The 115343-nt window shown below is 33.7% G+C and carries 103 protein-coding genes, 1 tRNA gene, 1 other RNA gene, 3 pseudogenes and 1 riboswitch (2 of these 109 running past the window's edge); of the genes and pseudogenes, 84 read left to right on the forward strand and 24 right to left on the reverse strand.

The window, feature by feature from the left end:
- Positions 1 to 160: the beginning of a biotin--[acetyl-CoA-carboxylase] ligase gene (locus tag B8869_RS10500; protein WP_084231567.1), read on the reverse strand. It extends 812 nt beyond the left edge of the window; 160 of the gene's 972 nt are visible here — the first part of the coding sequence; it begins with the start codon at positions 158 to 160; its stop codon lies beyond the left edge, outside the window.
- Between the two features lie 106 nt (positions 161 to 266).
- On the opposite strand from B8869_RS10500, the gene B8869_RS10505 reads away from it, so the two are divergent.
- The 22 genes from B8869_RS10505 to murJ all read left to right on the forward strand — a co-directional run bounded on the left by B8869_RS10505 (position 267) and on the right by murJ (position 20084).
- Positions 267 to 358, forward strand: a tRNA-Ser gene (locus B8869_RS10505).
- A gap of 1 nt (position 359) precedes the next feature.
- An RNA gene (gene ffs, locus B8869_RS10510) (signal recognition particle sRNA large type) lies at positions 360 to 626 on the forward strand.
- A 238-nt stretch (positions 627 to 864) separates the two neighbouring features.
- Entirely contained in the window at positions 865 to 1101 is a 237-nt protein-coding gene (locus tag B8869_RS10515) for a FeoA family protein (protein WP_234989846.1), read from the forward strand.
- Positions 1098 to 1322, forward strand: coding sequence for a FeoA family protein (locus B8869_RS10520; protein ID WP_084231569.1), 225 nt, complete (start codon positions 1098 to 1100; stop codon positions 1320 to 1322). Before B8869_RS10515 ends, B8869_RS10520 begins: the two co-directional genes overlap by 4 nt.
- Before the next feature lie 20 nt (positions 1323 to 1342).
- On the forward strand, positions 1343 to 3481 hold the full coding sequence (gene feoB, locus B8869_RS10525) for a ferrous iron transport protein B (protein ID WP_084231570.1): 2139 nt from the start codon (positions 1343 to 1345) through the stop codon (positions 3479 to 3481).
- 4 nt (positions 3482 to 3485) lie between these two features.
- On the forward strand, positions 3486 to 3644 hold the full coding sequence (locus B8869_RS10530) for a FeoB-associated Cys-rich membrane protein (RefSeq protein WP_084231571.1): 159 nt from the start codon (positions 3486 to 3488) through the stop codon (positions 3642 to 3644).
- Positions 3645 to 3833: 189 nt separating this feature from the next.
- Entirely contained in the window at positions 3834 to 5312 is a 1479-nt protein-coding gene (gene gltX / locus B8869_RS10535; RefSeq protein ID WP_084231572.1) for a glutamate--tRNA ligase, read from the forward strand.
- A 183-nt stretch (positions 5313 to 5495) separates the two neighbouring features.
- Positions 5496 to 6065, forward strand: coding sequence for an alkyl hydroperoxide reductase subunit C (ahpC, locus tag B8869_RS10540; RefSeq protein WP_084231573.1), 570 nt, complete (start codon positions 5496 to 5498; stop codon positions 6063 to 6065).
- Complete coding sequence (gene ahpF / locus B8869_RS10545; protein ID WP_084231574.1) at positions 6065 to 7588, forward strand: alkyl hydroperoxide reductase subunit F; 1524 nt, start codon at positions 6065 to 6067, stop codon at positions 7586 to 7588. The genes ahpC and ahpF overlap by 1 nt, the downstream gene beginning before the upstream one ends.
- A 173-nt stretch (positions 7589 to 7761) precedes the next feature.
- Positions 7762 to 8787 (forward strand): S41 family peptidase, encoded by a 1026-nt coding sequence (locus tag B8869_RS10550; protein WP_159445265.1) that lies wholly within the window; start codon positions 7762 to 7764, stop codon positions 8785 to 8787.
- A gap of 18 nt (positions 8788 to 8805) precedes the next feature.
- Complete coding sequence (locus B8869_RS10555; protein ID WP_084231576.1) at positions 8806 to 9177, forward strand: hypothetical protein; 372 nt, start codon at positions 8806 to 8808, stop codon at positions 9175 to 9177.
- Between the two features lie 228 nt (positions 9178 to 9405).
- Positions 9406 to 10431, forward strand: coding sequence for a sugar-binding transcriptional regulator (locus tag B8869_RS10560; protein ID WP_084231577.1), 1026 nt, complete (start codon positions 9406 to 9408; stop codon positions 10429 to 10431).
- Complete coding sequence (gene gap, locus B8869_RS10565) at positions 10421 to 11437, forward strand: type I glyceraldehyde-3-phosphate dehydrogenase (RefSeq protein WP_084231578.1); 1017 nt, start codon at positions 10421 to 10423, stop codon at positions 11435 to 11437. Before B8869_RS10560 ends, gap begins: the two co-directional genes overlap by 11 nt.
- Before the next feature lie 55 nt (positions 11438 to 11492).
- A complete protein-coding gene (locus tag B8869_RS10570) occupies positions 11493 to 12680 on the forward strand; it encodes a phosphoglycerate kinase (protein WP_084231579.1) in 1188 nt (395 codons plus the stop codon).
- Between the two features lies 1 nt (position 12681).
- Positions 12682 to 13428 (forward strand): triose-phosphate isomerase, encoded by a 747-nt coding sequence (gene tpiA, locus B8869_RS10575; protein ID WP_084231580.1) that lies wholly within the window; start codon positions 12682 to 12684, stop codon positions 13426 to 13428.
- A 1-nt stretch (position 13429) separates the two neighbouring features.
- The gene (gpmI, locus tag B8869_RS10580) at positions 13430 to 14935 is read left to right on the forward strand and encodes a 2,3-bisphosphoglycerate-independent phosphoglycerate mutase (RefSeq protein ID WP_084231581.1); all 1506 of its coding nucleotides are present in this window, start codon (positions 13430 to 13432) and stop codon (positions 14933 to 14935) included.
- Positions 14932 to 16215, forward strand: coding sequence for a phosphopyruvate hydratase (gene eno / locus B8869_RS10585; protein ID WP_084231582.1), 1284 nt, complete (start codon positions 14932 to 14934; stop codon positions 16213 to 16215). Before gpmI ends, eno begins: the two co-directional genes overlap by 4 nt.
- Positions 16212 to 16598 (forward strand): SixA phosphatase family protein, encoded by a 387-nt coding sequence (locus B8869_RS10590; RefSeq protein WP_084231583.1) that lies wholly within the window; start codon positions 16212 to 16214, stop codon positions 16596 to 16598. The genes eno and B8869_RS10590 overlap by 4 nt, the downstream gene beginning before the upstream one ends.
- 1 nt (position 16599) lies before the next feature.
- Positions 16600 to 17010 (forward strand): PaaI family thioesterase, encoded by a 411-nt coding sequence (locus B8869_RS10595; protein WP_084231584.1) that lies wholly within the window; start codon positions 16600 to 16602, stop codon positions 17008 to 17010.
- A gap of 130 nt (positions 17011 to 17140) precedes the next feature.
- A complete protein-coding gene (locus B8869_RS10600) occupies positions 17141 to 18277 on the forward strand; it encodes a sodium ion-translocating decarboxylase subunit beta (protein WP_084231585.1) in 1137 nt (378 codons plus the stop codon).
- A gap of 8 nt (positions 18278 to 18285) precedes the next feature.
- A complete protein-coding gene (locus tag B8869_RS12260) occupies positions 18286 to 18402 on the forward strand; it encodes an OadG-related small transporter subunit (RefSeq protein WP_084231586.1) in 117 nt (38 codons plus the stop codon).
- Between the two features lie 170 nt (positions 18403 to 18572).
- Positions 18573 to 20084, forward strand: coding sequence for a murein biosynthesis integral membrane protein MurJ (murJ, locus tag B8869_RS10610; protein WP_084231587.1), 1512 nt, complete (start codon positions 18573 to 18575; stop codon positions 20082 to 20084).
- Between the two features lie 75 nt (positions 20085 to 20159).
- Here murJ and B8869_RS10615 read toward each other — a convergent pair whose 3' ends face one another.
- Positions 20160 to 21143 carry a DUF2325 domain-containing protein gene (locus B8869_RS10615; RefSeq protein WP_084231588.1) on the reverse strand — a complete coding sequence of 328 codons (984 nt, stop codon included), beginning with the start codon at positions 21141 to 21143 and terminating at the stop codon, positions 20160 to 20162.
- A gap of 173 nt (positions 21144 to 21316) precedes the next feature.
- Between B8869_RS10615 and glsA the strand changes: the two genes are divergently transcribed.
- The 4 genes and pseudogenes from glsA to B8869_RS10635 all read left to right on the forward strand — a co-directional run.
- Positions 21317 to 22252: a glutaminase A gene (gene glsA, locus B8869_RS10620; protein WP_234989854.1), complete on the forward strand. Its 936-nt coding sequence runs from the start codon at positions 21317 to 21319 to the stop codon at positions 22250 to 22252.
- A gap of 142 nt (positions 22253 to 22394) precedes the next feature.
- A pseudogene (locus B8869_RS10625) lies at positions 22395 to 23382 on the forward strand (IS30 family transposase).
- A 91-nt stretch (positions 23383 to 23473) separates the two neighbouring features.
- On the forward strand, positions 23474 to 24817 hold the full coding sequence (locus tag B8869_RS10630) for an alanine/glycine:cation symporter family protein (RefSeq protein WP_084231589.1): 1344 nt from the start codon (positions 23474 to 23476) through the stop codon (positions 24815 to 24817).
- 388 nt (positions 24818 to 25205) lie between these two features.
- Positions 25206 to 26111 (forward strand): annotated as a pseudogene (locus B8869_RS10635) (helix-turn-helix domain-containing protein); the annotation flags it as partial.
- A 41-nt stretch (positions 26112 to 26152) separates the two neighbouring features.
- Here the strand turns inward: B8869_RS10635 and B8869_RS10640 are convergent.
- Positions 26153 to 26923, reverse strand: a complete 771-nt coding sequence (locus B8869_RS10640) for an IclR family transcriptional regulator (protein ID WP_084231591.1) — start codon at positions 26921 to 26923, stop codon at positions 26153 to 26155.
- A gap of 211 nt (positions 26924 to 27134) precedes the next feature.
- Between B8869_RS10640 and B8869_RS10645 the strand changes: the two genes are divergently transcribed.
- The 4 genes from B8869_RS10645 to B8869_RS10660 all read left to right on the forward strand — a co-directional run bounded on the left by B8869_RS10645 (position 27135) and on the right by B8869_RS10660 (position 30782).
- Positions 27135 to 28346, forward strand: a complete 1212-nt coding sequence (locus B8869_RS10645) for an Nramp family divalent metal transporter (protein ID WP_084231592.1) — start codon at positions 27135 to 27137, stop codon at positions 28344 to 28346.
- Between the two features lie 29 nt (positions 28347 to 28375).
- Complete coding sequence (locus tag B8869_RS10650; protein ID WP_084231593.1) at positions 28376 to 29359, forward strand: agmatinase family protein; 984 nt, start codon at positions 28376 to 28378, stop codon at positions 29357 to 29359.
- Positions 29360 to 29824: 465 nt separating this feature from the next.
- Positions 29825 to 30247 (forward strand): hypothetical protein, encoded by a 423-nt coding sequence (locus B8869_RS10655; RefSeq protein ID WP_084231594.1) that lies wholly within the window; start codon positions 29825 to 29827, stop codon positions 30245 to 30247.
- 208 nt (positions 30248 to 30455) lie between these two features.
- On the forward strand, positions 30456 to 30782 hold the full coding sequence (locus tag B8869_RS10660; protein WP_203003035.1) for a Fic family protein: 327 nt from the start codon (positions 30456 to 30458) through the stop codon (positions 30780 to 30782).
- Here B8869_RS10660 and B8869_RS10665 read toward each other — a convergent pair.
- Positions 30751 to 31737, reverse strand: coding sequence for an IS30 family transposase (locus tag B8869_RS10665; RefSeq protein ID WP_084229742.1), 987 nt, complete (start codon positions 31735 to 31737; stop codon positions 30751 to 30753). The genes B8869_RS10660 and B8869_RS10665 overlap by 32 nt on opposite strands.
- Positions 31738 to 31923: 186 nt before the next feature.
- Here B8869_RS10665 and B8869_RS11615 point away from each other — a divergent pair, with 186 nt between their 5' ends.
- The 10 genes from B8869_RS11615 (at position 31924) to tuf (ending at position 46882) form a co-directional block, all read left to right on the forward strand.
- Complete coding sequence (locus B8869_RS11615; RefSeq protein WP_159445266.1) at positions 31924 to 32088, forward strand: hypothetical protein; 165 nt, start codon at positions 31924 to 31926, stop codon at positions 32086 to 32088.
- 271 nt (positions 32089 to 32359) lie between these two features.
- Positions 32360 to 32890, forward strand: a complete 531-nt coding sequence (locus B8869_RS10670; protein ID WP_084231596.1) for an isoprenylcysteine carboxyl methyltransferase family protein — start codon at positions 32360 to 32362, stop codon at positions 32888 to 32890.
- Between the two features lie 238 nt (positions 32891 to 33128).
- A complete protein-coding gene (gene rpoB, locus B8869_RS10675; protein WP_084231597.1) occupies positions 33129 to 36884 on the forward strand; it encodes a DNA-directed RNA polymerase subunit beta in 3756 nt (1251 codons plus the stop codon).
- A gap of 35 nt (positions 36885 to 36919) precedes the next feature.
- Entirely contained in the window at positions 36920 to 40498 is a 3579-nt protein-coding gene (rpoC, locus tag B8869_RS10680; RefSeq protein WP_084231598.1) for a DNA-directed RNA polymerase subunit beta', read from the forward strand.
- A gap of 304 nt (positions 40499 to 40802) precedes the next feature.
- Positions 40803 to 41486: a hypothetical protein gene (locus B8869_RS10685; RefSeq protein WP_084231599.1), complete on the forward strand. Its 684-nt coding sequence runs from the start codon at positions 40803 to 40805 to the stop codon at positions 41484 to 41486.
- A 44-nt stretch (positions 41487 to 41530) separates the two neighbouring features.
- Complete coding sequence (locus tag B8869_RS10690; RefSeq protein WP_084231600.1) at positions 41531 to 42304, forward strand: DUF6612 family protein; 774 nt, start codon at positions 41531 to 41533, stop codon at positions 42302 to 42304.
- Between the two features lie 306 nt (positions 42305 to 42610).
- A complete protein-coding gene (gene rpsL, locus B8869_RS10695) occupies positions 42611 to 43024 on the forward strand; it encodes a 30S ribosomal protein S12 (RefSeq protein WP_084231601.1) in 414 nt (137 codons plus the stop codon).
- Between the two features lie 91 nt (positions 43025 to 43115).
- Positions 43116 to 43586, forward strand: a complete 471-nt coding sequence (gene rpsG / locus B8869_RS10700; RefSeq protein WP_084231602.1) for a 30S ribosomal protein S7 — start codon at positions 43116 to 43118, stop codon at positions 43584 to 43586.
- Between the two features lie 12 nt (positions 43587 to 43598).
- Positions 43599 to 45668 carry an elongation factor G gene (gene fusA / locus B8869_RS10705; protein ID WP_084231603.1) on the forward strand — a complete coding sequence of 690 codons (2070 nt, stop codon included), beginning with the start codon at positions 43599 to 43601 and terminating at the stop codon, positions 45666 to 45668.
- A 20-nt stretch (positions 45669 to 45688) separates the two neighbouring features.
- A complete protein-coding gene (tuf, locus tag B8869_RS10710) occupies positions 45689 to 46882 on the forward strand; it encodes an elongation factor Tu (protein ID WP_084231604.1) in 1194 nt (397 codons plus the stop codon).
- Between the two features lie 422 nt (positions 46883 to 47304).
- On the opposite strand, the gene B8869_RS10715 is transcribed toward tuf, so the two are convergent.
- From B8869_RS10715 to B8869_RS10725, 3 genes are read right to left on the reverse strand one after another with little or no spacing between them, the layout of a single operon-like run.
- The gene (locus B8869_RS10715) at positions 47305 to 47952 is read right to left on the reverse strand and encodes an ABC transporter permease (RefSeq protein ID WP_084231605.1); all 648 of its coding nucleotides are present in this window, start codon (positions 47950 to 47952) and stop codon (positions 47305 to 47307) included.
- Positions 47949 to 48869, reverse strand: coding sequence for an osmoprotectant ABC transporter substrate-binding protein (locus tag B8869_RS10720; RefSeq protein WP_084231606.1), 921 nt, complete (start codon positions 48867 to 48869; stop codon positions 47949 to 47951). Before B8869_RS10720 ends, B8869_RS10715 begins: the two co-directional genes overlap by 4 nt.
- On the reverse strand, positions 48866 to 49123 hold the full coding sequence (locus B8869_RS10725) for an ABC transporter permease subunit (RefSeq protein ID WP_327083044.1): 258 nt from the start codon (positions 49121 to 49123) through the stop codon (positions 48866 to 48868). The genes B8869_RS10720 and B8869_RS10725 overlap by 4 nt, the downstream gene beginning before the upstream one ends.
- Before the next feature lie 109 nt (positions 49124 to 49232).
- Here B8869_RS10725 and B8869_RS10730 point away from each other — a divergent pair, with 109 nt between their 5' ends.
- Positions 49233 to 50219 carry an IS30 family transposase gene (locus tag B8869_RS10730; RefSeq protein ID WP_084229742.1) on the forward strand — a complete coding sequence of 329 codons (987 nt, stop codon included), beginning with the start codon at positions 49233 to 49235 and terminating at the stop codon, positions 50217 to 50219.
- On the opposite strand, the gene B8869_RS10735 is transcribed toward B8869_RS10730, so the two are convergent.
- On the reverse strand, positions 50211 to 50621 hold the full coding sequence (locus tag B8869_RS10735) for an ABC transporter permease (RefSeq protein ID WP_234989848.1): 411 nt from the start codon (positions 50619 to 50621) through the stop codon (positions 50211 to 50213). The two genes, B8869_RS10730 and B8869_RS10735, sit on opposite strands and share 9 nt — an antisense overlap.
- Complete coding sequence (locus B8869_RS10740; RefSeq protein ID WP_084231607.1) at positions 50614 to 51816, reverse strand: ABC transporter ATP-binding protein; 1203 nt, start codon at positions 51814 to 51816, stop codon at positions 50614 to 50616. The genes B8869_RS10735 and B8869_RS10740 overlap by 8 nt, the downstream gene beginning before the upstream one ends.
- Before the next feature lie 229 nt (positions 51817 to 52045).
- Here B8869_RS10740 and B8869_RS10745 point away from each other — a divergent pair, with 229 nt between their 5' ends.
- The 5 genes and pseudogenes from B8869_RS10745 to B8869_RS10760 all read left to right on the forward strand — a co-directional run bounded on the left by B8869_RS10745 (position 52046) and on the right by B8869_RS10760 (position 57475).
- A complete protein-coding gene (locus B8869_RS10745) occupies positions 52046 to 52747 on the forward strand; it encodes an ABC transporter ATP-binding protein (RefSeq protein ID WP_084231608.1) in 702 nt (233 codons plus the stop codon).
- 4 nt (positions 52748 to 52751) lie between these two features.
- Positions 52752 to 55760, forward strand: coding sequence for an FtsX-like permease family protein (locus B8869_RS10750; protein WP_084231609.1), 3009 nt, complete (start codon positions 52752 to 52754; stop codon positions 55758 to 55760).
- A gap of 101 nt (positions 55761 to 55861) precedes the next feature.
- A pseudogene (locus tag B8869_RS12655) lies at positions 55862 to 56848 on the forward strand (IS30 family transposase).
- Positions 56849 to 56862: 14 nt separating this feature from the next.
- Positions 56863 to 57006, forward strand: coding sequence for a sigma-70 family RNA polymerase sigma factor (locus tag B8869_RS11620; protein WP_159445219.1), 144 nt, complete (start codon positions 56863 to 56865; stop codon positions 57004 to 57006).
- Entirely contained in the window at positions 56996 to 57475 is a 480-nt protein-coding gene (locus B8869_RS10760; protein ID WP_084229935.1) for a peptidoglycan recognition protein family protein, read from the forward strand. Before B8869_RS11620 ends, B8869_RS10760 begins: the two co-directional genes overlap by 11 nt.
- Positions 57476 to 57914: 439 nt before the next feature.
- Here B8869_RS10760 and B8869_RS10765 read toward each other — a convergent pair whose 3' ends face one another.
- From B8869_RS10765 to B8869_RS10775, 3 genes are read right to left on the reverse strand one after another with little or no spacing between them, the layout of a single operon-like run.
- Entirely contained in the window at positions 57915 to 58562 is a 648-nt protein-coding gene (locus B8869_RS10765) for an ABC transporter permease (protein WP_084231605.1), read from the reverse strand.
- Positions 58559 to 59479, reverse strand: coding sequence for an osmoprotectant ABC transporter substrate-binding protein (locus B8869_RS10770; RefSeq protein ID WP_084231606.1), 921 nt, complete (start codon positions 59477 to 59479; stop codon positions 58559 to 58561). Before B8869_RS10770 ends, B8869_RS10765 begins: the two co-directional genes overlap by 4 nt.
- Positions 59476 to 59733, reverse strand: coding sequence for an ABC transporter permease subunit (locus B8869_RS10775; protein WP_327083044.1), 258 nt, complete (start codon positions 59731 to 59733; stop codon positions 59476 to 59478). The genes B8869_RS10770 and B8869_RS10775 overlap by 4 nt, the downstream gene beginning before the upstream one ends.
- A 109-nt stretch (positions 59734 to 59842) precedes the next feature.
- On the opposite strand from B8869_RS10775, the gene B8869_RS10780 reads away from it, so the two are divergent.
- The 3 genes from B8869_RS10780 to murA are packed head-to-tail and all read left to right on the forward strand — an operon-like array spanning position 59843 to position 63253.
- Complete coding sequence (locus B8869_RS10780) at positions 59843 to 60829, forward strand: IS30 family transposase (protein WP_084229742.1); 987 nt, start codon at positions 59843 to 59845, stop codon at positions 60827 to 60829.
- A gap of 14 nt (positions 60830 to 60843) precedes the next feature.
- Positions 60844 to 61944, forward strand: coding sequence for an ABC transporter permease (locus tag B8869_RS10785; protein ID WP_084231610.1), 1101 nt, complete (start codon positions 60844 to 60846; stop codon positions 61942 to 61944).
- A 52-nt stretch (positions 61945 to 61996) separates the two neighbouring features.
- Positions 61997 to 63253: a UDP-N-acetylglucosamine 1-carboxyvinyltransferase gene (murA, locus tag B8869_RS10790; protein WP_084231611.1), complete on the forward strand. Its 1257-nt coding sequence runs from the start codon at positions 61997 to 61999 to the stop codon at positions 63251 to 63253.
- Between the two features lie 115 nt (positions 63254 to 63368).
- Here the strand turns inward: murA and rd are convergent, their stop codons facing one another.
- Complete coding sequence (gene rd, locus B8869_RS10795; RefSeq protein ID WP_040552270.1) at positions 63369 to 63533, reverse strand: rubredoxin; 165 nt, start codon at positions 63531 to 63533, stop codon at positions 63369 to 63371.
- Positions 63534 to 63753: 220 nt separating this feature from the next.
- Between rd and B8869_RS10800 the strand changes: the two genes are divergently transcribed.
- The 4 genes from B8869_RS10800 (at position 63754) to B8869_RS12265 (ending at position 67692) form a co-directional block, all read left to right on the forward strand.
- A complete protein-coding gene (locus B8869_RS10800; protein ID WP_084231612.1) occupies positions 63754 to 64146 on the forward strand; it encodes an ATP-binding protein in 393 nt (130 codons plus the stop codon).
- A 96-nt stretch (positions 64147 to 64242) separates the two neighbouring features.
- Positions 64243 to 66066, forward strand: coding sequence for a translational GTPase TypA (typA, locus tag B8869_RS10805; protein ID WP_084231613.1), 1824 nt, complete (start codon positions 64243 to 64245; stop codon positions 66064 to 66066).
- A 14-nt stretch (positions 66067 to 66080) separates the two neighbouring features.
- Entirely contained in the window at positions 66081 to 67553 is a 1473-nt protein-coding gene (gene cls / locus B8869_RS10810; protein ID WP_084231614.1) for a cardiolipin synthase, read from the forward strand.
- A gap of 7 nt (positions 67554 to 67560) precedes the next feature.
- Positions 67561 to 67692 carry a hypothetical protein gene (locus B8869_RS12265; protein WP_268802078.1) on the forward strand — a complete coding sequence of 44 codons (132 nt, stop codon included), beginning with the start codon at positions 67561 to 67563 and terminating at the stop codon, positions 67690 to 67692.
- A 42-nt stretch (positions 67693 to 67734) separates the two neighbouring features.
- On the opposite strand, the gene B8869_RS10815 is transcribed toward B8869_RS12265, so the two are convergent.
- On the reverse strand, positions 67735 to 68259 hold the full coding sequence (locus B8869_RS10815; protein ID WP_084231615.1) for a methylated-DNA--[protein]-cysteine S-methyltransferase: 525 nt from the start codon (positions 68257 to 68259) through the stop codon (positions 67735 to 67737).
- Between the two features lie 444 nt (positions 68260 to 68703).
- On the reverse strand, positions 68704 to 69873 hold the full coding sequence (locus tag B8869_RS10820) for an IS110 family RNA-guided transposase (protein ID WP_084229931.1): 1170 nt from the start codon (positions 69871 to 69873) through the stop codon (positions 68704 to 68706).
- Between the two features lie 313 nt (positions 69874 to 70186).
- Between B8869_RS10820 and B8869_RS10825 the strand changes: the two genes are divergently transcribed.
- Entirely contained in the window at positions 70187 to 70819 is a 633-nt protein-coding gene (locus B8869_RS10825) for a hypothetical protein (RefSeq protein ID WP_084231616.1), read from the forward strand.
- Positions 70820 to 70866: 47 nt separating this feature from the next.
- Here B8869_RS10825 and ymfI read toward each other — a convergent pair whose 3' ends face one another.
- Positions 70867 to 71574: an elongation factor P 5-aminopentanone reductase gene (gene ymfI / locus B8869_RS10830; protein ID WP_327083045.1), complete on the reverse strand. Its 708-nt coding sequence runs from the start codon at positions 71572 to 71574 to the stop codon at positions 70867 to 70869.
- Between the two features lie 5 nt (positions 71575 to 71579).
- Positions 71580 to 72473 (reverse strand): diacylglycerol/lipid kinase family protein, encoded by an 894-nt coding sequence (locus tag B8869_RS10835; RefSeq protein ID WP_084231618.1) that lies wholly within the window; start codon positions 72471 to 72473, stop codon positions 71580 to 71582.
- A 214-nt stretch (positions 72474 to 72687) separates the two neighbouring features.
- Between B8869_RS10835 and B8869_RS10840 the strand changes: the two genes are divergently transcribed.
- Both B8869_RS10840 and B8869_RS10845 read left to right on the forward strand, forming a co-directional pair.
- The gene (locus B8869_RS10840; protein WP_144017997.1) at positions 72688 to 73467 is read left to right on the forward strand and encodes a PHP domain-containing protein; all 780 of its coding nucleotides are present in this window, start codon (positions 72688 to 72690) and stop codon (positions 73465 to 73467) included.
- Between the two features lie 58 nt (positions 73468 to 73525).
- Positions 73526 to 74839, forward strand: a complete 1314-nt coding sequence (locus B8869_RS10845; RefSeq protein ID WP_084231620.1) for a D-alanyl-D-alanine carboxypeptidase family protein — start codon at positions 73526 to 73528, stop codon at positions 74837 to 74839.
- Positions 74840 to 74911: 72 nt separating this feature from the next.
- On the opposite strand, the gene B8869_RS10850 is transcribed toward B8869_RS10845, so the two are convergent.
- The gene (locus B8869_RS10850; RefSeq protein ID WP_084231621.1) at positions 74912 to 75535 is read right to left on the reverse strand and encodes a hypothetical protein; all 624 of its coding nucleotides are present in this window, start codon (positions 75533 to 75535) and stop codon (positions 74912 to 74914) included.
- A gap of 97 nt (positions 75536 to 75632) precedes the next feature.
- Between B8869_RS10850 and B8869_RS10855 the strand changes: the two genes are divergently transcribed.
- The 9 genes from B8869_RS10855 to B8869_RS10895 all read left to right on the forward strand — a co-directional run bounded on the left by B8869_RS10855 (position 75633) and on the right by B8869_RS10895 (position 90599).
- Entirely contained in the window at positions 75633 to 76190 is a 558-nt protein-coding gene (locus B8869_RS10855; RefSeq protein WP_084231622.1) for a hypothetical protein, read from the forward strand.
- Positions 76191 to 76376: 186 nt separating this feature from the next.
- A complete protein-coding gene (selD, locus tag B8869_RS10860) occupies positions 76377 to 77384 on the forward strand; it encodes a selenide, water dikinase SelD (protein ID WP_084231623.1) in 1008 nt (335 codons plus the stop codon).
- A 4-nt stretch (positions 77385 to 77388) separates the two neighbouring features.
- On the forward strand, positions 77389 to 77976 hold the full coding sequence (gene yedF, locus B8869_RS10865; RefSeq protein ID WP_084231624.1) for a sulfurtransferase-like selenium metabolism protein YedF: 588 nt from the start codon (positions 77389 to 77391) through the stop codon (positions 77974 to 77976).
- Positions 77970 to 78170 carry a DUF3343 domain-containing protein gene (locus tag B8869_RS10870; RefSeq protein WP_084231625.1) on the forward strand — a complete coding sequence of 67 codons (201 nt, stop codon included), beginning with the start codon at positions 77970 to 77972 and terminating at the stop codon, positions 78168 to 78170. The genes yedF and B8869_RS10870 overlap by 7 nt, the downstream gene beginning before the upstream one ends.
- Positions 78154 to 79296 carry an aminotransferase class V-fold PLP-dependent enzyme gene (locus B8869_RS10875; protein ID WP_234989850.1) on the forward strand — a complete coding sequence of 381 codons (1143 nt, stop codon included), beginning with the start codon at positions 78154 to 78156 and terminating at the stop codon, positions 79294 to 79296. The genes B8869_RS10870 and B8869_RS10875 overlap by 17 nt, the downstream gene beginning before the upstream one ends.
- Before the next feature lie 45 nt (positions 79297 to 79341).
- Positions 79342 to 80205, forward strand: coding sequence for a hypothetical protein (locus tag B8869_RS10880; protein WP_084231627.1), 864 nt, complete (start codon positions 79342 to 79344; stop codon positions 80203 to 80205).
- 550 nt (positions 80206 to 80755) lie between these two features.
- Positions 80756 to 83551 (forward strand): GA module-containing protein, encoded by a 2796-nt coding sequence (locus B8869_RS10885; RefSeq protein ID WP_084231628.1) that lies wholly within the window; start codon positions 80756 to 80758, stop codon positions 83549 to 83551.
- Between the two features lie 44 nt (positions 83552 to 83595).
- The gene (locus B8869_RS10890) at positions 83596 to 84582 is read left to right on the forward strand and encodes an IS30 family transposase (RefSeq protein ID WP_084229742.1); all 987 of its coding nucleotides are present in this window, start codon (positions 83596 to 83598) and stop codon (positions 84580 to 84582) included.
- Positions 84583 to 84596: 14 nt separating this feature from the next.
- Positions 84597 to 90599: an S-layer homology domain-containing protein gene (locus B8869_RS10895; RefSeq protein WP_084231629.1), complete on the forward strand. Its 6003-nt coding sequence runs from the start codon at positions 84597 to 84599 to the stop codon at positions 90597 to 90599.
- A gap of 353 nt (positions 90600 to 90952) precedes the next feature.
- Here B8869_RS10895 and B8869_RS10900 read toward each other — a convergent pair whose 3' ends face one another.
- From B8869_RS10900 to B8869_RS10915, 4 genes are all read right to left on the reverse strand, one after another.
- On the reverse strand, positions 90953 to 91096 hold the full coding sequence (locus B8869_RS10900; RefSeq protein WP_200806010.1) for a hypothetical protein: 144 nt from the start codon (positions 91094 to 91096) through the stop codon (positions 90953 to 90955).
- 258 nt (positions 91097 to 91354) lie between these two features.
- On the reverse strand, positions 91355 to 92170 hold the full coding sequence (locus B8869_RS10905) for a DUF4300 family protein (RefSeq protein WP_084231630.1): 816 nt from the start codon (positions 92168 to 92170) through the stop codon (positions 91355 to 91357).
- Positions 92171 to 92252: 82 nt separating this feature from the next.
- On the reverse strand, positions 92253 to 93473 hold the full coding sequence (locus tag B8869_RS10910) for an AI-2E family transporter (protein ID WP_084231631.1): 1221 nt from the start codon (positions 93471 to 93473) through the stop codon (positions 92253 to 92255).
- Between the two features lie 30 nt (positions 93474 to 93503).
- On the reverse strand, positions 93504 to 94022 hold the full coding sequence (locus tag B8869_RS10915) for a hypothetical protein (RefSeq protein ID WP_084231632.1): 519 nt from the start codon (positions 94020 to 94022) through the stop codon (positions 93504 to 93506).
- A gap of 179 nt (positions 94023 to 94201) precedes the next feature.
- On the opposite strand from B8869_RS10915, the gene B8869_RS10920 reads away from it, so the two are divergent.
- Genes B8869_RS10920 through B8869_RS10945 form a run of 6 tightly spaced genes read left to right on the forward strand, consistent with a single transcriptional unit; the run spans position 94202 to position 100939 of the window.
- Positions 94202 to 95314, forward strand: coding sequence for a cation diffusion facilitator family transporter (locus B8869_RS10920; RefSeq protein ID WP_084231633.1), 1113 nt, complete (start codon positions 94202 to 94204; stop codon positions 95312 to 95314).
- Entirely contained in the window at positions 95315 to 96676 is a 1362-nt protein-coding gene (gene trkA, locus B8869_RS10925; protein WP_084231634.1) for a Trk system potassium transporter TrkA, read from the forward strand.
- On the forward strand, positions 96673 to 98124 hold the full coding sequence (locus tag B8869_RS10930; protein ID WP_084231635.1) for a TrkH family potassium uptake protein: 1452 nt from the start codon (positions 96673 to 96675) through the stop codon (positions 98122 to 98124). The genes trkA and B8869_RS10930 overlap by 4 nt, the downstream gene beginning before the upstream one ends.
- A complete protein-coding gene (locus tag B8869_RS10935; protein ID WP_084231636.1) occupies positions 98124 to 99488 on the forward strand; it encodes a TrkA C-terminal domain-containing protein in 1365 nt (454 codons plus the stop codon). Before B8869_RS10930 ends, B8869_RS10935 begins: the two co-directional genes overlap by 1 nt.
- Positions 99489 to 99497: 9 nt before the next feature.
- Positions 99498 to 100166, forward strand: a complete 669-nt coding sequence (locus tag B8869_RS10940) for a uracil-DNA glycosylase (protein ID WP_084231637.1) — start codon at positions 99498 to 99500, stop codon at positions 100164 to 100166.
- A gap of 5 nt (positions 100167 to 100171) precedes the next feature.
- Positions 100172 to 100939 carry an alpha/beta hydrolase family protein gene (locus B8869_RS10945; protein ID WP_084231638.1) on the forward strand — a complete coding sequence of 256 codons (768 nt, stop codon included), beginning with the start codon at positions 100172 to 100174 and terminating at the stop codon, positions 100937 to 100939.
- An 18-nt stretch (positions 100940 to 100957) separates the two neighbouring features.
- Here the strand turns inward: B8869_RS10945 and B8869_RS10950 are convergent, their stop codons facing one another.
- Positions 100958 to 101488 (reverse strand): guanylate kinase, encoded by a 531-nt coding sequence (locus B8869_RS10950; protein WP_084231639.1) that lies wholly within the window; start codon positions 101486 to 101488, stop codon positions 100958 to 100960.
- Between the two features lie 121 nt (positions 101489 to 101609).
- The gene (locus B8869_RS10955) at positions 101610 to 102200 is read right to left on the reverse strand and encodes a leucine-rich repeat domain-containing protein (RefSeq protein WP_084231640.1); all 591 of its coding nucleotides are present in this window, start codon (positions 102198 to 102200) and stop codon (positions 101610 to 101612) included.
- Positions 102201 to 102354: 154 nt separating this feature from the next.
- Between B8869_RS10955 and B8869_RS10960 the strand changes: the two genes are divergently transcribed.
- The 13 genes from B8869_RS10960 to rplC form a co-directional block, all read left to right on the forward strand.
- Positions 102355 to 103401, forward strand: a complete 1047-nt coding sequence (locus tag B8869_RS10960) for an L-threonylcarbamoyladenylate synthase (RefSeq protein ID WP_084231641.1) — start codon at positions 102355 to 102357, stop codon at positions 103399 to 103401.
- A 9-nt stretch (positions 103402 to 103410) separates the two neighbouring features.
- Positions 103411 to 104040 carry a uracil phosphoribosyltransferase gene (gene upp / locus B8869_RS10965; protein WP_084231642.1) on the forward strand — a complete coding sequence of 210 codons (630 nt, stop codon included), beginning with the start codon at positions 103411 to 103413 and terminating at the stop codon, positions 104038 to 104040.
- A gap of 12 nt (positions 104041 to 104052) precedes the next feature.
- Positions 104053 to 105081 (forward strand): glycosyltransferase family 4 protein, encoded by a 1029-nt coding sequence (locus tag B8869_RS10970; protein ID WP_084231643.1) that lies wholly within the window; start codon positions 104053 to 104055, stop codon positions 105079 to 105081.
- A complete protein-coding gene (gene wecB, locus B8869_RS10975) occupies positions 105082 to 106191 on the forward strand; it encodes a non-hydrolyzing UDP-N-acetylglucosamine 2-epimerase (protein ID WP_084231644.1) in 1110 nt (369 codons plus the stop codon).
- 508 nt (positions 106192 to 106699) lie between these two features.
- Positions 106700 to 107884, forward strand: a complete 1185-nt coding sequence (locus tag B8869_RS10980; RefSeq protein ID WP_084231645.1) for an acetyl-CoA C-acetyltransferase — start codon at positions 106700 to 106702, stop codon at positions 107882 to 107884.
- A 10-nt stretch (positions 107885 to 107894) separates the two neighbouring features.
- Positions 107895 to 108674 carry an enoyl-CoA hydratase-related protein gene (locus B8869_RS10985; RefSeq protein ID WP_084231646.1) on the forward strand — a complete coding sequence of 260 codons (780 nt, stop codon included), beginning with the start codon at positions 107895 to 107897 and terminating at the stop codon, positions 108672 to 108674.
- Between the two features lie 10 nt (positions 108675 to 108684).
- Entirely contained in the window at positions 108685 to 109524 is an 840-nt protein-coding gene (locus B8869_RS10990; RefSeq protein WP_084231647.1) for a 3-hydroxybutyryl-CoA dehydrogenase, read from the forward strand.
- A 77-nt stretch (positions 109525 to 109601) separates the two neighbouring features.
- Positions 109602 to 109709: riboswitch (TPP riboswitch) on the forward strand.
- Between the two features lie 102 nt (positions 109710 to 109811).
- The gene (gene thiC / locus B8869_RS10995) at positions 109812 to 111125 is read left to right on the forward strand and encodes a phosphomethylpyrimidine synthase ThiC (protein WP_084231648.1); all 1314 of its coding nucleotides are present in this window, start codon (positions 109812 to 109814) and stop codon (positions 111123 to 111125) included.
- 235 nt (positions 111126 to 111360) lie between these two features.
- On the forward strand, positions 111361 to 112581 hold the full coding sequence (locus B8869_RS11000; RefSeq protein ID WP_084231649.1) for an ABC transporter substrate-binding protein: 1221 nt from the start codon (positions 111361 to 111363) through the stop codon (positions 112579 to 112581).
- Positions 112582 to 112585: 4 nt separating this feature from the next.
- A complete protein-coding gene (locus tag B8869_RS11005; protein ID WP_084231650.1) occupies positions 112586 to 113290 on the forward strand; it encodes a GTP-binding protein in 705 nt (234 codons plus the stop codon).
- Positions 113280 to 114266 carry an ATP-binding cassette domain-containing protein gene (locus B8869_RS11010; protein ID WP_084231651.1) on the forward strand — a complete coding sequence of 329 codons (987 nt, stop codon included), beginning with the start codon at positions 113280 to 113282 and terminating at the stop codon, positions 114264 to 114266. The genes B8869_RS11005 and B8869_RS11010 overlap by 11 nt, the downstream gene beginning before the upstream one ends.
- A gap of 431 nt (positions 114267 to 114697) precedes the next feature.
- Positions 114698 to 115009, forward strand: coding sequence for a 30S ribosomal protein S10 (rpsJ, locus tag B8869_RS11015; RefSeq protein WP_004820326.1), 312 nt, complete (start codon positions 114698 to 114700; stop codon positions 115007 to 115009).
- A 55-nt stretch (positions 115010 to 115064) separates the two neighbouring features.
- Positions 115065 to 115343: the start of a 50S ribosomal protein L3 gene (gene rplC / locus B8869_RS11020; protein ID WP_084231652.1), read on the forward strand. 354 nt of this gene lie beyond the right edge of the window; only the first 279 of its 633 coding nucleotides appear in the window; the start codon lies at positions 115065 to 115067; its stop codon lies beyond the right edge, outside the window.

The raw sequence follows: 115343 nt of genomic DNA on the forward strand, positions 1-115343 counted from the left end.
TTGTAACAGAGCTAATACTATGGCCATCGCTTTTTAAATTTTTAACAGCTTTCCAAACGGCTGTCCTTGAGATACCAAGTTCCGTCGCTATGTTTTCTCCGGATATGTGAGTATCTCTATTTTCTTCAAGAATTTTTAAAACTTTATCTTTAGTTGACATTTAATCACTTCCTAATAAAATTATAGTTTATTTTTGTAATTAGGTAAACAAACTTTTCAATTTGACAATAGTTTGCAAAAAATGTAAAATATAAGTCTAAGCATGTGGAGAGATGGTCGAGCTGGTTTAAGGCGCGTGCCTGGAAAGTGCGTATGCCCCATAAAGGCATCGGGGGTTCGAATCCCCCTCTCTCCGCCATCCATGATAGACGGGGAATTAGCGATGCCTTGTAACCTGCGATTCGCTATAGCAGGGTTGAATTCCCGTCTGAGGATTTTTGTTTGTATAGCCTGCCCCAAGCAAGTGGCGGTGACGACAGGGTCCCATACAATGTATACTTGTGAATCGTGTCAGGTCTTGACGGAAGCAGCACTAAGCAAGCTCATGCGTGTGTTATGGGGGTGCCTTATCTGAGTTAACTACTTGGGTACCGTATATGAACAATCATTCGAGGGCGGGTTCATGGTACATATTTTAAAGACATTGGAGAAATCTGATGTCTTTTTTTGTGCGTAAAAATAAATCTAAAAGTTAACCAACATATACAAAATATTTTATTTAAATAGCATTGATAAAAAATTCAATTAGTAATAATAATATTTTTCATTTTATTACTTTTTTATAAAATTTGTGATATAATAAATCATGAACTAATATAGATTATCATTTACTTCGATTTAATGATAATGAACAGGAGAAAAGTTATGGTAAATTTATTAATGGCTCCAATTGACAAGGAGTTAAAGATATTAAAAGTTAAGTCAAATAAACTGCCAACTGATTCTCAAGCTAAGCATTTAAACAATCTTGGATTTATCGAAGGTTCAACACTTAGAGTTGTGAGTGAGAATAGTGGAAATTTAATTGTAAATATTAAGGGTGCGAGAGTTGCCATTGGCAAAGATATTGCATCTGCATTTATGGTGGGAGAAATACAATGACATTAAGAGAAGCTGTAGTTGGAAATTATTACGTAGTGAAGAAGATTAATGGTGTAGGTCCATTGAAGAGAAGAATTATGGACATGGGGATAACTAAGGGAGCAGAGATTTACATAAGAAAAGTAGCGCCACTTGGAGATCCTGTGCAAATTAACATCAGGAATTATGAACTTAGCATTAGAAGAGAAGATGCTGAATTAATAGAAATAGAATCAATGTAGGATTAAAGCAGGAGGAGAAAATGGCTTATACAATAGCGTTAGCTGGGAATCCCAATAGTGGGAAGACCACTCTTTTCAACACACTAACAGGTTCACACCAATATGTTGGAAACTGGCCTGGGGTTACAGTTGAAAAGAAAACAGGTGAATACAAAAAAGATAGAGATGTGTTTTTTACAGACCTTCCGGGGATATATTCTCTATCACCTTATACTTTGGAAGAAGTGGTTTCAAGAGATTATCTTTTAAATGAGAGACCGGATGCAATAATAAATGTGGTTGATGCTTCAAATATAGAGAGAAATCTATATCTTACAACACAACTTTTAGAGCTTGGAATACCGACAGTAATAGCTCTTAACATGATAGATGTTGTTAGAAAGAACAAAGACAGCATAGACATTAAAAAACTTGAGAATGAATTGGGTTGTAAAGTAGTTGAAATATCTGCTTTAAGAAATGAAAATATAGACACTCTTGTGGCTGAAGCTGTAAAAATTTCAGAAAATAAATACAGCGTGAAGTTTTCAGATGGAGTTGAAAAACATCTTTCTGAAATAGAAGCCATGGTGCCTAAAATTTCAAATGATCCAGCTAAGAGATGGATTCTCGTAAAGTTATTTGAACTTGATAACAAGTTAATTGAAAGATTAAATTTATCTGAAGAACAAGTAAATAGATTAAAAGCAATAGCGAGTGAAGTTAAAACAGAATACGATGATGATACTGAAGGGGTTATCACAGATGAAAGATATTCTGCTATAACAAAATTGACTTCAAGTGCTGTTAAGAAGGGTACAGTTGGGCTTACTACTTCGGATAAAGTAGATAGAATTGTAACTAATAGATTTTTAGCGCTACCTATTTTTGCGGGACTTATGTATGTTATCTACTACATAGCGATAGAAATCGTTGGTGGGCCAGTTACAGACTGGGTAAATGACGCACTTTTTGGAGGTTATATTTCAAATGGAGCAACTGCGATACTCGAGTCTAAGGAAGTAGCACCATGGTTAGTTTCTCTATTAGTAGATGGAGTTATAGGCGGAGTTGGTGGAGTATTAGGTTTCTTACCTATTATTGCAACTATATTCTTCTTAATTTCTATTTTAGAAGATGTTGGATATATGGCGAGAATTGCCTTTATATTAGATAAAATCTTTAGAAGATTTGGACTTTCAGGAAAGAGTTTTATCCCAATCCTAATAGGAACAGGATGTTCAGTTCCAGGGATTATGGGTACAAGAACTATAGAAAATGACAACGACAGAAGAATGACTATAGCAACAGCTTCATTTATGCCATGTGGTGCTAAGACTGAAATTATTGCTATGTTCACAGCTGTCTTAGGTGGACATTTCTGGTATGGACCTCTTTGGTACTTTGGAGGAATTATAGCGGTTATAGTGACTGGTATAATTTTGAAAAAGACTAAGAGATTCCACGGCGATCCAGCTCCGTTTGTAATGGAGTTGCCACAATACCATTTCCCATCTTTAGTAAATTGTTTTAAAGCTACATGGAACAGATGTAAGGCGTTTATAATTAAAGCCGGAACTGTTATCTTACTATGTACAGTTGCTATTTGGTTCTTACAAAATATTTCAGTTCAAGGAGATTTCTTAGAGTGGGAATCTGAATCTGTAGATTCAATCTTGGCATTTGTAGGAAAGAAAATAGCTATAATATTCGCTCCGCTTGGATTTGGAGAGTGGAAAGCTGCAGTTGCAACAGTGCTTGGATTGGTTGCTAAGGAAGTTGTAGTTGGAACTTATGGTGTAGTTGCCGGAATAGGTGAAGTTGAGGCGGATGACCCAGGTCTTATACCTCTTATTCAACAAAATTTCACAACTGTTTCAATCCTTTCATTTATGTTCTTCAACCAATTGACAATTCCTTGTTTTGCAGCAATAGGAGCTATAAAGGAAGAAATGAATGATAGAAAGTGGTTCTGGTTTACAATAGGATATCAAATAGTGTTCTCTTACACAGTGGCACTTATGATATATCAGTTTGGAAGAGTTTTAGTAATGCATGAACCGTTTAATATGATGACGGCGATAGCAAGTATAATCTTGGTTGTGTATCTATATCTTCTATTTAGACCAAATAAGTATAAAGATATCAAAGGAGTACAAGCAAGATCTGTAAAGGAGTAAAAAGATGAATTTATCTACAATTATAGTTTTATTGTTGCTTTGTGTTGCGCTTGGTTTTGCTATAAAGAGAGTGTTTAGCAAAAAATCGGGTTGCGATTGCGGAAGTTGTAGCAGTAACTGTTGTGGAAATCCTCACGGAAATCATGAACATACTCACAAATAAGATTAAAGTGTGATATAATTTATTATGCTGAATAAATAGTTTAAAGGCCTCGAAAGAGGTCTTTTTAAATGGGCGATATTTACAAGGTTTTAGTTTTTTTATATAATCATTCATAAGATTAAGCGACAGGGGTCGTAAAAATATGTATGGTTTAGCTTTTATATAATCATTCACAGGGGGATTAGAATTATGGATAATGTCAGAGTTAGATTTGCACCAAGTCCAACAGGATATTTACACATCGGTGGACTTAGAACTGCACTATATAATTACTTATATGCAAAGAAAAATGGTGGACAATTTATTCTTAGAATAGAGGACACAGATAGAACAAGATTTGTAGACGGAGCCATTGAAAATTTAATAGATTCTTTAAAGTGGGCTGGAATTGACTATGATGAAGGAGTTAGGGTTAAAGATGGTAAGGTAGTTGAAGTTGGAGAAACAGGCCCATATATTCAATCTCAAAGATTAGATATTTACAAAAAATATGTTGATGAACTTATAGAAAACGGATATGCATACTATTGTTTCTGCTCTAAAGACAGACTTGATAAAGTAAGAGAAGAACAAAAGATAAAAGGTATGGTTCCTAAGTATGATGGTTTCTGTAGAGATATACCTCTTGACGAAGCTAAGAAGAGAATCGAAGCTGGAGAAGAGTATGTAGTTAGATTAAAACTACCAAGAAATAAAGATATTTCTTTTGACGATGCTGTAAGAGGAAAAGTTACTATAAATACAGATGAAATAGATGACCAAGTTTTGATGAAGTCAGATGGATTCCCAACATACCACATGGCTGTAGTTGTAGATGACCATTTAATGGGCATAACTCACGTGGTAAGAGGGGAAGAATGGTTGCCATCAACTCCAAAACACGTATTTTTATATGAAGCATTGGGATGGCAAGCACCTACTTTCGTACACCTTCCAACAGTGTTGAATAAAGACCGTAAAAAACTTTCAAAACGTCAAGGAGATGTTTCTGTAGAAGACTTTAAGAACAAGGGATACTTACCAGAAGGATTGGTAAATTACTTGGCACTTGTAGGTTGGAGCAGCGAAGACGGAGAAGAAATCTTCACTCTTGATGAAATGGTAGATAAATTTACTTTTGAAAGAGTTGGAAAGAGCGGCGGTATCTTTGATGTAGAAAAATTAAATTGGGTAAATGCTCACTATATCAAACAATATCCAACTGAAAAGATAGCAGAACTTTCTATGCCATTTATGGTAGCTGAAAATCTTATGACAGAAGAAGAAATGAAAGCTAAATGGGATTGGTATGTACTTTTAATTGAAACTGTAAAAGAAAGTTTGAGTAATCTTAGTGAAGTTCCTGAAAAAGTTAGATTCTTATTTGGAGATTTGAACATTACAGAAGAAGATGCAAAAGAAGAGCTTGCAGGAGAACAAGTTCCAGAACTTATAAAAGCATTTGAAGATGAATTAAGTGATGTTGAGTCTGTTGACCAAGAATTTGCAAACGGAGTTATGAAGAAAATCCAAAAAGCTACTGGAATAAAGGGAAAACAACTTTTCATGCCAGTTAGAGCAGCTATATCAGGCAATGTTCACGGTCCAGAACTTAAAAATATAATTTACTTGCTTGGAAAAGAACAACTTTTAAAGAGACTTGACGAAGCAAAAGCATTTAGAAAATAAATTTGAAAGGTATGTCTATAATAGGGCATACCTTTTTTATCTGAAAAACTTCACAAAAAAAGTATAAAAATTAATGATATTGTGTTTCATTAAAAATATATAGGGTATATTTAGTTTGTAAAAGAATTACAACAGAAATATTCTTAAAATTCAAAAATAAATAAAATTACTTAAGGAGGCACTATGTCATTAATAGGAAAACAAATACCAGAATTTAACGCAAATGCTTATAACCCAAAGAAAGAAGAGTTTGTAACAGTATCAAACGAAAATCTAAAGGGAAAATGGAATGTAATTATGTTCTACCCAGCGGACTTCACTTTCGTGTGTCCAACAGAACTTGAAGATTTACAAGAACAATATGCAACACTTCAAGGATTAGACACAGAAGTATATTCAGTTTCAACTGATACACACTTCGTTCACAAGGGATGGCATGACCATTCAGAAGCTATAAGTAAACTTGAATACACAATGATCGCTGACCCATCAAAAGAAATCGCAAGAAGCTTTGAAGTTCTTGATGAAGCAGCAGGTATGGCGCAACGTGGAACATTTATTATCGATCCAGACGGAGTTGTACAAGCTTGTGAAATCAATGCTGATGGTATTGGAAGAGATGCAAGTGCATTAATCGACAAGATTAGAGCAGCTCAATTCGTACGTAATAACCCTGGTCAAGTTTGTCCAGCTAAATGGAAAGAATCAGGAAAAACTTTAACACCAGGACTAGACTTAGTAGGTAAGATTTAATGAGTCTTGATGTTAATTTAAAAAATCAATTAGCACAATACTTACAACTTCTTGAAAAAGAAGTTGTAATTTCTTTATCGGTGTCTAATGATGAAAATTCAAAAGAGGTTAGAGATTTTGTAACTGAAATTTCAGAGATGTCTGAAAAAATTAGCCTTGAAGAAAAAGCTTTAAGACTAACTCCAAGTTTTTCGCTTAGCTCAGAAGTTGCCAGTGGAATAGAGTTTGCCGGAGTTCCTTTGGGACACGAATTTGAATCTTTTGTATTGGCTATCTTGCAAGTTGGTGGAAGAACTCCTAAGATTTCAGAAAACGAAATAAATAGAATCAAAGCTATAGATAAAGAACTTAATTTTGAAACTGTAGTTAGTTTGAGTTGTCACAACTGTCCTGACGTAGTTCAAGCTTTAAACATAATGTCGGTTTTAAATCCTAATGTTAAACACACTATGATAGAGGGTGGAATGCATAAAGACCTTGTTGAAAAAAGAGGTGTTATGGCAGTTCCAAGTGTATTCTTAAATGGCGAAGAATTTGCGAACGGAAGAATGACTTTAGAGCAAATTTTAGATAAGGCTATTGGAGAATCAACTCAATATAGATTTGAAGGCGTTGAGCCATTTGATGTATTAGTAGTGGGTGGTGGAGCAGCTGGTGGAGCTGCAGCAGTATATGCCGCTCGTAAAGGTATTAGAACCGGAATTGTGTGCGAAGAATTTGGTGGACAAGTTAAGGAAACTTTGGGAATTGAAAACATCATAGGTATCTCTTATACAGAAGGTCCTAAGTACATGGAACAAGTAAGAGCGCATGTTGCTGATTACAATGTAGATATAGTAGAGAACGCAAAAGTTGAAGATGTTGTGCCTGGAGATATGATCACGGTAGTTACAAACAAAGGCGAATTAAAAGCTAAGACTGTAATTATTGCCACTGGTGCAAAGTGGAGATTGATAGGCATTCCGGGAGAAACTGAACTTAGAAATAAGGGTGTGGCTTACTGTACGCATTGTGACGGGCCTCTATTCAAAGGTAAGAAGGTTGCTGTAATAGGTGGTGGAAACTCTGGTGTTGAAGCTGCTATTGACTTAGCGGGCATGGCAAAAGAAGTATTAATATTAGAATTTTTACCTGAATTAAGAGCGGATGAAGTTCTTCAAAAGAGACTAAGATCTCTTCCTAATGTTGAAATAGTTACAAATGCGCAGACAACTGCAATAGCTGGAACTGAAAAAGTTACTGGCATTGACTACACAGACAGAATTAGTGGAGAAAAAATATCTAAAGATATAGATGGCTGCTTTATTCAAGTTGGACTTGTACCAAGCACAGAATGGCTTGGGGAAAGAGTTGAGATGAATGAGCGCAAGGAAATAATAGTGAATAAAGAAGGCGCAACTAATGTTGAAGGTATATTTGCGGCTGGAGATTGTACAGATACAGCATTTAAGCAAATTATCATCGCAGAGGGAAGTGGAGCAACAGCAGCTTTAGGTGCATTTAATTATTTAATGAGAAAATAGATAGACAAGGCAGGTTTAATTCTGTCTTGTTTTTTAAATATCATGGGTTAAAGAAGTTAATCTATAGAATTCTTAATGAATTAGATAAGTTGATTTAATATGGTTGTGTGTTAGAATAAAAATATAATAAAATCGAAAAAATGTTTTATAAAATTAAATTAAAGGACATATTTATGAAAAATAAACTTGAAAGTATTTTAGCTGTAGCAGGATTTGTTCTGCTAGTGACATTAATATTCATGCCTTCAAAATTATTAGGAATATTTGGAAAGGTTGAGAATGTAATAAAACTATCAAGCGAGTATGATCTGTCTAAGGAAGATGCATTAGGAGGACTAAATCAGATAGATAAATTTGGTTTATATAGTATTGGTTCGAAATGGAAAGATGAAAAAGAAAAATTTAAGACTGAACTTGAAAACTCTAATGATGTAGAAAAGAGAATTGAAATAATAGGGAAGGCTAATAAATTAGCTGGTGGAAAACACTCATTTTTGATAGTTGGTAAAGGGACGAAAGAAAAATCTGATGGTGATATAGGATATAAATATGAAATAAGAAACGGAGTTTTAATTCTAAAAATTAATGAAACTAAATTTAGTTATGATGCTGAGGATAGTGCAAAAGAAATAAAAAATTACATAGAAGACATTCAAAATATAATTTACAATAATCAAAATCTCTCAGGATATATTATAGATTTGTCTGATAATTTTGGAGGGAATATGTATCCTATGTTACTTGGACTATCCCCATTAATTGCTGATGGAAATATTTTAGAATTTATAGATAAGTATGAAAATAGTGTCGGAATAGTTAAGTTAGAAGATGGAAAAATACTAAACTGTAGTGAAAATGGCGAGAACATAGTCAATATGAGTTCTGATTTATACAGAGGTAAAGTAAACAAGCCGGTAGCAGTATTAATAAGTGAAAAAACTTCCAGTTCGGCAGAGATGACATTACTTGCACTGAAAACAAATTCTAGAGTACAAGTTTTTGGAAAGCCATCAGCAGGATATAATACAGCAAATTATTCCTTTGATATAGGTAAGAATATAGGGGTTGTGTTATCATCAGCAAAAGTTAAATCAAAAGACGGAATAGTTTATGAAAATGAACCTATTAAACCGGATGTAGAGGTAAATATAAATCAAGGGTACGATACTCTAATTAAATGGATAAGAGAAGGTAAATAATATTTTTTAGGAGGAAATATGAAGATTAGGACTTATATAGCAAGTTCCATATACATAATATTGGCTATAATGTTACCGATATTATTAGAGCAGTCAAAAATTATTTATGATGCAAAAGTTACATATAATACTATGATACTCACAACTAGTAATTTATTGTCATTATTTATATTGGGAGTATCCATGGGTTGGGCTATAAAATGTTATTTGAAAGCGCCAGTTAAAATTATTTTAATTATTCTTTCTACTGTAACTATATTTAGTATTTTAGGAGCAATAACACAAAATTCTATTTTGATGACATATTTGATGAGATATTATCAAGTTATAAACAAACTTGTGATGTTAAATGCAGTTTTGTTGGTGTTAAGTTTTAAGAGAGCAAATTAATAGGAGTATAAGCAGTGTCAAAGGATAAAATTTGGAGAAGTCGATTTAAATGATATGAGATACAGGTGATTTGAAATTATTTTAAGTGCAGTAGGTATAAGGTGTTTAACGCACCTTTTTTTATTTAAGAAAAGTTAAATCTATATAATAATTTATTGACTGATTTAAGATATGTGATATACTCTAAGTGGGAACGGAAAATGACATGTGGGACAAAATGGTGTAAGCATGAACTTAGAATTTTTAATGGAATTTGTACCGGAGCTTCAAGATTTGTTTATAAAGAGATATGAAATACTCAAATTTATAAGCAAAAATGAAAGAGCGGGTAGAAGAACAATTGCACAAGGTATGAATATTTCTGAGAGGGTAGTCAGAGATGAAATTGAAAAGTTAAAAGCTCAAAATTTTATTTCAGTATCTTCTTCGGGGATGAGAATAGAAGAAAAGGGAAAGAGATTCTTAAATGAATTGAGTTCTTTTTATCGTGAGATAAACAGTCAGCGTTCTCTTGGAATTGAAATTGAAAAGTTACTTGGAGTTAAAAAAGTTTTTGTTGTTGAGAGTGGTATTGAGCATTCTGAAACGGTTAAAAATTTGGGTGCACAAGCGGCGTCAATCTTTGAAACTATAATTTCTGAGGGAGACCTCATAGGTGTAACGGGTGGAGAGACAATATATTGTGTTTCTGAATCTATTACATCTAAGGTGGATAGATTAGATGTCACTGTGATACCAGCAAGGGGCTCGGTTGGTAGCCAAGCTAGATTTCAAGCTAACACAATTGCATCCAGAATTGCAAATAAATTAAATGCGAAGTTACAACTTTTGCCTATACCGGAGACTGTTTCGAAGCAGGCTATGGAAATTTTCTTAAGTGATAGTGAAATGAGAGAAGCTTATGAGATGTTAAAGAGCTTAGATGTTTTGCTGTTTGGTATAGGTAGAGCTGATGTTATGTTGGCAAGAAGGGGTATAAATGAAGAGAAAAGTTCGGAAGTTTTAAACTGCGGAGCTGTTTCTGAGGCCTTTGGAAATTATTTTAATTTAAAAGGAGAGCGAGTTTATTCTCAAGAAAGTGTTGGCATAAGTTTGGATAAGTTTTTAAGCATACCTAAGATTATAGGTGTTGCAGGTGGAGTTGAAAAAGCTCAGGCTATTATAAGTATTTCAACTCTTAGACCTGATATGGTTTTAGTTATAGATGAAAGTGCAGCGCACGAGATTATTAAGGAGGTAAATTATGGCAGTTAATGTAGCTATTATGGGATTTGGAAGAATAGGTAGAGATGTTTTAAGGGGTTGGGCTCTTAGAGATGAAAAGAGTTTTAACATAACTCACATAGCAGATTTAAAGGCAAGCGAAAAGATAAAAGAACATGCTCACCTATTTAAATATGACTCAGTATATAGAAAATTCCCAGGTGAAGTGGAAGTTGTAGAAGATGGATTCTTAGTAAATGGACACAAGGTTACAGTTATCGATGGAAAAATGCCAAGTGAAATGAACTGGGGAGAATTAGGGGTTGATATCGTAATCGAATCAACAGGTGCTTTCACTGAATATGCAAAAGCTCACGGACATATCGAAGCTGGTGCTAAGAAAGTTATTATCTCTGCTCCTGCAAAGGGAGACGTTAAGACAATAGTAATGGGAGTTAACGACTCTGAATACGACAGTGCTGTTCATGATGTAATTTCAAATGCTTCTTGTACAACTAACTGTTTAGCTCCTGTAACAAAGGTTATTCTTGAAAACTTTGGTATCGAAAGAGGAATCATGACAACAGTTCATGCTTACACTAATGACCAAAAGATTCACGATGCTCTTCATAAAGATATGAGACGTGCAAGAGCCGGTGCTGAAAATATAATCCCTACAACAACTGGTGCAGCTCAAGCTGTTGCTAAGGTTATTCCAGAAGTAGAAGGAATTTTAACTGGTATGGCAATGAGAGTTCCTGTTCCAACAGGTTCTGTAGTTGATGTTACTTTTGAAATTTCTAAAGAAGCTACAGTTGAAGAAATCAACGCAGCTATCAAAAAAGCTTCTGAAAATGAATTAAAGGGAGTTTTAGCATACACTGAAGAAGACATAGTATCTTCTGATATAGTAGGAGATCCTCATTCTTCAATCTTTGATGCACAACTTACAATTGTAAAAGACAAACTTGTGAAATTAGTTTCTTGGTACGACAATGAATGGGGCTACTCACAAAGAGTTGTTGATTTAACAGATAAAGTTAGCAAAGGACTTTAAGTTAAGATAAATTTAGCGGAAGCTTTTTGCTTTCGCTTTTTCTTATGGAGGAAAAATGAAAAAGACTATAAAAGATTTGGATTTAAAAGGCAAGAGAGCGGTAATAAGAGTTGACTACAATGTGCCACTAAAAGATGGAAAAGTTACTAATGATGCAAGAGTAAGAGCAAGTCTTGAAACTATAAATGCTGTTTTAGATGCTGGAGCTTCAGTTGTGTTGCTATCTCACCTTGGCAGGCCTAAGGGTAAATATGTAGAAGAATTTTCATTGAAACCAGTTGTGGAAGTTTTAGAAAACCTAATTGGTAAAAAAGTTAAGTTTATTGCTGACGAAGCAGTTGTATCTGACAAAGTGTTAGAAGAAGTTAGAGCACTAAAAGCAGGAGAAATAGCACTACTTGAAAATACAAGATTTGTAGCGGGAGAAGAGAAGAACGAGGCTGAATTCGCAAAGAAATTGGCAAGTCTTGGAGATGTTTATATAAATGATGCATTTGGAACTGCTCACAGAGCTCATGCTTCAAATGTTGGAATAGCACAAAACTTACCTTCAGCTATGGGATACTTAGTTGAAAAAGAAGTAAAATATATAAAGAACGCAATAGAAAATCCTAAGAGACCTTTTGTGGCAATTTTAGGTGGAGCAAAAGTTTCTGATAAAATTGGGGTAATAGATAATTTACTAGGAATAGTAGATAAGATTATAATAGTAGGAGCGATGGCAAATACTTTTGTAAAATCTATGGGCAATGAAGTTGGCAAATCTTTAGTAGAAGATGATAAGCTTGAGCTTGCAAAAGAGCTTATTGAAAGAGCTAAGGAAAATAAGGTAGAAATGATACTTCCAGTTGACTTTGTAGTTGCAGAAGAACTTAAAGAAGGAGTTGCTACAGAAGTTGTAGCAGCTGATGGAATTCCAACCGACAAAGCTGCTTTTGATATAGGACCGGATTCAGTTAAGAAGATAGAAGAAGCATTAAAAGATGCTGCTACTGTTATCTGGAATGGACCTTGTGGAGTTTTTGAAATAGATGAATTTGCAAAGGGAACTTTCGCTGTTGCAGAAGCTTTGGCAAATCTTGAAGATGCGATAACAATTGTTGGCGGAGGAGATTCTGGAGCTGCTGTTGAAAAGAGTGGAGTTGAAGATAAAATATCCCACGTTTCAACAGGCGGTGGAGCAAGTCTTGAAATGTTAGAAGGAAAAGTATTACCTGGAATAGACATAATAGAGGAGGCATAAAATGAGAAAAAAACTTATAGCCGGAAACTGGAAAATGAATTTAAATGCAAGTCAAGCTGGAGTGATGCTGACTGAATTTATAGAAAAACCACTTGCAATAGATGTTGATGTATTGGTTATACCACCATTCACATCAATTCCAAAAGCTTATGAGGTTTTAAAAGATACACACATTATGCTTGGAGCTCAAAATATAAGTGAGCAAAGTGAAGGAGCTTACACTGGAGAAATTTCAGCGGAAATGTTGACTGACTTAAATGTAACTCACGTTTTAATAGGTCATTCTGAAAGAAGAACTTACCAAAAAGAAAGTGACGAACTATTAAACAAAAAAATAAGAAGAGCATTAGAAGCCAATATAGTGCCTGTACTTTGTGTTGGAGAATCAAAGGCAGAACGTGATGAAAATAGAGCTTTTGATGTAGTAAAAGGTCAAATTGTAAATGGACTTAAAGATATAGAAAATAGTGGCGAGATAATTATAGCTTATGAACCAACTTGGGCAATTGGAACAGGAGATGTTTGTAGCCCTGAAGATGCACAAGAAATGGCTAAATTTATAAGAACAACAGTTGAAGAACTATACGCAAAAGAAATTGCAGAAAAGACAAGAATACTATACGGTGGTTCAGTTAAGCCTAACAATGTAACTGAGCTTATGGGAAGAGAAGATATAGATGGAGCTCTTGTTGGCGGAGCATCATTAAAAGCTGACGACTTTGAAAAGTTGGTGAATTTTGGAGAATAATATGAAACCTACAATGCTTATAGTCTTGGATGGTTTTGGTATTGGGAAAGAATACGAAGGAAATGCGGCATATCTTGCCAATACTCCTACAATTGATGAATTGAAGAGAACAGTACCAAGCACTACACTACAAGCTTCGGGAGAGTATGTTGGACTTCCGGATGGACAAATGGGCAATTCGGAAGTAGGACATTTAAATATAGGAGCTGGACGTGTAATATTCCAAGACCTATCAAGAATTAATAAAGATATAGCAGATGGAGAATTCTTCCACAACGAAGTTTTGGTTAGAGAGATGAAGTCTGTAGAAAAAAATGGAAAAGCACTACATTTAATGGGTTTAGTTTCTCATGGCGGTGTGCATTCTCACATGGAACACTTAAAGGCGCTACTCAAATTAGCTAAGCTTGAAGGTGTTGAAAAAGTTTATGTCCATGCTATTTTAGACGGACGTGATGTGGCTCCGGACTCAGGAAAAGAAGATTTAAGAGAATTGCAAAGAGAATTGGATGTAATTGGAGTTGGAGAAATAGCTACAGTAAGTGGTAGATATTGGGCTATGGATAGAGATAGAAGATGGGATAGAAATATGAAATACTACAATCTTCTAACTATCGGAGAAGGAGAAGCCTATTCTTCAGTAGATGCACTTATAGATTCAAACTATCACAGAGAAATATATGATGAATTTGTAGAGCCTGGCAAGGTAAGTGATGTGACACTTCAAGATGGAGATTCTGTAATCTTCTTTAACTTCAGACCTGACAGAGCAAGACAAATTGTAAGACTTTTAAGTGATGATGATTTTAGCGATGCACTTCGTGCTAAATATGTCCATCTAAACGTAGTGAGCATGACTCAATACGACTCCACACTCACAAATGTGACTGTTGCTTATGACGAATTTATTCCAAGCAACACAATTGGAGAAGTGTTGGCGAAAAATGGCAAGAGTCAGCTTAGAATTGCAGAGACAGAAAAATATGCGCACGTTACATTTTTCTTAAATGGTGGTAGAGAAGTTCCATTTGAAAAAGAAGATAGAATTTTAGTTCAATCTCCAAAGGTTGCAACTTACGATTTAAAACCTGAAATGAGCGCGTATGAAGTAACTGAAAAATTAATCCCTGTAATGGGTGATTATGATTTTATAATGTTAAACTTCGCAAATACAGACATGGTTGGACACACTGGTTCAATACCGGCAACTGTTAAGGCAGTGGAAACTGTTGATGAATGTTTAGGAAGGATATTGGCAAACCTAAAGCTATTGGGTGGAGCGGCTCTTATCACTGCAGACCACGGCAATTGTGAAGTTATGATTGATGATAATGGAAAACCTGTTACATCACACACAACAAATGAAGTTCCGCTATATTTAGTCGGAGTTGAAAGAGAATTAAACAGTGGAGCTCTATGTGATTTAGCGCCAACTGTGTTGGAAATAATGAATATTGAACAGCCTATAGAAATGACAGGCAAGAGTTTATTGGAGGAAGAGAAATGAGTTTGATTTCAAATGTATATGCAAGAGAAGTTTTGGATTCAAGAGGAAATCCAACTGTAGAAGTAGAAGTTAGAACTACAAAAGGTGGATTCGGAAGAGCTATAGTTCCAAGTGGAGCTTCAACTGGAGCTTATGAAGCTGTTGAGTTAAGAGATGGTGGAGCAAGATACCTTGGAAAGGGAGTTCAAAAAGCAATAGATAACATTAACAATCAACTTGCACAAGATTTGACTTTCTTCGATTGCTTTGACCAACTTGCAATAGATTCACACATCATAAAACAAGATGGAACAGAAAACAAAGGAAAGCTTGGAGCAAATGCTATACTTGGAGTTTCTTTAGCTGTTGCAAGAGCTGCTGCTGACGAGCTAAACTTACCACTATACCAATACTTAGGTGGGGTTAATGCGAAAACATTGCCAGTACCTATGATGAATATACTAAACGGTGGGGAACATGCAGACAACAATGTAGACATTCAAGAATTTATGATTATGCCAGTTGGGGCAAAGAGTTTTAAAGAAGCACTTGAAATGGGAGCTACAGTTTACCACAACCTAAAGGGAGTTCTTCGTGAAAGAAATCTTTCAACAGGTGTAGGTGATGAAGGTGGATTTGCACCAAACCTTGAAAGCAATAGAGAAGCTCTTGATGTAATAGTTGAAGCTATAGAAAAATCAGGATATAAATCAGGAGAAGACATTGTACTTGCACTTGATGTAGCTGCATCAGAAATGTATGAAGATGGAAAATACAACTTAAAGGGCGAAGGCAAAGTGCTAACTTCTGAAGAAATGATAGATTTCTATGCTGAATTAGTAGAAAATTATCCAATTTACTCAATAGAAGACGGACTTGGAGAAGATGACTGGACTGGCTGGAAGATTATGACAGACAAGATAGGCGACAGAGTTCAATTAGTTGGAGACGATTTATTTGTAACAAATACAAAGAAATTACAAAAGGGTATTGAAGAGGGAATTGCAAATTCAATTCTAATCAAGTTCAACCAAATCGGAAGTTTAACAGAAACTTTAGATGCAATTGAACTTGCTAAAACTCACAACATGACTTGTCTAATTTCTCACAGAAGTGGTGAAACAGAAGACTCTACAATTGCAGACTTAGCCGTTGCAACTAATGCCGGATTCATAAAGACAGGAGCTCCTGCAAGAAGTGAAAGAGTTGCTAAGTACAACCAACTTTTAAGAATTGAAGATCAACTTGGACAAACTGCAAAATATGCTGGACTAAAAGGATTCTACAACTTAAAGAGATGATTTATTTAATAAGACATGGAATAGCTGAAGCATACAATACATCTGACTTTGCAAGAGAACTCACAACAGAGGGAAGAATAAAATTAAGAGCAACGTTTCTTGGATTTTTAGATGAATTCAAATCTGAAAATTATAAGATATATGCATCCCCAGCAGTGAGAACAATACAGACCGCAGAGATATTGGCTGATACTTTTAAAACTGATTTTGAAATAGTGGATGAGTTGGCTGACTCCAGATATGAAGATTTTGTGAGAAGTCTACCTAACGAGATGGATCATATAATAATAGGTCATGAACCATATATTTCAGATGTGATATACCAAATAACAGGTAGAAATGTAATTGTATCTAGAGGCTCTATTCACAGGTTGGAGGTATAGTATGGACTATAAAAGGATGATTGATGAGCGTAATGCGAGTGGATATATAAACCACTTGGACATCAATGTTGTTGAAATCAGAGAGGGATATGCTAAGACAGAAGTTTTAATTGGAGATGGGCATATAAATCCAATGGGAGCTGCACATGGTGGACTTATTTTTAGTTTAGCCGATGTAACAGCGGGTTCATGTGCAAATTCGTTTGGAAATAAAGCCAGCACTCTAAATTCAAGCATAAACTTCTTGGCACCCGCTATGAAGGGCAGCAAATTAACAGGAGAGTCAAAACTTTTAAAGAACGGGAAGACTGTAAAAGTTATTGATGTTGAAATTAAAGATGAGAGTGGCAAAATGGTTGCTAGAGGGAATTTTTCTTTCTTCGACTTAGGAGAGCCGCTTTTCGAAGATTAAACTTAAAACAATATGGATTTAAATCTGTACATGCTAAGGTGTGTACAGATTTTTAATGTTTAGAAAGTATTGATATTTATGTTGAAAAGTTTTTTATCTGTGATACCATATAGTTGATTAGGAGGGAAAGATGGAATTTTTAACAGAGGGTATAAAACTTATAACTTGGCAGGATTTAATAATGTATGGAGTTGGATTTCTGCTTATATATTTGGCGATTGAAAAAGAATTTGAACCGGCATTGCTACTCCCAATGGGATTTGGAGCTATCTTGGTGAATTTACCACTATCAGGAGCTATAAACCAAACCATGGCTGGTATAGGAGAAGTTACGGGTATAGTTGAGTGGCTATTTAATATTGGCATTGAAGCATCAGAAGCGCTTCCTTTGCTTTTGTTTATTGGTATAGGAGCTATGATAGATTTCGGACCGCTACTTTCAAATCCAAAGATGTTTTTATTTGGAGCAGCAGCTCAATTTGGAATTTTCTTTGCTCTATCGCTTGCAACTGTATTAGGATTTGAACTTAGAGATGCAGCATCCATAGGTATAATAGGGGCGGCTGATGGGCCGACTTCAATATTGGTATCTCAAGTTTTGGGTTCAAAGTATGTTGGTGCTATAGCCGTTGCGGCTTATTCATATATGGCTTTGGTTCCTATAGTGCAACCTATGGCTATAAAATTGGTTACTACTAAAAAAGAAAGACAGATAAAAATGCACTACAATCCAAAGGGAGTTTCAAGAAAGGCGAGAATTTTCTTCCCTATTTTGGTAACTATGGTAGCTGGGTTAGTGGCGCCTATGTCAGTTTCTCTTGTTGGATTTTTGATGTTCGGTAATTTGATTCGTGAGTCAGGTGTGCTTGGGAACCTAACCGAAACTGCAAGCAATGAACTTGCAAATTTAATAACTTTATTGCTTGGTATAACAATATCTTTTAGTATGAGAGCGGAAGCTTTTGTAAACATAGAAACACTTCTAATAATGGGAATAGGACTTGTGGCATTTGTATTCGACACAATCGGTGGAGTTGTATTTGCTAAAATATTAAATTTATTTACAAGGAAAAAGATAAATCCAATGATAGGTGCAGCGGGGATTTCTGCATTCCCAATGTCAGCTCGTGTTGTTCAAAAGATGGGACTTAAAGAAGATCCTTCAAATCACTTGTTGATGTTTGCCGTGGGTGCTAATGTGTCTGGGCAAATAGGTTCGGTTGTAGCTGGTGGAGTTATATTAAACTTAATACAACAGTTTTTATAGGAGGAAATATGAATCCAAATTTTTTAATATCACTTGAAATAATGGGCAAAGGGATGCTTTCTATCTTTATAGTATTGGGGATTTTATCTTTGATAGTAATGGCATTTGCCAAGATTTTTAAATAAACGTTGAAGTGTAGGTTCTGTATGTGAGTGCAGAACCTTTTTTAATGCAAACGAAAGATGGATTTAAAATTTAAGATATTGCACCAAAAGTTAATTAATTTCAAAGATATTTTTTTAATTAAATCTTTTTGTTACAATAGTAATATAGTAAAAATAAAAAGAGGTTAGAAATGAATACATCTTATATATTGATGATTGTGACAATCGTCTCAAAAATTTTTGGTTTAGTTAGAGAAAAAGCTCTGGCTTATTTTTTCGGAACGGGAATTGTAGTAGAAGCATTTTTAGTTGCTTTTCAAATTCCGATGACTTTTACAAATATATTGTCGGGGGCAACTGCTAATGGCTACATACCTATGTACAATGAGATAAAAGAGAACAAAGGAGAACAAGAGGCAAATAAATTCACATCCAATTTATCAAATATAATTTTTATAGGAACTCTATTGCTTTCTATAGTGGGAATTGTATTTGCAAGACAGCTGGTTGGAGTGATGGCGATAGGGTTTGAAGGCGAGACTTTGGAAATGGCTGTATTTATGACCAGAGTTGCACTATTAAGTCTTGGAGCGACTACGGTATTTTCTATCTTTAAAGCTTATCTTCAAATTAAAAAGCACTTTATAGTTTCCGTTGCACATGCCATTTTAATGAATGTAATTATAATTGCGAGCATGGCATTTGCTAAAAAACTTGGTTATCAATACTTAGCTTTTGGAATCTTGGCAGGATTTATATTTCAATATTTAATATTTTTACCTTATATAAAAAAGACAGGTTACAGACATAAAGGATTAATAGATTTAAAAGACGGCGACTTTAAAACTATGATGAAAATTATTGTGCCAGTTTTGATTTCAACATCTGTAATAGAGCTCAACTTTATAATTTCAAAATCGTTGGCGTCTGCTTTATTTACAGGGGCTATGGCATCTCTAAACTATGCCTACAAATTACAAGCATTTGTAACAGGTATTGTAATCACTTCAATTGTGACAGCAGTTTATCCGGACATGGCAAGACTTGGAGCAATTGGGGACTATGACGGTTTGAAAAAATCGGTTGGAGAAGCATTGGTATCTATGGCTCTTTTAGTTGTGCCGGCTTCGGCAGGTTTGTTTATATTTTCAGATCCAATTGTAAAACTACTATTTGTGGGTGGAGCTTTTGGAGTACAAGACGGTGTGGTAACTGCCACTGTTTTGAATTTCTATGCCATAGGGATAATTGGTATAGGGGTTAGAGAGATAGTATCTAGAGCATTTTACGCAATTATGGACACCAAGACACCTGTTGTAAATTCGGTTGTAATGGTTGGAGTGAATATAGCTTTGAGTATTGTGATGATGAAGGTGTATGGAATAAGAGGACTTGCACTTGCAACTTCTATTTCATTTATTGTTGGAGCCATACTCATGGTGCTAAGTCTAAAAGGTAAATTGGGTAGAGTGTTTAGTGCTATAAATATTTCGGATTTGGTGAAGATAACTATAGCGACTGTATGTATGGGAGTTTTAGCGAGCATTGCTTATAGTTTTTCAAGTAGATTTATTGGAAGTATATTATCTCTTTTGATTGCAATTGCAGTTGCAGGAGTAGTTTATTTAGTAGCTATTTTAGTGCTAAAAGTATCTGAAGTGCAAAATATTATAAACAAGATAAAAAATAAGAGAGCAAAGTAGCTATAATTATGGATTAAAATACCCCCTCATCCGTGTCAGGATTTGGGGGTTTATTATATTAAAAATTCTTTTTTGCTATTGTATTCCTAATTCTTCTAATATTAGCTGGATAAGAGCATTACTTTCAACGCTCTTTGAATATAAAATAGGAATCTCAAAATCTTTGCTCACATTTCTAATTTTGAACATAGCATCGTGTCCAACAGAGTCTATAAATATTATTAAGATATTTGTCTTTGATATTTCATGAGCAAGAGTTTCAACTGATTCATTACCTGATAAGTAGCAAAGAGTTCCGCCATTTGCTTCTATAGCATTTTTAAAATCTACTTTATCAGCTTCCAAACCTATTATTCCAATGTTAAGGCCGTTAAGTGCTGTTGTTTTTGGAATGGTTACATCGTGTAGTTGGTTTGCATCTGTAGGGTAAAGCCAAATTATTTTTCCGTTTAAGATTTCGTCATTCCAATAAGCATAGTCTACTACATCTCCTATTTGAAGGTGGAAATTACCAGTCTTATATTGGTCTAACAATATCTTTGTTGAAAGCTTATCATCTTCAGAAGTATTTATATAATATTCTTCTAAAAGTTCGTCGAATTCTACAGTGGCATATTTAATTACATTTTTATTACTTGGAGAATTTACTTTTTCTATCAGTTCATATTCATAGACAGGTTTTTGGTTGTAACCAGTTCTCAAGACAGAAGCTTTAACCCAATCTCCTTCTTCAATATCGAATTTTCTAACAAACTTTTCAGGTATAAATATTTTAAAACTTCCTATATTTGCACCGGACAAATTCATGTGAGCTTGTCCTAAGAAAATGTTGTTATTTGCATCATAAATTTCTTTTAGTTCATTATCTACTACTTCAACTCTCTCTTCAAAATAATTATAGTCTGTACTGATATCGTTGGGTAAATCGTTTAAAGATTCTAAAATACAAAGATAGTTTCTAAAATATCCATCGCTTTCCAATAGATTATCAAAGGTTAAATTTGAAACAAGGGATGACAAGTCAGATTTAATTTCTTCTAAAATTTTTTGCTTATTCATAAATACCTTCCTTAAAAATTAAAATAAATAGTTAGTTATATTTCTTGACTATATTATACTCCTTATCCATTATTTGACAAAAAGAATATTTTGTGAAATATGAAAAAAGGATAGCTTTTATAAGATTTTTTTATAGCAAGAAAATACAGCAGTATGATAGAATAAAACTGGGGGTGAAACGTTTGCGTAAATTTAATCAAGAAATTTTAGATTCAACTGTTGCACTTGGAAGAAAATACACAGACATGGGAGAAGTTGCAGATTACATACCAGAGTTAAAGAAACAAGATCCAAATAAAATAGCAATAGCTACTGTGGAAGATGGAGAGATGATCTATTCAGGAGATTGTGAAGAGAGATTTTCTATACAATCAGTTGTAAAAGTAATTTTATATGCAATAGCGCTTGAAAATTTTACAGTTGATGAATTAAAAAAATATGTAGGTTTAAAACCATCATCAAAGGCTTTTAACAGTGTAATAGAACTTGAATTGTCAAAGAAAAATGTTCCTGTGAATCCTTTTATAAATGCGGGAGCTATAGTTGTGGTTGCGCTACTTCACAGAGTTTATAAAGAAAGAACTCTCAAAGTGATTATGGAAAAGGCATCAAAATTCTTAGGAGAAGAAGTTGGATACAGTGAGGAGATTTTTGTTTCAGAGAAGGTTTCTTCTTTTGCAAACAGAACACTTACATATTTAATGTTATCAAGAAAAATTTTGCCGCCGAGTCTTGATGTTGAAGAAGTTTTAGATATTTATTTTAAGAGTTGTTCTTTGATGGTGAATGTAAAGAACTTGGCAAATATGAGTTATTGTATATCTAACAATGGTGTGGCATCAGATGGAGAAGAAGTTATATCACCTGAACATGCTAGAATTTTGAGAACACTTATGGCAACTTGTGGAACTTATGACTATTCCGGAGATTTTGCTGTTAGAGTTGGGATTCCGGCTAAGAGTGGTGTAGGTGGAGGTATTGTAACAGCTTCCATAGAAGGATACGGACTTGCAGTATACAGCCCGGCGCTTGATAGCCATGGAAATAGCTATTCAGGAGTTAGAATGCTTGAATATCTATCGGAAAAATTAAATTTAAATGTGTATTAAGGAGGAACAGATGGAAAGTGTATTAAAAATATTTTCTATAGATAATTTATCATAACAAGTGCAACATAAATAAACTCATAGCTAATCAGCTGTGTTAATATGTAAGTGACCAAACAAAACATATTAAAAGGAGTGATTAACTATGAGCTATAACCATCTTACCATAGAAGAAAGATCTTGTATTTACCAATTTTTAAATTTAGGAATGAGTATAAGGAAAATTGCACAAGCACTTAAAAGGTCACCTAGTACAATATCTAGAGAAATTAAAAGAAATTCATCTAAGATAAAAGTTAGTAGGGGAAGTTACACTAAGTACTTTCCGATAAAGGCAAATGATAAATATATTGATAGAAGAAAAGAACTGCCATAGAAAAAGTAAATTTTCTAAAGATGTTATTGATTATTTAACTGTAAAGATTAACGAACATTGGTCCCCTGAACAAATATCAAATAGAAACACAAATGAGATTCATGAATTACCATCTACATCAACGATATATAGAATGATACACGCCAAAAAGCTGCCAAAAACTAGTATGAAAAATTTGAGAAGAAAAGCTAAATTTAAAAGGCCAGCAGAAAAAAGAGGAAAATTCAATGATAAAGGTAGAACAATTAAGAAAAGACCTAAAGAGATATACAGAAGGCAAGAATTAGGCCACTGGGAAGCAGATACAGTGGAATCAGGCAGATTAGATCATAAAAGGAAAAGTAGATGTTGTTTCGTAACTTTAGCAGAAAGAAAATCTAGATATTATATAGCAATCCTAGTTGAAAATAGAAAGTCGGAAAGCGTAACACCAGCAATAATAAATGCATTAAAAGATTATCCAAAAGAATTAGTAAAAACAATAACCTTTGATAGAGGTAAAGAATTTTCAGAATTTGAGAAAATAGAAAAAGAATTAGGATGCAAAACTTATTTTTGTGATCCCTATTGTGCATGGCAAAAAGGTACAAATGAAAATAGTAACGGACTTTTGAGGGAGTTTTATCCTAAGGGTATGGATTTATCAGAAGTGAATATTGATGAATTAAATTATAACTTAAGTTTAATGAATAATAGACCTAGAAAATGTATAAAATATAAAACACCTAAAGAAGAACTTTTTGGTCTCTTACCATAGGTGTTGCATTTGATTTGACAATTCGTCTATAAAATTAAATGAAATTTTAGTTAGCATAAATGATGTATTGTACTATCCAATACTACTTGTGATGTTACTATGTTGTGGATTGTATTTTTCAGTTAAGACAGGACTTCTACAATTATCTATGTTTAAAGAATCTATAAACGTAGTGACAGAAAAACCAGGTGAAGGCGGAGTTTCTTCTTTCCAAGCACTTATGGTTTCTACAGCTTCAAGAGTAGGTACTGGAAACATAGTTGGAGTATCTAATGCAATCTGTCTTGGAGGATATGGAGCAGTGTTTTGGATGTGGATTATAGCTATAATTGGTGGAGCATCTGCATTTATAGAATCCACACTAGCTCAAATCTATAAGAGAAGAGGAGAAGATGGAACAAGCTATGGTGGACCATCTTACTATATAGAAACAGCACTTGGAAGTAGATTCGTTGGAGTTTTATTTGCAATATGTTTAATACTAACTTATGCAGTTGGATTTAATATGTTGGCATCTTTCAACTTACAAGATTCATTCAAAATATATGAATTCTATGTACCAGAAAAAACATCTTGGATGATAGGAGCTGTGCTTGCTATAATCACAGGCTACTGTATTTTAGGTGGAGGAAAGAGGATTATAAAATTCACTTCTATATTAGTCCCATTTATGGGAGTTATCTTTGTAATAGTTTCTATATTAATGATAGTTTTAAATATAAGCTACATTCCGACAGTTTTCTCAAAAATAATATCAGATGCATTTAATTTCAAAGCTATCTTCGGTGGTATAGCCGGTTCATCACTAGTTGCAGGTATTAAGAGAGGATTGTATTCAAACGAAGCTGGTATGGGTTCTGCTCCAAACGCAGCAGCAGCAGCAGATGTATCTCACCCAGTTAAACAAGGATTAGTACAAATGCTTTCTGTATTTTTAGATACACTATTAATCTGTTCAGCAACAGCTTTTATGGCTCTTTCATCAGGAATTGAACCAACAGCTGAACTTGCAGGCGCGACATTCGTTCAAACATCACTTTCAACAGTGTTTGGAAACTACGGAATAATATTTATAACAGTGGCTCTTACATTATTTGCATTTACAACTTTGATAGGAAATCTTTACTATGTAGACACATGTCTAACATATTTAAACAAAAAAGTTCCATCAAAGACATTCATGGTTATCTATAGAATAGTAGCAGCAGCTTTAATATTTATAGGAGCTGGAATGCAAATGGATTTAGTTTGGAACGTTGCAGACCTTTTAATGGGACTTATGTGTATAATTAACATACCTACAATCATTATTTTAGGCGGACAGGCAATAAAGGCCCTAAGAGACTATAGAGAACAAAAAGCACAAGGAAAAAATCCTGTATTTTTTGGAAAGAGCATAGGACTTGACGAGTCAAAACTACAATACTGGAAATAATATATAAATTAAGACGGGCCAATAGGCTCGTTTTTTATGTTAATGAAAAGTATTTTATAATATTAAACTTAATTGAGATGTAAATAGAAATTTGAAACATAAGACTATAGAGTGATATATTTGAAAATACAAGATATATATTTTATAATTTTGTAGAGTTTGTTTAAGTATATAGTTTTTAAAAATGGCTAAATTTAGGCGTTGCAACTGGCAGTTGACAAACTTCAAAGCCTACTTTATGGTAAGCAACTACTATTTTTGATAAGTTGGTAAAAATAAATAGAGAGGAATAGTAGAAATGATATTAGCTGATAAGATAATTGAAGAGAGAAAGAAAAATGGATGGAGCCAAGAAGAGTTGGCTGAAAAGTTATGAGTTTCTAGACAGTCAGTTTCTAAATGGGAAAGTGCACAATCTGTGCCGGACTTAAATAGGATATTAAATATGTCCAAAATTTTTGGGGTTAGTACAGACTATCTTTTAAAAGACGAGATAGATACTGTGCAAAAAAATTCTGAGAGCATTGCCGTTGAAGTAGATAGTAAAAATATAAGGACCGTGAGCATGGAAGAGGCTGTTGATTTTTTGAAGATAAGTGAGGAAAATTCGATGTGGTCAGCTTTGTCAATTTTCCTGTATACAGCGTCTCCTATAGTTTTGTTAATTTTGTCTGGCTTGGCTGAAAGCAAATTGTTTGGTGTATCGGAGGATATGATAATATCTGTGGGAGTTCCTGTTTTATTGTTTATGGTTGCTCTTGGAGTATATATATCTATAAGTTGTGGAAATAGAGCTAGGAAATATAAGTTTATATCTAGAAATGAAATAGAAACTGCGTATGGAGTGGATGGTTTGGTTCGTGAGAAGAAAAACAATCTCTCAAATAAGTATACGAACACAATAGCGATAGGTGTTGTAGCGTGTATTTTGGCTTGTGTTCCACTTTTAGTCAGCACAGTGCTCACTAATGAGGACTATATAATATTCAACATGGTAGCTCTGCTAATTTTTATTATAGCTGTATCGGTGAATAGAATGGTGCAAGTTGGTTTAGTGAAGGATAGTTATGACAAACTTTTACAAGAGGGGGATTTTACAGTAGCAAATAAAAAAATAGCCACAGTTATAAATAAAGTGAGCTCTGTATATTGGGCAATAGCACTTGCAATATATTTAGCATGGTCACTATACACAATGGATTGGGGATTCACATGGATAGTATGGCCGGTGGCTGGGGTTTCATATACGGTAGTAATTAATATAACTAAGATATTTATCAAAGCTGAAGATTAAAATATTTCAAATCAAAAAGGGAGTTCATGAGAACTCTCTTTTTAAATATTTGATATTAATTTAGCTATTTGAGAAGCTTGGTTTTTTAATTCGGGAACTACATCGTTTAATATACTTTCAATATAAGTTGAAAACGAGGTTATGCTAAGTGTAGCTATAATATTTCCGTTTGAATTAAAGATTGGTACTGAAAGACTACTCACACCTAGTTGATATTCTTGGTTTTCATAGCTATAGCCCTTTTCTAAGATATCATTTAATTTTGTCTCCAACATCTCAACAGAGGTTGAGGAATAGTCGGTGGTGTTGTCGGGCTTACTATCCAAAGCGTATTTAATATTTTGCAAATTGTAGTTATGAGCTAAAGCTAATTTGCCGGATGCACTAATAGACAATGGTAATAAAACTTGCTCGGCAACGTGTATCTGATAGTGTTCTTTATGAGCACTTGAGCTGTATATAGTATAGACTTGTAAATTTTCAACCATTTGAAAACAACAAGTTACAGATAAATCATCAGAAATCTTTTCGACAAATGGACTTACCAATTGCGTATATATTTCTTGTTTTTTATTTAGAAGTTTAGATTTAGCTGAAAAAAACAGTCCTAAACTATAGCGTTTTGTGGTCGTATCAAAATTGAGTAGACCATACATTAAAAGTGTGTTTGCAATCCCTCTTGCGGTACTCAATTTTAGATTTGTCATCTCACTAATTTCTTTTAAAGTGAGATAGTTTACGCTGTCTGTAAAACAGTTTATAACTTCTATAGCTCTTTCTATAGATTGAATAGGTTTGAATGTATCAAGCATAGTAATTTCCTTTCACTTAAATATCCATAAGTAGATTATAACGTTAGAAACAATTAAAGTAAAATACGACAATATAGACAAAAAAATGATAATACCGTATTGACAAAGGTTTTCCGGAGGATATATAATTGTTTTAGTAATTTATCGATGCGCAATGATATTTACAAAATTAGCTAAAAATTTATCGATGATAATTTTGTAGGAGGAAGTTATGAAAAAATATACTTTCAAAGAAAAACTAAAAGCCCTAGGGCCGGGGATGCTTATAGTGGGTTCTTTTATAGGACCCGGAACGATAACTAGTTCAACTAGAGCGGGAGCTACATATGGATATCAGCTATTATGGTGTATATTATTTTCTGTTTTGGCAGTAATAATTATGCAAGGTATGGCTGCGAGACTTGGGATAGTAACACAAACGGGACTATCTGAAAATTTAATAGAAGATTTAAAAGAAAGACCTATTTTAAAAGGTATAATGGTTATTTTGGTATCAGCAGCCATTATTTTAGGTGGGGTTGCTTACATGAGTGGAGATTTAACTGGTACAGCAATAGGACTTTCAGCACTTACAGGAATACCTTCAAGAGTTATAGCTCCTATTTGGGGGATATGCATTCTATTTATAAGCAATCATAACAATGCTATAAAATGGTTGGAAAAATTATTGACTGTATGTGTTTCTATAATGGCAGTTATATTTGTTATAACAATGTTTGTAGTAAGACCTGATTTTACAGAGCTATTAAAAGGATTGATACCAAGTGTTGAATCTAATTCTGTTATGACTTGTGTAGCGCTAATAGGAACAACTGTAGTTCCATACAATTTGTTCATCCATGCTACAAGTGCTAGACAAACTTGGAAAGATCCGGATCAAATACCATTAGCTCAATTTGACGTAACTTTCTCTATGATAGTGGGCGGAATAATTACAGGAGCTGTAATGATAACAGCCGGAACTGTAGTAAAGGGAATGGAAATTTCATCAGCAGTAGATATGGCTCAACAATTAGAGCCACTTTTAGGAAACTTATCAGTTCCATTTTTAGCTATAGGATTAGTTGCAGCTGGTATTTCAAGTGCGGTAATAACACCATTGGGAGTGTCTTATGTATTGGCAGGCCTATTTGGATGGGAACTTAATAAAAGAGATAAGAGATACTTTGCGACAAATGTATTGATTTTACTTTTTGGTATCGTCGGAGCAGCCACAGGATTTAATCCTATTACAATAATAATGGCGGCACAAGCTGTAAACGGAATCTTCTTACCAGTGAGTGTGTTCGTATTATTGTACTTAGCTAGCAAAGAAAAAGTTATGGGAGAATATAAAAACAATATACTTCAAAAAGTTTTGGGGATTGGAGTTTTTATAATATCTTTAACAATTGGTGTAAGCAGTATAATGTCATTATTTTAAATTAAGATTTTAAATTTAGGAGGAGAAAAATGAGAAATAGTAAACCTACAATATATGATCCAAAATTTTTACCAAACAATATCTACAGTGGAGTACCATCATGGTTAAATCTTCCAGTTATAGAAAAAGATGAAGACTTAAAGGGATTAGACATAGCTGTAGTGGGAGTGCCTTGGGAAGGTGGATGCACAATAGGTGGATATTCATCATGCACAGAAGGTCCTAAATCAATTAGAAGTGTATCAATAAGATATACAGGATTTTTGCCTGACTTCAACTTGGATTCATTTGAATATTTAAAAGGTGGAGACTTTGGAGATGTTCCAGTACAAAACGGAAATTATGATTTTACATTTGAAGAAATAAGAAAAAAAGTTGCCAAAGTTATAGATGCCGATGTTATTCCTGTAACATTTGGGGGAGATCACTCAATATCTTATCCAATAATTAGCGAGATGGCTAAAAAGCATCCTAAAAAAGTAGGTATACTACACTTCGATGCCCATTTAGACAACTATGAACAATTTGGAGATGACCCATATTCAAGATGCTCACCTTTCTATAGACTATACACTGATGAAAATATGGACCCTACAAAGATAGTTCACATAGGAATAAGAGGACCAAGAAATCATAAAAAAGAATATGAAAATGCAGAAAAATTTGGCGCAACAGTAATTAAGAGCCAAGATGTTAAAGAAAAAGGATGGAAAGAAGCTATAGATGAAGCGATAGCAATCGCATTTAAGGATACAGAAGTTGTATATGTAACAATATGTGCAGATGCATTGGACGCAGCATTTATGCCACAAGGGCCACAAGATATGTGTGGACTTACTTCTTATGAATTGGCTATGATGGTTCACGAAGCAGGATTAGCAGGGGCTAAAGGATTTGACTTTGTTGAAATCTATCCAGAAACTAATTCACTACAAACAGCTTCTCACGTTGGATGTTGGATGACATTATATTATTTAAACGGATTGGCAGAATACAAAAAGAATAGACTATAAATATAGGGGGCTTTTAAAGCCCCCGTTTTTATTTTTTAGATATATTTAATTGAATAATAAATACAAAATCAATTTTTTATAATACAAATGAAATAAGTAGAAAAAAACTGATTTGTTAAGAAAAAATGGAAAGATAAATCAAATAAATCGAAAAAAACTTATTTATTTATAATAAATGTGATAACAAATTAAATAAACTGGGGAAAAATTGATTTGTTAATAAAAAGTATAAATATAAATCAAATAAATCAAGAAAAATTGATTTGTTAATAAAAAATAGAAATATAAATTAAATAAATCGGAAAAAAATGATTTGTTTATAATAAATGGTATAATAAATTAAATATATCGATAAAATTTAATTTATAAAGCATTAAATAATGCGTTAGATTAAATATTTCCATAAAAATAAATTTTATTACTGTTTCAAGGCTTTTTTATAAATAGAAGTGGAGAGATGAAAATATGGACTATATATCAAAAGTATATTATAAGGATTTTAAAAATTATGAAAAAATCTATAAAAATAGGTATGAGTTTGAGACTACATTAAGGTTAGATTTGAAAATAAATCCTTACAAAACAAATGAAAGTTTAAGTTTATATTATGTTTTTAACAACGAAACTTCAAGATACTTAGATTTAGCAAGAGAAAATGATAATCGACTCAATGAGATTGAATTAAAGTTGCCTGAAGTTGCAAAAAAATTTTTGCTTAAAGATATTATTTCTAGTGAACTCCAAAGTTCAAATGAACTTGAAGGTGTGGAGAGTAGTAGAGAACAAATAGCTGAAACCACTAGAGAGATAATCGAGCATAAGAAATTAACAAATGACAGATTAGTTAGCATGATTAAATCATATATTTATCAGGTGAAGACATATTAAAACTTCCAGAAGATAGTAAAGATATTAGGAAAATATATGACAATATTACTAAAGGTGAATTAGAAAAAGATTGTATTCCTGACGGTAAAATTTTTAGGAAAAATGCTATTTATGTTCAGAAAAAAATACTGTTTCTGGAGAATGTATTCACGAAGGTGTTTTAGGGGAAGATAATATTTCTGATCATATAGAGATGATGTTAAATTTTTTGAATGATAATAAAATTTCGCTGTTATTAAGAACTGCAATAGGGCATTATTATTTTGGATATATACATCCGTTTTATGATGGAAATGGTAGAACAGGGCGTTTTATAAGCAGTATGTATATAAAGGAAGATTATGGTTATTTAACAGCCATGTCATTAGCTAGAGGAAGCTTTTTGAAGAAAAATGATTATTATAAAGCTTTTGATATCACCAATTCTGTAAAAAACAAAGGAGAACTCAATTGTTTTGTAGATACTTTTTTGAGTAGACGAATTGTCAAATCAAATGCAACACCTATGGTAAGAGACCAAAAAGTTCTTCTTTAGGTGTTTTATATTTTATACATTTTCTAGGTCTATTATTCATTAAACTTAAGTTATAATTTAATTCATCAATATTCACTTCTGATAAATCCATACCCTTAGGATAAAACTCCCTCAAAAGTCCGTTACTATTTTCATTTGTACCTTTTTGCCATGCACAATAGGGATCACAAAAATAAGTTTTGCATCCTAATTCTTTTTCTATTTTCTCAAATTCTGAAAATTCTTTACCTCTATCAAAGGTTATTGTTTTTACTAATTCTTTTGGATAATCTTTTAATGCATTTATTATTGCTGGTGTTACGCTTTCCGACTTTCTATTTTCAACTAGGATTGCTATATAATATCTAGATTTTCTTTCTGCTAAAGTTACGAAACAACATCTACTTTTCCTTTTATGATCTAATCTGCCTGATTCCACTGTATCTGCTTCCCAGTGGCCTAATTCTTGCCTTCTGTATATCTCTTTAGGTCTTTTCTTAATTGTTCTACCTTTATCATTGAATTTTCCTCTTTTTTCTGCTGGCCTTTTAAATTTAGCTTTTCTTCTCAAATTTTTCATACTAGTTTTTGGCAGCTTTTTGGCGTGTATCATTCTATATATCGTTGATGTAGATGGTAATTCATGAATCTCATTTGTGTTTCTATTTGATATTTGTTCAGGGGACCAATGTTCGTTAATCTTTACAGTTAAATAATCAATAACATCTTTAGAAAATTTACTTTTTCTATGGCAGTCTTTTCTTCTATCAATATATTTATCATTTGCCTTTATCGGAAAGTACTTAGTGTAACTTCCCCTACTAACTTTTATCTTAGATGAATTTCTTTTAATTTCTCTAGATATTGTACTAGGTGACCTTTTAAGTGCTTGTGCAATTTTCCTTATACTCATTCCTAAATTTAAAAATTGGTAAATACAAGATCTTTCTTCTATGGTAAGATGGTTATAGCTCATAGTTAATCACTCCTTTTAATATGTTTTGTTTGGTCACTTACATATTAACACAGCTGATTAGCTATGAGTTTATTTATGTTGCACTTGTTATGATAAATTATCAGTATTTTAATTGAAGGACAATTTGATATTATAGAAAATTTAATAGATAAAGTAGAAAAACTCGACAAAATTCACGCAAAAATAATGATTGATAATACTTTAGATACTGATGTGAAAAAAGATATAATGTTTATACTTTCACAAGATTATTATTTTAATTATAATAACGGAATAGAAAGAGAAGATATAGTTGGATATTTAGATGGACATTATGCAAAAACAATAAGAGATGAGATTAGTGTTTTATAACAAGAAGGATTGATAATAAAGGTTAAGGGCAGACCTATCGTTTATTGTGCAAATACTAATTACTTTGAATAAAATTTATTTTAGATAATACAGAATAGAGTATATTACCTTAAATATTATCTATGAATAAAGCTAAAAATTTTTTGAAACATGAATATGGACTTTTAGCTTTACAAAAATTTAAGATTTTTAATGTTTTGTTTGGTTGACAGTGTATAGTACCGTGCATTATAATTTATTTAAAATATTTTAAATAAATTAGGGAGGTATTATGCAAAGATATGCTATCTATGCAATTATAGTAATAGTTTTTGCTATAAGATTAGCGTTTTTAAAAGTATCTAAGAGGAATGAAAGAGCGATTTTAGCGAATGGCGGAATGGAATATGGAGTTGTGAATACTAAACGAATAACAATATTACACATACTATTTTATTTTGGAAGTTTGATTGAAGCTATAGTTAAGAGAGTAGAATTTGATAAAGTGAGTTTGGTAGGATTAATATTAGTAATATTTTCAATGGTAGTTTTGTATTCGGTTGTTAATATCCTAAAAGGGATATGGACTGTCAAACTTATGATAGCAAAAGGACACAAGTTTAATAGCCACTGGCTGTTTGACAAATTTAAACATCCCAACTACTTCTTAAATATTATTCCGGAGCTTATAGGAATTGCTTTGATTTGCCATAGCACTATTACTAGCATTATAATATTGCCGCTTTACATGGTGGTTTTGTATATAAGGATTAGAGAAGAAAATTATTTAATAGAAACAGTTATAAAACCAAATGGGATATAAATTAAAGCCTGCTAATAAATATATTATTGGCAGGCTTTTTGTTTGTAATAAAAAATGGATAGTATATGTTTAGAAGAATAATTAATATATGACATGAAAAAGTCTATAAAGATATTTTAAATACTTGCAAAACTAATCAAACAATGTTAAAATAATAAATTGCAAAATTATAAAAATGGATTAGTGTTCTCTAAATTAGACGACAGTAAAACTGTCGAATTTAAGGGGTGATTATTAATTGGCACATCCTGTGAAATATGGGAAGAGAGAGAGAATGAGTTTTTCTCGAATTCCGGAGGTGCAAAGTTTACCAAATCTTCTTGAAGTGCAGACAGCCTCATTTGATTGGTTAATCAGAGAGGGTTTGAAAGAAGTTTTTGATGAGGTATCTCCAATCGAGGATTACTCAGGTAACTTAATACTTGAATTTGTAGACTACTATGTGTCTTCAGAACGTAAGTATTCAATAGACGATGCAAAAGAACGTGACACAAATTATTCAGCACCTTTAAAGGTTAAGGTAAGACTTATAAATACTGAAACTGGAGAGGTTAAGGAACAAGAAGTGTTTATGGGAGACCTTCCACTTATGACACCAACTGGAACCTTTATAATAAATGGTTCAGAACGTGTTGTGGTATCTCAACTTGTGAGAAGCCCTGGCAGTTACTACAAAGTAGAAACTGACAAGACTGGTAAAAAATTGTATTCAGCCACAGTTATACCTAATCGTGGAGCTTGGTTAGAATATGAAACAGATGCTCAAGGTGTTATAAACGTAAGAATTGATAGAACTAGAAAGATTCCAGTTACTATTCTTATGAGAGCTATAGGCATCGAATCTAATATGGAAATTACTGACATATTAGGTGAAAGTGAAGCGTTGTTAAAGACTTTGGAGAAGGATTCTACTTCAAATAAAAACGAAGCTTTGCTTGAAATTTATAAAAAACTTAGACCAGGAGAACCTCCTACAGTAGAATCAGCTGAATCTCTATTTGAAAATATGTTTTTTGACAATAGAAGATATGATTTGGCTCATGTAGGTAGATATAAGTTCAATAAGAAACTTGGAATTTCAGCAAGAATTGAGGGACACTATGCAAGTAGTGATGTAATAAACCCTGAAACTGGCGAAATAATAGTAGAAGAAGGAACTAGGTTCACTGAAGAAACAGCTCAAGCTGTTGAAAATGCAGGTATTAATAAACTTATTATAACTGTTAAATCAATTCGTGAAGATGAACCGGATAGAGATGTAATTGTTATTGGAAATAATTTTGCGTATGCAGACGACTTTGAACTACCTTTTGACTTAAAGGAATTAGGGTTTAGAGAAAAAGTTTATTATCCACTTTTCAAACAAATCGTGGAAGAATTTGAAGACGATGAAGAAAAGTTAAAGCAAGAATTAAAGAAAAACTATCGACTACTTAGCCCTAAACACATAACAGTTGACGATATTATCGCATCTGTAAACTATGAGTTTGGACTTTCATTTAACGTTGGAGTAGTTGATGATATTGACCACTTAGGAAACAGAAGAATTAGATCTGTAGGAGAACTTCTACAAAACCAATTTAGAATTGGTGTATCAAGAATGGAAAGAGTCATACGTGAAAGAATGACAGTCCAAGATGTAGATGCTACAACTCCTCAATCACTAATAAATATAAGACCTGTAACAGCTGCTATTAAAGAGTTCTTCGGGTCATCACAACTTTCACAATTTATGGACCAAAATAACCCTCTATCAGAATTAACTCACAAGAGAAGGCTATCTGCACTAGGGCCTGGTGGGTTGAGTAGAGATAGAGCTGGTTTTGAAGTGCGTGACGTCCATAATTCCCATTACGGAAGAATGTGTCCTATTGAGACACCTGAAGGTCCAAACATCGGACTTATAACTTCGCTTACAACTTATGCGAGAATTAATGAATACGGATTTTTAGAGACTCCATATAGAAAAGTAAAATTCGGAGAAGGTATTGTTACTGATGAAATTGAGTACATTACTGCTGATGTTGAGTATGAACAAATAATAGCTCAGTCAAACGAATTATTAGATGAAAATGGAAAATTTATAAATGATAGAGTTGTTGCCAGAGGACATGAAGGGGTAGTAGATATCTTCGACTCAAAGGAAGTAACTTATATGGACGTATCTCCTCAACAAATAGTTGCGGTAGGTACTGCGATGATTCCTTTCCTTGAAAATGACGACGCAAACAGAGCTTTGATGGGTGCGAACATGCAACGTCAAGCTGTGCCTCTATTAAAAACTGAAGCCCCTGTTATCGGTACTGGTATTGAGTACAGAGCAGCTAAGGATTCAGGAGTAGTTATCGTATCTAAAGAAGATGGAGAAATAGTTAAAGTTGATGCTACTGAAATCACTGTTAGAAGAGATTCAGATGGCGTTAGAGATAAATACGAACTTCACAAATTCATTGGTGCGAACCAAGGAACTACAATCAACCAAAGACCTATAGTTAAGAAAGGCCAAAAAGTCAAGAAAGGCGAAATAATCGCTGACGGTCCTTCTACAGATATGGGTGAAATGGCATTAGGTAAAAACATACTTATAGCTTTCATGAACTGGGAAGGTTATAACTATGAAGATGCGATGCTTGTAAATAAAGACTTAGTAATAGATGATACATTGACTTCACTTCACATTGAAGAATATGAATCAGAGGCTAGAGATACAAAATTAGGACCAGAAGAGATAACTCGTGACATTCCAAATGTTGGAGACGACATGTTAAAAGACTTGGATGAAAGAGGAATCATCAGAATTGGGGCCGAAGTAAAACCTGGAAATATCCTTGTAGGTAAGGTAACTCCTAAGGGAGAAACTGAACTTTCAGCAGAAGAAAGACTTCTTCGTGCAATCTTTGGAGAAAAGGCAAGAGAAGTAAGAGATACTTCACTTAGACTTCCTCACGGAGAACAAGGTATAGTAGTGGATGTAAAGACATTTACAAGAGAAGCTGGAGATGAACTTCAACCTGGCGTAAACGAAATGGTAAGAGTCTTTATAGCAACTAAGAGAAAAATCCAAGTCGGAGATAAGATGTGTGGTCGTCACGGTAACAAGGGGGTCATCTCCAGAGTTATGCCTGCAGAAGACATGCCTTATATGCCAGATGGAACACCTATCCAAATAGTTCTAAACCCACTTGGGGTACCTTCTCGTATGAACCTTGGACAGGTACTTGAAGTTCACTTGGGACTTGCTGCAAGAAAACTTGGATGGCACGTTGCAACTCCTGTATTTGATGGTGCGAACGAAGAAGATATTCAAAACGCATTGAGTCAAGCTGGATATCCAATAGATGGTAAAATTCAACTTAGAGATGGTAGAACTGGAGAAGAGTTTGACCACCCTGTAACAGTTGGATATATGTATATGCTTAAACTTCACCACTTGGTAGATGAAAAGATCCACGCAAGAAGTACTGGGCCTTATTCATTGGTAACTCAACAACCTCTTGGAGGTAAGGCACAGTTCGGTGGACAAAGATTCGGAGAGATGGAAGTTTGGGCTCTTGAAGCTTATGGTGCAAGTTATACTCTTCAAGAAATGTTGACTGTAAAGAGTGACGACATAGTAGGCCGTGTTAAAACTTACGAAGCTATTGTAAAGGGTGAAAATATTCCTCAACCGGGAGTGCCTGAATCATTCAAGGTATTGATTAAGGAACTTCAATCATTAGCTCTTGAAATAAAAGTTTTAGATGAATACGGAAATGATGTTGATCTTGAAGTGGACGAAGACGATTTAGACAGAATAGACAACATTTCTAACAATGATGAAGAGATAAAAGAACTTATAGAAAATAACCAAGCTCCAACACAAGGCGCAATTAAGAGAATATCTACAGATGATATAGATGCTCTTGAAGAAGGTTATGAAGAGAACGAAGAAGATGAATTAGACGGTCACTATGAAGAAGATTTAAATTCATATGATGACTCCGATGATGAGTAACTTATTTATAAGCTACAGAAAGGAGAGAATGCTCCTTGAGCGAACACGAATTATTTCACTCAATTAAAATAGGGCTTGCTTCACCTGAAAAGATAAGAGAATGGTCTTTTGGGGAAGTTAAAAAGCCAGAAACTATAAATTATAGAACTCTAAAACCGGAAAAAGAAGGTCTATTCTGCGAAAAGATATTTGGACCTACTAAAGACTGGGAATGTAGTTGTGGTAAATATAAGAGAGTAAGATATAAGGGTGTAGTATGTGAAAAGTGCGGCGTTGAAGTAACTAAAGCTAAGGTTCGTCGTGAAAGAATGGGCCATATAGAACTTGCAGCTCCTGTATCTCACATCTGGTACTTTAAAGGAATTCCATCAAGAATGGGACTTGTGCTTGACATGAGTCCTAGAGCTCTTGAAAAAGTTCTTTACTTTGCATCTTATATCGTAACTTATGTTGAAAGAGATGCTGGCTTACCTCTATATCAAAAACAACTTCTAACAGAGACTGAATATAGAGAATACAAAAGAGAGTACGGCGATAAATTCATTGCTAAAATGGGCGCCGAAGCTATAAAAGATTTGCTTCAAGACATAGACTTAAAAAGAGAATCTGAAATTTTAAATGCTGAAGTAGAGGCTGCTACAGGACAAAAGAAAGTTAGAATTTCAAGAAGACTTGAAGCAATAGAAGCATTTTTACAATCAGGAAACAAACCTGAATGGATGATACTTGAAGCAGTGCCAGTAATTCCACCAGACATCAGACCTATGGTTCAATTAGACGGGGGAAGATTTGCTACAAGTGACTTAAATGATCTTTATAGAAGAATAATAAATAGAAATAACAGACTTAAGAAACTACTTGATATCAATGCCCCTGATATAATCGTCAGAAATGAAAAGAGAATGCTTCAAGAAGCAGTGGATGCATTGATAGACAACGGTAGAAGAGGTAGACCAGTAACAGGACCTGGAAATAGAGCACTTAAATCTCTTTCAGAAATGTTAAAAGGTAAACAAGGTCGTTTCAGACAAAACTTACTTGGAAAGCGTGTTGACTATTCAGGACGTTCAGTAATCGTAGTAGGACCAGACCTTAAATTCTACCAATGCGGTCTGCCAAAGAATATGGCACTTGAATTATTCAAACCTTTCGTAATGAGAGAACTTGTTGCGCAAGGATATGCACATAACATTAAGAGTGCTAAGAGAATGGTTGAAAGAACAAGAGAAGAAGTTTGGGATGTGCTTGAAGAAGTAATAAAAGACCACCCAGTGCTTCTAAACCGTGCACCGACACTTCACAGACTTGGTATTCAAGCTTTTGAACCAGTGTTAGTAGAAGGTAAGGCAATCAAACTTCACCCATTGTCATGTACAGCTTACAACGCAGACTTTGACGGCGACCAAATGGCTGTCCATTTGCCGCTTTCAACAGAAGCGCAAGCTGAAGCTAGACTTCTTATGTTATCAACAAACAATATCTTGGGACTTAAAGACGGTAAGCCAATAGCTACACCAACACAAGATATGATCTTAGGTTCATACTATCTAACTTTAGATATAGGTGAATCTAAGAAAGGTGACGGAATGGTATTTACAAGCGAAGATGAAATGATGCACGCTTACTATTCTGGATTCATACACTTACAAGCACATGTAGGTGTTAGAAGATATGCCGACGAAAATGATAAATTAGGTAAGATAGTTTACTCAACAGTAGGTAGATTTATAATGAATAGCTTTATACCTCAAGACTTGGGATTTGTTGACAGAAGTGTCGATAAATATTCACTTGAAGTAGATAAAGTTACAGATAAAAAACTACTTGGTAAGATTATTGAAAAAACTTACAAAAAACACGGCAATATAGTAACAGCTAAATTGCTAGACAATATAAAAGAAAACGGATACCATTACTCAACTATTGGAGCGATTTCAATATCAATGGGAGACGTTCAAGTACCTGAAACAAAACCTGAAATACTTGCTCAAGCTAAGGCTGAAGTAAATAAATACGAAAAAGCATTCCGTAGAGGTTTGATTTCAGACGAAGAAAGATACGAAAAAGTAATAGACATTTGGAACAAGGCAACTGACGACTTAACAGACGATGTTATGGAAGGCTTTGATAGACTTAACAACATCTACATCATGGCGGACTCAGGAGCCAGAGGTTCTAAGAACCAAATTAGACAGTTGGCCGGAATGAGAGGTCTGATGGCATCTCCATCTGGTAGAACTATCGAGGTTCCTATCACATCAAACTTCCGTGAAGGACTTTCTGTACTTGAATTCTACATGTCAGCCCATGGTTCTAGAAAGGGACTTGCCGATACAGCTCTTAGAACAGCCGATTCTGGATATTTGACAAGAAGACTTGTAGACGTAGCTCAACAAGTAATTATCAAAGAAGAAGACTGTGGAACTGATGAATATTTAGTTGCAAGAGACTTTAAAGACGGCAAAGAGCTTATTGAAGGATTAAAAGACAGAATCGAAGGAAGATATTCATTCGAAGATATCGTACATCCTGAAACAGGCGAAATCTTAGTACAAGCAAACCACGAAATCTCAGATGATGATGCAGAAAAGATTGTAGAAGCTGGAATAAAAGAAGTTAAAGTTAGAACAGTATTAGGCTGTAAAGCTAAGACTGGAGTTTGTGCACACTGCTACGGACGTAACTTGGCAACTGGAAACCACGTTGACATTGGAGAAGCTGTAGGGGTTATAGCTGCTCAATCAATTGGGGAACCAGGTACTCAGCTTACAATGAGAACTTTCCACACTGGTGGGGTTGCATCTGCTGCCGATATCACACAAGGTCTTCCTCGTGTTGAAGAACTTTTCGAGGCAAGAAAGCCTAAGGGATTAGCAGTCATTTCAGAAGTTGAAGGTACAGTAGAAATAAGAGAACAAAACAGAAAACGTGAAGTTGTTGTAACACCAAGAGATGGGGAATCTCATAGCTACAACATAGTTTACGGAGCAAGACTTAAAGTTAAAAATGGCGACTATGTAGAAAAAGGACAAGAGCTTACTCAAGGTTCGGTTTACCCTCAAGATTTATTGAGAGTAATGGGAGCTAAGGGTGTTGAAGAATACATCGTTAAAGAAGTTCAAAGAGTTTATAGACTTCAAGGTGTAGACATCAACGATAAGCATATTGAAATCATAGTACGTCAAATGTTGTCTAAGTATAAGATTGATGACCCAGGAGATACAGAATTCTTGCCAGGTTCATTAGTTGATGCAACAGAATACAAGTTGACAAACAAGCAAATGATAGAAGAAGGCAAAAATCCTGCTATCGGAGAAGTTAATCTACTTGGTATAACTAAAGCTTCACTTGCTACAGATTCATTCTTATCAGCAGCGTCATTCCAAGAAACGACAAGAGTTCTTACAGATGCAGCAATAAAAGGTAAGGAAGATAAATTACACGGGCTTAAAGAAAATATAATAATAGGTCAGTTAATTCCTGCAGGTACAGGGGCAAGACAAAATAAACTTGTACAATTAGATGTAGATGAAAAACTAAAAGAAAATTATTTACTTCTTGAAAATTCAGAATTCATTGATGAAAGTGAACTTGAAGAAGTTGAGGAAATTTAATAATAAATAAAAAACGAAGATAGTAAAAATATATGATCTCACGAGTTTAATTTTTAATGATAACTTGTGAGGTCACTATTAAAACTATCTTTTTTATATATGATATAATATAATATATAAAAATATTATGATCTAAGTTTTGTTTGTTAGTATTGCAAATGGAGATATAAGGCTCTAAGAAGAAGTTAAGACAATGCAAACTAGAAACTTTTAAATTTTAGTTTATATTTCAGACTTGTTTTTTTTTTTTTTTTGATACAATGAGGGCGTAAGTTTATAACTAATATATTTAAGGAGGTTTCTTATGAAAAAAATGTTAGTATTATGTTTAGTGGTAATGTTTGCATCAATTAATGCGAATGTCGTAAGAGCATCGGGTATGAGTTATGAAAATGGAGAAAAAGACGATTATACTGTAGTAGTGGGTTATGATGAAAAAGATAGAAATGAATTATTTAGTGGGTTAACAGAAAAAGAGAAAGAAGAATTCTTATCTAATAAGACTAAAGAAATTTTTCAGTGTATATCAGAAGGTGAAATAAATAAAGTTGAAAAATTAAAAAAAGAAAATCCAAAGTTAACTATTATTGTTAAAAGAAAAAATTTAGAAGATGACTTGCATTTTTTAGGTGATAACAAAAATCTTATGAATGTATTTGAATTAAAAGATAATGAAATAAAACCTTATTCATATGATACAGATACATACACTAGTAACAAGTATTTTAGAGTTAGCAATGATTCTGGGTTAGCTTATGCTGAATGTAGAGCACAAGTTAAGGTAGATAGAAACTTAGTAAATAAGCAAGTTACAATTGTAGGAATAAATGTTTCTGTAGATAGAAGTAGTGGTAAATTTGGATTTAATCCTATCTATAATGGAAACAATACAGCTAGAATAGCGTGGGCATATTTAGGTATTGATGGATATGGTAATGGGACAATAAATGTAGTAGCATATTTCGATAAGAATGTTGAACTTTATTGAAGGTAATTAATCGTTTGAATTTGGTATATAATTGGTAGGGTGTTATGAAAAAATATTTGATGGTTACGTTAATTGTTGTAATGTTTTTGATGGGTTGCTCACAAGGGACAAAAAGTAATTCGAGTGAAGATACTGAGGCTGTAAACAAAAAAGAAGTATTTTCAAAATTATTAAGAGAAAAAGATTTAATGAGTTATGTTGTTAAGACTAAAAGCGAAGCGATATTCAATGCTCAGTCTGATGAGAAAAAAGAAGTAACTAATTCAAATGGGACTGTTGAAATGACAAGGGAGCCTAAGATATATCACGCAAAATGGGAAGGCATAAGTGATAACACTAAAAATGAAAGCGAAGTTTATATCATAGACAAAGAGAATTTTTATAGAGAAAACAAAGGAGAATGGAATAAGAAAACAATTGATGATATGAACGGTAATAAAGAAGACATACCTACTTTTGTTGCTAAAACTACATTTGATTCAAATTCTATTTTAGAAAATCTTGAAAGTTATTATGAAATCGTAGAGTCACGAGATGTTTATATATTAAAGCTTGAGTCCAACTCAGATAATATAAGTGAGATTAAAAATATTCTTTTTGGAAAAGATGAAAGCAATTCATTTATAGGAGAGCTAACTTCAATAAAAGCCGAATTTTCTTTTGAGAAGGATACATATTATCCTATTTCATATGACTGGAAAGCTAGCTTTTTAGATAAGGGAAATGATGAAGTTACACAAATAAACCAAAGCGGAAAGTATGAAGATATAAATAAAGTTGAGGAAATAAAAATTCCTGAAGAGATTAAAAATCTATAGTTAAATAGCTATAAAACTTTTTAGAAAATTTTTGAGAATACAGCTTAATATTTTAGTATTGAACTCAACTTAAAATAGTTAGTTGAAATTTTTAGGGCCTAAGAATATCTTTTGTGATATATTTTAGGCTTTTTTGTTTATAAGTATTCTAAAGCTACAAAATTAGAGAAATATTGACTAAATAAAGTTGACTTAAAACAGGTTGAATGGTATACTTATTGAGTATTTTGATAGCTATTTAAGACTACCTTTAAAGGTAGTCTTAATGTGTGTGTTGGAATTTACTAATTTTATGGAGGTGAAAGAATGCCAACTATTAACCAATTAATCAGAAAAGGTAGAAAGAAAATTGAAACTAAATCAAAGTCACCAGCTCTTGATGTTAACTATGATTCACTAAGAAAAGTTGAAACAGAAGTAAACTCACCACAAAAGAGAGGGGTTTGTGTAGCAGTTAGAACAGTAACTCCTAAGAAGCCTAACTCAGCGCTTAGAAAAGTAGCCAGAGTTCGTCTTACTAATGGATATGAAGTAATGGCTTACATCCCAGGGATAGGACACAACCTACAAGAACACAGTGTTGTACTTATCAGAGGTGGAAGAGTTAAGGACCTTCCAGGGGTTAGATATCACATTGTTCGTGGAACACTTGATACAGCTGGAGTTGATAGCAGAAGACAATCTAGATCTAAATACGGTACTAAGAGACCTAAGAACTAAGATTAATTTGATTTAACATTCTTTATATAGATTTTTTGGCTTACGTTAATCGAGTACCAATGAATCGACTAAATAGTTAAGGAGGGAAGTTATGCCAAGAAAAGGACACATCCAAAAAAGGCAAGTAATGGCTGATCCTGTGTATGATGATGTAATCATCACAAAACTTATCAACAACGTAATGTTAGATGGTAAGAAGGGAACAGCACAAAGAATCGTATACAATGCTCTTGAAAGTATTCAAGGGGACACAGGTGAAGAAGCTCTAGAAGTATTCTACAAAGCTCTAAACAATGTAATGCCTGTATTAGAAGTAAAAGCTAGAAGAATTGGTGGGGCTACTTACCAAGTACCTATGGAAGTTAGACCGGAAAGACGCCAAACACTTGGACTTAGATGGTTAGTTAAGTATGCTAGAGCAAGAGGCGAAAAGACTATGGCTCAAAGATTAGCAAAAGAAATACTTGATGCATCTAACAACTTAGGCGCAAGTGTGAAGAGAAAAGAAGAAATGCATAGAACAGCAGAAGCTAATAAGGCATTTGCTCACTATAGATGGTAAGGGAGGAAACCCATGTCTCGTGATATACCTTTAAATAGAGTCAGAAATATTGGTATCATGGCTCATATCGATGCCGGAAAAACCACTACTACTGAACGTATACTTTATTATTCAGGTAAAATCCACAAAATAGGCGAAACACACGAAGGTGGAGCGCAAATGGACTGGATGGAACAAGAGCAAGAAAGAGGTATCACAATTACCTCAGCGGCAACAACAGCAAACTGGAAGAACCACAGACTTAACATCATAGACACTCCGGGACACGTTGACTTCACAGTAGAAGTTGAAAGATCTCTAAGAGTTCTTGATGGTGCAGTTGCATTGTTTGACGCAAAAAGTGGTGTAGAACCACAATCAGAAACTGTTTGGAGACAAGCAGATAGATATGGAGTACCAAGAATTGCTCATATCAATAAAATGGACGTTACAGGAGCTGATTTCTTTAGATCAGTTGCTACAATAGATAAAAAATTACAAGGTAACCCAGTGCCAATTCAAATCCCAATGGGAGCAGAAGACACTTTCATCGGTATGATTGACCTTGTAGAAATGAAAGCTGAAATCTACAAGAATGACGACGGTACAGAAATCGAAGTTACTGACATTCCTGAAGAATACAAAGCACAAGCAGAAGAATATAGAGAAAATATGATCGACAAGGTTGCAGAATTTGACGAAGAACTTATGATGGCATACCTTGAAGGAGAAGAAATCTCTAAAGAACAAATCAAAAAAGCTATAAGAAAAGGTACAGTAGATGTTAAGATAACACCATGTACTTGCGGTTCTTCTTATAAGAACAAAGGGGTACAATTACTTCTTGACGCTATCATAGACTACCTACCATCACCATTAGATATCCCAGCAATCAAGGGAATAGATGATGACGGAGAAGCTATAGAAAGACACGCATCAGACGAAGAACCTCTATCAGCATTAGCATTCAAGATCGTTTCTGACCCATTCGTAGGTAAGTTAGCTTACTTCAGAGTTTACTCAGGGGTATTGAAATCAGGATCTTATGTATACAACTCTACTAAAGGCAAGAGAGAAAGAATCGGACGTATTCTTTTAATGCATGCTAACAAGAGAGAAGAAATTGAAGAAGTATACGCAGGAGAAATCGCTGCAGCAGTAGGTCTAAAAGATACTACAACAGGTGATACACTTTGTGATGAAAAATCTAGAGTAATTCTTGAAAAAATGGAATTTCCAGAACCAGTAATCTCAGTTGCAATTGAACCAAAATCAAAAGCATCTCAAGAAAAAATGGGTATCGCACTTCAAAAACTTGCAGAAGAAGACCCTACATTCAGAACATACACTGACGAAGAAACAGGCCAATCTATCATCTCAGGAATGGGAGAGCTTCATCTTGACATTATCGTAGACAGACTTCTAAGAGAATTCAAAGTTGAAGCAAACATTGGTAACCCACAAGTATCTTATAGAGAATCTATTACTACAGCTTCTGAAGGCGAAGGAAAATATGTTCGTCAATCAGGTGGACGTGGACAATACGGTCACTGTAAGATCAGAGTTACACCTCTTGAACCAGGTTCAGGATTTGTATTCGAAAACAACATTGTCGGTGGGGCAATTCCTAAGGAATTTATCGGACCAACTCAACAAGGTATCGAAGAAGCAATGAAATCAGGTGTACTTGGTGGATACGAAGTATTAGACGTTAAAGTAGAACTATACGATGGTTCTTACCATGATGTCGACTCTTCAGAAATGGCATTTAAGATTGCTGGATCAATGGCATTAAGAGATGCACTTGCAAAAGCAAACCCAGTGCTTCTTGAACCAACAATGAAGGTAGAAATAACAACTCCAGAAGAATACATGGGAGATGTTATCGGAGATATAAACTCAAGACGTGGAAGAATGGAAGGTATGGAACTTGTAAATGGTGCACAAATCATCACAAGCTATGTACCACTAGCAGAAATGTTTGGATATGCAACATCACTTCGTTCAAACACACAAGGTAGAGCAAACCACTCTATGCAATTTGACCACTATGAACCAGTACCTAAGAACATTTCAGACGAAGTTCTTGGAGACAAGAAATAAAACCTTAAGGAGGAATTACAATGGCTAAAGCTAAATTTGAAAGAAACAAACCACACGTAAACATAGGAACAATAGGACACGTAGACCACGGAAAAACAACACTAACAGCAGCAATCACATTAGTACTAAACAAAAGATTCGGATCAGGAGAATTCGTAGACTACGCAAACATCGATAAAGCACCAGAAGAAAGAGAAAGAGGAATCACAATCTCAACATCTCACGTAGAATACGAAACATCAAACAGACACTACGCACACGTAGACTGCCCAGGACACGCTGACTATGTAAAGAACATGATCACAGGAGCAGCACAAATGGACGGAGCGATCCTAGTATGTTCAGCAGCAGACGGTCCAATGCCACAAACAAGAGAACACATCCTATTAGCAAGACAAGTAGGTGTACCAAAGATCGTAGTATTCCTAAACAAAGAAGACCAAGTAGATGACCCAGAACTAATCGAATTAGTAGAAATGGAAATCAGAGACCTACTAAGCGAATACGACTTTGACGGAGACGAAACACCAATCGTAGTAGGATCAGCACTAAAAGCATTAGAAGATCCAGATGGAGAATGGGGAGACAAAATCCTAAAACTAATGGAAGAAGTAGACTCATACATTCCAGAACCAGTAAGAGACATAGACCACCCATTCCTAATGCCAGTAGAAGACGTATTCTCAATCACAGGAAGAGGAACAGTAGCAACAGGAAGAGTAGAACAAGGAACAGTAAAAGTAGGCGACAACGTAGAACTAGTAGGACTAACAGAAGAAAGAAGAACCCTAGTAGTAACAGGAGTTGAAATGTTCAAGAAACAACTAGACCAAGCCCAAGCAGGAGATAACATCGGAGCCCTACTAAGAGGAATCCAAAGAGATGAAATCGAAAGAGGCCAAGTACTAGCAGCACCAGGAACAATACACCCACACACAAAATTCGAAGCCGAAGTATACGTACTATCAAAAGAAGAAGGCGGAAGACACACACCATTCTTTAACGGATACAGACCACAATTCTACTTCAGAACAACAGACGTAACAGGAGATATCCAACTAGCAGAAGGCGTAGAAATGGTAATGCCAGGAGACAACTCAACATTCACAGTAACACTAATCACACCAATCGCAATGGACGAAGGACTAAGATTCGCTATCAGAGAAGGTGGAAGAACAGTAGCATCAGGAGTTGTATCAAAACTTATCGACTAATTAAAAAAAACAAGTACCTCAGAGAAATCTGAGGTATTTTTTTATGCCAAAAAAACGTAGAGGCGAAAAACAAACCCGTAGGGGACGCACGAACGGATGTGAGGCTGTCCCGTGTATTACATAAACCCGTAGGGGACGCACGAACGGATGTGAGGCCGTCCCGCCGTAGCCCAAGCCAAACGAAATCCAAAATCGTTTACGAAACATTGGTTTTGAAAATCATCCACCAAAAATTATTTGGAAATCACAAACTGTATCATCCACGAACTGTAACGGGCGGACTTCGCTACGCTCATGCCGCCCCTACAAATTGTTGAGCGCATGTGTCACGGTACGGCCTCACGTTGTTAGTGCGAACCATACATTGTGGTATAAATATCGTTTCAAAATAAAAACACTGCTGTTAAGCAGTGTCTAAATTTTTATTTTATTGTGTAAGATTTTGGCTGTAATTTCTTTTCAATCCAACCCAAAATAACATCGGCAAGAATTGCCATAAGTGCTGTTGGAAGGGCTCCGGAGAGTATTATCGCCTGCCCATGAGCTACGTTTATACCTCTACTGATAATGTCGCCAAGGCCACCGGCTCCGATAAATGTGCCTATTGCGGTAACTCCTATTGCAACCACAAGAGCATTTCTAATTCCACCCATGATTACGGAGATGGAAAGAGGTATCTCAACTTTAAATATACTCTGCATTCTTGTCATGCCCATTCCCTTAGCCGCATCTATAATCTCAGGCTTAATAGAGTTAATGGCTGTGACTGTGTTTTTTAAAATTGGAAGGAGTGAGTATAGAAACACTGCAATTATAACAGTGTTGGAACCAATCCCTAAACCAAGCATTAAAATTGCAAGCATCGCCAGTGATGGTATGGTTTGTAGCACATTGGCAAAACCTATTACAGCATCGGACAATTTATATCTTTTTGAAATAAAAAATCCAAGCGGAATTGCAACTATTGCTGCAAATAGCACACCATAGATTGAAATCAAAAAGTGTCTTATAAATTGTTCCATTACATACATTCCATTAATTGAATAATAGGTGAATATTTCTTTTATCATAACTTCACCTCATCTTTAAAGTAATTATTTTCTTCTAAAAATTCTTTCGCCACTACTTGTGGTTCGATTAAGTCTTCGTCGCTTCTCTTGTTCATATATTGCATTTGTTCACTTGAAATTTTACCGGCCAAAACTTTTAGTATCACATCTATTTCGGGATGTTTTTCAACTATTTCAGCGCTTGCAACCGGAGAACAATCGTAAGGAGGGAAGAGTTGTCTATCGTCTTCAAGGATTTGTAGACCATAAGAATTTATTCTTCCATCTGTTGAGTATCCAAGCACTACGTCCATCTCATTATTATCTATCGCAGAGTAGACAAGTGCTATTTCCATTGGATAGATGTTTGGGAATTCATAGTTATATTTTTCTTTAAATCCTTCGTAGCCATCTCCCGGACGTTGTAGCCAAGATGAGTCCACTCCGACTTTTAAACTATCTTTAAACTGTTCAAGCTCTGAAACTTTTGTGATGTTGTGTTCGGCTGCAAATTCTTTTGTCACCATAAATGCATAAGTGTTTGAAAATCCATAGGAATCGTACCAAATTCTATTAAATCTCTTTAGGTATTCACCTTGTGATACTTTCAATGCCTCTTGTGGCTCCATAATGGGTTCTAAGCCGAGTTCTCCGGTGATAGAAGTCCCAGTGTACATTCCACCGCTTAAATTGACGTCGCCCTCTTTCATGGACGTATGAATCAATGTTGTTGAACCGAGATTATTTATTATGGTTACTTTTAGGTCCGTATATTCTTTGACCATTTCTGAAACGATATGGGAAAGAATTTGTCTTTCACTTGTGTTTCCGGATGCGATTACAATCTGAGTATCGGTGTTTGCACCGAGTCCCGGCATTGAACAAGCTGTGAGCAAGAGATACATCAGAACTAAAATTATATTTTTTTTGAGTTTCATTTTGCACCTCCTGATACTTTGTAAGGGGACAATTTTCTTTCTACTTTTCCAAGTATAAAATCGGCTAAAAGAGCCATTATACTAACGGGTATTGTTCCCCAAATAATCATTGGAGGGATATAATTGTTAAGTCCGTTAAAGATGAAATCTCCAAGCCCACCGGCACCTATATAGGAAGCAAGTGTAGTCCACGCAATTACATATACTGCACTAAGTTGTATTCCAGACATTATCACTGATAATGCGAGTGGTATTTTAACTGATAATTTATCATAACAAGTGCAACATAAATAAACTCATAGCTAATCAGCTGTGTTAATATGTAAGTGACCAAACAAAACATATTAAAAGGAGTGATTAACTATGAGCTATAACCATCTTACCATAGAAGAAAGATCTTGTATTTACCAATTTTTAAATTTAGGAATGAGTATAAGGAAAATTGCACAAGCACTTAAAAGGTCACCTAGTACAATATCTAGAGAAATTAAAAGAAATTCATCTAAGATAAAAGTTAGTAGGGGAAGTTACACTAAGTACTTTCCGATAAAGGCAAATGATAAATATATTGATAGAAGAAAAGACTGCCATAGAAAAAGTAAATTTTCTAAAGATGTTATTGATTATTTAACTGTAAAGATTAACGAACATTGGTCCCCTGAACAAATATCAAATAGAAACACAAATGAGATTCATGAATTACCATCTACATCAACGATATATAGAATGATACACGCCAAAAAGCTGCCAAAAACTAGTATGAAAAATTTGAGAAGAAAAGCTAAATTTAAAAGGCCAGCAGAAAAAAGAGGAAAATTCAATGATAAAGGTAGAACAATTAAGAAAAGACCTAAAGAGATATACAGAAGGCAAGAATTAGGCCACTGGGAAGCAGATACAGTGGAATCAGGCAGATTAGATCATAAAAGGAAAAGTAGATGTTGTTTCGTAACTTTAGCAGAAAGAAAATCTAGATATTATATAGCAATCCTAGTTGAAAATAGAAAGTCGGAAAGCGTAACACCAGCAATAATAAATGCATTAAAAGATTATCCAAAAGAATTAGTAAAAACAATAACCTTTGATAGAGGTAAAGAATTTTCAGAATTTGAGAAAATAGAAAAAGAATTAGGATGCAAAACTTATTTTTGTGATCCCTATTGTGCATGGCAAAAAGGTACAAATGAAAATAGTAACGGACTTTTGAGGGAGTTTTATCCTAAGGGTATGGATTTATCAGAAGTGAATATTGATGAATTAAATTATAACTTAAGTTTAATGAATAATAGACCTAGAAAATGTATAAAATATAAAACACCTAAAGAAGAACTTTTTGGTCTCTTACCATAGGTGTTGCATTTGATTTGACAATTCGTCAACTTTAAAAAGTATTTGCTTTTCTGTCATTCCCATCCCCTTAGCGGCATCTATTGAGTTTGGCTCTACTGATGTAATCCCAAGGTAGGTGTTTCTAAGTATTGGGAGTAGAGAGTAGATAAATAGAGCGATTATAGCGGGGAGTTTTCCAACTCCTATAATTGTGATTATAGAGAGTAGGGCAAATGAGGGAATAGTTTGCAAAACTGAAGCAACTGCCATAACAATTTTTGCCACTGTTCTATTTTTTGAAATTAAAATCCCAATTGGAACTGCAAATAGTATTCCAAGGCAGAGTGCAAGGGTGGCGATGTATAAATGTTCTAAAGATTTGGCAATGATTTCGTTTGAGTTTGAAACAAAATAATTAATCATTTAGATTCACCTGTGCTTCCTCTGTAAGTTTTTTTAGCTCTTCAGATGAAGAAGTGTCTATAATTTCTTCGATTGTCTCATCTTCACTCCACAAGTTTTCGTAGATGGTATCAACAATAGAAGCTCTTGTAACTATTCCCACAAGCCTTTTTTTAGAGTCTACTACTGGTAGATTTTTAACTTTTAGTTTGTATATCTGATGGATTGCTTCTATTACTTTTGTGGTGTTTAAAATCGGATGTGATCTTTCTAAAACGGTTTTAAGTGGAACATTTTTTCTACCTATTCTAACTAAGTCAAATATTCCGACGTGTCCTAAGAGAACTCCATTGTCATCTGTTATAAAAAGAGTGTCGACTCTACGGCTACGCATAAGTCTTATTGCATCGAGTGTTGTGGTGCGCAGATTAGCATGAACAGGGTTCTTTAGCATAATGGTTTCCACAGTGTTATATGAAGTTTTCGCTTCGTTTAATTTTTCTTCTCCTAGCAATTCTCTCACATAATTTGTGGCAGGATTCTTCAATATATTTTCCGGAGAACCTATTTGAATAACGTGCCCCTTGTCCATGATTACTATCTTATCGGAGAGCTGCAAAGCCTCGTCCATATCGTGAGTTACAAATATAACTGTCTTGCCCATCTCTTTTTGCAGAGCTTTGATAAGTTGTTGTAAAGAGTTTCTTGTAATTGGGTCAAGAGCTCCAAATGGTTCATCCATGAGGATAATGTCTTGGTCTGCAGCAAGTGCTCTTATAACTCCTATTCTCTGTTGTTGTCCTCCAGATAACTCGGATGGGTATCTATCTAAGTACTCTTTTGGTAAGTCCACACGTTCAATTAAATTTTCAGCTATAGGTCTTAATTTAGTTTCGTCCCACTTAAGTAGACGTGGAACCATAACTATATTGTCAAAAATTGTCATGTGTGGCATCAAGCCTATTTGTTGGATTACATATCCTATCTTTTTTCTTAGCTCAACAGGGTTTTCTTTTTTGATATCCTTGTTGTCAATTAATATTGAGCCGTGAGTTGGTTCTGTCATTCTGTTAATCATTCGCATACAGGTTGTCTTCCCTGAACCGGATGTACCTATGAAACACACAAATTCACCGTCTTCAATTTTGATGTTTACATCTTCACAGGCAACCTGATTGCCGGGATAAATCTTTGCTATGTCCTTAAATTCAATCATGTTTTCGCCTTTCTTTGTTAAAAAATTTTTTAAAATAAACTAATTATAATATGTTAGTACATAATCGTACAATATTTACCTACCCATATATAAATAAAAGCAAACATATTTAGACATTTGAGCTAATGGCAGATAAAAGATAAGAGGAGTAAAAGTTTTTAATTATGTTTATGCGAGGAAACGTTTAAATGTGAAATTGCAAGTGATATAATTGTGGGGAGGTGAGGAAATGTCATTTATAGAAGTCAAAGACCTTTGTAAGAAATATACAATGGGAGAAACTACCATTTTTGCCAACGATGGAATTAGCTTTGAAGTTGAGCGAAATGAATTTGTTTTGATAATAGGTTCGTCTGGAGCAGGAAAGTCAACTTTATTAAATATACTTGGTGGGATGGACACTCCAACTTCAGGAAGTGTGGTAGTGGATGGAAAAGATATTTCAAAGTTAAATGATAGAGAACTCACAACTTACAGAAGAAATGACATGGGATTTGTGTTTCAGTTCTACAATCTAATTCCGAATTTGACTGTAAAAGAGAATGTGGAGTTGGCAATGCAAATTGTAAAAAATGCAATTCCATCTGAAGAGGTTTTAACTTCTCTTGGATTGGAAAATAGAATGGATAATTTTCCATCTCAATTGTCTGGTGGAGAGCAACAGAGAGTTTCTATAGCAAGGGCATTGGCAAAGAGACCAAAGCTACTGCTTTGCGATGAACCGACAGGTGCGCTTGACTACAGAACGGGCAAGCAAGTTTTGAAGATACTTAAAGATACTGCAAAGACTACGGACACAACTGTTATAGTTATAACGCACAACAAAGCAGTTGCTCCAATAGCAGATAAGGTAATTGAGATTATGGATGCCAAAGTCAAGTCGATAGAGATAAATAAAGAGCCAATGGATATAGATGAAATAGAATGGTAGAGTTATGAAAAATATTGAAAGAGATACTCTGAGAGAGATAAAAAATTCATTATCGAGATACATTTCAATACTTATAATAGTGGGGTTGGGTGTGTTTGTGTTAGTAGGTTTGACATCTACTGGCCCGACTATGCGCAAAAATGCTGAAATTAAAATTAAACAAGAGAACACAGAGGATATACTTGTAAGTTCTGTAATAGGGTTTGAAGAAAGTGATTTAGATTCTATTGAAGCACAAGAAGGAGTTAAGGAACTTGAGTATGGATTTGAGGTGCAATTAAAAGAGGACACGACAGGTAAACTTGTGTCTCTTTTTAGTATGCCTTATAAAATAGGAAAGCCAACCGTATTGGAAGGAAGAGAGATACAAAATGACAAAGAAATTTTATTGGATGCAAAGTTAAGAGACAATTTTAAAATAGGAGATGTCTTAAATTTTAGAAAAGAGTCCGGATTTTTTGGTACAGAGGATGAAGACAAGTTAGCAAATTATACTTATGAAGTGGTTGGATTTGCAGAGAGCATGTCATTTGTATCAAATGGAACAAGGGGAATGTCTCTTGAAGGTTTGGGAGAGATACATGGATTTGGATATATCTCACCGCAAAATTTTAATTCTGAAGTAAAGTTTGCAAAGTTAATATACGACGAAACACAGAGTTTGGACACAAGTTCAAAAGAATATAGAGAAGCTTTGAAACCTCATATAAACAGTTTGAAAATAGATTTTAATTTGAGGCCACAGAAAAGATATCAAGACCTACAAGAAGATATAAAGGATAAGATAGCTACAGGAGAAAAAGATATCTTAGATGCTGAAGATAAAATCAAGTCCGGAGCTGAAGAGCTTGAAGATGGAAGGGAAAAGCTTTTAAAGGGCAAAAAAGAGTTAAGAGATGGAGAAGACAAATTAAATAGAGAATCTGAAACAGGGCTCACTAAATTAAAAGATGCAAAAGATAAATTAGCTAGTTCAAAAGTTGAAATAGATAAAAATGAAAAGACTCTAAAGGATGGTAAGGACAAGTTAGATTCTTCTGAAGCTGAACTAAGAGATGGAAAAGAGAAATTAGATGGTGGAAAGCGAGAGATAGATTCAGCGAACAAAAAGTTAAAAGATGGTGAGATAGAGTACTTTGAGGGTGAGAAGAAATACGAGAGAGGCTCTGGAGAGTTAGATGCATCGAGAAAGACTTTAGACCAAGCCAAAGTTCAATTAGAAGAGGGCAGAAGAAAACTCGATGAAGGTTTGAAAAAGATTGAAACTTCAAAGGCTAAATTGGAGTCGGGCGAAGAGAAGTATAGAACTGGATTAGAGGAATACCAAGCAGGAGAAGCTCAATATAAAGACGGTTTAGAACAGTTAGCTAAAGGACTTGGGACAGAAGCCAATATAGATGCAATAGATAGAAAACTTGTTGAAAATGAAAGCTATATGAAGCTTGTGGAGAAAGCTGTCGGAGAGTACAAAAAAGTTGAGAAAGAAATAGATGGCATTGGAGCTGCAATTTCTCAAAGTGAATCGCAGCTAAAAAATCTTGAAGATGAAATAGTAAGGTTAGAGAGTGAAAAAAATTCTCTTTCAAATGACGATCCAAGATATGCGCAGATAGAAGCTGAAATAAAAAGTAAACAAGCTGAGGCTTTAGCTTTGAAAGCAGAAATTCAAGTCTTAAAACAAAATCAACAGAATATACTTGACTTGAAAAAACAGTTTGAAGATGAAATTTCCAAACTTAGCAAGCAATACGGCGGAGTTGATATTGTAAAAGATTACGACAAGATATTAAATGAATTGAGCGTTGCGAGAGCTGGAGTTGATAAGCTAAAAGAAAGTAGAAGAGAACTGGACAAGGCAGCTGTACAAATCGAGGAATCAAAGAAGAAATTAGAACTTGGAAGAGCACAGCTTGAAGAGGGAATAAAAGCGGCAGAAGAAGGAGAGCGAGAATACAGAGAAAATCTTGAAAAGTTTAAAACTGGAGAAGCCAAGTATGAAGATGGCAAGAGAGAACTGACTGCGGCGAGACAGAAGTTAGACCAAGCAAGATTTGAGATAGAAGATGGCAGACAAAAACTAAACTCCGCTAAGAAACAATATGATGATAGTCTTGAAAAGTACAATGATGGAAAAATAAAATATGAGAAGGGAAAAAGTGAATACGAGACAGGTGTTGAACGGTTAAAAGACGGCAAAAAAGCATATGAAGATGGACTTGATAAGTACAGCGATGCACAGAGAGAATACAATGAAAAAGTTGGCGCCGGCAGAGCTGAACTTGAAAGCGCCAAACGAAAGCTTTATAAAAGCGAAGCTGATTTGATAAAAGGTCAAAATGAATTCGAAGAAAAGAAATTAGAGGCAGAAGATAAAATTAGCAAGGGAAAAGAAGACCTCGAAGATGCAAAGAGAATTTTGGGGATTTTAAAAATACCAAGATATAGTATCACTCCTCGCTATTCAAATGCATATTTGAATGAATATTTAAAAGACTCAAATAGTGTAGATAAACTCAGCTTGGTATTTCCTGTATTTTTCTTTTTGATTGCAATGCTTGTTACTTTCACGACCATGACCAGAATGGTTGAAGACAACAGAATTAACATAGGAACGTATAAGGCTTTGGGCTATACTGCAAGTGAAATATCCAAAAAATATTTTAGATATGGAGGTAGTGCGGCACTAATAGGTGGGTCTATTGGAGCATTGGTAGGTTCATACCTACTCCCACGAATAATAGGAAATGCATATTCTACAACGACTATATTTGAAAATAATTTAGTTTACTATTTCTATCCATGGAAGATACTGATGTCGATATTGGTTGGACTTATATTCAGCGCAATATCAGCGCTCATTTCAGTTAGAAAAACTCTACATGAAAAGACTGCGGACTTGTTAAGAAAGAAAGTTCCAAAGGGCGGAAATAGAATCTTACTTGAACGCATACCATTTATATGGAATAGAATGAACTTTTTATCTAAAGTAACTGCAAGAAATATTTTCAGATAGATAATTTATCATAACAAGTGCAACATAAATAAACTCATAGCTAATCAGCTGTGTTAATATGTAAGTGACCAAACAAAACATATTAAAAGGAGTGATTAACTATGAGCTATAACCATCTTACCATAGAAGAAAGATCTTGTATTTACCAATTTTTAAATTTAGGAATGAGTATAAGGAAAATTGCACAAGCACTTAAAAGGTCACCTAGTACAATATCTAGAGAAATTAAAAGAAATTCATCTAAGATAAAGTTAGTAGGGGAAGTTACACTAAGTACTTTCCGATAAAGGCAAATGATAAATATATTGATAGAAGAAAAGACTGCCATAGAAAAAGTAAATTTTCTAAAGATGTTATTGATTATTTAACTGTAAAGATTAACGAACATTGGTCCCCTGAACAAATATCAAATAGAAACACAAATGAGATTCATGAATTACCATCTACATCAACGATATATAGAATGATACACGCCAAAAAAGCTGCCAAAAACTAGTATGAAAAATTTGAGAAGAAAAGCTAAATTTAAAAGGCCAGCAGAAAAAAGAGGAAAATTCAATGATAAAGGTAGAACAATTAAGAAAAGACCTAAAGAGGTATACAGAAGGCAAGAATTAGGCCACTGGGAAGCAGATACAGTGGAATCAGGCAGATTAGATCATAAAAGGAAAAGTAGATGTTGTTTCGTAACTTTAGCAGAAAGAAAATCTAGATATTATATAGCAATCCTAGTTGAAAATAGAAAGTCGGAAAGCGTAACACCAGCAATAATAAATGCATTAAAAGATTATCCAAAAGAATTAGTAAAAACAATAACCTTTGATAGAGGTAAAGAATTTTCAGAATTTGAGAAAATAGAAAAAGAATTAGGATGCAAAACTTATTTTTGTGATCCCTATTGTGCATGGCAAAAAGGTACAAATGAAAATAGTAACGGACTTTTGAGGGAGTTTTATCCTAAGGGTATGGATTTATCAGAAGTGAATATTGATGAATTAAATTATAACTTAAGTTTAATGAATAATAGACCTAGAAAATGTATAAAATATAAAACACCTAAAGAAGAACTTTTTGGTCTCTTACCATAGGTGTTGCATTTGATTTGACAATTCGTCATTTCAAAAGAAAAAGTCATTCTGAAATAGCTGACCAACTTGGCATTAAGGTTAGGACTGTAATAAATACGAAAGTGGCTGCGATTAAGTTAGTTAGAAAGGAATTGGAGGGAAAGTTATATGTTGATTGACAAGAGACCGATTAAGTACAATTTTTCAAAACGTGGTATGCAAAGGCCAGTGTTTATTGTAGTGCATGATACGGGGAATACGTCTGTAGGGGCGGATGCGATTGCGCATTATAAATATTTTGGCAGGGGTGATAGGCAGGCTTCGGCTCATTATTTTGTGGACGAGAAGGGTGCTGTTGAGATTATAGAGGTTACGAATGCGGCATGGCATTGTGGCGACGGGCGAGGTAGGTTCGGGATAACTAATTCGAATTCTATTGGTGTGGAGCTTTGTGTGAATCAAGGGAATGATTGGGAAAAGACCAAGCAAAATGGGATTGAGTTGATAAAGTTTTTGATGGATGCGTATGGGATTCCATGGGAGCGTGTGGTTAGGCATTATGATGCGTCGAAAAAAGTTTGTCCGGCGAGAATGAGCGGGAACAATTGGAAAGAATGGTGGGAGTTTAGGGAGATGTTGAGGTATTAGTTTATTTTTGAATATATAAGTTTTTAGGGCTGTTTTCAGCCTGTTTTTTTTATTTGGGGATGTTGTTTGGATATTGGTGGTGGAAAATAAACCCGTAGGGGACGCACGAACGGATGTGAGGCTGTCCCGTGTATTACATAAACCCGTAGGGGACGCACGAACGGATGTGAGGCCGTCCCGCCGTAGCCCAAGCCAAACGAAATCCAAAATCGTTTACGAAACATTGGTTTTGAAAATCATCCACCAAAAATTATTTGGAAATCACAAACTGTATCATCCACGAACTGTAACGGGCGGACTTCGCTACGCTCATGCCGCCCCTACAAATTGTTGAGCGCATGTGTCACGGTACGGCCTCACGTTGTTAGTGCGAACCATACATTGTGGTATAAATATCGTTTCAAAATAAAAACACTGCTGTTAAGCAGTGTCTAAATTTTTATTTTATTGTGTAAGATTTTGGCTGTAATTTCTTTTCAATCCAACCCAAAATAACATCGGCAAGAATTGCCATAAGTGCTGTTGGAAGGGCTCCGGAGAGTATTATCGCCTGCCCATGAGCTACGTTTATACCTCTACTGATAATGTCGCCAAGGCCACCGGCTCCGATAAATGTGCCTATTGCGGTAACTCCTATTGCAACCACAAGAGCATTTCTAATTCCACCCATGATTACGGAGATGGAAAGAGGTATCTCAACTTTAAATATACTCTGCATTCTTGTCATGCCCATTCCCTTAGCCGCATCTATAATCTCAGGCTTAATAGAGTTAATGGCTGTGACTGTGTTTTTTAAAATTGGAAGGAGTGAGTATAGAAACACTGCAATTATAACAGTGTTGGAACCAATCCCTAAACCAAGCATTAAAATTGCAAGCATCGCCAGTGATGGTATGGTTTGTAGCACATTGGCAAAACCTATTACAGCATCGGACAATTTATATCTTTTTGAAATAAAAAATCCAAGCGGAATTGCAACTATTGCTGCAAATAGCACACCATAGATTGAAATCAAAAAGTGTCTTATAAATTGTTCCATTACATACATTCCATTAATTGAATAATAGGTGAATATTTCTTTTATCATAACTTCACCTCATCTTTAAAGTAATTATTTTCTTCTAAAAATTCTTTCGCCACTACTTGTGGTTCGATTAAGTCTTCGTCGCTTCTCTTGTTCATATATTGCATTTGTTCACTTGAAATTTTACCGGCCAAAACTTTTAGTATCACATCTATTTCGGGATGTTTTTCAACTATTTCAGCGCTTGCAACCGGAGAACAATCGTAAGGAGGGAAGAGTTGTCTATCGTCTTCAAGGATTTGTAGACCATAAGAATTTATTCTTCCATCTGTTGAGTATCCAAGCACTACGTCCATCTCATTATTATCTATCGCAGAGTAGACAAGTGCTATTTCCATTGGATAGATGTTTGGGAATTCATAGTTATATTTTTCTTTAAATCCTTCGTAGCCATCTCCCGGACGTTGTAGCCAAGATGAGTCCACTCCGACTTTTAAACTATCTTTAAACTGTTCAAGCTCTGAAACTTTTGTGATGTTGTGTTCGGCTGCAAATTCTTTTGTCACCATAAATGCATAAGTGTTTGAAAATCCATAGGAATCGTACCAAATTCTATTAAATCTCTTTAGGTATTCACCTTGTGATACTTTCAATGCCTCTTGTGGCTCCATAATGGGTTCTAAGCCGAGTTCTCCGGTGATAGAAGTCCCAGTGTACATTCCACCGCTTAAATTGACGTCGCCCTCTTTCATGGACGTATGAATCAATGTTGTTGAACCGAGATTATTTATTATGGTTACTTTTAGGTCCGTATATTCTTTGACCATTTCTGAAACGATATGGGAAAGAATTTGTCTTTCACTTGTGTTTCCGGATGCGATTACAATCTGAGTATCGGTGTTTGCACCGAGTCCCGGCATTGAACAAGCTGTGAGCAAGAGATACATCAGAACTAAAATTATATTTTTTTTGAGTTTCATTTTGCACCTCCTGATACTTTGTAAGGGGACAATTTTCTTTCTACTTTTCCAAGTATAAAATCGGCTAAAAGAGCCATTATACTAACGGGTATTGTTCCCCAAATAATCATTGGAGGGATATAATTGTTAAGTCCGTTAAAGATGAAATCTCCAAGCCCACCGGCACCTATATAGGAAGCAAGTGTAGTCCACGCAATTACATATACTGCACTAAGTTGTATTCCAGACATTATCACTGATAATGCGAGTGGTATTTTAACTGATAATTTATCATAACAAGTGCAACATAAATAAACTCATAGCTAATCAGCTGTGTTAATATGTAAGTGACCAAACAAAACATATTAAAAGGAGTGATTAACTATGAGCTATAACCATCTTACCATAGAAGAAAGATCTTGTATTTACCAATTTTTAAATTTAGGAATGAGTATAAGGAAAATTGCACAAGCACTTAAAAGGTCACCTAGTACAATATCTAGAGAAATTAAAAGAAATTCATCTAAGATAAAAGTTAGTAGGGGAAGTTACACTAAGTACTTTCCGATAAAGGCAAATGATAAATATATTGATAGAAGAAAAGACTGCCATAGAAAAAGTAAATTTTCTAAAGATGTTATTGATTATTTAACTGTAAAGATTAACGAACATTGGTCCCCTGAACAAATATCAAATAGAAACACAAATGAGATTCATGAATTACCATCTACATCAACGATATATAGAATGATACACGCCAAAAAGCTGCCAAAAACTAGTATGAAAAATTTGAGAAGAAAAGCTAAATTTAAAAGGCCAGCAGAAAAAAGAGGAAAATTCAATGATAAAGGTAGAACAATTAAGAAAAGACCTAAAGAGATATACAGAAGGCAAGAATTAGGCCACTGGGAAGCAGATACAGTGGAATCAGGCAGATTAGATCATAAAAGGAAAAGTAGATGTTGTTTCGTAACTTTAGCAGAAAGAAAATCTAGATATTATATAGCAATCCTAGTTGAAAATAGAAAGTCGGAAAGCGTAACACCAGCAATAATAAATGCATTAAAAGATTATCCAAAAGAATTAGTAAAAACAATAACCTTTGATAGAGGTAAAGAATTTTCAGAATTTGAGAAAATAGAAAAAGAATTAGGATGCAAAACTTATTTTTGTGATCCCTATTGTGCATGGCAAAAAGGTACAAATGAAAATAGTAACGGACTTTTGAGGGAGTTTTATCCTAAGGGTATGGATTTATCAGAAGTGAATATTGATGAATTAAATTATAACTTAAGTTTAATGAATAATAGACCTAGAAAATGTATAAAATATAAAACACCTAAAGAAGAACTTTTTGGTCTCTTACCATAGGTGTTGCATTTGATTTGACAATTCGTCGATACAAAAAACGTATGATAATGACAATTATAGGAATAATGGGCTGTACGGCTCTACTCATTCTTGGATTTGGTATAGAGGGTTCTGTAAATGGAATAGCTTATAAGCAGTTCGATGAGATTATGCAATATGACTTGTCTATAACTTATGATGATGCATTGGATAACGAATCCTATAAATCTTATATTGCTCAAAGAGATGCTGATGGATTTAATAGAACAGAAGTTAACTTAGAGCAGTTTGAGTTTGAATATGGCGAAGTAATTGAGAATTTGACAGTTATTAGCGCAAGTTCAGACCAAGCTTTGAAAGACTTTGTGAATTTACGAGAAAGAAAAAGTGGAGAAAAAATAGAGTTACCTAAAAATGGTGTAGTGCTAAGCGAAAAGACAGCTAAACTAATGGGGGCAGAGCCGGGAGATATTATAACCATAACTAGCGGTGAGGGAATTGATTTTGAAGTAGAAGTAAAATCTATAATGGAAATGTATATGGGCCACTATGCCGTTATGAGTAGTGAATATTACAGTAGAGTGTTTAAAAAAGAGTTTACACCGAACACAGACTTGTATAAAATTAGCAAGGATGTAAATAAGATTAAAGATAGATATTTAAACTATAAAGCAGTCGTTTCAGCGGTGGATATGGATGCAATACAGGAGATAATGGATGAGTATATGCATTCAATAGAGAAAGTGCAGGTTATTATAACGGTTGCATCGGCACTACTTGCAATGATTGTGCTATACAATTTGACAAACATAAACATCGTGGAGAGATTAAGAGAGATTTCAACCATAAAGGTTTTGGGATTTTATGCAAATGAAACTACAGCTTATGTCTATAGAGAGACGGGAATGTTGACATTATTTGGTATCTTTATAGGGATGTTTGTTGGGAAACTTCTGCACCATGTAGTAATTCAAATAGTGGTACCAAATCAATCCATGTTGGACCCGGTATTGACTAAAAAAGCTTATTTAATTTCGATTTTTATAACTGTGGTGGTGAACTTAGTTATAATGTTTATTTTCCACAATAAGCTAAAAAATATAAATATGGTAGAATCTTTAAAATCAAATGAATAATTGATATAACACATGGTATAATGTTTATAATAACAGTTCGGAGGAATATAACTTGGAAAAAATAATTGTAAAAAAATCTGAGCCATTAAGAGGTACAGTTCGCATAAGTGGAGCTAAAAATGCAGCACTACCGATTTTAGCAGCCTCTCTACTTGGAACAGAAGATGTAATTCTTGAAGACGTACCGGGTCTTAAAGATGTAGATATAATGTGTCAAGTTCTTGAAAACTTGGGAAGCACTGTAAAAAGAGTAGACAAGAATAAAATAATTATAAATTCTAAAAATTTGAGTTCATACGTGACAAGCTATGAACTTATGGGCAAGATGAGAGCGTCTTTCTTAGTAATGGGACCGCTTCTTGGACGTATGGGAAAAACTGTAAACTCTCTTCCGGGAGGATGTAACATAGGCGCAAGACCTATCGACCTACACCTTAAGGGATTTGAAGCTCTTGGGGCAAAAATAGAAAATAATGTTGGAGATATAACAGCAAGTTGTGAAAAATTGGTTGGAGATACAATATATTTAGATTTCCCATCAGTTGGAGCAACTGAAAATATTATGACTGCGGCAGTGCTTGCAGAGGGAGAAACTGTTATAGAAAATGCGGCTATGGAACCTGAAATAGTGGACTTGGCAAACTTCTTGAGAAAGATGGGAGCTAAGGTAAACGGAGCGGGAACTTCAACTATCAGAATAAAAGGTGTTGAAGAACTAAAGGGTTGCACTCACCAAATAATACCGGACAGAATCGAAGCAGGTACATTTATGGTAGCAGCTGCTATGACAGAAGGAGATATAAAAATTGAAAATGTTATAGCTTCTCACATAAAACCTATAATAGCTAAGCTTGAAGAAGCTGGGGCAGAGGTAATAGAAGAAGATGACAGTTTAAGAGTTATAGGAAACTCTATCAAACGTCCTATAAATATAAAGACTCTACCATATCCAGGATTCCCTACAGATATGCAAGCTCAATTTATGGCTTTTACAACTACTCTAAACGGAAAGAGTACAGTAAAAGAAACTGTATTTGAAAATAGATTTATGCATGCAGATGAACTTGTGAAAATGGGTGCAGATATAAGTGCAAAAGACAGAGAGGCAAGAGTGGTTGGACCTAGCAAACTAAAAGGAGCTAAGGTAAACGCAACTGACTTAAGAGCAGGAGCGGCGCTAATACTTGCAGGTCTTATGGCAGATGGAGAAACTGAAATAGGCGAAATCTACCATATAGACAGAGGATATGAAGATATAGAAGAAAAATTCAGAAGTTTGGGTGCGCAAATTGAAAGAGTTGATATTTAAAGTTATGGTTTATGCCATAACTTTTTTATGTCTATAACGAGTTGGGTGATTTTTAAGATGAAATAAATTTGGACAAAAAAATAAGAGCGGATATCCGCTCTATTTTATGATTAAATTAGTCTTCGTAAACTTCGAAATCTTCTTTTCCAGCTCCGCAAAGTGGGCAAACCCAATCTTCAGAAACATCTTCAAATGCTGTGTTAGGTTCAACTCCGTTATCTGGATCTCCTAAAGCTGGATCATATATATATCCACAAAGTGTACATTCAAATTTTTGCATGGGGTATTTCTCCTTTCATAATTAAAAAATATTTAAAATTTATAGTTAATTATTACCCACTAAATTTTAAATCTAACTAAAAAATAAAAAAAACAATAAATATGTTCAAAAGATGGTAATAGAGATATAATTATTTAGATAAATTATATCAATTACATAAAAATAGAGTTAAATTTTTAATATTTGGGTAAAAAATAAATGCATGAAGAGAGGTGAGACTATGGATGCAATATACACTTACCGAGGGGCAGTTTGTAGTGAAATAAAAGAAATAAAACCCTTTGTTGAGGATGTGTTAAAGAAAATAAAAAAGTATATATATGATGAAGAGACAATTTTTGATTTAAAACTAATTCTTGACGAGTTGGTGGTGAATGGAGCATTACATGGCAATGAACTAAATCGAGATAAATTTGTTTATTTAAATGTGATATTAGAGAGAAGTTCAATCACCATAAAAGTTGTTGACGAAGGGTGTGGAACAATTAATCATTCTACAGCTGAATGTTTCAACAGTGAAAAGTGTAATGGAAGAGGGCTTGTTTTAGTTGAAGCTCTTACAGATAGAGTAGTTTTTAATAAAAATGAAGTAATTGTTTTAAAGCACTTATAAATTTTAAATATTTTTAGCTAAATCACCTTATTAAGGTGATTTTTTATATACAAATAAACAAGCTGTGATATAATTTTTAGAGATTGGAGTGAAAAGATGAATAAAAGAGAAGACATAAGAAATATAGCTATTATTGCCCATGTAGACCATGGTAAAACTACACTTGTAGATGCATTATTAAAACAATCTGGTATTTTTAGAGAAAACCAAGTTGTTGAAGAGAGGGTTATGGACTCTAACGATATTGAAAGAGAAAGAGGAATTACAATTCTTTCTAAAAACACATCTGTAATACACAACGGTGTAAAGATAAATATAATAGACACACCAGGACACGCTGACTTCGGTGGAGAAGTTGAACGTGTACTTAAGATGGTAAACGGAGTTGTATTGTTAGTAGATGCTTTTGAAGGCCCAATGCCTCAAACTAAGTTTGTTTTGAAGAAAGCATTTGAATTAGACTTGCCTGTAATAGTGGCAATAAATAAAATTGATAGACCAGGCGCTAGACCTGAAGCTGTTGTAGATGAAGTGTTAGATTTATTTATAGATTTAGGAGCAAGCGACGATGCTCTTGAAAGTCCACATGTGTTCACATCTGCAAAATCAGGTATTGCTAAAATCAACTTAGAAGATGAAACTACTGATATGAGTGCGCTATTCAATACTATAATTGAATATATACCAGCTCCTGATTATGATGTAGAAGCACCTTTCCAAGTTTTGATTTCAACAATAGACTACAATGACTACGTAGGTAGAATTGGGGTTGGAAAAGTTGAAAGAGGACAATTCAACCAAGGGGACACAGTAGTAATAGTAAATAAAGAAAAACCTGAACTATGTAAAAAGGTTAAGATAACAAATATATATGAATACGAAGGGCTTGAAAGAGTTTCAGTAGACACTGCTAAAGCGGGAAGTATAGTTGCAGTAACAGGGATAGAAGATATAAATATCGGAGACACAATAGCTTCCACAGAAGACCCTACACCTTTAGAGTTTGTAAAGATTTCAGAGCCTACATTAGCTATGAATTTTTCAGTAAACGACTCACCTTTTGCCGGTAGAGATGGTAAATTTGTAACATCAAGACAAATCAGAGCAAGACTTTTAAGAGAACTCCAAACAGATGTCGGACTTAGAGTAGAAGATACAGATTCTACAGACTCTTTCAAAGTTTCAGGAAGAGGAGAACTTCACCTTTCAGTGTTAATTGAAAACATGAGACGTGAAGGGTATGAATTCCAAATTTCAAAACCAGAAGTTTTATTTAAGACAATAGACGGAAAATTACATGAGCCTATGGAAATTGTAACAATAGACGTTTCAAATGAACATGTTGGTAGTGTAATAGAAAAGCTGGGAAGACGTAAGGCTGAACTTGTTTCAATGCAAGAGCCAACAGGCGGTTATGCTAAACTTGAATTTAAAATGCCTGCTCGTGGACTTATAGGATATCGTTCAGAGTTTATGAGTGATACAAAGGGTAATGGTATATTGAATACATTATTCTTAGCTTATGAGCCATATAAGGGGGATATACCAAGACGTATGGATGCTTCAATAGTATCCTTCGATACTGGTACTGCATCTGCATATGGACTTAACAATGCTCAATCAAGAGGAGATCTTTTCGTAAAACCTTCTGAAGAAGTTTACGAAGGACAAGTCGTAGGACAATCTCCAAAGGGCGTGGAAATAGAAGTTTCGGTAACTAAGACTAAGAAACAGAGTAATGTCAGAGCTTCAGGGGCAGACGATGCACTTAAACTTTCACCTACAGTAGATATGTCATTAGAAGAAGCTTTGGAGTTTATTGAAGATGATGAGTTAATAGAAGTTACTCCGTTGACTTTTAGAATTAGAAAGAAAATTTTAAATTCACAAACAAGGTACAAATCTAAAAAAAATAAGTAGGTGGTAATTTGTTAATGCCATTGTCTAACATTGATAGAATAATTGATTTTTTCTCTGCGTACGGCTTGATTTTTGCACTAAATATTGTATTTTCTATAATCATTGTATTTATAGAGCGAAGAAAACCTACGTCCACACTATTGTGGGTAATGACAATAAATTTTTTGCCAATAATAGGATTTATACTCTATTTAATACTTGGACAAGATCTTTCTAAAAAGAAAATTTTTGAAAAAAAAGAAAGAATAGAAAAGAAGATGTTCTATATTGCAAGGAATCAAACAGAGACCTTGGAGAAAGAAACTGTAAAAGGAATGGATATCTATGGGTATTTAGATATGATTCACATGTTTAATATGGGCGAAAATGAAATAATGTATTTTGGAAATCAAGTCGAAAGATTTGTAGATGGAAGAGATTATTTTCATAGGCTAATTGAAGATATTAAACAGGCAAAGACTTCTGTTTATATTCAGTCCTATATATTTAAGTCAGATGGCTTGGGAACTGAAATAATAGAACTCTTAAAGCAAAAAGCAAAAGAGGGATTGGAAGTTATTTTGTTAGTTGATGGAATGGGTGGAAGAAAATTTAAAAATAGCGACAGAAAAAGTTTGATTGATTCTGGAGTGAAAGTGGAAATATTTTTTCCAGGGATTTTTAAAAACATCAACACACGTGTAAATTACAGAAATCACAGAAAGATTATAGCAATAGACCATAAAATAGGATATGTTGGTGGCTTTAATATAGGCGATGAATATATATCTAAGAGTAAAAAATTTGGTTTTTGGAGAGATACGCATCTTAGAATAGTGGGAGATGCAATCCGAGGGCTGGAATTTAGATTTTATTTAGATTATAAATTTGCTGCTGGTAAAAGAGCAAGTATGTCACCAATGACAACCATTAGTGAGAAGAAAACTATGTTTACACCGGGGTCTGAAATTTGTATAGTCACAAGTGGGCCTGATACAAAAGTGGACTCAGTTAGAAATGGTTATGAAAAGATGATTACCAAGGCGAAGAAGAGAATATTTATTCAAACGCCTTACTTTGTTCCAGATGATGGACTCTTTAAATCTCTTAAAGTTGCTGCTCTATCTGGAGTGGAAGTCAATATAATGATACCACGCATAAGAGACCATATATTTGTGCACTGGGCTTCACTGTCTTTTATCGGTGAGTTACTTCATTGGGGATGCAAGGCATACTACTATGAAGGTGGATTCATGCACAACAAGATAGTTATTTCTGATGATGTAGTTTCAAGCGTAGGTACGGCGAATTTTGACATTAGAAGTTTTGAACTTAATTTCGAAGTAAATGCTTTTATTTTTGATAGAGAAATGAATGCACAATTGGTGGAAGATTTTTATAGAGATGTGGAAAATTCCACTGAAATAACATTGGAAAATTATAAAAATAGACCTTGGCATATAAAAGTTAGAGAAGGTTTTTCGAGACTTTTATCACCAATACTTTGAGGTATGTATGAAATTAATAGCTAAAGTTTTGATTATACTCATAGTGGGGATTGCCATAATGAACTTTTTCGATTTTAGAAAGTTTATATATGTTGAAAGTATGGATGGAGCCAAAGTTATAGAACAAGTTAAAAAATAAGAAGCCTCTGACTAAAAGTCAGAGGTATTTTTATGCTCAAATTTATAGAGTTTTTGGAAGAGTGAAAGTATCTTTATATGCATCTTCAAGTTTTAAAAGTGCTATTTTTTTATCTATACCTCCAGCATATCCAGTGAGTGAACCACTTACTCCAACAACTCTGTGGCATGGTACTATTATTGAAATAGGATTGTGACCAATTGCTCCGCCAACTGCTTGTGCAGACATTCGTTTGAGATTTGAACTAATAGCTAATTCTCTGGCAATTTCTCCATAAGTTGTGGTCTGACCATGCGGGATAGATAGTAATATTTCCCAAACTTTAATTCTAAAATCAGAACCGATTAATTTAATTTTAGGAGTAAAGTTTGGAGATTCCCCTTTAAAATAGATATTCAACCATGATTCAGTAGATTTGAAGATAGGCAAATCTGATTTAAATTGGCAATCATTGTAGGTATTGCTATAATATTTAGAATTTTCAAATGATAAATTAATTAAGTTTTTGCCATCACTAACCATAAATATTTTTCCAATTGGAGAATTATAGTATTTTATATAGTTCATTTTGACTCCTTTTAGACAAGCTTGATATAAATTTATTACAATTTAATATTAATTCAAAAAAATAAAGAATTAAATAAAAAAATTTATTTTTTTGTTTGAATTTTAACAAACATATGTATAAAATATATTTAGAAAACTATAGTAATATAAAGTAGTTTAATATTACTTAGGTTAAAATTTACAATATTTTTGTTTAGAAAGACTAACTATTAAAAGCCAAGAGGTGAAACAAAGAAAATATAAGTAATGATATTGATAAAAACTGAATAAAAATAAGCATGAAAAAGTACCCTAAAGTTTAAGATTAAAAATAGGGTTAGCAAAGTTTTTTCCTTTTAAATAGTAATTTTCTCAAAAGAACCTGTAAATGATAAAGGCTATGCCCGAGCAAAGCTCGTCATTTACAGAACCTTTTTCAAAAATTAATTCATAATTAAGCAAAAACTAACTTTGTTGTTGATATGGTTCATTTTTAGTTAAAACAGCAAAAATAGTATGACAAAGCTTTCTAGCAACAGCGTTTGTAGCAACTAAATGATGTTTGCCTTCACTGATTTTCTTCTGATAATAATCAGAAAAAACTGGGTCACAAAATTCAGCTCTAAGAGCGGATTGAAAAAGAGCACGCCTTAAGTAAGGAGAACCTCTTTTACTCATATGATTGTAAGTAGATTCATATTCTCCAGACTGAGAAACACTAGCATCCAAACCAGCATAAGCGACAAGCTTAGAAGGATTAGAAAATCTTTTAATATCTCCAATCTCACCTAATATAGTAGCAGCATTAACAGAACCAATACCAGGAATGGTATTAATTGGAGAATTGAGTTTTTCAAGTAAAATTTCAATTTCTTTTTCAACATCTAAAACTTGATTTTGAATAAAAGAAATTTGCCCTATAAGCATTTTAATTTGAAGTCTAAAAGAATCCATGCAGAAATTAATGCCAAAAGATTTAGAAGCTTTCTTAGAAAGTTCTTCAAGTTTTCTAGAAGCATACTTCTTTCGAGAAACATTGTCTAAAAAATATTGTAAATCTTCAGAACTGATATCTTCAAAGTCTAAAGGAGTAGAGAAATTTGAAAGAATTTCTTTAGAAGTCTTACCAAAAATATTGCTAAAAGAAGAAGCATATTCAGGGAAAACTTGGTCTAAAAGAGCAATAGTCTTTCTTTTAAGATCACCAATTGATGATACAAGATAAGATCTGAATCTAGAAAGATTTCTCAAAGACAAATAGTCCTCATTAGAAAGAGAAGTTTCAACAAAATCACCATAGCGAAGAAGATCGGCTATTAAAAGAGAATCAATAATATCAGTTTTTCTCTTTCTGATTTCGATACCTTGTCTCCAACCATCAGTTTGGATTGGATTGATAACACGAACAGTAAAGTTTTTTTGGGCAAGATATGAGTATAGAGATAACCAATAATGACCAGTAGCCTCCATGCCAATTTCAAGTTCATTTTTGAAAGCTTCTAGTTTAAGGATTAAACTCTCAGCACCATAAATGGAATTTGAAAAAGAAAAAGCTTTAAAAATAACTTTTTTCTTATCATCAACTAATGAAGCAACATGAGTATTTTTACCAATATCAATACCTAAATAAAACATTTGAAACCTCACAAAAAAGTATTTTAGATAGACACCTCAAAATCTAATAACGTTACTGCCTTATGCTAAATACGAAGTACCCTAAGAGGGTCAACATCTAACTTATTCGTAAACAGTTAAAAGATTAGAGGACTCACTCTTTCAATTACGAGATTAAATCTCAAGGAGAAAACGAGTACACTCTATCTAATAACAATATTATACAGCAAACCTGAATAATATTTAGTCGATAAAGGATTATAGGTTACCTTTAACAACCTAAATACATTATATAAGGAGAATTCCTTAGAGGGAGATAGTTAACGTAAAGCATATGAAAATAAGAAATCTGTTAGAAATTAGAAAAGCTATTTATTCTCTTTTGAGAAGCGATGAGAGGATGATAGCTTTTTCAACGTCAAAAACTAGTTCATCGGCTTATTGTATATTAGTTAATGAGTTAAATGAATATGTTTGTTTTAGAGTGAGTGACCATTATACAAGCCCGTTTTATTCAAATAGGACTTTTTATATAGAAAATGATTTAGAAAAACTAAGAGAAAATATTAGGAAATACTTAGACAATATTAGTTGGCATAAATTTAAATATTCGGACTTTTATGGGTTACAGTGTTTAAAACAAATGAAACTAAAAAAGATGAGCATCTATATAGATAATTCAGCGGAGATATTTGATAGAGCTAAGATGGGGATGTTGTTTTATCAAATTGTAGATAGGTCCAGAAATAAAAAAGAAATTCATACTGTCTCGGAAAGTTTTCAAAAACATTTGAGGAAATTTTACGCCTCAGGTTTGATAAGTGAGACTAAGCTATTTGATAACACATATTTAGTTTATGTGACGGCTGAGGGACTTGCACTTATTGAACACAGCATGCCATTATATATAAATAAATTTTTAGAAGACTTTGACAGTATAAATTTAAATTATGTTGAGATAGAGTAGTTTAAAATAAAAAAATATTTTGTAGATAAGCTACAAAATATTAATTTTCAAACACCCATACCTCCATTTGTGGAGATGATTTGTCCGGTCATATATGAATTTTTGTCTGAGATTAAGAAACTTACAAGTTCTGCAATTTCTTTTGGCTCTGCCATTCTCATCATCGGAATATTTTCGCAAATGTATTTCATATCTTCATCAGTATAACATTTCATCATATCGGTCTTTACAGTTCCTGGGGCAATGGCATTTACTCTTATATTAGAGGGAGCAAGTTCTAATGCGAGAGATTTTGTAAGAGATTCTATAGCTCCTTTGGTGGCTGAGTAAGCTACTTCGCAAGATGCACCATGAGAGCCCCATATTGAAGACACATTTAATATAACTCCATTTTTATTGGATATCATATCTGGAAGCACACAATGTATAGTGTTAAAACAACCGCATACATTCACGCTAAAAAGTTCGTTCCATTTTTCAACAGTTAAATCTTGGAATAAGGACACGTTTGAGATTCCAGCATTATTTATTAAGATATCTACATTTCCAAAATCAAATTTAATTTTTTCGTACATATCTTTGACTTGTAAATAATTTGAGACATCAGTTTGGTAAGCTTTGGTACTCAATTTATGTGCAAGTTCTTTTGCGTCTTTTTCACTTGTATTATAATTGATTAGCACTTGGTAGCCTTCTTCAAAAAGTTTTTCAGCAATGGCTTTGCCGATTCCCTTTGCCGCACCAGTTATAAGCACTTTTTTCAATGTTTTATACCTCCTAAATATGCGAAGTTAATAGCAGATTTTAAGATTTTAAAATTTATTTCGTTTGATTCAAAAATTTCTCCATTTATATTTGCGAGCACCTTGTCTTTGCTTTTAATGGTTCCGGATTCAACTTGCATAGATAATACTTCAGGAGAATTTAAGTGGTTGCCGGTTTTATAAAGTGGCAGCAAATTCAAAAGTCTAAAGAGACCTAATTTTTTAACCAATATTATTTCTAAAGTAGAGTCATTCACAATAGAATTTTTTGAAGGATTAAATCCATTGCCATAGTATCCGCCATTGCAGACAGCACCTAAAGTAAATAAGTCACTTGTTTTAAAAGTGCTACCATCTTTTAAATTCAATTCGATATCTAAATTTAAGTCGAACGGTTTGAATATAGACATCAAAATACCAAAGATGTACGCACGTGATTTCAAGCTTGGAAATTTGCTAAGCACTCTATATGTGTTGGCGAGGACTATGGTGTCTAGTCCAAAGCTTAGGATATTTATACAAAAGGTATCATTTATCTGTATGATATCGCATGGTTTTAATATTGGGGTTAAAGTATCTTTTAAAGAAAAAGTTGAGTAGTCAAAATTTTTTGAAAAGTCATTTGCTGTTCCAAGGGGAATCAAACCAAGAGAAGCTTTTTTTTCGACCAATTCCACAGCCGCTTCATTTAAGCTTCCGTCACCACCGCATACGTAGATTACACAATCTTCTTCAGAATACTTTTTAGCTATTTCCTTAATGCTATTTTTATTTTCTGTAACATACACTTTAAAATCTAAATCAGTTTTAGAATATAAAGCTATTATCTCGTCTTCTAAGCTTGGATACACATTTCCCGCTTTAGAACTTATTATAAAAATTGTTTTCATAACATAGATTGTATAATAAACAAAGTAAAATATCTATAGCAATAGATTTTAGTGCTAGCACTTGATATTTTATTCTGTTTTTATTATAAGATAGGTTATAAAATTAAATAAATAAGAATTTGAAGTATCCTTATCGAGCTTAGGCTTGGCATGGATATTTTTTTAATCTTAAAAATAAATTAAAAAGATATGATTGTTATAAATGGTATAATATATGACAGGTGATAAAATGCAAACTTATAACTACCACACACATACATACAGGTGTGGGCATGGAATTGGAACTGAAGAGGAATATGTTATATCTGCAATTGAAAATAAATTTAAAGTATTGGGCTTTAGTGAACACTTACCTTTTGCAGATTGGGTAGACCCATTTGAAAGACCATCTATGTCAGAAAAAAATGACTATGAGGGAATTGTAATAGATTTAAAAACTAAATACCCTGAAATAAAGATACTGCTTGGATATGAGACAGAATATTTTAAAGATATGGATAGCTATATAAGAGACACTTCTCAAAGAGTTGATTATTTAATTCTGGGTCAACATGCGCTTAATAGAAGTGATTTATATTTACACGCAAGTGCAACTGACTATGAAGTCAGAAAGATGGCAGAGCTTGTTTGCTGTGGGCTTAGTACGGGGTATTTTAAATACTTAGCACATCCGGATTACTTTATGATGGCGAGGAGCACTTATTCAAAAGAGTGTGATGTAGGGGCTAGAGAAGTTGCCTTAGCTGCGAAAGAAAATGATGTGCATGTGGAATTAAATTTAAAAGGGTTTTTGCTAACTAAGGGTTTTATAGATGGAGAAGAATCTAATTTTTATCCTTATCAAAAAATATTTAGAAGTATCTCAGAGATAGGACCTAAGTTTGCGATTGGCTATGACGCTCATAACCCTAAGTTTTTAAGTAATAGAAGTGGTGAAGAAAAACTTAGAGCTGATTATTCATATTTGAAAATAGAAGAGGAAGAGTTTATATAATGTAAATTAAAAGTTTGTATATTAAATAAACTTTGATAGAATATTTGAGAGGTGAAATATGAAGAAATTTATAATTTTTCTTCTTGCTTTAGTTATGTGCACTGAAGGTTTGGTGTATGCTGCAGAAGAGCAGACTTCAGTTAGAAATGAAGCCAGTGTTGAAAACGAAGTAAAAGAAATTAGAAATCAAGATATATTAGTGCCAACTAAAAAAGGTGTTCAAAAAGCAACTCAAGCAGAGGCTGATAAAATTAAAAAATTAGAAGAGAAACCTTTAGAGAGTTTGACTGGTTCATATATATTGGGCGATTACAAGAGTGGAAAAATTCTTGAAGCGTATAATATAGATGAAGTTAGAGGGATGGCTTCTATGTCTAAAATAGTTGGTATATATGTTGTTTTTGATGCAATAAAAGACAACAAGATCTCGAAGGAAGATAAAGTTACCATAGATTCAGAGGCATCAAGGCTGATAGGTTCTTCTTATAAATTAAAAGAAGGAGATGTGGCATCTGTTGATGATTTGATGAAGGCATCTATGGTGGTTTCAGGAAATGATGCGATTACATCTCTTGGAAAACACATATATGGTTCTAAAGAAGCTTTTGTGGAAGCTATGAACGAAAAATGTAGAGAGCTTGGTTTAAAACATGCTGAGATGGTAAATCCAACAGGGCTTACAGACTATTCAAACGAGACGTATAATAAGATGACTACAAGAGAGATGTTTATATTGGCAAGACATTTTATAAATGATTATCCTGAAGCATTGAAGTATACTTCAATAGAATCCATAATTGAACCGGAGAGGAACTTTGAAGAGTACAATACCAATCCCATACTTGGAGTTGTTAAAGGTGTGGATGGTTTAAAGACAGGATACACAAATGCTGCTGGGAGATGTCTTATGGCAACTGCACTTAGAAAAGGCGAGGGCAGAAGTTTGGACACAAGGCTAATAGGTGTAATAACAGGAGCTCCGAGTGATTGGGCGAGATACGTTGCTGCGAAGAAATTAATAGGCGGAGGACTTGATAAGTATAGATATACTGTCATAGGAAATCCGGAAGAGGCAATAGCTAAATTAAAAGTTGAAAATTCAGAGGCGGGAGAAGTTGAAGTTTTTGAAAAATCAACCGGCAATGCTCTTTGGGACGGAAAAAGTGAAATCAAAAAAACTGTAACCTTAAAAGAAGGTTTGTTAGCTCCAATCCCAGCGGGAGAAGTAGTTGGAAAAGTTACCTACACGATGGGTGGAGAAGAGATTTTAAAACAAGATTTAATTGTAAAGGATAGAGTTTTACAAAAAGGATTTATCTACAAAATACAAAACATATACAGAGATATAATACAAAATATAAGAGCAGTTTAAACACCTTGGCGACAGGGTGTTTTTTGCAATTTAAAACGAGATGTCAATACATCTCGCAATATAACATAATTTTTAAAATTCAAAACTATCTATAATATTTTTCAATTCGGCAATAGATTTTACGTTATTTATAGTATACGCCTTATTATCAAATTTAAAAACTCCAAGATATGTAGGCATCTCTTCTGAACCGGATTTGATTATATAGACAGTAGTGTTGGCTATTTTATATTCTTCTTCAATACTAAAATTACCCATTAGTTCCTTAGGTATGCCTTTTTGAATAGGATTATTGACCCATTCAATAGAAAGAAAAGGAGGATCACTAACTTTAAAATCAAAAGAATTTATAAGAGAATCAAAAATCATATTTGAAGGGAATACAACTATTTGAGAGAGTACACCGTCTTGGAAATATTTTGCACAGTATTCTTGATTAGAAAAATAAGTTGAGTTGATAAAACTTATTTCTAAATCATTGGACAGTTCTGATAAATTTGTATATTTTTCAGATTTCAAATGGTATCCATTTTGAAGTTTTTTCTTTTCTATGAGTTTAAGATTTTTAGTATTTGTACGAATATAAGTTACATCATGAGTTAAGTTTTCAAGATTTATATTCTTATTTTTAGAATTTGTACAAGAAGTCAACAAGAATATAGTACTTAAAAAGATAAATAAAAATATTTTTTTCATTGATACACCTTCGTTTATATGATACACCTCCGTTTATATGATACACTAATAATGTAAGAAAGTAAACGTTATTAGATTTATATTAGTAGGGTTTATTATGAGAAAAATGATTGTAATTTTATTTATGGCAGTAGTTATGATTAATGGAAGCAGTGATAAATTATTTGCTCAAGTAGATAAGCCTTATGATAAGGCACCAGCATTACAAAGTTTATATGAACAAGGAAAAGTTGAAAAAGTAGACTACTATAATCCTACAACGGGGGAATATTTTGCTTGGGTAAATCCTAATGAAGTAACATTGAGGTCTGCTGGACATATAGCAAAATACTTTTCATATGACATAAGATGGAATGTTACATCAGATGCGTTTATTATTAATTCGAGTGATGTTAGAGTATACTCTAACGGGCATTTAAAAGATGGATATGGCAATTATATAAATGCTGATTTTCCATATAAAATACATTTGAGAACAGGATGGTTTGGGGGAGCGGATTTATCATATAATACAAGGTATAGTGAGGAATCAAGATATACTCAAACCAATAGAGGTGGGAAATATACATTGACAGTAAGTGTAGATGCAGATACTGACAATTATGGTCCTGGTGCAAGGTTAGTAGGAAGTGGAAGAGTTGAAGAATTAAATTAGTAATTCATTCAGGGTAGAGATTATCAAAAATAGATAAATAAAAAAGTACTGTAGTATTGTTGGTAGATAATATCATACAATACTACAGTACTTTTTTATGGAATTATAGTCTCATTTAAAGGATTTTAGTTATTTATTTAACCAAAATCAAAATTTGTGATAAAATTAAATAATCGGAGGGATTTTATGAAACTTGATGTATGTGGTGGTTGCAATGCTAAAATTGGAGCAGGCGACTTAACCGGAATTTTAAAGAGTTTACAAATTCACAAAAGAGATGATGTAGTAATAGGATTTGATGGGAATGAAGATGCTGCAATCGTAAAGATAACAGATGATATTGGAGTTGTTACTTCAGTAGATTTTTTTCCTCCAATGGTAGAAGACCCATATCTATTCGGTAAAATAGCTGCGGCAAATGCGCTTTCTGATCTATATGCAATGGGAGCTGAACCGATTAGCGCCATGAACTTAGTTTGTTTTCCTGAGGGTGAAGACTTGGGGATTTTAGAAGAAATTTTACGAGGGGGGGCAGAGGTTTGTAAAGAGGCTGAGTGCACTTTGACGGGTGGGCATTCAATTCATGATGCAAAAATAAAATACGGTTTGAGTGTTCTTGGAAGTGTAAATCTGAATAGGTTTTATAGAAACAACACACCTGAGTCAGGCGATGTACTCATACTCACTAAACCGCTTGGCGTTTCCTTACTCATGAGTGGCTACAGCATAGGTGAAGTCAACCAAGAAGATTACGAAAAAGCTGTGGCAAGCATGGTAAGACTGAATAAAGAACCTTTTGATGTGTTAAAAAATTATGATGTGCATGCTCTTACGGATATCACTGGATTTAGTTTGCTTGGTCACTTATCTGAAATGATGGAAGAGTATTCTGCGGTTTTAAATTCAAAAGATATAAAACTGCTAAGTGGAGCTAAAAAAGCTGCGGCAGATTTTCTTTTTACTGCTGGAGGTCAGAGAAATAGAAGAGCCTATAGTAAGAATGTGAATTTTGAAGTAAACGATTTTGCGATGGAAGAAGTTTTATTTGACCCACAAACTTCAGGTGGATTGCTTATAAGCGTGTCAGCGAAAGATGCAGATGAACTCTTAGCTAAGTTGGTGGAAAAAAATATAGATGCGTCTAAAATAGGAACTGTAGTAGATAAGAGAGAATATAAAATTTATGTGAGGTAGAGAAATGAAAGAAATTAATGCAATGGGACATGCTTGTCCAAGACCAGTTATAATGACTAAAAAGGCAATTGTTGAAGAGAATTTAAATGAAGTTTTAGTTAGAGTGAATAATGAGATAGCTACTGAAAATCTTTCTAAGATGGGCGAGCAACTTGGATTTACTCCAAGTGTGAATAAAGTTTCTAATACAGAGTATGAAGTTAGCTTAGTTAGACAAGCAGGAGCTTGTGAATTAATGGATATGGAAGAGGATAATGACGAGTTTATAGTTGTATTTTCATCTAATGAACTTGGTGTAGGCGAAGAATCTTTCTCTAAGACTCTTTTAAACGGATTTGTATATGCATTGACAGAACAAGATAGAGTTCCAAAGTATGTTGTGTGCTACAACAAAGGTGTTGAAATAACTACTATAAATGAAAAGACAGTACAAGATTTAAAAGTTTTAGAGCAAAAGGGAACTGAAATCTTATCTTGCGGATTGTGTTTAGAAAACTATGGACTAAAAGAAAAGTTGAGTGTTGGAACAGTAACTAATATGTATAGAATTTGCGAATTACAATTAAAATATAAAACAGTAAAACCATGTTAAAGTATGTGACTTTTGAAAGTTCAGGGCATGCTATGACTGCTGATAGACTTATAGATTTCAGTGGTGTGAGACTGATTCCTCTTCCTACAAAAATAGATGCCGGCTGTGGGCTTTGTTTAAAAGTTGAAGACCATTTAGAAGAAGTAGAAGAAATTTTGAAAGAGAATGGGATTAAATATGAAATCTTTGAATAGAATATATTTTGACAACGCGGCAACTACCATACACAAGCCAAAGGAAGTTGCCGAAGCGGTATATAATGCAATTGCGAGTGAGGAATTTGCCAATCCGTCTAGAGGGTTTTATCCACTCTCTCTAAATTCATTGGGGCTGATGTTAGATGCCAGATTAGAAGTTGCAAAATTATTTTCGATTGAAGATTCTATGAGGGTTGTATTTACAGAAAATATTACAGCTTCTTTAAATATGGCAATAAGAGCTTTCTTAGAACCGAATAGACATGTGATAACTACTCAAAATGAACACAATTCAGTTTTGAGACCATTGTTTGACTACATAGGTGATGTGTCTTATGTGAGATTGAAATCTAATGGGCGTTTAAATTATGATGATTTTGAAGGCATGTTAAGGGAAGATACACAGGCTGTGGTTTTAAGTCATGCATCAAATGTGTCAGGAATAGTAACAGACATTGAGTTCATCTACGAATTTTGTAAAAAACACAATTTGTTTTTGATTGTGGATGGAGCGCAGTCTGTTGGATGTATAGAAGTGAATTTGAACAGAGAACTTCCAGAGATGGTATATTGCTTTACAGGTCATAAATCACTGTACGGTCCACAGGGAACCGGTGGGATGGTAATATTAACAGATAGAAAGCCTACCCAAGTTTTTAGTGGCGGAAGTGGATTTGATTCATTTAATGAAAGACAACCTGACAATGTGCCTGATATTTTTGAAACTGGCACTAGGAATATACATTCTATAGCTGGATTAAAAGCCGGTGTGGAATATGTAAATTCAAAAGGGATAGTAAATATAGAAAAAGATTTAAATCAAAAGATAAGCTACCTCTATAATAAAATTAAAGATTTAGAGAAAATAGAATTGTACCACGATTTTAGCGGAATTAGGACTCCGATAGTATCTTTTAATATAGAGGGGTTCGCATCGGAAGAAATTTCAGAGTACTTAGTTGAAAATGGAATTATGACAAGATCGGGTATACATTGTGCACCAATACATCATAAAGTTTTAGGCACTGCAAGTAGAGGCATGGTGAGATTATCTTTATCTAGCTTTAACACTTACGAAGAGATTGATAAAGTTGTGGAAATAATAGCTCAAAAAGCGGTGTAAAGATGTAGCGTCTTGGGTAAATGTTAAGTTAGAAAAGAGGTTATTATGAAAAAATCATTTGAATATTTTAGAGCAAATCCTGCGGGAAATATAACAGGTTATGTAATAACTCCTGTGTATCCAGGTTATAGAAGAGCTTACGCAAAAGAAATTATAAAGAGAGATCCTTCAGTTGAGCAAGTTGGATTTATAAGTCCAAGCTATGATGGAGCACCTCTTAGAATGGATATGATGGGAGGAGAGTTCTGTGGCAATGCTACAAGAGCTTATGGTCTTTACTCAGCAAGTTTCTATGAAAGCGAAGGAGACGTGCTAATAGAAGTATATGTTTCAGGAGTAGAAGGTCCTACTAATGTCATAGTAAACCAACAAGAAAAAACAGCTTATGTAAAAGTTGAAAAGCCTGAAAGAATTATAGATGTAAAAGTTGACGATAAGGAATTTAAGGCAGTAGTCCTATCTGGAATAGTGCATTTAATAGCGAAAGATGTTGAAGAAGATTCTGAATTTGTTGAAAAAGCTTTAAAAGTACTTAAAGATGAAGTCGAAACAGAAGCTTATGGGGTTATTTTCTTAGACACTGACAAAAAAGAAATTATTCCGTATGTGAATGTACCATCAGCAGAAACTTTAGTTAGAGAAGGTTCTTGTGCATCAGGTTCAATCTCTGCAACATATATATTAAACGAAGATGAAGATCCTGACTTTGAAACAGTAATCAAAAATCCAAATGGCGAACTTGAAGTGTTTGCTGATTTCACAAATGGTATTGAGTACGTTATAGGTGGACCTGTAGAACTTGGAGAGATTGAAAAAGTTACTATAGACATTCCGGCAGAAGAAGTTAAGAGAGTTAAGATAGAACATCAAAAAGAAATCGAAACAATAAATAAAGTTGAAGAAGAATAAATAAAAGGCCCTTAAAGGCTGGTTTAATTAGGGATTTTAGAAAAACTGATTTAAATAGTCTTTAGGTGGCAAGAGAAAAGGTTAAGAACAGAGATGTTCTTAGCCTTTTTAATTTGATTAATTGTATAATAATAGATTTCCATTATCTTGACTTATCTTTCATAGTACGGGAATATGTGTATATCAAAAAGGGAGAGTTGTGTATGAAACAAAAAACATTGTAAATTTCTAATAAATATGATATAAAAATAATAAATCTATTAATAAAGTACTATATAAAAGAATATCCTAAAAGCTGAAAAACATTGAATTACTCACATATAGTGGGGGGGGTATTGAAAAAATAAATTCATAAATATTTATCTATACTTGTGAAGTTAATTCGATGAATGAAACGTTAGAGTGATAGATGTTAATTTATATCATTTGAAAAGCTTTGAATGCTTTATGTGTAATATAAAAATCATATTTTGATTTAGCATTTAAATTTAGTTTAGGTAGTATTTTATAATGTAGTATTTTTGTGTAAATTAAAATAAGGAGATGTAGAATGAAAGAAGATAAAAACAATTTTAAACCCCACAAACAAAAAAACAAATTGTCTGCTCCATGTATTTTGCTGGCATCATCATTAATATTCCCGATGATAACTAATACCGTATATGCAGGAGGAATTTATCAGACTTTAAATGATCCAAAGGGCACAAGGATGCTTTATTCCAATTATGGAAATCCTGAAAATGAACAAGTTGCAAAGCATGTAAAAATGGAAATTACTTTTCCAAAAGATGAAAAAGGAAATAATGCTTATTCCATGACAAAAAGAGAAGTTACAATAAAATATACTTTTAACGAGGTAGGTGCTTCTTTTAGAGGTCGTCCTTTCTATTGGTTTTCACTGCCTAAGGGGGTAACTGAACCTATAGAAATTAAGATGACTAATAAGAATACCAATAATACACAGGTATTAAAGAACTGGTATGAATGGGAAACACAATCAAGATTCGTAGCAAGTCGTTATCAAAATAAAAGTGATTCTGATTCATTTAATGGGGGACATTCAGATAAATGGGAAAGATATAATGATAGGACAAAAGAAACTTCAAGGTCTTACTTAGGTTCTTTAAATTGGCAATTTAACAGAATGCTTGATGACCAAGAGGGCGGATGGTATGACAATTCTGGGAATACAGTTGAATTTGCAAGAGAACTTAGAGAAAACTCTCGTTCAATATATATTGACTGGGAGTCTGCAAGTTCACCTACAGTTACAATAGAGGTAAAGACAGAATTAAAACCAGGTTATAAGTTAAGTTCTTTATATTTTGGTGCTGGTGTATTTACTCAAATGGGGAATATGAGACATGCTGTTCTAGAAAAAGTAGCGACGCCACACTTAATAACTATGGCAGAAAAGAATAAAGTTAAAATTCCTGACAAGAAACTTGTACCAAATCCTCAAAAGATCGGACAAGAAGAAAAAAACAGAATTCGCGACTTTATATGGAATAATAATGAGGGTGTGCGTTTTGATGTAACGAATCAAAGTAAGGATAGTATAACTGTAGCTGATAATGGAGATGTTACTATTGATTATTCTGATTACAGCAAGAAAACTATACCTGGAAATCTTATGTTTGGTAAGAGTGAGTCATATAGCACAAGAATATCTTTAAATATTCCTCAAAAAACTCAAGTAAAAGATGTTAATGATGTAAAACCAGAAGAAAAAGAAAAAATAAAAGATGCTATCTGGAAAGCAAATGAAAAAAATCCTACATTTATAGAAGGACTTGAAAGCAAGGATAAGATTGAGATAGGAAAAGATGGAACAGCTACAATTAAATATAAAGATGGAAGTAAGTCTGAAATCGAAGGTAGCAAACTTGTTTCCCAATATATTACACTAGCTAGTAAACATACTCCTCTTATTCCGGTACAAACAGGAGTAAAGAACAAAAACTCCTTAACTCAAGATGAACAGAAAACTGTAAGGGATGCACTTTGGAATATTAATAAAGAGAAACTTACAGGTTTTGGATTGACTGAGGATGCTATAAAAGTTGATCTACAAGGTAATGCTACTATAGATTATGGTGATGGAAGCAGTAATAAAATTCCAGGAACATCTTTAGTTTATCAAATTCCTAAAATAAGTGAACAAGTAGAGCCTAAGTTACCTCCACGTAGAGGTTCAGATAATCCAAAAGATTTAAAAGAAGACGAAAAAACTCAACTAAAGGATGCACTTTGGGATGCAAATCAAGGTATTCAAGATAAAATAAAAGATGGAAAAAATGGAATCAGTATTGAAAAAGATGGTACTGCAACTTTCACTTATATAGATGAATCTAAAGATGTAATTCCAGGAGTAAACCTTGTATATGAAAATGGTAAGGCTGGAAATATTACCACTGAAACAAAAGAAAGTAATGGTTATAAATATTTCTTAACTAAAATATTAGTCAAAGACATGAATAGTATAAGAGACGCTGACTATGCAGATGCGGCTAGACGTTTTGTCTTTGATAACTATGACTGGGATGGTAAAAAATCAAAGTTTGAAGAAGAAAAGAAGTCTCAATTCATGGTAATTGGCGGTGGCAAAGCTATTGCAGCACAAGGGCAAGGTTGGGCACTAAATAAAGAAACAGATATTAAGCTTACACCTAAAGCGGGTACTCAAAATTTAAATCTATCAAAAGGATTTGGTGTTAACGGAGTAGAGTCTATATCACACAATGCGGAGTATATAGAGGTTAAAGGTTTTAAAAAATACGGAACAGAACAGTTATTCCAACTAAATAAATCGGACCTTTTCGTTTCTAATGCTGGTGCTTTTGATAAAGATAAAGCAGTAGAAGATCTTAATAAAATTCTTGATGATTTAAAGAAAAAAGGTCTATCAGAAGACGACGCCAAGAAGATAAAAGATGAGATCGAAAAGAAAAAGAATGACGGAAGTTTAACTAAAGATGATATAGACAAAGCTATTGAAGAGGCTAATAAAAAAGCTCAAGAAGGCAAGCAAAAAGAAGAACTTGAAAAAGCAAAGAAAGAGGCACTTGAAGAGCTTGAAAAATTAAAGAACTTATCAGAACCTGATAAGAAGAATTTTGAGGATAAAATCAATAAGTCTAAAAACACTGATGAAGTTAGAAAAAATTTAGATGAAGCTAGAAAGAAAGATGCTGAAGAAAAAGCGAAAAAAGATGCGGAAGCTCTTTTACAAAAGGTAAAAGATGAAGCTAAAAAGACTATAGAAGGTTTAGATGGATTAATTAAGCAGATAATTTATCATAACAAGTGCAACATAAATAAACTCATAGCTAATCAGCTGTGTTAATATGTAAGTGACCAAACAAAACATATTAAAAGGAGTGATTAACTATGAGCTATAACCATCTTACCATAGAAGAAAGATCTTGTATTTACCAATTTTTAAATTTAGGAATGAGTATAAGGAAAATTGCACAAGCACTTAAAAGGTCACCTAGTACAATATCTAGAGAAATTAAAAGAAATTCATCTAAGATAAAAGTTAGTAGGGGAAGTTACACTAAGTACTTTCCGATAAAGGCAAATGATAAATATATTGATAGAAGAAAAGACTGCCATAGAAAAAGTAAATTTTCTAAAGATGTTATTGATTATTTAACTGTAAAGATTAACGAACATTGGTCCCCTGAACAAATATCAAATAGAAACACAAATGAGATTCATGAATTACCATCTACATCAACGATATATAGAATGATACACGCCAAAAAGCTGCCAAAAACTAGTATGAAAAATTTGAGAAGAAAAGCTAAATTTAAAAGGCCAGCAGAAAAAAGAGGAAAATTCAATGATAAAGGTAGAACAATTAAGAAAAGACCTAAAGAGATATACAGAAGGCAAGAATTAGGCCACTGGGAAGCAGATACAGTGGAATCAGGCAGATTAGATCATAAAAGGAAAAGTAGATGTTGTTTCGTAACTTTAGCAGAAAGAAAATCTAGATATTATATAGCAATCCTAGTTGAAAATAGAAAGTCGGAAAGCGTAACACCAGCAATAATAAATGCATTAAAAGATTATCCAAAAGAATTAGTAAAAACAATAACCTTTGATAGAGGTAAAGAATTTTCAGAATTTGAGAAAATAGAAAAAGAATTAGGATGCAAAACTTATTTTTGTGATCCCTATTGTGCATGGCAAAAAGGTACAAATGAAAATAGTAACGGACTTTTGAGGGAGTTTTATCCTAAGGGTATGGATTTATCAGAAGTGAATATTGATGAATTAAATTATAACTTAAGTTTAATGAATAATAGACCTAGAAAATGTATAAAATATAAAACACCTAAAGAAGAACTTTTTGGTCTCTTACCATAGGTGTTGCATTTGATTTGACAATTCGTCAGCAAGAAAAAGAAGACTTTAAAAATCATATTAACGAAGCCAAAGATGAAGAAAGCATCAATAAAATAGTTGAAAAAGCTAGAGAAGAATCTAACGAAAATAAAAAGAAAGAGGCTGAAAAAAAGGCTAAGGAAGAAGCTAAAAAAAGAGCAGAAGATGCACTTAATTCTTCTGATAATTTGACAAATAAAGAAAAAGAAGACTTTAAAAAGCAAATTGATGATCCAAATAAAACTGCTGAAGACCTTGATAAATTAGCTAATGAGATTTTAAAGAAGAATGAAGAGAATAAAGAAAAACTTCAAGATGCTAAAAATAAGGCTAAAGACGAAATCAATAAGAATAAATATCTGACAGAAGATGAAAAGAATAACTTCAAGAAAAAAATAGATGAAGCAAAAGATGAACAAGCTATAAATAAAGTAGTAGATGATGCTAAAGCCAAAAACCTTGAAAAAGCTAAAGAAAAAGCAATTGAAACAATAAATAAATTAAAAGAAGTTGATGAAACTGAAAAAGATAATGCTAAAACTAAAGTAACGACAGCTACTACAGTAGAAGATGTTGAAAAAGCATTGGCAGATATTCAAGCAAAGGATGCTAATAAGAAAGCTGAAAAAGATAAGGCTGAGGCTAATGCTCTAAAAGATAAATATAAAAAAGAAATCGAAAATATACCAGGGCTTGATGAAGCTAAGAAAAAAGAATATCAAGATATGATAGATGAAGCAAAATCAAAGGATGAAATGGATTCTATCTTAGATTTTGCAAAGGCGGATGCAAAGAGAAAAGATGGCAAGGATAAGATTGATGCTCTGACACATTTAAATAATAAACAAAAAGAAGAATTCAAGAGCCAAATTGACAATGTAGCTCCTACTCAAATTGATGATATTGTAGCAGAAGCAACTAAGACTGACACTAAGATGGAAACTCTTCAAAAATTAGTTGAAAAAGCGAATGGCGCTGATGTACAAAATGCGAAAAATAAAACAACAGATCAAACTAAGAAAGATGCTTTCGAAAAAGCTTTAGAGGACGCAAAGAAGGTAACAGACAAAGAAAATGGTAACTCAGCAAGTGGACCTCAAGTAGATAAGCTAATAGAAAATCTTAAAAAAGCAATTGCAGATCTTGGAGCTAATGCAGATGTAACAACATCAAAGACAGAGTTAGAAAAGGCTATAGAAGAAGCCGAAAAGGTTAAAGGAACATCAAAATACACAAATGCAACTGATACCTTGAAAAAAGACTTTGATAAAAAACTAGAAAAAGCTAAACAATTAAAAGATGATCAAGCTGCAAAACAAGATGCAATAGACAGAGCGGTAGATGAATTACAAGAGGCTCAAAATAAATTAGATGGTATATTTGATTTAGAGTTAAAGGATGACAAAGCAGTTTATATTAAGACAGAACCTACAGTAGGAACTGTTATAACAGATACAGATGATCAAAAGAAAATAGAAGATAAAATCAAAGATATACCTACTGGTGCTACAATTAATCATAAGGCAGTTGTAGATGAAGGTGGGGTTAAGAAGGCTGTAGTTGAGATTGTAGTTGGAAGAGATAAGAAAGAAATAAAAGTTCCAGTCAAAAAGGATGCAAAAGAACCAACTATAGAAATAGTAAAGGGGTCAACTACAGTTACAAAGCTAGATGATAGATTCCCAACAATTCGAATCACTGCCAAGGATAACGAAAGTGGACTTGACGGAGATTTAGAATTCGAAGGAGTTCCAGACTATTTAGAATTTAATAAACAACAAAATAAATTTATCTTTAAGACAGGAATTACACAAATTCCTAAGACTGCAAGTACTTTTACTATTAAAGTAAAAGCAAAGGATAAAGCTGGAAATACAAAAGAAGAATCTATTAAAATAACAGTGCAAAGTCAAAAAGATAAGTACCCGGCAAAACCAAAGGAAAATAAATTTACTAAAAACACCGGAGATAGTACTGGAAATGCTAGCGACTATGTATTTGTAAGTGAAACTACAAACTTCCCACAAGGAACAACATTTAAGTGGTTGGAAAATGGAAAAGAAGAGGATGACATTACTCTTGATAAAGATGGAGATAAGATAGAAAAAACGGTTCTTGTTAAATATCCTGATGATTCAACGGCAGAAGTAAAGGTTATATTTAATGTCTCAAAAACAACTTTAGGAGATCCAACAGCAGTAGAAAAGCTTAATAGTGATTTAGAGATTACACCTGGTCCAAATGCGACAAGCCTTTTAATAAAATATACGGATAATGCTGGCATGGAGCAAAGTGTAACTCTTACAAAAGCAGGAGAAGATTGGAACGGTTTAATTAAAGGCGTTACAGAGAAAGATGGAAAGATTACATTATCACATGAACTTACGAAGGAAACGTCAACTGTAAAAGTGCAGGCTAAGGCTGATAATTACAATGACAGTCAAGAGGTATCTTTTAATTTAACAAAAGCCAGAGCAAAAAGTCCTATAAAACCAGTAAAAATTAAGGGTGAAATCAAAGTTGGAGAAGAATTAGCTGCACAAGATGAAACTTTGGTATTAAATTCGCTAACAAATGAAAATTTAAACGGAGGCCAAGCGTCAATAGAACGTGGCGTAACAGTAAGAAAAGATGGAGATAAGAATGTAATTGATGTAAGGATCACTTATAAGGATTTCTCACAATCTAAAATAACAGTTCCTATAGTACAAGATAATTCTGTGCCAATTATAAACTTTAAGGGCGTTACTGATGATAAAGTAAGCATAGCCAAGTACGAAAAGTTTGCCGGCATAGAAATAGAAGCTACAGATGATGGAGCTGAATTAGCAGGCGATAAAATTACAGTAGAGGGACTTCCTGACTATATGGAATATAACCAAACTAGCAAAAAAATAGTTATAAAGGATTCAGAAAAATATAAGAGAATTCCAGAAAATGCTAAAATAGGTGATATTACTGTCACAGTAAGCGCTAAAGACGACATGGATAATTTAACAAAGAAAACTTTAACTATAAAGATTGAAAAAGAAAAGGATGTATTAGAAACAAAGAATCCTATTCAAATTGATGGTTCTGATAAGGTTGGAGAAGCTTTAAGTCCTGGAGATTCTACTAAAGTAGCTAATAGCATAAAACCTCAAGAAGCAAATGTAAAAATAACACTTCAAAATGATGGTAAAATTATGGATTTAGGTGGAAAATCTGTTGTTAAAGTTAAATTAGATTATGATGATGGATTCTCTAGAACAATTTTTGTTGAAGTTGAACAAAAGGCTAAAGATAAGTATGGATATAATCTTCCTGACAGTGATGACAAGGTAAAAGTTAATGATGACAAGAATTTAACTAAAGAAGAAAAAGAAAAAGTTAAAGATAAGATCAAGGAAAAGAATCCAGATATAACAGATGATTCTCATAACATTGAAGTTGGAGATGATGGAAGTGTTAAGATAACAAGCAAAGATGGAAAGGATGAAAGGGATAAGAAACCAAAAATTCCTGGAGATAAAGTTGTCGAACAATCAAATGCTTTGGAAAAAGAAGTTAATATTCCAACTACTAAGGTAAAAGTTAAAGATGCAAGTAAGCTTGATGACTCTGAAAAAGCAAAAGTTAAAAAAGCTCTTGAGGATGCTAATAATTTTGAGACAGGAACAAATATTGATATCAAAGGTGATGGAACGGCTGTTATAACATTCCCAGATGCTTCAACAAAGACAATTGAAGGTAAAAAATTAGTTGAAAGTGATTCAATCACTGGAACTATTGCATCAAAAACAAAAATAAATATACCTGCTGAAAAGACTAAAGTTGTTAACAAAAACAAGATAAGTGAAGATGAGCGTGAAGAAATCAGACAAAAACTTGCGGATGCAAATAAAGATCTTCCACAAGGAACTAGAATTGTTGTAAATAATGATGGTTCTGCTAAGGTGATTTATTCTGACGATTCAATTACTTCAATACCAGCTGACAAATTAGTTGAACTTAAGGCTCAAGAAGAAACTTTAGCAAACAAGAATCCAGCTAATAAACCAGCGGATAAGGTTAAGGTTGAGGATACAACTAAGTTGACTCAAGAAGAAAAAGATGTTGTTAAGGATGCGGTTAAAAAGGAAAATCCTAATGCTAAGGATATCATTGTCGGAGCAGATGGTACAACAACATTAGTATATGAAGATAAGTCAGAAAATGTGATACCAGGCAAAGATTTAGTGGAAGCTAAAGATCCTAATAAAAAGCCTGATTCTATAGCAAGTCAAAATCCTGCTGTTATACCAAAGGAAAAGACAAAAGTTTTAGACCTTAACAATCTAAATGATGACGAAATAGCTGAAGTTACTTCAAAAATCAGAAAAGAAAATGAAAAAGCTATTGATGTAATTGTTTCTAAAACTGGAAATGCGACATTAAAGTATGAAGATGGAAGCGAAAATACAATCCCTTCTACAGAGTTAGTAGAAAAATTTGTATCAAAAGCAGATCAAGCTAATATAGAAAATCCTGACAAAAAAGTTGTTGTAAAGGATTCAAATAGACTTTCTGATGAAGAAAAGAAAGAAGTTGAAAAGAACATCCGTGATAAGAATAATAATTTAGATGATACTGTAAAGGTTGAAGTGGATAATGACGGAAATGCTAATATAATCTTTGATGATGGCTCAACAAAATCAATTGATAAGAATAATTTAGTTGAACAAGATCAAAATATTAACCAAAAACCTAATCCAACTATTGCGGATAATACTGATATTGTAATACCGGAAAATCGTATAAGAGTTAACAATATAGTTTCATTGACACTTGAAGAAAAGGCGAAGGTTGAAGAGGCTATTAAGAAAGCTAATGAAGGAAAACTTACTGGAGCAACGATAGAAGTATTGGGAGATGGAACAGTTATAATTACCTATACTGATAACTCTATTGATCAAGTACCTGGTCATAAGCTAGTTATGGTGGACAAAAATGGAACAGACCCTGAAATATTAGTGCTTCCAGAGCTTCCTCTAGTAGAAGATTTAAAAGATCCTGCTAAAGATCGTATAAAAGAAAAAGCGGATGAAGAAAAATCTGAAATAGCTAATAGCCCATATATTAATGACAATACTAAGAAAGAGTTAGAGAAGAAAGTTCAAGATACAGTTGATGATATTCTAAAGAAAATAGAAGAAGCAACTAAGCCGGAAGATGTTATAAAGGTTATAGATGAGGGATTAAAAGAAATAGAAAATATATATCATCTTGTAAAACCTGAAGAACCTTCAGAACCTTCAGAACCTGAAGAACCTTCAGATGGATATTTTGGATACAATCCATTCTTTAGAATTTTCAATGATTCTACAAACACTACTAAAAATGATAAAAAAGTAGAAACTAAAATTGTAAATAGCTATATTGTTGGATATTCAGACAACACATTTAAAGCGGACAAGAGTATTACAAGAGCAGAAGCTGTTGTTATGCTTGCAAGACTTGAAGGGTTAGCATTAAATGATATGTCAAATAATATATTTAAAGACACTAAAGAAAACTGGTATTTACCATATCTTAATGCGCTTTACAACAAAGGCATGATTGAAGAAAAAATTGGAGAAAATTTTAGACCAAATGAGGCTATGACAAGAGCAGAGTTTGCAAAAATGATTTCTTATATTGATAAAAAGAACGATGCTAAAGCACCATTTAAAGATATAATTGGTCATAAATATGAAGCTGCAATAAATCAAGCTTTTGGAAATGGAAGAATTAAAGGTTATCCAAATGGTAAGTTCAAACCAGATGGAAAGATAACAAGAGCAGAAATTGTTACAATTTTAAATAATTTGTACGGAAGAAAAACAACTGCAAATAGTTTAAAGGATGTAAAAGTTGAAGGCTTTAAAGATTTAAAAGAAAGTCATTGGGCTTACTATGATATAATTGACGCAGCTTATACTCATCAAGTTAAAGTTGATAAAGGTAATGAAGTAGAACAATGGATAAGAATCATAAAATAAAATATTTATGATAAAAAGACGAGGTTATAAACTTCGTCTCAGAGTGAAGACAAACCCAGGAAAACTTCCTGGGTTTTGTTGTTTTTTTATGGCTCTATGTCAAATGTTGGAGAGGTTCGTTAACTCGAGTCTCTTTCTTTATGTAAAAATGGGCACATAGACGCAAATTAAGACATCAAAACTAAAATAACAAAAAACAACCAAAAATAAGTATGGCAAACAAAACCCCTAGGGGTTTTGCAAAATTTTTCCATTTTTCTAATCACTACTTACAAGCAAACATAATTCTCTTTCTAAACAAATTGAAATTTGAAAGTATTAAATGCTTAATTGCTTATTTGCTTACATGAAGCCTATCGGCACATTTTTTTTGCTGTTACAGCTATATCTAAAAAGTTAATGGCTGATCCAACTTTTCCTTTTTTAACTGAGTTTTCTGCGTATCTTTTACAAGCATTAACTTCTGTTTCTATTCTTTCCAAAATTTCTTGTTTCATACACAATTCTCCCTTTTTGATATACACATATTCCCGTACTATTAAAGATAAGTCAAGACAATGGAAATCTATTATTATACAATTAATCAAATTAAAAAGGCTAAGAACATCTCTGTTCTTAATCTTTTCTCTTGCCACCTAAAGACTCTTTAAATCAGTTTTTCTAAAATCCCTAATTAAACGAGCCTTTAGGGGTCTTTTTTAGTTTGAAAATTTATGTGAAAAAAAGAGCCCCGCCAATTCGGAACTCGGTGTAAGTTAATTTAAAAAGGTATCGTTTAAAGTGATTATCGGTTGTGATTCGGGTTGACCTTCAGAAAAATCATATTTATTAAGTAAATAATCTTTGAGTTGGGTTAAATTTGAGAATCTAACAACTTGATATGGTTCAGAAAAAGATAATTTTTCGATAAAAGTCAAACTATCTTTTTCTTCAATGAGTATTCCTGTATGGCCTACAAATAAATTATTTTTATTTGGATTCATAGATTGGTCGTGAATGTATACGCAAACCAATTTCACATTTGAATCTTTAAATTTAAAATCAAATTTTTTATAGTTCTCAGCAATTGTAGCTTTGTGGACTTCTATATCCTTTGTGTTTTGAGTTTTAAAACTTTGATATAGTGTGTTGAACTTAGCCATATCTTCTTCTGAGAATTTATCATGTTTTAATGTTTCGTGGTCGAATATAAGAAAGTCTAAAGAATTTTCATCAAATCCATTTCCATTAAATAAATTTTTATATAGAGTAAATGATGTTATTCTACAGTTGTAGCCAATGTAATCATTTTTCGCATTCCAATTATCTTGCAAAACATAAGGGTCATATTCTGGTTCCTTCAGTTGAGTGAAGTCCGCGACCATTTTTTCTGTGCCAACAGAGTCGTAGAATTTTGAAATCTGACTCTTAAAAGTGTCAACTTGTTCAGCAGATATTCCATTTTCAATAAGTTTATTTGAAATAGTGTCGATTGATTTTTCATCTATTAAATTAGAATAAGTAGGTGTAGTTTGTTTTGAACAGCCGACTATAAGAGCCAACAGCAAACTAATTAATAAATATTTTTTCATTTTAAGTTCTCCTTAATTAATTTAAAAGACTTATCCGATTGGGATAAGTCGAAATTTATTTTACTTTCTATTCTGTGATACATCATGTTGGTGTATTTTCTTTTAGTTTTGAATTCATATTCAATTTGTTTAGTCTGTAGTTGGTATATTCTCCAAGTAGTGTGTAGATTACAGCTACAAGAGGAATGAAAATCCACATTCCAACAATACCACCAATAGCACCACCCACTATGGTAGCAAATAGAGACCACATGGCAGGTATGCCAAGTTTGTCTCCAACAATTTTTGGATAAATTATATTACCTTGTATTTGTTGAAGTACAATCATCAATACCAAGAAAAATACTGCTTGCATCGGAGAGTCTATAAGAATAAATATAAAACCTATGGCAGCTCCGATAAGTGGCCCTACAATTGGAATTAAGTCGGAAAATCCTACAAGAACGGATATCATAGGTGCATAAGGCATTCTCAAAACCAACATCGATGCAAAAGTCATCACACCTATTATAACTGCATCCAGCAATTGTCCTTTTACAAAATTAAAGAAGTAGAAATCAATTAGATTTCCAACGTGGATTATAAAACCACCGATTTTAGTTCCGCCTACTGAGTATAACATTCGCTTAGTTTGTCTGCCTAAATTATCTTTGTCTAATAAAACATAAATGCTAAATACAAAAGCTAATAGACCATTGGCAAAGCCGGAAAAAATTTTGTTGGCAATTCCTGAGGCTGTTTGAACAGCATTTGCATCAAAGCTCAAATCATCTTTTAAAAAGAAGTGTTTAATTTGCTCAAATAAATAATTTAAACTCAGTGAATTATAAAAATGTTGAACTTTTTTTGCTAATGGTTCTAGTTTTGGAAAGCCTTTTAAGAGTTCGATAAGTCTTTTAAAGAAAAGTGGCATTTGCTTTTCTAAAGATTGTAAAGAGGTAACCAACTGAGGAATTACCATAGCCATCATAAATGTTACAATTGATATGACCAATAACAAAGTAATGCATAAAGAAATACCTCTTGCAGCTTTTTTCAAAAATTTTGAATTAGTTTTTTTCAAAATTAATTTTTCGAAAAAGTTCATTGGTATTTTAAGTACAAAAGCTATTGCACCACCCAATAAAAATGGAAATAAAATTGATACTACTTTACTGAAAATCAGTTGAACTGATGTGAATTTCAAAAAGAAAAAGTATAACAAAATTCCGCCAAATACTATGAGTGCTAAGTTAGTTTGATTTTTATTGTAAGTTGAATAGCTTTCTGTTGTGTGTTTATTTAGTTCTAAATTTTCTTTCATAATTATCCTTTTCTTCTTTTTATTATTTTCTTAATAATCGTGATACATGGAGTCTAGCATAAATACGCTTGATAAGAAAAACATTGTCAGGTCTGAATATTCTTCATCAAAGATTAAAGTGTATTCTTTTTTAGAGCGAACTAAGTTTCCCTTAATGGAAGCAATCTCTATACCTTTTAATAGCGCAGAATAGGATTGAGATTTGACTTCTCCCCAAAGCGTAATCTTCCCAAGAGGAGTCCTGAAATATAAATCAGGTACTCTAAAGTTTTTACCCTCTCTGACTATAATTGAATTATTTTTTGATTTAATAGTGAACAAAGTATCGTTTATTATATTTTTAATATGTTTATAGATAACCAGTTGTTGTTTTTTATTTTCATTAAACACTCTTATTTTAGAAGAATAAATCCCCTCTCCCTTAACCAGATTTACAATGAGAGAATACAAATCTACATGACCTTCGTATATTAATTTATCTTCTTGAAAAACTTCGTATTTAAAATCATCAATTATTGAATGGTCACATTTTATAACAAGACTTGTCATTTTATCACCTTTGATTTAAAATCTAGAATTCATATTTAATTAAACATAAATTCTATATTAATTTTACATTAGAGGGATTGTAACTTCAATCTAACTTTTACTTAGAAAGCTTTAATTAAAAAGTTATCTATTGTATAATAGCTTTAAAAATAGGGGGCATTGAAATAGAAAAGATAATTATAGAGAATAATAGAGAAAAAACGACATTTAGAACTGCTACAGTAGGAATAATATCAAACTTATTTTTAGTTACGCTAAAGGTGTTTGTATATTTTGGCACTGGTTCGGTTTCTGTGTTGGCAGATGCAATAAACAATTTAACAGACTCAATGTCTTCATTAATAACACTAATTGGTGCAAAGATATCAAATATGCCGGCTGATTCAGAGCATCCTTATGGACATGGAAGGATGGAATACATTGCCGGTTTAGTGGTATCAGCATTGGTTTTATTTGCAGGTTTTGAGTTTATTAGAGCATCGGTAGGAAAGATTATACATCCTTCAGAAGTTAGCTACACAAGTTTGAGTGTGGCTATAATGTTTGTATCATGCATTGTAAAATTTTTGATGAGTGTACTTTATAAAAAAGTTGGAAATAGAATAAATTCGTATCCTATACTCGCTCAATCAAAGGATTCTATCTCAGATGTGTTTGTGACAGGAGTAGTTATAATTTCGATTTTTGTATATAAATTTACAGGATACTTGGTAGATGGATGGGCTGGACTTTTAGTTAGTTTTTTTATTTTATATCAAGGCTATGATTTGATAAAGGAAACTATAAGCACAATTCTTGGAAATACAAATCCTGAAGAAATTAAAGAAGTTGAAAAAATTGTCATGACATATAAAGAGATTATAAGTGTTCACGATATTGTTATAGTGGATTTTGGACCTGAGAAAATCTATGCGTGGATGGATGTCGAGTTAGATGACAAGATGGGCATTGTTCAAGCGCATAGGATAATAGACAAAATAGAGAGAGAAATATACGAAAGTAAAGGATATCACGCAAGCATACACTTAGATCCGGTGGGTTCTTATTCTATAAGAGAAAAAGAAACTATAGAAAAATTAAATGAACTCATAAGAGATGACAAAAGATTTTGTTCATTTCACGATTTATCTATAAGTGGTGAAGAAGTGACGGTAGATATTGTAGTTGATGGAAATTTAGTAAGGTCTGAAAAAGACGAAGCTAATGTAAAAAATATAGTAGCTGAGATTTTAAACGAAGAGGGAATAAAGAATTTTGTAAAGATAGACAAGATATTTAAAGGGGAAATTTAAATGAAAGTATTGATAGCAGGTGCTGGGAAACTTGGAATAAAGTTGGCTCAAGCCCTTATATCAGAAAACTGTGATGTTACAATTTTGGATTCGGACGAAACTGTAATAGAATACGTAAATAATACACTGGATGTTTTAACTGTAAATGAAAGTGCTCTTAACTTTGAAGTTTTAAAAGAACTTGAAATTGAAAAGTATGATTTGTTGTTGGCGACTACGAATAGCGATGAGTCAAATGTTTTGATGTCAATTATCTCTAAGAAATTAGGAGTTAAGAAGGTGATAGCAAGAGTTAGAAATCCTGAGTACAACAATCAAATTCAAGCGATTAGAGAAGAACTTGGGATAGATTATATTATAAATCCTGACTATGCTACAGCTGTCGCAATAGAAAAGTATCTACTTAAAAGATATATGCTGATGAGTGATGAGTTTGCGGGCGGAAGAGTTAAGTTAGTCGATTTTAATATAGGTCAAGATCCGACTTTTGTAGGGAAGAAGATAAAAGAATTAAACGGTTTTAAAAAGATGCTAATAGCGGCTGTTTCGAGAAGTGGCAGAACTATAATTCCAAACGGAGAAACTATCTTAGAGAGTAATGATGTAATAATGATTGTTGGTGCAAGTACCACAATTGAAAAATTCGACGAAGAACATTCTGGTATAAATAAACATCGTTCGCTTAAAAAAGTTATGATAGTTGGCGGAGGGAAGTTAGGGCTTTATCTTGGAAGATTATTGAGCAAGGAAAAGATAGACACCACAATAGTTGAAATTTCCAAAAGCAGATGTTATCAATTAATGGAAAAATTGCCTGAGAGTATAATAATAAATGCCGATGGGACAGATTTTAATGTTTTACAAGAAGAAATGTTAAAAGAATATGATGCTTTTGTGTGCGCAACTGGTATAGACGAGACAAATTTGTTGATGGCACTTGCCGTAAAACAATTTGGCATGTATAAATCGGTGGCGAAGATTTCAAGGCAAAATTATAAGAAAATATTGGATAAGTTAGAGGTTGATGCTGCATTTAATTCGGCTTATATAACAGCTAATGAAATAATAAAGACCATAAGAGGTTCAGGTTCTATAACTGTAAATTTAATGAGTGATGGAGAGACAGAATTTTCTGAAATAATGCTAAAAAAAGGTATACCTGTTTTAGATAGACCTATAAAAGATATTAGCTTGCCTGAGGGGATATTGATAACCTCAATAGTGAGAGGAAATGATGTAATAATTCCAAAGGGAGAAGACATTTTGAGAGAAGAGGACAGGATAGTTGTCTTGGCGACAAACAAACAGGTTGGAAATCTTAAAAACTTTTTCTTTTCTAAAAAGAAGAGGTGGCTGATATGAATAGAGGACTTATTGTAAAAATATTGGGAATACTTGTTTTAATTGAGGGGGTTTTTATGCTCCCTTCAACTGTATACTCCGGTATTACAAATGATGGGGCTTTTAATTCTTTTTTATTGACACTTACAGTTTTATCAATCGCTGGAATAACAGCATATTTTTTCATAGATACAAAATCTACAATAACTCCGAAAGATGGAATCGCGATAGTTACATGCGGATGGATTGTAGTTTCGCTTTTTGGAGCATTGCCACTTTATCTATCGGCTTCTGTTCCAACGTATATAGATGGATTTTTTGAGATAGTTTCAGGTTTCACAACGACAGGAGCAAGTGTAATAGGAGATATATCTATAGTACCTAAGTCTGTAGTGCTTTGGAGAAGTACCACACACTGGATTGGCGGTATGGGTATTTTGGTGTTCACACTTTCTCTATTACCAAGACTTGGAGTTGGTGGATTTCAAATTTTTAAAGCTGAATCTCCCGGGCCAATAGCAGGTAAGATAGATCCAAAGATGAGCCAAACTGCTAAGAGGTTGTATTCAATATATTTAGTAATTACATTAATCTTATTTGTTTTACTTCTCTTGGGCGGTATGAGTGCATTTGATTCAATAATACATACTTTTGGGGTTGTTGGAACAGGTGGTTTTTCATCTAAAGTAGATTCTGTAGGACACTTCAAAGGCAACTACATACCTCTTGTGATGAGTGTATTTATGATGATATGCGGTACTAATTTTACAATGCACTACTATTTATACAAAAAGAAACTTAGCTCCATATATAAAGATGAAGAGCTAAAAGCTTTTTATTTTATAATTTTTACTGCAATTTTAATAATAACTATAAATTTATTTCAAAATGGTTTTGGAACTCTTGAAGATGTGATTGTAAAAGCTATTTTTCAAGTTACATCAATTGCCTCAACATCTGGTTTTGCAAATGCAGATTTTGATATGTGGCCCGCTGCGTCTAAATTTGTACTGTTGATTTTATATTTCTTTGGTTCATGCGCAGGGTCAACAGCTGGTGGGATTAAAATAATCAGAATATTGATTTTATATAAGACAATAAAAAGAGAAATTGTAAAGGTAATACATCCAAAGGCGGTAATACCTATAAAAATAAATGGTAAGATAATAAACGAAGAGATAGTGATGGGCATATTTGCATTTTTGGGAATATACATGGCAATTTTCTTAGGGGCAAGTTTGTTAGTAACCTTAAGTGGAATGGATATATTGACTTCTATTTCGTCTGTTGCGACTATGCTCTCTAATGTCGGCCCGGGATTTGCAATGGTAGGGCCAACCAAAACTTTTGAATTTTATTCTAGCGGATATAAGCTGATGTTCTCGCTACTCATGTTGCTTGGTAGATTGGAGTTCTTTACCATAATAGCGCTTATAATGCCAAAACAAAGTATAAGGGGAGACTTTTAATGGAAAAAGTACTTTTAGTTGGAAGTGGATATGTTGGATTAAAAATTCTGTCTGCCATATCTTCTGAAATGGATGTTACTGTAGTAGATAAAAATATAAATAGCATAAAAGAGATTGTGGAGACGGACAATGTGCATCCGATTTATGGGAATGTAGAAGATAGAAATTTCGTTATGAATTTGTTTAAAGAGTCCTATGATTTTGTAGTGGCGGTTACAAATTCTGACAAGACAAATATTTTATTATCTACAATGGCCAAGAAGAATGGCACAAAGTGTACAATAGCATCTATTTTTCAAAAAGATTCTGTCGAGCAGTTAACTTTTTTAAAGCAAAGTATCGGACTGGATAGAATGTATAATATGGCAATAGAAATGTCTGCTGAAGTTGAAAGAATAATAAAGGGAAATTTGAGTTATCAGTCAGATGTTTTTGGAAAGGGAAGAATAGAAGTAGTTGGCCATTCTGTTGAAATGGATAGGAACTTTGTTGGACAAAAGATAAAAGATATTGGAGAATTAAAAACTCTTTTGGTAGTAGGTATATCACGAAGAGGAGATATTATAATTCCAAACGGAGATACGGTTATAGACGAAGATGACTATCTATATATAATGGGTCTTGCAAAAGATATTTTAAATTTCAAGAACAAGCATTTTAGAATAGAATACAAACCTAATAGAAAAATCTTGCTGGTTGGAGTGAATGAATTCAGCTTGCAGATAGCAGAAGTTTTTAAAGACTATGATATAACCATAGTTGAAGAAAATATTGAGAAGATAAGAAAGTACAGAACGGCATATTCAAACGTCTACATTCACAAAGCTAAGCTAAGAGGTGGAGAATTCTTTAAGAATTTTAAAAACTATGACGCTACAATAATAACAACTGAAAACGATGAATTGAATTTGATACTTGGAACAATTGCCAACAGAAACAAAATCAATCAAGTTATGGTGAAGTTATCTGACACAAGTTACGAATCAATAGTGGATGAGATGAATTTTACTTCTGTTTTAAAACCTATGGACGTAGTAGCTAATCAGATTATAAAAAAACTTAGATCTGATAGAGGAATTTCGATTTATATGGCATTTAATAACCAAGCGGAAGTATATGAATTTAAATTAAAAGATGATTCAGCTCTGATTGGCAAAACTTTGATGGAGATGCATGTTCCTACGGGCATGTTGGTAGGAGGAATAATAAGAAAAGACGGAATGGCTGTTATTCCAAGAGGTAAGACTATAGTTGAAAAGGGAGACAATTTAGTAATATTCTGTAAAAACGATAGTAAGGATAAATTAAATAGATTTTTAGGCGTAGAAAGTCGAAGGAGCTTTATACAGAGTATTTTTTCATAAGGAGAGAGTATGAGTAGAATAATAGGGAATAGTTGGGATGAACTGTTAGATGAACAATTTAAGAAACCATATTATAAGAATCTTAGGGAGTTGTTGATTGAGGAATATAAAAATTTTCAAATCTTCCCAAAGGCAGAAGATATTTTCAATGCTTTTAAAAAGACTCCTTATGAAAATGTGAGATGTGTTATCTTAGGTCAAGATCCATACCACAATGTAAACCAAGCCGAAGGACTTTCATTTTCTGTTAAAGTTGGTCAAAAAATCCCACCGTCTCTTGTAAATATCTACAAGGAATTAAAATCTGATTTGGGATATGAGCCGCCAACCCATGGCAGTCTTGTGAAGTGGGCTGAAAATGGAGTCTTGCTTTTAAACACGACACTGACTGTCAGAGCACATACACCTATGAGCCACTCTAAAATAGGTTGGGAAATACTCACTGATAGTGTAATAGATATACTAAATAAAAAAGAATCTCCAGTGGTGTTTATTTTGTGGGGTAGACACGCACAATCAAAAGAGAAACTTATAACCAATCCAAATCATTTGATTTTAAAAGCACCGCATCCAAGTCCATTATCTGCCAATAGAGGATTTTTTGGTTCTAAACCATTTTCAAAGACAAATGAGTTTTTAAGAATAAATGGATGTCCGGAAATAGACTGGAGGATTTAAAGACAATGGAATTTTTAAAAAGCAATTACACTGATATAACCCTTATAGATGTTGAAGGAGTGCCGATATATGTAGTCAGACCAAAGGGTGATTTCAAAACATATAAAACCATTGTTTTTTATCATGGTTGGGGCTCAAATGCTAAAAACCAAATTTTTAGAGCAAATATCTTGGCGAGTTACGGTTACCAAGTTATACTACCTGAGGCGAGATACCATGGTGAAAGAGGAAAACTTGACTATGATGATGTAAGTGTGCTTAGAAATAGAATTTGCGAAGTGATAATGCACAACATAGAAGAGTTTCCTAAGATATATAGATACATGGTTCAAAATTTGGGTGTGGATGAAGAAAATATAGCTGTGGGTGGTCACTCTATGGGAGCTATAACAGCTTCGGGGCTATTCACCTTTAAGCAGAGTTTGAAGGTTGCAATGTTGTTCAACGGAGTGTGCGACTGGAAATGGTTGGTAGATGCAATAACTAAAGGAGATGTCTCATACGAGAGTATGAGGATAAATGAATTTATGTTGCAGATGAATCCTAAGGAGCATTTAGAAAATTTGGTAGATAGGGAAATGATATTATATAACGGAGAAGATGACGATGTAATTTCACCTATTGCTCAAGAAAGTTTTTATGAAGCAGCTAAAGTTGTGTATTCAGAAAAAGAAAAATTGAGATTTACAAAGTGGGAAGCAACTTCTCATCAGTTGACTACTCAAATGTTAGAGAGTGCAATTATTGCATTAAAAGAAGAAATAAAATTTTAATAGGGCCTTTAAAGGACCCTATTTGCATGTTAATTCTATAAATTTACTTATTTCATTTGAATTGAATTCAATTGGTCTTCTGGAGTCTATAAAGAAATCGCAGTAGTTTACGAGTCCAAGTCCATCGTTAAGTCTTGCAATCACATCACACATATTGTCACCACGTTCTATCATACGCTCTCTTAGAGTCTCTGCATCCAATGTTAAACAGATGCAATATGCACCGAGTTCTTTTAATTCTCTGACACCGTTTAAGTCTAAAACCATTACAATGTGCTCGGTTTTTGAATTTATATATTTTTCTAAACTCTGTTTTGGAACTCCATATAAATTTCCAGAGTATTCAGTTACAGCGATTAATTTTTTTTGCTCAAGTAGGGATTGGAACTCTTCTTTTGTTTTAAAATAATAGTCCAAACCATCTACCTCTCCATCTCGCATAGGACGAGTGGTACAAGTTATTATTCTTTTGAAATCATCTCTTTTACTTAAAATGTTTGCTTGTGTTGTCTTTCCCGAACCTGAAGGGCCAGCAAGTATATATATCATAAATTTCCTCTCTATCCTTTTAAAAAAGTATATTTTATGAAAATTTAAAAGTCAAGGCAAGGCTCAAGTTTCTATAATAAAAAACATTTCCGATATATTTCGGAAATGTTTAATAGCTTATTTATTTGTTAATTATAGTAGTTGTTTCAAAAGCATCTTTGTGAAGTTCAGCAACGTTAGCAGGCACTTCTACTTCGAAGATATTATTTTTTCTAAAAGCAAACATATTGATTTTCTTTAATGAGCTTGGAAGTTCAAGTTTTTCAATCGCATTGCTATAGAAAGATGAAGTATCGATAAGTTCAAGTTTGTCATTGAACTCAATGTTTGAAATGTTGTTAAGAGCAAATGCACTAGGTCCAATGTGAGTAAGTTCAGCTGGTAATTTTATATTTGTTAATTTATTTCTGTAGAAAGCAAATCCATCGATTTTCTTAACTGAATCAGGTATAGTTATTTCAGAAATATTGTTAACACCAAATGCGTCGTAACCTATTTCTTCAACTGTTTCAGGGATTTCAAAAGTAGATAATTTTCTACGGTAGAAACAGTTTTGGCCAATCTTTCTGATTGGAGTTCCATCTGGTCCTTCTTTAGGTATAGGCATGTGAGTTATACCTTCATTTTTAATTTTGTCTTTACCTTGTCTTGTCATTCCAACAAGAGTGTCACCTTTGATAATAAAATCATCGAATTCAAATTGATTATCCATGTAAACCTCCTAAAATATTCCATATGTAATCTCAATAAAAGTATACCACAAGGGTTATATTAATGAAAGGCAATAAGAAATTTAAAAGTATCTTAACTTGTATGCTATTTAACTAATTGTTATAATTTAATGCAGAAAGAAAGGTTTGAACATTATGGATACTAAAATTATAAAAGTAAAAGAGAATATCACAAAAGATCAACTTGAAGAAATAAAGAGTGTTTTTGATTCAGGTGGGTTGGTTGTGTTTCCAACAGAAACAGTATATGGCTTAGGTGCTGATGGATTAAATCCAGAAGCTTTAAAGAAAGTTTATCAAGCAAAAAATAGACCTGGAGACAATCCTCTAATTTTACATATTGCTGAAATTTCTCAACTTGATGGAATTGTAGAAAATATAAGCGAAGATGCAAAAAATATGATGGAGATGTTTTGGCCGGGACCATTGACTTTGATAATGAATAGGACTGAGAACGTTCCTGATGAAGCTACAGCAGGATTAGAAACTGTAGCGGTAAGAATGCCTTCTCACGAAGTTGCAAGAGCTATACTTTCATATTGTAAAAAACCTATTGCTGCACCTTCAGCGAATATTTCAGGGAAACCTTCAACAACATCTTTCCAAAGAGTGTTTGAAGATTTAAATGGCAAGGTTGAGGTAATAGTTGATGGAGGAAAGGCAACAGTAGGTATAGAATCAACTGTTGTAGATACAACTGTAAATCCTCCTTTGATATTAAGACCTGGCAAGGTAACTAAAGAGGACTTACAAGTAGTTGTACCGAACATAGGGATTGACGAGTCAATTATTTCAAAAGATGAATCTATAGTTCCAAAGTCACCAGGGCAAAAATATAAACACTATGCACCAAAAGCAGAGGCATACTGTTTTGTAGGTAATTTGGATAATGTAGTAAAAGAAATTAATAAGAGAATTACTGAGCAAAAAAATAAAAAGATAGCAGTATTGGCTACAGATGAAACTGTAGAAGGATACGAAGGAGCACATTTTTTAGCTTCACTTGGCTCAAGAGAAAACTTAGAAGAAATAGCTTCAAATTTATTCGAAGACTTGAGAAAATGTGATGATGAAAAGGTCGATATAATTTATGTAGAGGGCTTTGAGTTAAGAGGCTTAGGAGTTAGCATTATGAACAGACTTTTAAAAGCTTGTTCAGGTAGAGTAGTATTTGGACTTTAAGGAGGAAATATGGGGAAATTAGTAGTTACAGATCATCCATTAATACAACACAAACTTACGATTTTAAGAGATAAAAACACTTCATCTAAAGATTTTAGACAATTAGTAACAGAAATGTCTGCGCTTATGGGATATGAAGTTACAAGAGATTTAGAACTTAGAGATATAGAAGTGGAAACTCCTCTTGAAAAAACTATAGGCAAAGAAATTTCCGGAAAGAAGATAGGTATAGTTCCTATTTTAAGAGCGGGACTTGGAATGGTAGACGGAGTTTTATCAGTAGTGCCAGGTGCGAGAGTAGGACATATTGGTATGTATAGAGACCCTGAAAGCTTAAAGCCAGTTACTTATTATTCAAAGTTCCCTAAAGACATCGAAGAGAGAACAATTATACTTTTAGATCCAATGCTTGCAACAGGTGGTTCTCTAATAGAGGCAATTGATGAAGTTAAAAGAGCTGGAGCTACAAGCATCAGAACTCTTAACATATTAGCTGCACCAGAAGGAATAAAAGTAGTTCAAGAAGCTCATCCAGATGTTGATATATATGTTGCATCAGTAGAAAGAGAACTTAATGACCACGCATATATCTTACCAGGGCTTGGAGATGCCGGGGATAGATTATTCGGAACTAAGTAAGAGGTGTCTGATATGGCGCAACTCTTAAAACCTATTGTTCTGGCGTTTTTAGTATCTCTTGTCATGACTCCGATTGTGATAAGACTTGCTAAAAAATTTGGGTTTTTAGATATACCTAAGGATGCCAGAAGAATGCACAATAAGCCAATACCACTTTCAGGTGGTGTGGCAATGTATGTTGCTATAATGATTGGTATGATAGTTTTCTTAAAATTGAATAGAGAATTGATATGCGTCATGATAGGGGCAACTTTAATTCTCATTTCAGGGCTTATAGATGACAAGACGGACATGAGCCCTAAGATGAAACTATTGTTTCAACTTACAGCAGCACTAATATTAATAGTCGGAAATGTCAGAGTAGAATTTTTTACCAATCCATTTCCAATAGGAGAGACTGTAATATTTTTGGGAGTGCTTTCAATTCCAATAACTATATTTTGGATTGTGGGCATTACTAACACTGTTAATTTAATAGATGGAATGGATGGATTGGCGGCTGGAGTTTCACTAATCTGTTCGATTTCTCTTATGGTAATAGCAAATAAGTTTGGCTATGGCAACATGGCAATTATAGCAGCTCTTTTGGTTGGAGCGTGTGCAGGATTTTTGCCCTATAACTTCAATCCGGCAAAGATTTTTATGGGAGATACCGGAGCTTTATTTTTAGGATTTATGCTATCTTATATATCAGTTGAAGGTATAATGAAGTCAGCCGCTGCACTAACTATTATAGTGCCGGTGTTGATACTTGGAGTGCCGGTCTTTGATACAACTTTTGCTATGATAAGAAGAAAATTAAGTGGTAAAAAAATAATGCAAGCCGATAAAGGTCATTTACACCATAGACTTTTGGCTTTAGGGCTTACGCAAAAGCAAACTGTTCTCACACTTTATGTGATATCAATTATATTTGGGTTATTAGCCATAGTGGTAGCTAAAGTAGATGCTAAGACAGGTCTATTTATATCTGCACTTGTAATAGCCGGAATTATAGTCATGGGAATATTTAGCGGGATGTTTAAGTCCAAGGAGGAATAAATGAAAGTAATATGTGTTTTCGGGACTAGACCTGAGGCCATAAAAATGGCACCTATAGTGTTAGAACTTAAAAAGAGAACTAATATAGAAACCATAGTTGCTGTTACTGGACAACATAGAGAGATGTTAGACCAAGTTTTGAAGATATTTAACATAGTGCCAGACTATGATATGAATATTTTTAAACCGGGTCAAACTCTTACAGAGATAACTGTAAATTCTCTTTTAGGCCTTGAAAAGATTTTGGATAAAGAAAAGCCGGATTTGCTTTTGACACAAGGCGATACTACAACAGTTTTTGCATCAGCTGTTGCAGCATTCTATAAGCAAATCAAGATAGGGCACGTTGAAGCGGGACTTAGATCAGGGAATTTATATTCACCATATCCGGAAGAAGCTAACAGAATGTTAACCGGAGTGCTTACTGACTTCCATTTTTGTCCAACAGATGGCAACAGACAAAATTTACTTAGAGAAGGCTATGATGACGAAAAAATTTATATTACAGGAAACACTGTAATAGATGCTTTAAAGATAGCTGTAAAAGAAGATTTTGTATTTGAAGACAGTGTTCTAAACGAAATAGATTATTCTAAAAAAGTTGTGCTATTGACTTCTCATAGAAGGGAAAATATAGGACAACCTATGGAAAATATATTTAAAGCAGTAAAAGATGTAGTTAGAGAGAGGGAAAATATAGAAGTTATATTCCCGGTACACTTAAATCCAAAGGTTAGAGAAATAGCTAAGAAATATTTTGAAGATGAAGATAGAGTTCACATGATAGAACCTCTTGATTATCTTCCTTTCTCAAATCTTATGAACAAAGTTCATTTGGTGCTTACAGATTCTGGTGGAGTTCAAGAAGAAGCTCCGGCACTTGGAAAGCCTGTCTTAGTTCTTAGAGAAGAAACTGAGAGAATGGAAGGTGTAGATGCTAACACAGCAAGACTTGTTGGTACTAAGTATGAAAATGTTTATAAAAACTTTTTAGAGCTTATAGATAATCAAGAAGTTTATAATGAAATGGCTCATGCTGTAAATCCTTATGGTGATGGAACTGCTGCTGTTAAAATCATTGATATAATTGAAAACAATTTTAGAAAGTAAAGGACTTAGGTTCTTTACTTTTTAAGTGTTAAATGAGATAAAAACACAATTTTTAGTAGAATAGAATTAAAAATAAATTAAATCTATTCTAAAAGGTGCTTTTAAAGTAGATTTATGTTAAAATCTCAATGGAAACATTTAGAATCAATTTCACATTGTGGGAAATAATTTTAATACATTTATTGTTGATTAAAGTTTTGTAATGGGTAATATTAATATTAGCTGATAATATGCTATAAATTAACTTGGTAAAGGAATAACTAAAAACTTCAGATAGAGTTTAAAAAAGATATTTGTAATTGCTGAAAATTTATGGCATTTATAAGTACATAGCTATAAAACATTTTGCTTTACAGCTATAAAATTTAGATTATGGAACTTTAAAAGTTTATTTGGACTTTAACTTAACATAATTGGTTAAAATTCAAGCAAAGAGCAAAAAAATAAAAAACACAAATCAATCAGGTAGCTTTAAAGTTGACCAGATTTAATTTTAGGAGGAAAATTTATGACAAAAGTAGTTATTGCAAGTGCGGCAAGAACACCTGTAGGTTCTTACGGTGGGGTATTTAAAAACGTTACAGCTGTAGAACTTGGAAAAGTAGCAGCTCAAGAAGCTATCAAGAGAGCTGGAATTGATCCTGCAACAATTGACGAAGTAATTATAGGAAACGTTCTTCAAGCTGGTCTTGGACAAAACGTTGCAAGACAAGTTTGTATAGAAGCAGGAATTCCTAAGGAAGTTCCAGCAATGACAATCAACAAGGTTTGTGGTTCAGGACTTAGAGCAATTTCACTTGCAGCTCAAATTATAAAAGCTGGAGATGCTGAAATAGTTCTTGCTGGTGGTACTGAAAATATGTCATTAGCTCCATATGTACTTGATAAAGCAAGATGGGGAGCAAGAATGGGCGACGGTAAGATGATCGACGTAATGATTAAAGATGGTCTTTGGGATGCATTCAACAATTACCACATGGGAATCACAGCTGAAAACGTAGCTGAAGAATTTGGCATCTCAAGAGAAGAACAAGATCACCTTGCAACAGTTTCTCAAAACAGAGCTGAAGTTGCTCGTAGAGACGGAAGATTTGCTGATGAAATCGTGCCTGTAGAAATCAAAGACAGAAAAGGTAATGTAACTGTTGTAGATAGAGACGAATTTATAAGAGACGGAGTAACTGAAGAAGCTCTTGCTAAATTAAAACCAGCTTTCAAAAAAGATGGTGGCACTGTTACAGCTGGTAACGCATCAGGAATCAACGACGGAGCTGCTATAATGGTAGTTATGTCAGAAGAAAAAGCAAAAGAATTAGGCATTGAACCTTTAGCAACTGTTGTATCTTATGCATCAGCTGGTGTAGATCCTAAAATAATGGGTACTGGTCCAATCCCTTCTTCAAGAAAAGCTCTTGATAAAGCTGGATGGGAAGTTTCTGATCTTGATTTAATCGAAGCTAACGAAGCATTCGCAGCACAAGCTGGCGCTGTAGCTAAAGAACTTGGATTTGATATGGAAAAGGTAAATGTAAACGGAGGAGCAATCGCTGTAGGACACCCTATCGGAGCAAGTGGAGCTAGAATTTTAACAACTTTGCTTTTCGAAATGAAGAAGAGAGACGCAAAGAAAGGTCTTGCTACTTTATGTATAGGTGGGGGACAAGGAACAGCACTTACAGTTGAAAGAGGCTAAATGATATAAAATGGATTACAAATTTTTAAAACTTGAGAATAACGAAAATATTTTAACGCTTACAATAAATAGGGAAAAGAGCTTAAACACTCTTAATTCAGAAGTTATAAATGAACTTGACAAATGTTTTACTGAAATAGAATTATCTACAGACATAGAAGTTGTAGTTATAACTGGAGCTGGAAAAGCTTTCGTAGCTGGAGCTGACATCTCTGAAATGGCTACTTTAAATCCTGCAGAAGCAAGTGAATTTGCTAAAAGAGGTATGGATGTATTTTTAAAACTTGAAAAGTTAAAAATACCGGTAATTGCAGCAATAAACGGATTTGCCCTTGGGGGTGGTTGTGAGTTAGCTCTTTCTTGCGATATAAGAGTTGCTTCAACAAAAGCACTAATTGGTCAACCTGAAGTAGGCCTTGGAATAACTCCTGGTTTTGGTGGTACTCAAAGACTTGCTCGTACAGTAGGTTTAGCTAAAGCTAAAGAATTAATTTTCACAGCTGAACCTATTAAGGCTGAAAAGGCATACGAAATAGGCCTTGTATCTCACGTTGTAGAACCTGAAAATTTAATGGAACAAGCTTATGAAATAGCTAGAAAGATAACAAAGAACTCTAAGACAGCTATTAGAAACTGTAAGGAATCTATGAATACAGGTATGCAAGTAGATATCGACACAGCTATGAATATAGAAAAGTCACTTTTCGGTCTATGCTTTGCAACTAACGATCAAAAAGAAGGAATGAACGCATTCCTTGAAAAGAGAAAACCACAATTTCAAAACAACTAAGGAGGAAAAGATGAAAATAGCAGTAATAGGATCAGGTACTATGGGTTCTGGTATAGCTCAAGTTTTAGCACCAAAACACGAAGTTGTTGTAAGAGATATAGCACCACAAGCTCTTCAAGCAGCTCAAGAAAGAATTAAAAAAGGTTATGAAAAAAATGTTTCTAAGGGTAAGATGACTCAAGAAGAAATGGATCAAGCACTTAAGAATTTATCTGTTTCAGACTCTATAGAAGACATCAAAGATGCAGATTTAATAATTGAAGCTGCAACTGAAAATCCTACAATTAAGAAAGCAATTTTTAAAGAGCTTGATGAAGTTTGCAAAGAATCAACAATCCTTGCTTCAAACACTTCTTCTCTTTCAATAACTGATATAGGAGCTGCAACATCTAGACCTGATAAGGTAATAGGAATGCACTTCTTCAATCCAGTGCCTGCAATGAAACTTATCGAAGTTATTTCAGGACAACTTACAGATGAAGCTGTTAAGACAACTATAATTGATCTATCTAATGAAATAGGTAAGACTCCAGTTGAAGTGGCAGAAGCACCTGGATTTGTAGTAAATAGAATTTTAATCCCAATGATTAACGAAGCTATTGGAATTTATGCTGAGGGAGTAGCAAGCGTTGAAGATATCGACAGCGCTATGAAACTTGGAGCTAACCACCCAATGGGCCCTCTTGAATTAGGGGACTTAGTTGGATTAGATGTAGTGCTTGCTATTATGGATGTACTTTATGATGAATTTAAAGACCCTAAATACAGAGCACACACTCTTCTTAGAAAAATGGTTAGAGCGGGACAACTTGGTAGAAAAACTAAAAAAGGCTTCTACGAATACAACTAATATAAAAAATCAAAACTCTCGAGAAAACTCGGGAGTTTTTTTATTGGTTTGCATACTATAAAAAATATATGGTATTATTTAGTTATAAAGGGAGCTCATAATGTTGGGCTGAGAGTAAGCTAACAGGCTTTGACCTATAACCAGATTTGGATAATGCCAACGTTGGGAAATATTCGTGAAACGTAGAATACTTTTTGACGAGGATTCTACGTTTTTTTATTGCAGTATTCATTTATAAAACTGGAGTGTATCAAAAGCCTATTTTTAGAAAAGAGAGGGAGAATATTTTGAAGTATAAGACACAGATGGAGGCTGCAAAGGCGGGCTTTGTAACTGATGAAATGAGAGTAGTTGCTCAAAGAGAAGGATTAGATGTAGAGTTTATTTTGAATGGAGTTAAAGAGGGGAAGATTGCTATACCAGCAAATAAAAACCATAAGAGGAATACATATGCTGGAGTGGGCAAGGGGCTTAAGACTAAAATAAATGTAAATCTTGGAATATCAAGAGACTGTCCTGATGTGGAGTGTGAGATTGTAAAGGTAAAAGAAGCTTTAAACATGAAAGCTGACGCAATAATGGACTTATCATCTTTTGGAAAGACTGAGCAATTTAGAAAGAGACTTGTCGAAGTGTCAGACGCAATGGTGGGGACTGTTCCAATCTATGATGCTGTTGGATTTTACGATAAGGAATTACAAGATATAACTGCTGAAGAATTTTTAGACGTTGTTAGAAAGCATGGAGAAAATGGAGTTGACTTTGTTACCATTCATGCAGGAGTTAATCTTTCATCTGCGGAAGTCTTTAAAAGAAATCCGAGACTTTTAAATATTGTATCAAGAGGTGGTTCACTTACATACGCTTGGATGGAGTTGAATAAGAGAGAGAATCCTTATTTTGAATATTACGACCGACTATTGGATATATGTGCGGAATATGACATCACAATATCTTTGGGAGATGGTATGAGACCAGGATGTTTGGCTGACGGAACAGATGCAAGTCAAATACATGAATTAATTTTATTGGGTGAGTTAGCTAAGAGAGCTTGGGATAAAAATGTTCAGGTTATGATAGAAGGGCCGGGACATATACAGATAAATGATGTTGAAACTAATATCAAGATAGCTAAGAAGTTGACTCATGAAGCTCCTCTATATGTCTTAGGGCCATTGGTAACAGATGTGGCGCCTGGATATGACCATATAACTTCAGCCATTGGTGGTGCGATTGCTGCTGCAGCTGGAGTGGATTTCCTTTGTTATGTAACTCCTGCAGAGCATTTGAGATTACCGACTCTTGATGATATGAGAGAGGGAATAATCGCCTGTAGGATAGCTGCTCATTCTGGAGATATAGCTAAAGGTGTGAAATGTGCTTTCGAGTGGGATAGAAAGATGGGAGAAGCCCGTAGAGTTTTGGATTGGGACGCTCAATTTGAACTCTCAATGGATCCGGAAAAATGTAAGAGATATAGGGAAGAGAGTGTTCCTATGCATGGCGATTCTTGCACAATGTGTGGCAAGATGTGTTCTGTTAGAAATATGAATAGAATAATGGATGGTAAGGACATAAATATTTTAAGAGCAGAAGATTGATTTGGATTGAATAAAATTTATATTTTATGGGTGTGGACGTAGAGTTCATGCCCTTATTTTATTTTGAAATATGATTGACTATTGAAATTCTTTTAATTTATAGAGAACTAATTGAATTATTTTTTTGTAAAAAAGATAATTCGTATCATATGTTACGTAATCGGTTTGAAGTTTGTGTTATATTTTATTTAAGATAAGACGAATAGAAGATTTATATGAGAAACAGGAGCATATTATGAATAAGTATTTTAATATAGAAGATAAAATTGGAAAGATTATTGGAGATTATCCTGAAACACTGGATGTGTTTGTAACTAATGGATTTGAGCAGTTGAGTAATCCTATTATGAGAAAAACTATGGCTAATTCAGTGAGTTTAGAAATGGCGCTTAAAATGAAAAAGATAAGTGTTGCGTTATTTTGCAATAAGTTAGAAGATGCCATAAGCCAAAATAGAAATTCAGTTGATAAGACTTTGAGTGAAGAGGGGAGTTTCGCTGATGGAGATATTAGAATAGAAGGAGTTTTGCCTTGTCCGATAAGACTTCCTCTGCTTGAAAATTTCTCTGCCGAAGTTGAAAAACTTCAAAGTACGATGGAAAAGAAGATTGGATTTGATTTGCGTTCTGCGAGCATGGGAATAGAGTTCATACAAGAACAAGTTGCGACAGGTGATGTTAATAAGTTGCCTGATATGATGCTTTCTGCAGGCTTTGAATTGTTTTTTGATAAAAAATATATGGGACAGTACAACGACAAGGGGATTTTTAAAACCAACAATAAAGAATTTAATTCGGATTTCTGCAATGATGCAATTGATTTGAGAGACCCTAAGGGAGAATATTATATAATAGGTGTTGTGCCGGCTGTTTTGATGGTGAATGAAACTTTCCTTGGAGATAGGGAGTGTCCAAAGACTTGGGCGGATATATTAAAGCCTGAATTTGAAAATTCTCTTGCACTTCCAATGAAGGACTTAGATTTATTCAATGCTGTGATACTACACATATATGCGGAATTTGGAGAAGATGGAATTAAGAACTTGGCAAGGTCTTTCTACAAGAGTTTGCATCCGGCGCAAATGGTAAAGCTAAAACCTCAAGAGAGAGGGCCGGCGATAAATATTTCACCATATTTCTTTACACAGATGATTCCAGCTGAAGGAAATATGAAAGCTGTGTGGCCTGAAGATGGGGCTATAATAAGTCCAATATTTTTGGTGGCTAAGAAAGACAGAGAAGAGCTATTGCCATTTATGAAATATTTTACATCTAAAGAGGTCGGAGAGATATTTTCATCGAATGGTAAATTCCCATCAACTAATCCACTGGTAGATAATAAACTAAGTGATGATAAGACTTTTAAATGGGTTGGTTGGGATTATATACACAACAACGATATTGGCGAGATTTTAAATAAGTGTGAAAATTTATTTAATGATATAGTTTTGGGGTGAGAGTATGAATTTTGTAGTAGTGTCAGGGCCTCCATCTTCTGGTAAGACAAGCATGATTTTAAAAACGGCGGAAGCCTTGAAACAAAGAAATATAATGGTTGGAGTAGTTAAATTTGACTGCCTATATACAGATGATGATGTGCTTTATGAAAAAGCCGGCATAATGGTTAGAAAGGGTCTGTCAGGAGCGCTTTGTCCGGATCATTTTTTTGCTTCTAATGTTGAAGAAGTGGTTAAATGGGGAAATGAAAACAAATTAGATTTATTGATAACTGAATCTGCAGGGCTTTGCAATAGATGTTCCCCATATTTAAAAGATGTAAAGGGGATTTGTGTAATAGATAATTTATCAGGAATAAATACTCCAAAGAAAATAGGGCCAATGTTAAAATCGGCTGATATAGTGGTGATAACAAAAGGAGACATTGTATCTCAAGCTGAAAGAGAGGTGTTTTCAGCTAAGGTGAGTTCTGTGAATCCAAGGGCAATAACTATGCATGTGAATGGACTTACTGGTCAAGGGGCTTATGAACTCAGCACGCTATTGTATGACGAAAATGAAAATATAGAATCTGTAAAGGGAATGGAACTTAGATTTCCTATGCCAGCGGCTCTTTGTTCATATTGTTTAGGTGAAAGAAGAATAGGTGAGAGCTACCAAATGGGAAATGTCAGAAAGATGGATATGAGAGATAAAGATGAAAAATAAAACGATAGGTGAACTTTTAAATAAATATCCATTCATAGATTCATTTTTAGAAGAGAACCAATTGGATATAAGCGGATTTGAAAATTCAACTTATAGAGATTTTTTAAATCATTTTTCAATAGAAGAGATAGAGGACAATGCATTAGACATCGAGAGAATGGAAGAGGACTTCTTTAGCTATATAACTCAAATGAAAGAGTTCTTGGGGATGAATGACAATGGGGTTGAAAGCTTAACTATACTGTCGGGCATGGACAAGTCTGGGAATGTAGAAGGGTTTGACGAGCTTACGATAAACCGTTCTGAAATAGTTTCGATAGTTGGGCCAACTGGCTCTGGTAAGTCGAGATTACTTGCTGATATAGAGTGGACAGCTAATAGAGATACTCCAACCAAAAGAGCGATTAAGATAAATGGAGAATTTCCAGATAAGAAGTGGAGATTTTCTTCTAATAACAAACTTGTGGCACAGCTTTCTCAAAATATGAACTTTGTAATGGATTTATCTGTTAGAGAATTTCTTGAACTGCATGCACAGAGTAGAATGATAGAAGAAGTTGAGAGTACAGTTAGTAGAATAATAGAAGAAGCCAACAGGTTAGCTGGTGAAAAATTCGACACCAACACTCAGATAACAGCTTTAAGTGGCGGTCAATCAAGAGCTCTTATGATTGCGGATACTGCAATTCTTAGTACGTCTCCTATAGTCTTAATAGATGAAATTGAAAATGCAGGAATAGATAGGAAGAAAGCTCTTGATTTGTTGGTGTCAGAAGACAAGATAGTCTTGATGGCAACACATGACCCGTTGTTGGCACTAATGGCGGATAAGAGAGTTGTAATATCTAATGGTGGGATAAGCAAAGTCTTGTCTACTTCTCCACAAGAAAAAGAAAAATTAAAAGAACTTGAGAAGATGGACGAGATGTTACAAGAAGTTAGAAGACAATTGAGATATGGTGAAGAGATATATTAGATTTAGAGAACTTTAGGGTTCTCTTTTTCTTTTGGTTATATAAATAGTTGTAGTAAATATTTTTAAAAAGAGTTATAATACACAACGGCATTAAAAAACCAGTTGATTTTAAATTTATTTTTTAAAAAATTTTTTGAATGGAATAATTTTCAAAAAAATATAAAAAATATCACATAATCTTGAAAAAGTCCTTTACATCGGGGCTTGGTTTTTGTATAATGTATGAGCGTTTGAAATATATTTATATGCGATGACTCCATAAGTTGCTTGGAATCTTGAGGGAAAAAGGGATTTTGAGGTAATTATGGACGAGAAGTTGAAGCTGGACTTCAGCGTGGGTTATTTTTTCTTTTTTTAACCCCTGGCATGAAACACCGGGGAGTGTGTATCAATAACCCTACTCGCAAAACGTAGCGATTAGGAGGAATAAAATGGCAAACAAGCAAAAAATTAGAATCAGACTTAAAGCTTACGATCATGAACTATTAGATAGTTCTGCTTCAAGAATTGTGGAAGCTGCAAAGCAAACAGGTGCTACTGTTTCAGGTCCAATTCCACTTCCTACAGAAAAGGAAATCATAACAATTCTAAGAGCTGTTCACAAGTACAAAGATTCAAGGGAGCAATTCGAACAAAGAACTCACAAACGTCTAATTGACATAGTTAATCCAAATCAAAAGACTGTTGATTCTCTAATGAAACTCAACTTACCAGCAGGCGTTGAGATAGAAATCAAGCTTTAATAATTGTTCTTTATATGATTGCGAAGCAATCCGCTGTAAATTTAGGAGGTAGACATTGAAATTATTAATGGGTAAAAAAATCGGGATGACTCAAATCTTCGATGAAGGTGGAGTTGTTACACCGGTTACAGTTATTCAAGTTGAACCAAATGTTGTTGTTCAAAAGAAGACTGTAGAGGTTGACGGATACAACGCTATTCAAATAGCTGTTGGTGAAGTTAAGGAAAGAAGAGTAAACAAACCAATGAAAGGACACTTTGATAAAGCGTCTGTTGCTTACAAAAAATTCCTTAAAGAATTCAGAACTGAAGAAGTAGAAGCTTACAATGTAGGC

Origin of the sequence: Peptoniphilus asaccharolyticus DSM 20463 (assembly GCF_900176115.1) — a bacterium.
GTDB lineage: Bacteria > Bacillota > Clostridia > Tissierellales > Peptoniphilaceae > Peptoniphilus > Peptoniphilus asaccharolyticus.

Coding starts and splice junctions, on each gene's coding strand:
- B8869_RS11010 (WP_084231651.1), top strand. CDS start 113,280: ATGAAAAATAAAACGATAGGTGAACTTTTAAATAAATATCCATTCATA.
- murJ (WP_084231587.1), top strand. CDS start 18,573: ATGAATACATCTTATATATTGATGATTGTGACAATCGTCTCAAAAATT.
- B8869_RS10850 (WP_084231621.1), bottom strand. CDS start 75,535: ATGAAAAAAATATTTTTATTTATCTTTTTAAGTACTATATTCTTGTTG.
- B8869_RS10685 (WP_084231599.1), top strand. CDS start 40,803: ATGAAAAAAATGTTAGTATTATGTTTAGTGGTAATGTTTGCATCAATT.
- B8869_RS10590 (WP_084231583.1), top strand. CDS start 16,212: ATGATTTATTTAATAAGACATGGAATAGCTGAAGCATACAATACATCT.
- gltX (WP_084231572.1), top strand. CDS start 3,834: ATGGATAATGTCAGAGTTAGATTTGCACCAAGTCCAACAGGATATTTA.
- B8869_RS10910 (WP_084231631.1), bottom strand. CDS start 93,473: ATGAAAGAAAATTTAGAACTAAATAAACACACAACAGAAAGCTATTCA.
- tpiA (WP_084231580.1), top strand. CDS start 12,682: ATGAGAAAAAAACTTATAGCCGGAAACTGGAAAATGAATTTAAATGCA.
- B8869_RS11000 (WP_084231649.1), top strand. CDS start 111,361: ATGAATAAGTATTTTAATATAGAAGATAAAATTGGAAAGATTATTGGA.
- B8869_RS10745 (WP_084231608.1), top strand. CDS start 52,046: ATGTCATTTATAGAAGTCAAAGACCTTTGTAAGAAATATACAATGGGA.
- gap (WP_084231578.1), top strand. CDS start 10,421: ATGGCAGTTAATGTAGCTATTATGGGATTTGGAAGAATAGGTAGAGAT.
- B8869_RS10665 (WP_084229742.1), bottom strand. CDS start 31,737: ATGAGCTATAACCATCTTACCATAGAAGAAAGATCTTGTATTTACCAA.
- B8869_RS10835 (WP_084231618.1), bottom strand. CDS start 72,473: ATGAAAACAATTTTTATAATAAGTTCTAAAGCGGGAAATGTGTATCCA.
- B8869_RS10690 (WP_084231600.1), top strand. CDS start 41,531: ATGAAAAAATATTTGATGGTTACGTTAATTGTTGTAATGTTTTTGATG.
- B8869_RS10875 (WP_234989850.1), top strand. CDS start 78,154: ATGAAATCTTTGAATAGAATATATTTTGACAACGCGGCAACTACCATA.
- B8869_RS10930 (WP_084231635.1), top strand. CDS start 96,673: ATGAATAGAGGACTTATTGTAAAAATATTGGGAATACTTGTTTTAATT.
- B8869_RS10855 (WP_084231622.1), top strand. CDS start 75,633: ATGAGAAAAATGATTGTAATTTTATTTATGGCAGTAGTTATGATTAAT.
- B8869_RS10980 (WP_084231645.1), top strand. CDS start 106,700: ATGACAAAAGTAGTTATTGCAAGTGCGGCAAGAACACCTGTAGGTTCT.
- tuf (WP_084231604.1), top strand. CDS start 45,689: ATGGCTAAAGCTAAATTTGAAAGAAACAAACCACACGTAAACATAGGA.
- B8869_RS10655 (WP_084231594.1), top strand. CDS start 29,825: ATGGACTATATATCAAAAGTATATTATAAGGATTTTAAAAATTATGAA.
- upp (WP_084231642.1), top strand. CDS start 103,411: ATGGGGAAATTAGTAGTTACAGATCATCCATTAATACAACACAAACTT.
- feoB (WP_084231570.1), top strand. CDS start 1,343: ATGGCTTATACAATAGCGTTAGCTGGGAATCCCAATAGTGGGAAGACC.
- B8869_RS10950 (WP_084231639.1), bottom strand. CDS start 101,488: ATGATATATATACTTGCTGGCCCTTCAGGTTCGGGAAAGACAACACAA.
- rpsG (WP_084231602.1), top strand. CDS start 43,116: ATGCCAAGAAAAGGACACATCCAAAAAAGGCAAGTAATGGCTGATCCT.
- B8869_RS10890 (WP_084229742.1), top strand. CDS start 83,596: ATGAGCTATAACCATCTTACCATAGAAGAAAGATCTTGTATTTACCAA.
- B8869_RS10885 (WP_084231628.1), top strand. CDS start 80,756: ATGAAAGAAGATAAAAACAATTTTAAACCCCACAAACAAAAAAACAAA.
- B8869_RS10640 (WP_084231591.1), bottom strand. CDS start 26,923: ATGCTTGATACATTCAAACCTATTCAATCTATAGAAAGAGCTATAGAA.
- B8869_RS10780 (WP_084229742.1), top strand. CDS start 59,843: ATGAGCTATAACCATCTTACCATAGAAGAAAGATCTTGTATTTACCAA.
- B8869_RS10905 (WP_084231630.1), bottom strand. CDS start 92,170: ATGAAAAAATATTTATTAATTAGTTTGCTGTTGGCTCTTATAGTCGGC.
- B8869_RS10615 (WP_084231588.1), bottom strand. CDS start 21,143: ATGAATAAGCAAAAAATTTTAGAAGAAATTAAATCTGACTTGTCATCC.
- rpsL (WP_084231601.1), top strand. CDS start 42,611: ATGCCAACTATTAACCAATTAATCAGAAAAGGTAGAAAGAAAATTGAA.
- B8869_RS10515 (WP_234989846.1), top strand. CDS start 865: ATGGTAAATTTATTAATGGCTCCAATTGACAAGGAGTTAAAGATATTA.
- B8869_RS10530 (WP_084231571.1), top strand. CDS start 3,486: ATGAATTTATCTACAATTATAGTTTTATTGTTGCTTTGTGTTGCGCTT.
- B8869_RS10760 (WP_084229935.1), top strand. CDS start 56,996: ATGTTGATTGACAAGAGACCGATTAAGTACAATTTTTCAAAACGTGGT.
- B8869_RS10800 (WP_084231612.1), top strand. CDS start 63,754: ATGGATGCAATATACACTTACCGAGGGGCAGTTTGTAGTGAAATAAAA.
- B8869_RS10870 (WP_084231625.1), top strand. CDS start 77,970: ATGTTAAAGTATGTGACTTTTGAAAGTTCAGGGCATGCTATGACTGCT.
- cls (WP_084231614.1), top strand. CDS start 66,081: ATGCCATTGTCTAACATTGATAGAATAATTGATTTTTTCTCTGCGTAC.
- B8869_RS10820 (WP_084229931.1), bottom strand. CDS start 69,873: ATGTTTTATTTAGGTATTGATATTGGTAAAAATACTCATGTTGCTTCA.
- B8869_RS10570 (WP_084231579.1), top strand. CDS start 11,493: ATGAAAAAGACTATAAAAGATTTGGATTTAAAAGGCAAGAGAGCGGTA.
- B8869_RS10990 (WP_084231647.1), top strand. CDS start 108,685: ATGAAAATAGCAGTAATAGGATCAGGTACTATGGGTTCTGGTATAGCT.
- ahpC (WP_084231573.1), top strand. CDS start 5,496: ATGTCATTAATAGGAAAACAAATACCAGAATTTAACGCAAATGCTTAT.
- B8869_RS10765 (WP_084231605.1), bottom strand. CDS start 58,562: ATGATAAAAGAAATATTCACCTATTATTCAATTAATGGAATGTATGTA.
- B8869_RS12265 (WP_268802078.1), top strand. CDS start 67,561: ATGAAATTAATAGCTAAAGTTTTGATTATACTCATAGTGGGGATTGCC.
- B8869_RS10650 (WP_084231593.1), top strand. CDS start 28,376: ATGAGAAATAGTAAACCTACAATATATGATCCAAAATTTTTACCAAAC.
- B8869_RS10985 (WP_084231646.1), top strand. CDS start 107,895: ATGGATTACAAATTTTTAAAACTTGAGAATAACGAAAATATTTTAACG.
- rpsJ (WP_004820326.1), top strand. CDS start 114,698: ATGGCAAACAAGCAAAAAATTAGAATCAGACTTAAAGCTTACGATCAT.
- B8869_RS10630 (WP_084231589.1), top strand. CDS start 23,474: ATGTTACTATGTTGTGGATTGTATTTTTCAGTTAAGACAGGACTTCTA.
- B8869_RS10960 (WP_084231641.1), top strand. CDS start 102,355: ATGGATACTAAAATTATAAAAGTAAAAGAGAATATCACAAAAGATCAA.
- B8869_RS11005 (WP_084231650.1), top strand. CDS start 112,586: ATGAATTTTGTAGTAGTGTCAGGGCCTCCATCTTCTGGTAAGACAAGC.
- typA (WP_084231613.1), top strand. CDS start 64,243: ATGAATAAAAGAGAAGACATAAGAAATATAGCTATTATTGCCCATGTA.
- yedF (WP_084231624.1), top strand. CDS start 77,389: ATGAAAGAAATTAATGCAATGGGACATGCTTGTCCAAGACCAGTTATA.
- B8869_RS10520 (WP_084231569.1), top strand. CDS start 1,098: ATGACATTAAGAGAAGCTGTAGTTGGAAATTATTACGTAGTGAAGAAG.
- B8869_RS10900 (WP_200806010.1), bottom strand. CDS start 91,096: ATGAAACAAGAAATTTTGGAAAGAATAGAAACAGAAGTTAATGCTTGT.
- wecB (WP_084231644.1), top strand. CDS start 105,082: ATGAAAGTAATATGTGTTTTCGGGACTAGACCTGAGGCCATAAAAATG.
- B8869_RS10730 (WP_084229742.1), top strand. CDS start 49,233: ATGAGCTATAACCATCTTACCATAGAAGAAAGATCTTGTATTTACCAA.
- eno (WP_084231582.1), top strand. CDS start 14,932: ATGAGTTTGATTTCAAATGTATATGCAAGAGAAGTTTTGGATTCAAGA.
- selD (WP_084231623.1), top strand. CDS start 76,377: ATGAAACTTGATGTATGTGGTGGTTGCAATGCTAAAATTGGAGCAGGC.
- B8869_RS10815 (WP_084231615.1), bottom strand. CDS start 68,259: ATGAACTATATAAAATACTATAATTCTCCAATTGGAAAAATATTTATG.
- gpmI (WP_084231581.1), top strand. CDS start 13,430: ATGAAACCTACAATGCTTATAGTCTTGGATGGTTTTGGTATTGGGAAA.
- B8869_RS10940 (WP_084231637.1), top strand. CDS start 99,498: ATGAGTAGAATAATAGGGAATAGTTGGGATGAACTGTTAGATGAACAA.
- trkA (WP_084231634.1), top strand. CDS start 95,315: ATGAAAGTATTGATAGCAGGTGCTGGGAAACTTGGAATAAAGTTGGCT.
- B8869_RS10600 (WP_084231585.1), top strand. CDS start 17,141: ATGGAATTTTTAACAGAGGGTATAAAACTTATAACTTGGCAGGATTTA.
- B8869_RS10935 (WP_084231636.1), top strand. CDS start 98,124: ATGGAAAAAGTACTTTTAGTTGGAAGTGGATATGTTGGATTAAAAATT.
- B8869_RS10715 (WP_084231605.1), bottom strand. CDS start 47,952: ATGATAAAAGAAATATTCACCTATTATTCAATTAATGGAATGTATGTA.
- rd (WP_040552270.1), bottom strand. CDS start 63,533: ATGCAAAAATTTGAATGTACACTTTGTGGATATATATATGATCCAGCT.
- B8869_RS10550 (WP_159445265.1), top strand. CDS start 7,762: ATGAAAAATAAACTTGAAAGTATTTTAGCTGTAGCAGGATTTGTTCTG.
- B8869_RS10880 (WP_084231627.1), top strand. CDS start 79,342: ATGAAAAAATCATTTGAATATTTTAGAGCAAATCCTGCGGGAAATATA.
- B8869_RS10955 (WP_084231640.1), bottom strand. CDS start 102,200: ATGGATAATCAATTTGAATTCGATGATTTTATTATCAAAGGTGACACT.
- B8869_RS10555 (WP_084231576.1), top strand. CDS start 8,806: ATGAAGATTAGGACTTATATAGCAAGTTCCATATACATAATATTGGCT.
- B8869_RS10720 (WP_084231606.1), bottom strand. CDS start 48,869: ATGAAACTCAAAAAAAATATAATTTTAGTTCTGATGTATCTCTTGCTC.
- B8869_RS12260 (WP_084231586.1), top strand. CDS start 18,286: ATGAATCCAAATTTTTTAATATCACTTGAAATAATGGGCAAAGGGATG.
- B8869_RS10770 (WP_084231606.1), bottom strand. CDS start 59,479: ATGAAACTCAAAAAAAATATAATTTTAGTTCTGATGTATCTCTTGCTC.
- B8869_RS10840 (WP_144017997.1), top strand. CDS start 72,688: ATGACAGGTGATAAAATGCAAACTTATAACTACCACACACATACATAC.
- B8869_RS10970 (WP_084231643.1), top strand. CDS start 104,053: ATGGCGCAACTCTTAAAACCTATTGTTCTGGCGTTTTTAGTATCTCTT.
- B8869_RS10945 (WP_084231638.1), top strand. CDS start 100,172: ATGGAATTTTTAAAAAGCAATTACACTGATATAACCCTTATAGATGTT.
- B8869_RS10645 (WP_084231592.1), top strand. CDS start 27,135: ATGAAAAAATATACTTTCAAAGAAAAACTAAAAGCCCTAGGGCCGGGG.
- B8869_RS10750 (WP_084231609.1), top strand. CDS start 52,752: ATGAAAAATATTGAAAGAGATACTCTGAGAGAGATAAAAAATTCATTA.
- B8869_RS10735 (WP_234989848.1), bottom strand. CDS start 50,621: ATGATTAATTATTTTGTTTCAAACTCAAACGAAATCATTGCCAAATCT.
- B8869_RS10740 (WP_084231607.1), bottom strand. CDS start 51,816: ATGATTGAATTTAAGGACATAGCAAAGATTTATCCCGGCAATCAGGTT.
- B8869_RS10670 (WP_084231596.1), top strand. CDS start 32,360: ATGCAAAGATATGCTATCTATGCAATTATAGTAATAGTTTTTGCTATA.
- ahpF (WP_084231574.1), top strand. CDS start 6,065: ATGAGTCTTGATGTTAATTTAAAAAATCAATTAGCACAATACTTACAA.
- B8869_RS10595 (WP_084231584.1), top strand. CDS start 16,600: ATGGACTATAAAAGGATGATTGATGAGCGTAATGCGAGTGGATATATA.
- B8869_RS11615 (WP_159445266.1), top strand. CDS start 31,924: ATGATTGATAATACTTTAGATACTGATGTGAAAAAAGATATAATGTTT.
- fusA (WP_084231603.1), top strand. CDS start 43,599: ATGTCTCGTGATATACCTTTAAATAGAGTCAGAAATATTGGTATCATG.
- B8869_RS10915 (WP_084231632.1), bottom strand. CDS start 94,022: ATGACAAGTCTTGTTATAAAATGTGACCATTCAATAATTGATGATTTT.
- B8869_RS10560 (WP_084231577.1), top strand. CDS start 9,406: ATGAACTTAGAATTTTTAATGGAATTTGTACCGGAGCTTCAAGATTTG.
- B8869_RS10845 (WP_084231620.1), top strand. CDS start 73,526: ATGAAGAAATTTATAATTTTTCTTCTTGCTTTAGTTATGTGCACTGAA.
- B8869_RS10825 (WP_084231616.1), top strand. CDS start 70,187: ATGAAAATAAGAAATCTGTTAGAAATTAGAAAAGCTATTTATTCTCTT.